Source organism: Peptococcaceae bacterium (genome assembly GCA_024655825.1).
Taxonomy (GTDB): domain Bacteria; phylum Bacillota; class Peptococcia; order DRI-13; family PHAD01; genus JANLFJ01.
In genome coordinates this window covers 1-86323 of the sequence record JANLFJ010000011.1, presented here as the reverse complement: position 1 = coordinate 86323, position 86323 = coordinate 1, and the positions used below count along the sequence as shown (strand labels likewise).

The window sequence follows — 86323 nt, the reverse complement described above, 5'->3', positions numbered from 1 at the left end:
CGTTCCTTTCAACGCTTGTGCTGTTTGGCCCCCTGAACATAGCAATTAGCTCAAAAAAAAGAACAAACCAAATAACGGCTGCGGCCAGCCCGGCATACCTAGCCGGTGTGAGTCGCGTCAGGTCAAGCTCATAGAGCCAGGCCATCATCAAAATAAGGAACAGAAGGTCGGAAGCACTGATCCTTTTTGTTTTTTTCGCCATTATTTAAACACCCCTGTTTCGTAATTAAGGAGTTGATACATCAAACTCGAAAACGACTTCTTCCCACTCTTTGGGGTTGTGAGTGTGGAAACTCCTCTCAAGAAAGACAACGTGTCCCTTCCTATCCATTGTGATTATACTCGATGAACGTGTTCCGTAATTCTTGCCAGCTATGAAAATTGAAGACAAAAGGCGTTCCCACTCCAGGTCTACCCCGGTAGAAGGGAGTTCCTCGTCCGGAGCCGGCTTCCCGTCAGCCAGAATGCTAAAAAGGGGCTCTGGATCAATGCTGCCACTTAGCTGCAAGTATTTTTCCAGGGCGTTTTTCCCTTTGACCACTTTGGGCCACGGGGTATCAAGCAGGCTGTTGCTTAAACCGTAAACGCCAGGACTAAGCTTTCTGATCCGGTTTTCAGTCTTACCGTAATAAAACAGCGAATTCCTGTCTCCCACCAGGAGATTAAAAGCATTATAGAGTCCCCTTTCGTCTCTCACCGTTTCCAGGTACTTCCGGGGCTGCTGGTTTTCGCGCAAAAAGCGGCTCACCAGTTCGCCCCGCGACTTCGCCCCCTCCATGTTTAAGGCTGGATTGCGAAAATTCGTAACAGCCGCGAAACGCCCGTTTCGGGTTATACCAAGCCAGGTTCCCATTTGTTCCAGGTCGCGCCCGGCGAGAATCCACGGGCAGTCCTCCCAAAAGCGGGCGGCAGCAGTAGGACGTTCATAGAACTCGTCCCTGTTAGCCGCTATGACCAAGGAATAGGCAGGATGATGCTGGTAGGCTATCAACAGAAGGCACATCCGAAATATTCACCACTTTTTTACCCGCATTTTTATTGACACCTCATATTATAAGTAGTAAAATCATTTAGTACAATGTGGTCCTAAATTTTTATACTAACCAGAGGAGGAAGCAATGATTGCCTTGCTCAACATCGCCGCAATTTTCCTGGTTGCTTCGTATGTCGTAAAAAGAATTGGCAATGAAGCCTGATTCTTGATACATAATGAACCCTCCGGGAAATCGAGACAGCCTGCCGCCTCTTACGGTAGGCTGTTATCGTCGGTTGGCAGAAATTACGAATAAAACTTATTCGGTTCCGATAATAAAGAGTTGCACCATGTGCTATAATTAATAATAAACCTTAGAAGGTGATTGCCATTTATTCCGTCAACATGGCTAAGGCCGGCCACACATTTCGCAACACGCGGCAGGAAAACTTGAGCTTCCAGGAAATGTTTGACAGGATTCTTAATTTCATCAAGGACGACCCTACGGCCTCTTACCGCATTGCCATCGGAACAGACTCGCAGGTAAGAACAAGGTCTCATTTCGTGACGGGAATCCTTGTACACAGGGTGGGCAAAGGAGCCGTCGGCTTTATCAGGGAAGTGGTAATCCCCCGCAATATAAAATCGTTACGAGAAAAAATAAGCCTGGAAACGGCCTTCACGCTTGAAGTCGCCTACATGTTCACACCCGACCACCTCAATGTGATCTTTGACACTATCCTTTCGCACGGGTTGAAGCATCATCTGGACCTGGAAATCCACCTCGACATCGGGCAGAGCGGCCCTACTAAAGAATTAATCAAAGAAATGGTCAACCGCGTCAGCGGCCTGGGCTTCGATGTGAAAATCAAACCCTTTGCCACCGCGGCCAGCAGCCTCGCCAACCGGTATACCAAATAAAGCGCAGGTATTCCGCCTTCCTCCCGTCCTTTCTTGTTTTTTATCCATTAATAAAACCCTGCTGCCACAGGCACAGGGTTTATTAATGGGCGAGCCCGAAGACGGGAGCTAAAAGACAAGTCGCCTCGCCATATTATTCGTTTCTAATCGCGTTAATCGGGCTCAGCCGCACAGCCCGATAAGCCGGGTACAAGCCCGCCGCTATCCCCACCATAACAGAAAACGCCAGGGCAAAAAGCGCGAGCCACGGCGGTATCAATGAAATCCCGGTAGTTTCAGCGCCGGGAGGCATGCCCCTGTTCATGAAATCTCGGCTTAACTGGTTAATTACATAAGAAACCACATAACTGACCACCAGGCCAAAAGCCCCACCGAAAAAACCGATCAAGCCGGCTTCCGCTAAAAACAATGCGTGGATGTCCCGGAAGGAAGCGCCGATAACTTTCATAATGCCGATTTCCCTGGTCCTTTCATAAATAGACATGATCATCGTGTTGGTTATGCCCAGGGCCGCCACCAGCAGGGTAATGCTTCCGATGCCGCCTAAAATGGCCTGTATGGTTCGCGAAGTCTTTTCAATGCCCTCAAGCTGGTCAACCATGGACCAGGTGCTGTAACCCAGTTTTTTAATCGTTTCGGAAAGCTCTCGCGACTGTTCAACATTACCGGCGCGCACAAGTATGTAGTCATACGCGTCCGGATCTCGCTGGGCAGCGTTTTGTCTGCTGGAAACCATGCCCGTCGCACTCCTGGAAACCATCGCTTTACCCTGCACGACTCTGGTTATTGTTCCCTGGTTTCCGGTGGACATGTATCTGCGCATCCTCCTTAGGTCCTCAATGGGAACAAAGGCCTCGCTGGAATTCTCAGTCCTTTCCCCTTCGAGGATTCCAACCACCAGGAAATTAAACAGCCTTTTATTCTCCCGGTTGCCCGTGTACATGGTCATCGAAACGCGCTGGTTAAGCATCTCTGACGGGTCCTGCTCCTCTCCCTGGGTCAACCGCTGCCCCGTTATCCGGCCCTCCCTCATCATCCTGATAAAAGCCTCGTCACGGAAGCGGTTGATCACATCTTTACCTACAACCATCACGTTTCTATCATTTTCTTCCAGCAGCCTTCCCTGCCAAGCAGTAAATTCCAGCTTGGCCATGGTTTCCGGCTCCAGGCCAACGAGGGTAAGGCTCCCCCTCTTCCGGCCGAACCGTGCCTCACCTCCGAAATAATAAGCAGGGGATACGGCCACAACACCTTCCATGCCTTTCAGTTCCTCCACCGCTTCATCATTGAGCTGCTTTCCTTCTTTGAGGGGATTGCCTTCGTCGTCAAAAATCATCCCTTGCTGGACCCGGATCATGGTCAGGCTCCCCCACCGCTCCATGTTCTGGCGCTGCATTTCGTTGAGACCTATCCCCAGGGAAAGCATGACCACAATGGATGTTGTCCCGATTACCACACCCAGGGTAGTCAAGATGGTTCGTATTTTCCTGCGCCACAGGTTTTTCTGCGCCAGCCCCAAAAGGTCAAACCTGTTCATCAAAGAACTCCTCACCTGTTTTTTTCTTTTTCAGCCGCCAGATGTACACTGTTTCCAGGAGAATAAACAAAACCAGCAGTATGTTAAACCAATGGGTTCTTAAAAACGCCAGGATTCCGCCTTTCTGCGGTGTGCCTACCTTTACCTGCGTTCCCGTCCTTGTACCGGTTATTCCCGGCTTTGCTGCCTCCCCGTTCATGCCGGGCTGCAAAACAGGGCGGTCTTGTATTTCTATCGAAAACGGTTTCTCCACCCGCACGTCCTTGTTGTTGTTGTCAATGTACGAGAACACCAGCATCCCTTCCAGTTTTCCTTCAGCCTGCGGGATGATCGTCCCCTGAAAGAAATCATTCACCCCAATATCCAGGCTGCCCACGTAATAAGTCCCGTTTTCTTTAGAAAAATCGCCCTCCAGGTTCACCATGAAATTACTCAGGGCCACTTTGCCCACATTGACAAACTCCGCCTGCAATTGAATGGGCTGGCCGACAAATCCCTGGGAAGGAACCTGCACTGAAAGCACATTCAGCTTGCATTCCTGGGTTACTGGTATATTGACCAGTTCTTCGCATTCCAGGGTCTTGCCTTTGCGGTCCTCGTATTTTATCTCCACCGGCACGATGTAGGTTTTGGCGGCGGCATTGGGGTCCACGTACAGGTCTATATCCTTTTCCACTGTCGTCTTGCCCGGAATGGAATCCAAGTAAAAGCTGTTGCTGCTGTTTACCGGCGAGAAAACCGTGCCCCCGGTGGTTGTTCTGGTACCCGTGGTGCTGCTGGTCTCCTCGATGGTGATGACCCCAAGGGATATTTTGACGTTTTTCACCGGCCGCTGGTTTGTGTTCTCAATAAACAGTTTGAGGTTCACGGTGTTTCCGGCCAGCACCTTTTCAGCCGACAGTGTATACTTTTTGACAATCACCCAGGGGGTTGCGCCAATGCCTACTTCCTCCCAGGGCAGCGGAAGATTGAGGGTCTCTTCCGCTTTACTGGACTCGCTGCCCAGGTAATCAAATTCCATGGTCAGCTTGATGGTGTTATCGCTGCGCGTGTCCTTTGCTCTTAACCGGTAGGTGACGATTTTTTCCTCGCCTTTCCCAAGTTTGTCGATATTCTTCTTGTTGCTGATCTCCCTGACCTCAAAATTATCCGCACCCTCCAGAAGCATTACAATATTGCGCGCGTCAGTAGTCTTGCTCAAGTTCTCAACCTTGATATTCACATCAAACTCCCCGGCAGGATCGGGGTACTCCGGGTTTATTCCAATCCAAGTTACCAACAGGACCGGCTTGGTTATATCAAAGGTTACCGGTACAGTTATCACCGTGACGGAATTGACAACCTCCTGCATCAAGGCGTTTTTACCCGTCAGGCTGACTACCAGCTTATAATCCTTGTTTTGTGCTGCGGAATCGACAGAAAACCTGAGCAGAACGGTTCTTGCTTCGTTGCCTTCGATTTTTTCAATGGCCGTCGACTGGCCGGATACCAAGCTGAAAGGCGCCAGTCCGTCAGTTCCTTCCACCTTGAATGATAACGCCAGATCAAATCCAGGGTTGTTGGAAATATTACGGAGTGAAATCCCCAAACTGAACTCGCTTCCTGCCACGGCCTGCTCCATGCTGGCCTTCTCTATCAGTATGATCGGGTTAATTGTGTTGATTTCAAGGGTAGCCGCCTCCAGGGGAATATAATAAGGGACTATCATTAACCATGCCGCTGCCAAGGCTGTTATAACGTATTTGGTAAACCGCAGCTTCTTTTTTCTCACGCCAGCACGCTCCTCTTTTTTATTTCCGTGATCTTTCCGTCCACCATATGAGCGACACGGTCGGCATAAGCGGCTATCTCCAGGTCATGCGTCACCATGATCAGCGTAACGCCGGACGATTTCACCTTTTCCGTAAGAATCGTCATGATTTCGGCAGACGTCTTTGTATCAAGATTGCCTGTCGGCTCGTCGGCAAAAATGACCTCTGGATTGTTGACCAGCGCCCTGGCTATACAGACCCGCTGCTGCTGCCCGCCGCTCATCTCCGTCGGCTTATTCTTCAGGCGGTCTTTCAACCCAACCTGTACAAGCAGATCACGCGCCCTTTCCATTCTTTCCTTCTTCTCAACCCCGTCAAAAACCAGGGGAAGGGCTACGTTTTCCAGGGCCGAGAGCCTGGGCAACAGGTAATAGGATTGGAAAATAAAACCCATATGCCTGCGCCGGAAAGTGGCCATGTTCTTCTCCTTCATCTTGGTGAGATTGATGTCCCTAAAGACAACGTTACCCCTGGTAGGGCGCTCCAACCCGGCCATAACGTGGAGGAGAGTGCTTTTCCCTGAACCCGATGTACCAAGAATGCACAACAGTTCCCCCCTGGAAACCTCAAGATCGACATTATCCAGTGCGGTAATAATATCCTGTCCCAGGCGGTATTTTTTGGTCAGGCTTTTTATATGTATCAATCGCCCCACTCCAGGCACCTCCAATATTATTCAGACGAAACTCCGGCCCAAAAGGTTCCGGCTATTTAAATGATACAATAAACGTCACAATAAAAGACGCGCCCTGTTAAAATCGATGGAGCGAGGTGAATAAAATGATCAACAAATTTTTTACCATAAAGAAAACCTCGCTGTTTATCCTAATCCTGTTCCTCCAACTGGCTATCCTGGCTGGAATGGTCTTCAACAACCAGCTGATCATCCTGCGTGGGGAAAGGATCACCTTAAAAGTTGAACCGGTAGACCCGCGAAGCCTCTTCCAGGGGGATTACGTCCGGCTGGAATACCCCATCAACAGGCTTAACCTGAAAAACATCGAGCATGATTTCGACCCTATTTACGCGGAAATCTCAGTCTACAAGGGCCGGGCCAGGGTAACAGGACTGGCCGGCAAATAACCGGTGCTCACTTGAAAGAAAAGCCTGGGTTTAAAACGCAGGCCTTCTCGTTTTGCCTTATATATTTAATCGATATGCAGTCTTGCATAAATTATTTAAGAATATTTTATTACTGCTTTATATATTTAACTTGTCGGCCAGTTTTATCTCGTATGCCCCGGAACAAAGAAGGAAATTAGATTCCGAGGATTCTCTCCACTTCTCCTTCCAAAGCAGTTTTATCACACACCCTTTCATGGCGAACGGGCCTTTGGGCCAGATCAAGCAGGGCCGGGTGAACGGACTGCCTCGTGGTTTCGCTCAGCTCCCGCAGGATGGCAAACTCATCCTTACCTTCCACAGACGCGCTTCCTTTGATGGCTTTCAGCACGCTGGCATTAAACTTGAACGGACTGGCCGTGGCGTCCACCACGGTTTTGCTGCCATCTCCCGTTTCCTCGACATACTTCTCGTAAACTTTCATGCCCACAGCCGTGTGGGGATCGAGTGTATAACCAGTACTGATGAAGTATTTTCTAATTGTGTCCAGGGTTTCTTCTTCACTGGCAAAACCCGCAGCGATAAAGTTGCTGATGGCTTCCATTGTTTCCCTGTCCGCAGTGAAACGCCCCGTTTTGTTCAGTTCGCTCATCCACCGGGCAATCCTCTCCCCGTCATGACCAGTGATTTCATAGAGGAATCTTTCCAGATTGCTGGAAACGAGGATGTCCATGGAAGGACTCATCGTTTGCAGGAAGTGGCGAGCCCGGTTATAAACCCCGGTGTGGAAAAAGTCTGTCAGGACCCTGTTTTCATTGGATGCGCAAATGAGTTTGTTCACCGGAAGTCCCATCGCGGCAGCGTACCACCCAGCAAGGATATTGCCGAAATTGCCGGTTGGCACAACGAAATTGATCTTTTCGTTTTCTTTTATCTCTTTTCTTTCAAGCAAATTGAGATAAGCGTAAACGTAATACACGATTTGCGGCAGAAGTCGGCCCCAATTGATGGAATTGGCGGAGGAAAGCTCCCAGCCGTGTTTTTCCAGCCTTCTGTTAAACTCCACACTGCCGAATATCTCTTTCACCGCGCTCTGACAGTCGTCAAAATTTCCCCTGACGGCCACCACGTATGTATTATCACCGTCCGTCGTCGTCATCTGCAGTTCCTGCACCTTGCTCACTCCCTGGTGCGGGAAAAAAACCACGATCTTAATGCCGGGAACATTTTTGAAACCCTCCAGCGCCGCCTTGCCCGTATCGCCGGATGTGGCCACCAGTATAACGATCTCCCTGTCCGAACCAACTTTTTCGAGAGCCTGCGACAGGAGATGAGGCATAACCTGCAGGGCCATATCCTTGAAAGCCGCGGTGGGCCCGTGCCAGAGCTCCATTACAAAGGTCTGATCGTTGATTTTTTGCAGAGGGACAATTTCCGGGCTGTCAAACCGCCTGTCGTTATAGGCCAGTGCAATGCTGTTCCTTATTTCTTGCCGCGTATAGCCGTCCAGGTACAACGCGAGTATACTTTCCGCCACTTCCTGGTAACTGGCCCCTTTTAAGGCTTGAAAATCCTCAAGTTTAAGGCGCGGGACCTCAACCGGCACAAAGAGCCCGCCCGCAGGAACCATCCCCAGTTTGATGGCGCGGGCGGCTGGTACTTTTTCATAATTATCCCTTGTACTGATATACATGCCAGACTCCTCCCTCTATATCTTTTGTCTAATTGTACATCATTATTTCGACAGGGGCCATACACCGTATCATTTTTTTACGCATTGTTTGCGGCCCCTATTTTATTTCTTATACGGTATATTGAGCAGCTGGGGAACGGTTACAAACTCATAACCCTCTTTTTTCAATGTTTTTATAACGTCGCGCAGCGCGCCGACCGTACCGGTCAGGTTTTCCTTTTCGCTCCCCGATGAATGCTGCAGGATGATGCTCCCTTCTTTTACATTTTCGAGTATATTGTATTTCACCTGCTCGGCGGAAAGGCTTTTCCAATCCAGAGAATCCACATTCCAGGCAATAACTTTATAGCCGTACGAGGCGATCAGTTTTACCGTTTCGGGCTCAAGCGACCCGTAAGGCGAACGAAAAAGCGCCGTCCGGTAGCCGATAAGATTTTTGAGGGCTGATTCCGCTTCTAACAGCTCCTTTTTCACCTGCTCCGGTTTTAGCTTGGCTATATTGGGATGTGTCATGGAGTGGTTTCCCACAACGTGGCCTTCTTTCACCATTCTTTTCACCACCGCCGGAAAAAGTCTTGCCCGGTTCCCGATGAGAAAAAACGTTCCTTTAACTTTCTCCGCATTGAGAATGTCCAGGATCTGCGGTGTATACACGGAATCAGGCCCGTCGTCAAAAGTAAGAGCGACCTTCTTTATTTTTTGCGGTCCTTCCCTCAAAAAAAGATTCGGGAAGAGGGAAGCAAGGTCGACAATCCTTCTTTGCGGGAAGCCCCTGTTGTCCCGTTCCGGCCCACCCGCCAGCATAAATCTTGCATCCAGTTCCCCAGGGGATGGCTCTTTCAGTTCCGGCCTCAAATGAGGTTCATTGGGAACAAGTCTTAATTCGTATCGGCCGTAATACAACAATAAAGCGACCAGCCCAAAGGCAGCAAGAACCAAAAAACCGGCTGTTTTCCTTTTCATTTTTTCACCTCACCATTATCTTTACCAGAACGGCGAGGCGATATTACATCATGACATCAGCAGATCCTTTTCACGCTATCAGCCGGGTCAGAAAAACAATGACCCCGGCTGCAGGAAGCAGGAGAAACTGGGCAAGCAGGGTCCCCACGAACTTACCTGCGGCCAAAAAGCCGATTGCCGTCTTCAATTCGCTCTCGCTCCTTTTCCCTTTCAGGGTATCGTCCTGGATCATGGCTGAAACCGGATCCACCACAGTAACCAACAGGATGGTGGCAATTCCATTGATGATTCCGGATAGTTGGCTGGCCGTAAGGCGGTAATCGGGAAGGAGGTATCCTGCATAAATCGCTGAGAGGACTCCAACGGAATAAATAGCGACCAGTAAAGGATTTGTAATGATAAAGGTTCTGGGCAGGCTGGTCCATTCCATGGCTTTGAGGTGTTTAAGCCCTGCCAGTGGTAAATGGGCTGCTTTTTTAATGTTTTCAGGCCGGAAAAAGCCAAATATAACCACCGGAACAGAACGGGTTTTTTCCATCCTGATAATCCCCCAGGTAAATGCCCGCACGGCCAGGGGGATAAAGAGAATGCCCAGCATTACGCCCAAGGAACTGGCAAGCAGGATGTTTCTGAAAACAGGCAGGATCGCCATCCCTGTTCCTGTCTGCAAGTAACTGTCAACAATGCTGGCGACGAGCGGCAGCTGCACAAGGTTTGCCGTGCGGGAAGCCAGCGCCACAATGTTAAAAAGCGACATGGCCAGCGAAGGGCTGCGGGTTCTCACCCCCGCCAGCCGTGCTCCGAAGGCCAGGGTATCAACCATATTGATAAAGGCCACAAGTCCCATTACCACTCCCAGGCGCAAAAACACAGTCACAGCCTCCTTGACCCACATTTGGCACTAAATATCCTACACAAAACGTTGGTGGAATACAGCTATAGATTATGAACCAGGAAAACACTTTATGCCTGAGACACAGCGGCAATGCGCCGTCTCGGCAAGCAGTCCGTCCGCGAGTGTGGGCGTTAGTGTTGACACCACCAACCAGGCGATGATATATTAAGTCTTGAAGCGACCATGAAGGTTCATCCCAAAAACGACGGGTTTGTCCTTTCATGGTTTTTTTAACGGGGTGCGACAAATGGATAAGCTTTTAAAGCTGAAAGAAATCATGCAGGACGCAGGCAGCGCGCTGGTTGCTTTTTCCGGCGGGGTGGACAGCACCCTGCTTTTGGCTGCTGCTTTACAAGCCTTAGGCAGCGCACAAGTTCTGGCCGTTACTGCTGTCTCCGAACTGGTAACCACGGAAGAAATAGATGAAGCCCGGGAAACGGCAAAACAACTGGGTGCGCGTCACCTGGTCATGCACACCGGCATCCTGGACAAGCCGGAATTTACGGCCAACACGCCGGAACGCTGCTACCACTGCAAAAAACACCTTCTCGGTCTCTTGCTTGATATTGCCAGTAAACATAACCTGGCCCGGGTAGTTGAAGGCTCCAACCTGGACGACCTTTCCGACTACAGGCCGGGTTACCAGGCTGTCCGGGAAATGGGCATCTTGAGTCCCCTGCAGGAAGCAAAACTGGGCAAGAATGAAATCCGCATGCTGGCTCAAAGGCTTGAACTCCCCGTTTGGAACAAACCTTCCCGGCCTTGCTTGGCCACTCGTTTGCCTTACGGCACCCCTATTACGCGGGAAGCCCTGGAGCGAGTCAGAAAAGCCGAGGAGTTCCTCTTTACCGTCCTGGGAGAACGCCAAATAAGGGTCCGGGATCACGGTTCACTGGCCCGCCTGGAGGTCTCGCCCCAGTATTTCCCCCAGGTAATAGAACCGTCCACCGCTGCAGTCATCAGCCAGGAACTCAAACGCCTCGGCTACGCTTACACAGCCCTCGACCTTGCCGGTTACCGCCAGGGAAGTCTAAATGAAAAATTGCAACCATAATTCATGACGGGGGGAAATGTTATGCGCGAACAGCTAATAGAACTTCTTAACTCGGTAAGGGCAGGAAACATCAGCATCGAAGACGCCTGCGAAGCGCTCAAGGAACTGCCGTTCAAGGACCTCGGCTTTGCCAGGGTTGATACCCACCGCCACCTTCGCCAGAAATTCCCTGAGGTTATATACGCCCCGGGAAAAACCGTCGATCAGATAAAAGAAATCGCGGCCAACCTGGCGGCCATAAGCAGCAACATCCTGGTCAGCCGGGCCGGCGAAGAGGTTTATCATGCCTTGCAGGAGACATTTTCCCGGGTCGAATACCACCCCCAGGCCCGTATGGTGATTATAAACCGCCGGACGGGGAAAATCAACAAGGGACTGATCCTGGTTATCAGCGCGGGAACTTCCGACCTGCCAGTGGCCGAAGAAGCCGCCCTCACCGCCGAAGTGATGGGGAACAGGGTCGAGCGCCTTTACGATGTGGGCGTAGCAGGCATTCACCGCCTGCTGGCCTATATAAACAAAATACGGGAAGCTAATGTTCTCGTTGTCGTGGCGGGAATGGAGGGCGCGCTGGCCAGCGTTATAGGAGGCCTTGTGGCCAGGCCTGTTGTGGCCGTTCCGACCAGCGTGGGATACGGCGCCAATTTTCAGGGACTTTCCGCCCTGCTGGCCATGCTTAACAGCTGCGCCGCCGGGGTAGGCGTGGTGAACATCGATAACGGGTTTGGGGCCGGCCGCCTGGCAGCCCTGATCAATGAAGACAGGGATGAGGAGATGAAAAAATGAAAACCGCTTATTTTGATTGCTTTTCCGGCGCCAGCGGGAACATGATCATTGGGGCCTTCCTGGATGCCGGCGTTCCCTTGGCTGAACTGGAAAAAGAGCTTGCCGGGTTGGACCTGGACGGTGAATATAAACTTGTTGCCAGGCCCGTAATCAAATCTGGCCTCAGGGCCACTTATTTCGACGTTGAACTGGCCGGGCACCACCACAACCACGTGGGCGGCGGCAAGAACCACGGGCACCGCAGCGTGAACCGGCACCACCGGAACTACCCGGAAATCCGGGCTCTCATCGAATCCAGCCGTTTATCTCCCGCCGTTAAGTCTCTCTCCCTCGAAATCCTCAGACGGCTCGGTGAAGCGGAGGCAAAAGTCCACGGCTGTGACTTGCAGGATGTTCACTTCCACGAAATCGGGGCTGTCGATACCATCATAGACATAACCGGTGCCGCTTTTTGCTTGTACTATCTGGGAATAGAAAAAATATGTTCTTCTCCACTCAATGTGGGAAGCGGTATGATAAAATGCGCCCACGGACATATGCCCGTTCCCGCGCCCGCCACGGCGGAACTGCTAATAGGTTCCTCCTTTTACAGCACCAGTATCCGAGGCGAACTTCTGACACCCACCGGAGCCGCCATCATTACCACCCTGACCAGGGAGTTCATCCCCCTTCCCGCCCTTACCGTCGAAACCATCTCCTACGGGGCGGGAACGTGGGACCTGGAGATCCCCAATGTCCTGCGCCTTTTTATCGGCAACATGCCGAGCAGCTATTGGGAAACCGACACCTCAACGATAATCGAAACCACCATTGACGACATGAACCCCGAATTTTATTCCCACATGATAGACAGGTTGTTCCAGGCAGGCGCGGTGGACGTTTTCATGACCCCTGTTTATATGAAAAAAAACCGGCCGGGTACCCTGATCACCGTTACAAGCAACCTCCCTGACCACCAGCCTCTGTTGGACATTATTTTTACCGAATCAACCACCATCGGTGTGCGCATGCACCAGGCCAAGCGCTTCAAACTCAGCAAATCCAGCCATTCTGTGGAAACACCGTATGGTCAGGTTCGCATCAAGCTGGGCCTGATGGGCAAAGAAGTAAAGAATATTGCCCCCGAATATGAAGACTGCCGCCTTCTTGCCGAAAAAGCCGGCGTTCCCTTAAAAAATGTCTACCAGGAAGCCCTCTCCCTGGCCTATCGATTGTTCAAAGAATGAGCACCCATATGTCAGGCATTCCCGATAAAAAAGATTGAACATACAATAATAACCACCAGGGAAATACTTAGCAGAATCAGTTTTCTATGTTGAAATGACATCCAGGGTATTATCATTTTCATGTCTAATATACAACATAGCCCTTTAAAACATATGAGGTGAATTCACGATGATCTCTAATGAAAAAAATAACAAGACTGTTGCAGGTCTTGTCTTAGTCTTGCGCAGGTATCTAGGATTTAGTGTTCATGCGTTTTCTATTACTTTCAGCAGGTTTCCTGTCACCCTGCTTCTTTTCTTTGGGTTAGCGGCAATAATTATTTACCGGATTGAAACTCCCCATGAGCAGTTAAAGAATATCAACGTTATCCTTGACAGGTTAAGTGGAGTTATGGCCATGGGAATCCCCTTTTCCCTAAGTATTGCCTTATTAATAGAGAAATTTGGTCAGGAAAAAAATTTCATATTAAGAATGAGCTCCTACCTCGCTGAATTAGTATTTTTATCTCTATACTACCTGTTTTTGTTTACCGATACTAATATGGTTGCGGTTACGCGATTATTAATGGTCACACTCGCCATGCTCCTTTGTTTCTTTTTTATTCCTTACCTTCCCCAAAGAAATAATTTTGAGATTTATGTTACCAGCATTATTACCAGAGCTGCTACAACGGCTTTTTATACCGTTGTTTTGGCGTTAGGCCTGGTAGCCACCCTTTTTGCCATCAAATCCTTACTGTACAACGAAATGAATTCAAAAATATATGGAGAAACCTGGGTTTTAGCCTGGCTAGTCTTTGTCCCGGTGCATTTTCTTTATAACCTGCCCTGCCGGAATGATAATTTTACTATCGAGCATTTTAACAAAATAATCAAAATAATGCTCTTGTACATTGTTTTACCCATCATCTCTATTTACACCATAGTTTTATATATTTATTTCACCAAGATTATAGTCACCCATGTCTGGCCTAAAGGGATCGTCTCCTACCTGGTGGTTTCCTACACGGCTGCGGGAATTGCCGCCATCTTCCTGGTTTCACCTTTCAGGGAACAAAACAAATGGGTAAAGGTGTTTACTGCTGCCTTTACCAAGCTGATATTTCCCCTTCTTCTCATGATGTTCATCTCAATTGGTATACGCATAAGTGAATTCGGTTTCACTGAAAATAGATACTTTATACTCATAATTGGCCTATGGTCAACTTTTGTGATGGTTTTTCTCAATATTACCAAAGGGAAAAACAATACAATGCTCCCGATCAGTCTGGCGGTGATTGCCCTCTTAACTGTTTTCGGTCCCTGGAATGCCTTTGAAGTCTCCAAGCTTAGCCAAAGCAATAGGTTTTACCAGATTGTTTCAAAGTACGATCTGATTCAAAACGGAAAAGTCGTTGCCAACAGCCGACCCGTCGAAACACGGGATCAACGGGAAATCAGCGGAATATTAAGATACTTTGAACGGTATCATAAACTCCATGATTTAAAGTACCTCCCTGCGGGTTTCACCATGGCTCAGATGAAGGATACCTTTGGTTTTTCCGAGGTTTATGGCGATGTTAGAACCGATAAATATTTTAACTATTACCGGGACAGGTTCTTGCCTTTATCAATTTCTGGATATGATCTCCTTTTCCGGCTGGAGTCTTTTAGATATCATGCCGATATAAAAGAAATCAACACCGCAAAAGGAACAATCCGATTGCTGCTTGAGAATGGGAACTACCTGACCTTGTTTAGTAACGATAGGAAGGTCTATGAGTATGATCTATTGAAGTATGTTCAAACGCTGTATGATAAATATGGCACTAACATAGGAGAAAGGCCAAAACCCGTTGGAATACCAAATGACAGGCCGGAAGACATGGTTTTGACAGATGAAACTGCCACAGTGAAAATTATGATAGTCTTTCAGAGTATTGACGGGACAGTAAACCCGGATAATAACGAGCTTAGCATTAACAGGATTGAAGGAGATATTTTTGTTACTATAAAATAAAAATGGGTTATAACGGTTTAGTGTACCTGTAGCCAGGGGATACAGGTTATTCAAACCGACAAAAAAACCCGCCTTTGGGCGGGTTTTTTTGTCGGGGCAGTTTACCGTCATGCCCGGGACAAACTACAGCAGCCCTCCTTGCAGTGGGCAACTTCTCTCAACATCCAGTGCTTCGTAAACATGACAGACCTCCTTTCTCCTTTGGACAACCGTTGCCTGTAAGGTTGTTTTATGATAATTGCTGTACTTTTATTTGACTCTATTATACTCCTGGCACGACTATAAAATCACTTCGAATTTTACTACAAAACTAACGCATACTAAATTACGGGAGGTGATTCAAGCATGCCAAAGGATACCACCGGCTGGGCGGTCACAGGAGTAGGCGCGGCGGTGACAGGGATCGGCGCCCTGGTGGGAGGAACGCTGGGAGCGGGTATTGCGGGCTTTGGGCTGGCCCACGTTGTCCTAGGTATTCTGGATAATTTCAGGCCCATTGTTCGGAAAAGATAAGACAATATTTCAATAACGGGCTGAGCCGTCCCGTGAACAACCGTTAAGGGACGGCTTGTTTTTTTCTTATGCAAATAATTTATTCATTATATCAAAATAGCTGTATAATAAATTAAGTAAAAACATCAAACGGTGAGAAAAATGCTAAAACTTTATTTACGCCTATTTTTATCGTTCTTTACGATCGGCAGCTTTACATTTGGCGGCGGCTTTGCCATGATACCCCTTATCGAGAGGGACGTGGTGCAAAAGTACGGCTGGATGAATTCTGAAGAATTTGTGGATATGATCGCCGTTACCCAGTCTGCCCCGGGGCCAGTAGCCGTCAATTCGGCTGTGTTCATCGGCTATAAACTGGCCGGCCTGGCAGGAGCCGGCATCGCTTTGCTGGGAGTTACGCTTCCTTCTTTTTTAATCATACTCTTGATAGCCCTCTTTCTGGTTGCACAGGAAAACCAGGTAATCCTGCAAAAATTCTTTGCCGGCGTCCGACCGGCGGTAGTGGCTTTAATCCTGGGAGCAGGCCTCAACCTGGGGCAAAAGTGCATAAAATCATCATATGACTTCCTGATTAGTATTTTGTGCCTTGCCGTTCTTGTTTTTCTACCGGTCCATCCAATTCTCTTGATCATAACTGGTGCCGCTTGGGGTGTTGGTCGTTACCTTTTCTTAAAAAGACGTGAAGGTGAGAACTGCTGATGCTTCTTGAACTTTTTTTAACCTTTGCCTTTATAGGCGCCTTTAGTTTTGGCGGGGGTTATGCTATGCTCCCTCTTATCCAGAAAGAGGTTGTCTTAAATCACCACTGGCTCACCATGCACCAGTTTGCAGATATACTGGCTGTCGCGGAGATGACCCCCGGCCCGGTAGCCATCAATACGGCCACCTTTGTAGGATTCAAAACAGCCGGGGTTTGGGGTTCGGTCTTTGCCACTTTTGGTGTGGTCTTCCCGTCTTTCATCATTATTGTTTCCCTGGCCGGCCTTGTTCTCAAGTATAAGGATACCCCGGTCTTTCAAAGCGCTTTCGGCGGCCTGCGTCCCGTAGTTGTTGCGCTGATTACAGGAGCAGCCGTCCTGGTAGGCAAAGAGACCATCAGCAGCCTGCTGCCCCTGGCCTTCGCGGCAGTTGCCCTTGTTCTGATGAGATGGCTGCGTATCCACCCCGTCTTACTCATCATTTTATCCGGTTTGCTCGGAATTCTTGTTTTTTAAACTAAAGTCTTCGGGCCAGGAGAGTATTCCTTTTTTCCACTTTATTATTTTTAAGGGCAATGGCCAGCGCTTTTTTAGACCCGACCAGAACCAAGACCTTTTTTGCCCTGGTCACGCAAGTATAAAGCAAGTTCCTTTGCAAGAGCATAAAATGCTGTGTCAATAACGGCGCAACCACAATTTTGAACTCGCTCCCCTGGCTTTTATGGATGGTAGCGGCATAAGCCAGGACAACCTCGTCCAACTCAGTTAAATCATACTCCACCTCTTGCTGGTCAAACCTGATTGTCACTGTCCTGTCTTCCTGATTTATCCCCGTTATCCTGCCGATATCCCCGTTGAAAACGTTTTTGTCATAGTTATTCTTCACCTGCATGACCTTGTCAGCCAGCTTGTATTTCACACCCCCGTAGAAAACGCATTTTTCGCCGGGGTTCAGCGTTTCCTGCAGGATTTCGTTGAGATTCCTTGTTCCTGCTTCTCCCCTCGTCATCGGTGCGAGAACCTGGATGTCGTCAATTGGGTCAACCCGGTAGTAAGCAGGAAGCCTGCTTGAGCAAAGGTTTTTGATGATCTCGACCACCCTGGCGGCATCATTTTCCTCGATAAAAAAGAAGTCGCCTTCCTTCTCGCTCTTTAACAGGGGAAAATCTCCCCTGTTTATCCTGTGAGCATTTGTAACAATCATGCTCCCCTGGGCCTGCCGGAAAATCCTTTCCAGCCGGACAACCTTCACTTTTCCAGAATCGATCAAATCCTTGAGCACGCTGCCCGGTCCCACCGAAGGAAGCTGGTCGACGTCACCTACCAGGATAACCACCGCACTATCCGGAACCGCCCTGAGCAGGTTGTACATCAAAACAATATCGACCATAGACGTCTCATCAATTATTAGCACATCGCAGGCCAGCGGATTACCAGCATTCTTCTGGTAGCCGTGTGGAGGCTTGAATTCCAGGAGCCGGTGAATGGTTTTAGCCTCCATACCTGCGGCCTCGGATAACCTCTTGGCTGCTCTTCCGGTAGGCGCCGCCAGCAGTATACGGGCCCACATTTTTTCAAAAACTTTGATAATGGCCAGCGTTGTCGTTGTTTTTCCCGTGCCAGGTCCCCCCGTCAGCACCATGAATTTGGAAGCGGCGGCAGCCCGGATGGCCTCCACCTGCGCCCTGTCGTAGACGATGTTATTCTCCTTTTCAACCTGCGCTACTATCTCGTCAACCCGCTCAGGATTGTATTTACTTTTATGACTTAAGATTTCCTTTATTCTCCTGGCTGTGCCTTCCTCGCTGAAATAAAGAGATGGTAGGTAAAGAGCGTCCTCTTCGTCCAGAATAAGGGAGTCTTCAGCCAGCATTCTGTCTATCGTTTTGCTGATCGTTTCAGGAGATATTTCCAGGAGGTTCTCCGCCTCCTTGATTAGCTGGTCACGTCTCAGGTAGCAGTGGCCTTCGTTGGACATCTGGTTTAACACGTAAATCAAGCCGGCACGGCATCGAGGATAAGATTCCCGCTCGAAGCCCATCTTCCCGGCAATCCTGTCGGCTGTTTTAAACCCGATACCCCAGATGTCGTCGGCCAAACGGAAGGGGTTTTCCTTCACCACCCTGACGCTTTCATTACCGTAAGCTTTGTAAATCTTGACGGCATAAGCGGCGGAAACTCCATATTCTTGGAGAAAGAGCATGATGTTCTTGATTTCCTTATGCTCCTGCCAAGCCTTCTGGATCATTTCCAGTCTCTTTTGCCCGATTCCTTCCACTTCCGTGAGTTTTTCCGGTTCCTCTTCGATGACGCGGATCGTGTCTTCTTTGAACCTTCTCACTATTCTTTTGGCGTTTACCGGGCCTATTCCTTTAATCAGGCCGCTGCCAAGGTATTTTTCTATTCCGGCAGCGCTGGCCGGTATGGTTTCGGAATAGGAATGAACATTAAACTGCCGGCCGTACTTGCTGTCATGGTTCCACTGTCCCTTGAGGCTGACCACTGAACCAACGTTTACAGCAGCCATGTTCCCTACAACAGACACCAATTCGGAAAAACCCTTGCACCTTATTTTAATAACGGAAAACCCACTCTCTTCATTGATGTAAGTGATCCTTTCAACTACGCCCGATAAACTCTCCATTTTTCCTCCCGAACAATTTCAATAACAGTATTCTTCCCAGAGCATGCCTGCCGCCCATGCCGCCGTTTTGCCAACCACATGAGGGCACTTGTCTATGTGTCCCCCCGCCTCCTCAAAGGCCTGATAATCATCTTTATCCCAAAGATTAAACGATCTCCCCATCATTTTGACCTGCACATCCCGGCAGATACAGCTGCCAAACTCATGAACAAAACTTTCAAATACTCGCTTTGACAAACGATAGGCCTTCCTGGGTTTTTCATCAAATCTTTCCCGCTCCCGGCCAAACAACGAAGAAATGACCATCATCGCACCACACAGCGCACCGCACGTTCCCTGCCCAAGCAGCGCACCGCCCCCCGCCAAACCGTACCCTGCTTTAAAAACCTCGTTGTCTACCTCGCCAAAAATATCCTGAAGGGCAGCAATCACACACTGGGGACAATTGCCGAAATCCCTCTCGTAACCAAAACCAAGTTCATACGCTTTTTTCATAATCTCTTCTTTTGAGGTTCCGGTTAATTCCGCCGTTCTTTTTGCCTCTTTCAACAAAACTACCCCCTTGTCATCGCTTGTTTTAATTTTATCATCCTTGAACGGTTATTTCACTTGTTTATTGAATTTGAAACGTGTTAATACGTACTCCCAGTCAATCAAACGCCTGCTTTCTTATTGAGCAGGGTTAGCATCCTGTCAAGAGCGCTGGCCTGTTCATAGCGGGTGACAGTTTGGTCGCCCTTGAAAGTGCCGTCAGGATAGCCGTTCATTATACCCGCTTCATAAACCCTTTCCACGGATTGGGCAGCCCAGTGGTCAGGTGGAACATCGGAAAAAGGCCCTGCTGGTTTTGAAAGCTCCAAAAAAAGCCGGTCCCACGGGAAATTGGGGCCAGGACAGTTTGCCCTTGACACGCTGTCAATCCGGTAATGCCCAATAATTGTATCCCTGTTCACCTCCAGGTTAAATATTTCCACCAGCCACTTGTGAAGAGCAAGGGTTGCCTGGAACTGGGGTTCGGGCATTACGTCCCCCGGATGTCCTTCGTGTTCTATACCAATCGTGTACCAGTTTGGATTGATGTCCGGCTTGAGAAGAGCCCAGCTTGGCTCGTCCACATTGCCGGCGTGCCAGGCCACATCCCCAAGACTCACATACTGGTGGATTTCCCCGTTTTTGCCCACGCCAAAATGCGCACTTGCTCCGCCGCTCTTTTCATTATTAAACCAGGCATCCGTTCCCTGCAGTGTGCCATCCATAATATGATCAACAACCGCGATGACCTTATGCCCGTTTCTTCCCTTTGTTCCCCGCGGGGAGCCAAAAAAAGGGGAGCCAATCCATTTTATCTCCGGTTTTTCGGCCCTCATCTCGCATCTCCTCCTTCTGCTCGTGCTTGTGCCTGGTATTTATTTTATTAGCTTTTTTGCATCTTAGAATAACGGCATAGAAAAACCGCCGGCATGATCGCCGGCGGCAATGATCATTACTTGATTTCTATCTTCTTCAATCTCTTTCCTTCCGGTTTTTTCTTGGGGAGCACCAGTGTAAGTATGCCGTTCTCCAGCTTGGCGGTAGCCTTTTCCGGGTCAACATTGGCGATGGAAAAACTTCTAGACATCATGCCGTATTTCCTTTCCCTGCGGATATAGCGCTCGTTCTTTTCATCGATTTCTTCGTTTCTCTTAACCGAAATGGTCAACATGTCTTCGTCCAGGTCGATGCCAATCTCTTCCTTCTTGACGCCCGGCAATTCAGCCTCCACAATGAACTCGCTGTCCTTTTCCTTTACGTCCACTTTCATTTTCCCGCTTCCCGCGTAAAGAGACGGCCAGAGCGCATCGTTAAAGAAATTCTCAAAGACGCTCTCCAGGTCAAAAATACTGGCTGGCTCCCGGGTCAAACTGGTTTTTCCCCTTCTGAAAGGAATCAGATCGAACATATGATCCACCTCCCGACAATTTGTGTTTTATATGGTCATTTATTGACCATATTTGACCTTTGTTTATATTATATATTACCAACAGGTTCAATAGGCAAACGCTTTTTTTACCCATTTTCGAGCATGTAAACCAGGATTGTTTGACCTTTCCTGATTATTGTTTCCTCTTTAACAATTTCTTTTAAAATCGCAGCCACTCTCGTTAAACCAAATTCCAACCAAGAAAAGCGTTGTTTGCGGCCGGTTTTTTGGGTTAATATATTTAAGTAAGGAAGAAGGAGGTATTTTCCATGAAAAGCAATATTTTCTCCGTCGCAGAAATACTGAACCAGGCCTATTTCGGCAATACACTGGCTGACTACCTTGCCGGCCTTGGCATTTTTATCGCTGGAATTATAACCATCAAAATAATTAACCACCTGATGCTGAAACGCATCGCTTCATTAGTAAAATATACTGAAACAAAGCTTGACGACTTCTTTCTTACGACTATCCGGGGAAAGATCATGCCGCTCTTTTACTACGGCGCTTTTTACCTGGGCATAATGCATCTGACTTTAAATGCATCGTTGGCCAAAGCCGTAAATTTTCTGGGTCTGGGTCTGCTTACCATAATGGGAGCCAGCTCTGTTTCATCCCTGCTGGTATACGCCTTGAGTTTATACTTGGAAAAAAAGGATAAGGACCTGTCCCAGGACTACGCGCCGAAAGTCATCCTGAAACTGGTACAGGCAGCCGTCTGGGGATTGGCTATCGTCCTTTTGCTGGATAACTTTATAGAAATAGATGCCCTGATCGCCGGATTGGGCATCGGCGGGATCGCCATTGGTTTTGCGGCTCAGGCCATCCTGCAGGACGTTTTTAGCTATTTTTCCATCTTTTTTGATCGTCCCTTCGAAATCGGGGACTTTATTATCATCGGGGAATACATGGGCACGGTCGAACACATAGGGCTGAAAACAACTAGACTTCGCAGCATCAACGGCGAACAGTTGATCTTATCCAACGGGGACCTTACCTCCTCCCGCCTGCGCAATTACAAAAGGATGGCCGTGCGGCGAGTGCTGTTCACCATAGGCGTGAAATACGAAACCAGCCTGGAGAAATTGAAAGAAATTCCGGTTTTGATAAAAAACATCATTGAGAAGATGGACGATGTTTCCTTTGAGCGGGTCCATTTCGCTTCTTACGGGAATTTCAGCCTCAACTACGAGATCGTTTATTACATAAACGACCGCGACTACAACAAGTATATGGACATCCAGCAGGAAATCAACTTCAAACTGAAAGAGGAGTTCGATAAACGCGGGATAGAATTCGCCTACCCGACGCAGACCGTCTATATAAACCAAAGCCACTAACCGGCAACTGATCTAATAAAAATAAAGTTTATCTATTTTTATCTTAAAATATTTAATTAAAAAAGGGTTATTATTACAAAAATAAAGCAAACCCGGAAGGAGGAATCCCGCATGAGCCATTTCCTGGCTTACCTTTCCAGGATGAAGCTTATAAAACGCTGGGGATTAATGCACAACATTTATTCAGAGAATATCCAAGAACACAGCCTTCAGGTAGCCGTAATCGCCCACTGCCTGGCGGTAATCAAAAACCGCTTTTTTCAGGGTAATGTTAATCCTGAACGGATCGCGCTCCTGGCCATCTATCACGAGGTCAGTGAAATCATCACCGGGGACCTGGCCAGTCCCATCAAGCATTTTAACCCGCAAATAAAACAAGTATTCAGTGGTATTGAAGAAGTCGCCCGGGAAAGGCTTTTAAACATGCTCCCTCCAGAACTCAAGCCTGATTACGCCTCACTGTTTTTTTACGGGGATGAAGACAGCGAGCACCTGAGAATAGTGAAAGTCTCCGATAAGATAAGCGCCTACCTAAAATGCCTGGAAGAACTTAAAGCCGGAAATAATGAGTTTATTGAAGCAAAAAAGGCCATCAAGGCGGAAATAGACCGCTATGATTGCCCGGAAGTCAGGTATTTCATGGACAAATTCATTCCCAGCTTCAGCCTCACCCTGGATGAGATGAATTGAACCCCAATCTCATTCGTAGCGCAGCGCTTCGATAGGATTGAGCCGGGCCGCCTTGCTGGCGGGATAAACGCCAAACACAATTCCTACCAGAACGGCGAAAGAAAAAGCGATGGCTATTACGGAGAGAGAAAATTTAACAGCGATGGAAGTAAAGAGCGCTATAAGCCTCGCCATTCCGAGCCCGGCAAAAATCCCGATGACCCCGCCTGTCGAGCTGATTACTACGGCCTCCACCAGGAACTGGTACAGTATGTGGCGTTTCTTGGCTCCTATGGCTTTTCGAATCCCGATTTCCCTTGTTCTTTCCGTCACGGTCACCAGCATTATATTCATGATCCCTATACCCCCAACCACCAGGGCGATACTGGCAATGCCGCCGAGCATCATGGTAAGCATGGCTGTCACCTGGTTGACTGTTTCCAGCATTTCCGCCTGGTTGAAGACATTGAAATTATCAGGATCCTTGAACTTGTCAGTCAAGACTTCCGTCAATTTTGACATAACCTGGTCAACAGTTTCCGGGCTTTCAGCCTGCACATAGACTCGCCTTATGCCGCGGGTTCCCACAAACCTTTCCGCCGAGGTCAGGGGAATGAGCACATTATCGTCTCCTGAACCTCCGATCGTGCTTCCCTTGCTTTCCAGGACGCCGATTACCCGGTAATTTATCCCTCTCAGCTTAATAGTTTCACCCAGGGGACTGAATTCGCCAAACAGTTCCTTGGCCACGTTGGCCCCGATAAGGGCCACTTTTTCGCGGAATTCCACATCGATGGCGCTCATTTCCCGCCCCATCGTGACGTGGGTGTTGCGCACCTCGTGATAGGACTCGTTCGTTCCCTCAACCATAATATCCTTGGTTTTATTGCCAAACTTGGCCTGGGTCTGTGTCGTTATGCTGGGAGCGACCCTGGCCACCCCCTCAAAATCTTCCCACTTCAAAACATCGTCATAAGTAAGGTAACCCGTATCACCCCTGCCCCTGATGTTTACGGAAAGAAGATTGGAGCCCATGCTCTGTATCCTTTCCGTTACCTGCTGGGTGGAACCCTCGGCCAGCGCTACCAGCACAATAACTGCCGCCACTCCCATGATCACCCCCAGCATTGTCAAAAAGGAGCGCAGTTTATTGCCCATGATGCCGTTCAGCCCCAGGCGAATCGCCTGCCAGAATTCCATTTATGTTCTCCTTTCGTCACTGACGATTATTCCATCCTGAATTCTCACTATCCGCGCCGCCTGAGCGGCGATGTCCGGGTCATGGGTAATCAGCACTATGCTGTGTCCCTGCCTGTTGAGTTCGCCAAGGGTGGCCAGGACCTCTTTCCCTGATGCGCTGTCCAGGTTGCCCGTCGGTTCGTCTGCCAGAATGAGCGGCGGGTTTCCCGCCAGGGCCCTGGCAATGGCCACCCGCTGCTGCTGGCCTCCCGAAAGTTCACTCGGTTTATGGTTCATCCTGTTCTCCAGTCCCACCCTGGCCAGCGCTTCCATGGCCTTTTCCCTTCTTTCCCTGCTGCCTACGCCCCGGTAAATCAAAGGGAGTTCCACGTTTTCCAGGGCCGTGAGCCTGGGCAAGAGATTAAACCCCTGGAAGACGAACCCGATTTTCATGTTCCTTATATCGGCCAGTTCATCATCGGAAAGCAGGCTTACCTCCCTGCTGTCCAGCCAGTACTTGCCCTGGGTCGGAGTATCGAGGCAGCCGATCAGGTTCATCAGGGTGGATTTGCCTGATCCGGAAGGCCCCATGATCGCCACGAATTCTCCTTCCTCCATCTCAAGGTTGACAGCCCTCAAGGCCGGCACCTCAATATCTCCCATTTTATAAACCTTGCTGATATCAACCATTTTTAACATCGTCTGCTCTCCTAACGCCCCGCCGGGCGCACGACTCCCGGAACGGGAACGCCCATCCGGGGAACCCCTGTGCTGTTGTTGGAAGTCCTGGCGGCTCCAGGAAGCAGGACTTCCTGGCCGGCTTCAAGTCCGCGGACTATTTCCACCATGTTTTCATTATGCAGCCCTATTTCCACGGGTACCGCGTTTTCCGGCAGCTGTCTTTGGCCCTGGGCAGCGGGCGCATTCGTTTTGCTCCGGTCCGGCGCTTCTTTGAGAAGAACGTACTTGCGGCCGCGCATGTCCTGGATGGCCGTAATGGGAAGAACCAGGACATCTTCTTTTTCGGCGACCACAATTTCCACATCAGCCGTCATCCCCAGCATCAATCCTTGCCAGTCCTTGACTTCCACCGTAACCCAGTAAAAAGCCACGCCGTTTTGGACAATTCCCTCACCGGCTATTCGCACCACTTCTCCCTCATATGTTTTCCCGGGCTGTGCTCCTGCTGTGACCGTCGCCTTTTGCCCGATCTGCACCTTGCCCACATCAAGTTCGTCCACGGTGAAGGAAATCTGCACTCCTTCCTTGCTGACGACTTTGCCCAGTTCCTGGCCGGCGGTTATTTCATCACCTGTCTGAAGATAGGTGTTCTTGGGTCCTGCTGTGTCCACCGGCGCGTAAAAATACCCGGTATAATTCGCCGTCACGGCAATTCCCCTGTCCGTTGGCTTAACGTTTCCCAGCGCCGCCAGCTTGGCGGCATATTCGCTCAACAAGGCCGGGCTTTCGATAGTAAACAAATGCTCGCCGCTTTCCACCATATCGTTCTTGTTAACCAAAATCTCCTTGACAATCCCTTCGGCAGGAGCTTTAACTTCGAGGGTCAGACCGGGATTAAGTGAACCGGGCGTCGCTTGCCCTCCTTTCTCCAGCGCCGCTTCTACCAGCGTGTTGGCCTGCACGACAGCGCCGCTGTCAAGATAGACGGAAAGGGAAACGAGGTCCTTGCCGTTAATGGAATAGGGGTTTCCAACGGCCAGCACTTTTCCCGTGACCTGCCGGCCGTATTCGAGCAGGGTCATGGTTATCCTGCTCCCCGGCTGGAAATCTCCCGAACTTGCGGCAGGTACGTTGAGATTCACCTTTTTCGAATCGGTTAGGGACAAAATCGGTGTCCCGGCACTCACTTTCTGGCCCGGATTAACATGAACCGTCGTTACGACTGCTGCGTCGGGAGCCCTGTAATACAGGTCGTTGACCTGCCGCTCAAGGTCCCTTACTTCGGCGATGCGGGCTTCCACATCGGCGCTCAAAAGAGTGAGAATCGTCTGCCCCTCCTCCACCCGTTGGCCGTCTTTCACCAGCATCTCCTGGAGTGTGCCGCTGCCTGGAGACTTGATCACCTGCTCCCTGGTGGCCAGAACCGGGCCGCTCCCCGAAACCGTGACCCTGATGGCTCCTCTTTCCACTTTTACCGTAGACCGCACGGCTACTTCAGCGTTTTTTGTTTTGCTGGATATAACATAACCCGAACCTGCTATCACCAAAACAAGACCCAGCAGGAACGCCAATTTAAGCCAGGTCCGCAAACCTTTCCAGTAGTGGAGAGTTTTTTTGCCCCACCGCTTCAAGCTGATAACCATGTCATTCCTCCTCGTTCGGACTACTCTCTATTCTCTAATATCAAGCTTAAAATTTCCTTAAAAAGCAAAATGTTTTTCCTCAAAAATTGCTTAACGGCATTTTTTAAGCTATTTTAAAATTAACAGGTTATATTTCGAGGAGTTATAACAATGAGGGTTCTTTTAATCGAGGATGAAAAACGCCTTTCGGAAGCGCTTCTCTATATTTTAAACAAAAACGGCTACGATGCCGATGCCGCTTACGACGGCTGCAGCGGCCTAGCCCTGGCGGAAACAGGCATTTATGACCTGATAATCCTTGACCGCCTGCTCCCCGGCAAAGACGGCATCTCGGTGCTGCAAGAACTGCGAGCCCAGGGCATCGAGACCACCGTTATTTTACTCACGGCCAAAGACTCCGTCAGGGACAGGGTAGAAGGCCTGGACGCCGGTGCTGATGATTACCTGGTCAAGCCGTTCGCGGCGGAGGAACTCCTGGCACGCCTGCGCGCCCTCAGCCGCAGAAAGGCAGGACAATACCAAGATGAACTGCTGCAGCTTTCAACCCTAACTCTTGATCCCCTGCGCTGCGAAGCCGTGGCCGGCGGCAGGACAATCAAGCTAACCTACAAGGAAACGAAGCTCCTGGAACTATTCCTGCGAAATCCCGGCCAGGTGATCACCAGGGACCAGATTTTCAGCCGCGTCTGGGGACCTTGCTCCGATGTTGAAATCAACAACCTGGAGATATATGTCCATTTTCTTCGTAAAAAACTTAACATTCCCGGCTGCCCCGTTCGCATCGAAACAGTCAGGGGCATCGGTTATTCCCTGAAGGAGGTCTGACATGTTCAACCGGTTAAGGATGAGTCTAACTATGATCAACGTCCTGGTAGTTGGCCTGATCCTGGTCGTCATCCTGTCGGGCGTATACCTGGTTATGGAAAAGAATATTGTCCGCGGCTCCGAACAAATGATGCGGCTTATTGTCGCTGAAGAGGCGGCCGGTTCGCCAGCCCCCATCAGGGAACGCTACCGACGCGCTTTCAATTATGTATACGTCAGGACCGGCACCTCTGGGCAGTTAATCGACTTTTCGGGAAACCTGCCCTTGACTTCAGAACAGCTTGAACTCCTCACAACAAAAGCCGCTCGTGCAGGGAGCGGCAAAAACAGGATCGTGGAGGACAGCGCCGACACGTACCGCTTTCTGAAATACCCGGCCCCAAGCGGGGAAACCTCCTACGTGTTTATCAGCACCAGGCAGGAAAAAGAAATCCTGCGGAACCTGCTTGCTGCGCTGACTATAACCGGGCTGGCCGGGCTTGGCCTTACCTTTTTCGGCAGTCTTTTTCTTGCCCACCGGGCGCTAATACCTGTTAAAAAAGCCTGGGAGCAGCAAAAAAACTTTTTGGCCGACGCCTCCCACGAACTGCGCACCCCGCTTGCGGTAATCCAGACAAACCTGGACCTGGTGATGGGAAATCCCTTGGAAACAGTCAAGAGCCAGGGCAAATGGCTGGATAATATCAAAACCGAATTGAAAAGCCTGACTAAACTGGTTGATAACATGCTTTTCCTGGCCCGGGCCGACTCTCACCATGATTCTCGCGATGTCCGCCTCTTTTCCCTGGGCAAGGCGCTGCAAGAAGCGCTCCAGTCGTTTGAACCGCTTGCCGTAAAAAAAGGGGTTAAATTTGATTTTACTCTTCCTGCCCTTTGTTTTACGGGAGACGAAACCCGTATAAAACAGCTCCTGGGCATCCTTATCGACAACGCCCTCAAATACACGCCAGCCGGCGGCCGCATCTCCGTAAACCTCAGGGATATAGGGTCAAAGGTTGAAATCACCGTTCAAGATACAGGCGAGGGTATCGAGCCGGAACATTTGACGAGAATATTTGAACGTTTTTACAGGGTTGACAAGGCCAGGGACCGGGAGAAAGGCGGAACCGGGCTGGGGCTTGCCATCGCCGAATGCATAGTTAAAGAACACCGGGGAAACATCAGGGCCTCCAGCATCCCCGGCCAGGGGACCACTTTCACGGTGCTCCTTCCTAATCCCAAGCATTAATAAACCATTAATCCTTTCATGCCTGTAAACTTTCTCCCTTTTCTTTTCCGGCCGGCTCCCTGACCCTCAAAACCAGGGACGTCCCAAGCAGCGCAGCAAAAGCCAGGCCCAGCCAGCTTAAACGATACGAGCCGGTCATGTCTATTATGTGTCCGAACAGGGGAGGGAATAAAAGTGTTCCCGCCTGAAGCAAGGCAATGCACAGTCCCACCGCCGCTCCTCCCTGCTCCTGGCCAGCCAGTTTAGTAATAAGCGCAATGTGCAGACCGCTCCAGCCCATAGCCGACAAGCCGAAAAACCAGGAAACCAGCGCCATGACCCCAAAAGGGGTTCCCGCATGAAAGGCGGAGAGGGAAACCGTCACCGCGGTAAGGAGAACCCCTTCCATTATTAAAACGGGCTTACGGGCGCCGTGGAAAAAAACGTCGCTGAAATATCCCAGTCCAACACGGCCCGCTATTCCCCCCAGCTGGGCGGCGGCCAGGCAAAGACTGGCCACGGCAACTTTCAAACCCACGCTGTCACGAAGGTACAAAACAAGATAGGTCAGCATGATAAACTGTGACCCCTGGAAAACAAGACCAGCCAAGATGGCCAGCCAAATACCGGCATTGCGCAGGAAGGTCCAGCTTCCCCCCGGTGACTGTTCTTTTTCCTTTCCCGCCTGCTCAACCGGAGCGGGAAAATCCTTGTATGATATGTAAAAGCCGACACCACCGATAATAACTATACAGCCTGCTGCGGCCATCGCCGTCCTCCAGCCCCAGTTCTGGGCCAAGACTGGCAGCAGCAGGGCGCCGATAAAACCACCCAGGGGGACCCCTGTCTGCCTGATGCCCAGGGCCAGGCCAAGCCTGTCGGGCGGGAACCACTTCATCATTGCCTTGCTTCCCGCCGGTGTGGTCGTGGAACTCCACAGCCCGGTAAAAAGAAGAGCTGCCGCAAGCGTGTAAAAAGAAACGGCGCGCGAAGCCAACGTAATCGCCAAGCCCGCCATTATTGCCCCCACGGCCAGGACCGGCTTTTCTCCCTTTTTATCGGCCAGCCTTCCCGCCAAAAGTGCTGTGCCGGACATGCCTATATTGACGGCGCCGCCCGCAAAACCGATCATCGCCTTGGTCAATCCCAGGTCCGCTACAACAAAAGGCGCCAGCACACCGGTGGAAGTGGAAACGACGGACTGCATGGTTTGAAGTGCCGTATTCATAACAAGAGCAGTCCAGCGGTAACTGTTCACGTTTATTCCGGCAGCCGCTTTGTTTTTTTGGTTATCATTGGTGGTTTGTTCCGTGTGTACCGGCAGTTTATTAAGTTCGGGCAAATCGCGTCACCAGCCGTTTTCGTCAACCACTAACCGTTGAAACAATTTTTATAAACAAAACAATTGTAGTCCAGCCAGGTAAAAAATGCAATACCGGCACCGCCCGGAAAATTTGGTCCAATACCTTAAAAACAATATTTTTATAATATATAATAAGTATATAACAATCACTAAAAAGGGGAGGAATCATGCATGAACAAGTTTGTGGGGAAAAATATCATGGACGCTTTTGTAACGCTTACCCCGTACCTTAAAGAAATGCTTTCCGTGGATGTTTTTGTAACCGTTTCCGATACCGAGAAATACATCGCATATGAACCGGGTAAAACCATCGACATAGGCTTAAAAGTAAACGATCCCATTAAAGAAGGCAGTTCGGCCTCCCTGGCCATAAAGAACCGGCAAAAAGAAACGGCCGTAATTCCGAAAGAATTATACGGCATACCTTATAAAGCGATCGCTGAACCCATTTTTGATGAAAACAATCAGGTGATCGGGACAGTGATCTTCGGAATGAGCCTGGACAACCAGAACAGGCTCCAGGAAATCATTGACCAATTCAGCGCTTCTTTCCAGCAAGTTAACAGCAGTATACAGGAAATCGCCAGCGGAGCCCAACACCTGTCCAAGATAGGAGAAAAGCTGTCGTCGCTGACCGGCCAAACCAAAGACGGCCTGCACAAAACCGATGAAATCATCGAAATGATCAGGCACGTGGCCGATCAGACCAAACTCCTCGGTTTGAACGCCGCCATCGAAGCAGCCCGGGTCGGCGAACACGGCCGGGGATTCGCCGTTGTGGCTGAAGAAATAAGGCGCCTCTCTGAGGAAAGCAATCTTTCGGCCAAAAACGTGGCCGCCATCCTTAAAGAGATCTCCCAGGCAATCGAAAACATAAACGATAATTCGCAGGAAACCCATGCCATAAGCCAGGAGCAGGCCGCAGCCACGGAAGAAATAGCGGCCTCAATGCAGGAGATGACCGCACAGCTTGAAACCCTGGCCAATTTTGCCAAACTAATCTGAGGATCGCTCGTACAAGCCCAGCGCCCATTTTTTAAAAAACGGCCCCTTGGGGTTTATTCCGCGGGGGAGGTTCTGATTTGCTGACAAACCAGAACCTCCCCCGCTTGCCCCATGGCTGCTTCCTGATGTCTTTACAAAAACCTGGGCAGTTCCTCCAAGTGCTTTTTCATCAGCTTTTTCGCCTTTTCACCGTCTTTTTCAATAACAGCATCGAGTATCGCCATGTGTTCCTTGACCGCTAGTTTGGGCCTTTCCTTCCTTTTTAACGAGGCGTCCCGGCTCTCCCTGAGTATGATGTGCAAATAAACCAGTATCCTGACAATTATCTGGTTCTGTGCGGCTTTCGCCAGTAAAAGGTGAAAATTCATGGATTCATCGGTCACGTTTTCGTCCTTTGCGGCTTTTTCTTCCATCCTTTGCAGTACGCTCCGCATTTTTTCAATATCCGGGTCATTTCTTTTTTCCGCGGCCAGCCTGGCAATTTCCGGCTCCAGTATGAAGCGAAGTTCGTTTAAGTCTTCCAGCAGGTATTTCTTAGAGGTCAGGATAAAGTTCAGGACCTCCTGCTCAATCCCTTCCTTGTTTAAAGAATTTACATATGTCCCGCTGCCCGGTTTTATTTTGACAATACCCATTACTTCTAACAGGGCCATGGCTTCGGCTATGACCGCCCTGCTGACGGAGAACTGTTCCGCCAGTTCCCTGTTTGAAGGCAGTTTATCCCCAGGCTTGAAACAGCCCTGGGCTATCAGTTCCTTGATCCTCCAGATCACTTCCTGGTGCAGCCTGTTCTTGTTGATTGGAGACACATAACCTGATACGTCCAACTCCTGTGACCCTCCCACAATTTAAATAAACTTCCCGGTTCATTATACCAGACAAGCCGCTGTTAGCCAATCTTCTCCGTTTCGATGAACACCGGATCATGGAGTGCTACTATGACCTCCGCTTCCCGTTTAATCCTGAGGGCGCTGTCATAGGCTTCGCGGCAGTCTGTGTGCAGCCCGCAGGCCGCCACTTCCAGCCCCCGTTCTTTCATGAAGGGAGTTTGTTCAAAGGTTATCATTTGTGTGCATAACCCGGCTATAATCGCCCGGCCGCTCCCGGTCTCCACCTGAACCGACTGCCCCCCCGGGCTGTGACCTGGTGTGAAAAGCGCCTTTACCCCGGGCATTATCTGGACATCGCCGTCAACGAGTCTCATGTTGAGACCTTCAAAATAGGCGGGATTGTAATCCACAGCGCAGAAAACATGGGGATTGCGGGCAAACTCCAGTTCCTTTCTCTGGACTATGAATACGGCACTGCTGAAACGTTTGGCCAGGGCGACATGGTCAAAATGCAAGTGTGTAAGAATTACCTGTTTTACATCTTCCGGGGCAAGGCCAAACCTTTTTAGCCCGTCTTCCAGAGTAACGCGCGTTTTCATGGGAAATTCCGGGTTCGTAAAGTGCTCCGCCTGAGCGCCGGCATCGACCAGGGTTACAGGATCCGAACCCTCAAGATACCAGATAAAACAGGCCGTCTTTGTCTTTTTCCCCATGTTCCAGCGATACGTCCACTGCGACATATCCCTTTCGCCTTCACACAGCGGGATAGGCCTGATGGAATACTTTCTCATTTCGATACCCCCTCGTTTTATCAAACTCACTAGAACAGAACCCCGATACACGCTCCCACGTCTTCAAATTTTTCAATATTCATGATGAATTCAATCATCTCGTTTATCTTTTCCGGCCTGTACTCTTTTTCGCACCGGGAAACACACTTCTTGAACTTGGTGATGCAGTCGTCCCAACTCATGGGGTTTTGGGGATGGCCTTTCGGGTATTCCGCTCTTTCCTGCAGAATTTTTCCATTTTTTAAAACAACTTTGATCGCGGCGGGTTTTAAATCCCTGACCTCTATTTTTTCATCGGCAAAAACATCGACCTTCCCCGCAGCGTCAATCCTTTCCCTTTCGCGCACCGCCTGTTCATCAAAATCGTGAATAAATGGTTCTCCATATTTCAGAGCGACACCCACCGTGTAAGGAATACTGAACTGGGCATCCACCTGCGGGTTTTCCCTGACCTTGAACGGCTCTCCCACCATCTCCCGGCACATCTTGGAAACACGGACCTCCACCTTTTCGATTTCTTCAAATGAGAAGCCGTGCTTTTCCTTTGCCTTGAGAGCGGCATCAATGGAAGAGTGGGTCATCCGGCAGGACGGGTATGGTTTTATGCTCAACCTCATCCCGTAAAAATCCTTTCCCAGTCCTTTGTACACATTCTCGCGCACATATTCTCCCCGTTCATAAAGATTATAAAACCCGTACCGCCCTTCAAACACTTCCTGCGCTCCCGTTATCCCTTTCCTGGCCATCAGAGCCGACAGCACGCCCGCCCTGGTGGAAAACGCCGGCTGCATCCGTTTGGTCAGCCCCCCGTCAATCAAGGCCTGGGCATTGCCTGCAGTCTGGCTGTAGACAATACCCAGCGCATTCTGGATGCCCTCGTCGTCCAGTTTTAAAACCTTGGCGGCCGAGGCGGCTGCGGCAAATGAACCGCAGGTCGCTGTCCTGATCCAGCTTAAGGGTGTAGTTATGGCCGCACCAAGCCTCGCACACAAATCCACCCCCGCCGCTATGGCCGCGATAAATTCCCGGCCGTGCACCCCCCTTTCGGCTTCAGCCAGGGCCATGGCGGGCGGAAGGACATTTACATAACAATGCATGGCCGAGTCGTCAAACGTATCGTCGAAATCCAGCGCGTGACAATACAGGCTGTTAAGGAAGGCTGCTGCCGGCGAGGGGAGTTTTATGCCTTTGCCGATAACGGCTGCTTCCTGCCTGCCGCCGTGGCCGGCCAGTATCGCGGTCATCTCCTCGCAGCCTGGGGCGTTAATACCGGCCAGGCCAACACCGATCGTGTCCATGATGAATTTTTTAGTGGTCTCCACCAGCTCTCCGGGCAGTTTCTCATAACTGACGGCCTCCAAGTGCCTGGAAAGATCCCCGGTCATATCCATCTAATACCGCCCCCTTTATTACTCCAACACTTCAAAGGTTGCCTTCACATCAACGCCTGTCCTCAGGATATTGGAAACAACAGTGTCGCCGTACCTGACCGGGGGCTTCAAAACAACCCTGGACAGCTCTTTCATGGCCTTGCCCAACAGTTCTTTGGGAATGGGCCCCGCGGTTTGCACCGGCATCAGCGGGTGGTCGCTGTCCCGGCTCAAAATCCTCACGGTTGTGGTAAGCACCCGGACCGGGCTGATTACCTCCTGCCGGGCATATGTTTCTCCCCGCGGGCACTTGTGATTGGAAATGGACACAATTTCGTTCCTGCTGCTGTTGTTTATTTCCACCAAGACCTTGCAGGCGAAAGGGCACTGCAAGCAAACAACCTCTTTCGTCACGCTCACCTGGCCACAGCCTCCTTCCCCTCGCAGCTTACAACTATTTCCTCCCCGGTATTCTTGAGCTTTTCCGCCGGAACATCTATCCTGATTTGCTCGCTGGGCCTTACGAAAGGAAACTTTTTCCGGTATAGGCCGCCGATGTGTACGGTAGCCTCTTCCAGCGGCCAGGACACGCGCAGGTAAAAACTCACCGGGTCATTGCTCACAATCCTGTTGGGCACCACATAGCGGATGTTCTGCCCCGCTCTGACCGGCACATTCTTTTCAGTTTTTAACCTTCCCTCAATGCGCCTGACAGCATTGGAAGCCGCCATTTCGGCCGATTCAGTAACATAATCGGCCAAATCATGAACATGGACAACATTGCCGCCGGCAAAAATACCAGCAACGCTTGTTTGCCACAGGTTATCCACCACCGACCCGCCCGTGAGGAGATTCAACTCCACCCCGGCCATCGAAGAAAGCTCGTTTTCGGGGATCAAGCCGATGGACAAAAGCAGCGTATCGGCTTCAAACTCCTTTTCCGTCCCGGGAACAGGCCTGTTCTGCCTGTCAACCTCGGTTATCACTATTTTTTCCACCCTGTCCTTACCGATTATGTTGCTGACGGTGTGGCTTGTATACACCGGAATGTTGAAATCTTGGAGACACTGCACCTCGTTCCTGATCAACCCGCCGATAAACGGCAGCAATTCAACCAGGCAGACGACTTCCGCCCCCTCCAGGGTCAGGCGGCGCGCCATGATCATGCCTATATCGCCCGACCCCAGGATGACGACCTTTTTACCCGGCAGGTAACCATCAATATTGATCAGCCGCTGAGCCGTCCCAGCCGTAAACACTCCAGCCGGCCTGTGGCCCGGTATCCTTATGCTGCCCCTGGCCCGTTCACGGCAGCCCATGCACAAAATCACGGCCTTCGCCTCAATGTTTACCACCGCGTTTTCCGCCAGGGCCTTGATTTTCGTTCCCGCCAGTTCTATGGCCATGGTTCGGGTCATCACTTCCACACCCGAAGTTTCAAGTTTCTTTAATTGTTTATAAATATAAGCGGGTCCGGACAGCTCCTCTTTGAAATAATGCAAGCCAAACCCGTTGTGAATGCACTGCGTCAGCATTCCGCCCAGTTCTTCGGAACGTTCCAGAAGGACAACCCTTTCGGCTCCTTCTTCCCTGGCCCTGATAGCCGCCCCGATGCCCCCAGGTCCTCCTCCAATCACCGCTATATCCACCGGTTTGCTGATTATCCCACTCATCAGGCGTCACCCTTCCCCTCGTCGATTAACAGCTCTTTAAGCCTGTACGGGACTTCGACCGAGCCCTTGCCCCTGCGAGTCACCTGCTCCAACGGTATTCCCAGTTCCCTGCTCAGTATTTTCAAGACCCGCGGCCCGCAAAATCCGCCCTGGCACCTGCCCATTCCCGAACGCGTCCTGAACTTGACCCCGTCGCGCGTCCTGGCTCCCCTTCTTATCGCTTCCACAATTTCCCCTTCCGAAACGTATTCGCAGCGGCAGACGATATGCCCGTATCTCGGGTCCTTGGCCAGGAGTTTCACCTTTTCTTCATCGTCCATTTCACAAATGTGCGGAATGCCTTTCCGGTAAGGGTTAAAATCCTTTTTCAATTCCAGGTTGAGCCCGACGGAGGAAAGGACCACCTGGACGACGTATTCTCCCATCGCCGGCGAGGCCGTCAGACCCTGCGCTCCCAAAACCATGTTGATAAACCTGTGATTGCCGGGCGCCGGTTTGATGTGATAGTCGTTCCCCGCTTTCGGGATAAAACCGCCAAATGGTTTAATCGACATGGAAGGAGACAGGGAGGGAACCAGCCTCAGATAACGCGGGATCACCCACTCCTCCAGTCCTTCCCTGGTTGTTCTGTTATCCCCCAGTTCTTCAATCGTTTCCACTTTCGACCCGACCATGATGTCGCCGTAAACAGTAGGCGATACAAAGTCGCCGCCGTCACCGCTTTTTCTAAGGTCTCGCACAAAATGCCTGACTATGCCTTCCGCTTTCTTATCCATGATGATTCTCTGCTGCCTGGTGCCGCTTATTTTGAAACTGAAGTCGCCCGCCATGTTGGCAACCTTGTCCGCGTAAAGGCCCGCTGCATTGATCACATACCTGGCCTGGAAAATCCCGTTCCCAGTCCTCAGCAGCATATCCCCACCGGACAGGGTTTCAACGGCCTGCACTTCGGTATCGACAAAAAGATGAGCCCCGTTGTCAAGAGCGTTTTCCACCAGCCCGTGAACAAGTCCCCAAGGGCTGGTTACCGCAGTAGTGGGAGTATACAGGGCGGCAATTATCTCCGGGGAGATGTTTGGTTCCATTTGCCGGATCCTGTCCCTGTCAGCGATAAATTCGACGCCCTGCACCCCGTTTCTTTTGGCATTGTACTCATATTCCCTCAGGATGGATATATCTTCATCATCAAAAGCAACAAACAGTTTTCCTACCCGCTTATAGGGGACATCAAGCTGCCGGCACAGCTCCTCCATCATGATACTGCCCTTGATCTCGCCGATGTTCCGCAGCGGGGTAACGGAGCGAAAGCCAGGGAACCCGCAGTGGATCACGCCGTGTGTTCCCTTGGTCTGCCCGAAGCAAACCTCGGCTTCCTTTTCCAGCATGGCCATAGACAGCTTATACTTGGAAAGCTCCCTGAGCGCTGCGGCGCCTGCTATGCCTCCGCCGATAACAATAACGTCGTAACTTCCTTTTACCTCCAGCATCGTTTATCATCCCCAATCAGTCCGGAAGATTCAGTATTTTTTTGCAGTTGGCCCTGCACACCTTATCTATTATTTCATCCGCCGCGCCTTTTTTCTTCAGGGCAAAGGCCGCTTTGGCCACGGCACAAGGATCCGATAGGTTTGTCCCGCAGTCGCTGTTCAACATGACCCGTTCTGGTCCGTATTTAATTACAAGGTCAGCGGCAATTTCCGGGGTCAGGCCTCGCCAGGGCTGCACGGAAATGGCTGCCGCTGCGCCCGCCTCCAGCACCATTTCGATATTCGCTTCAGAGCAGTGGTCGATGATCACCCTGGAAAAAGGGATTCCTATCTCCTGGCATATCTTCAGCGTCTTTTCCGTGAACATTTTCTTCTTATCCGGCGGGTGCGGGACATGAAAGTCTACCGGCACGGAAGCATCCCTGGCAATCATGACCTGGTTCCTCACCACTTCCTCCTGGAAACCTAAGTCCGGGCAGGATTTAGAAGCCGGCTCAAAACCGATCTCTCCTACCGCCACCACCTGGGGCATTTTCAAATAGCCGGGCATTGCCTCGTACAGCTCTTGCGGGTCTTCAGCCGGCATGCTGACCATGCTGATGGAAATCATCGTGTAGACCTTAATAAGGTTGCTTGCCGCCCTGCCCGTCTGCATCCCCAGCTGGTGGTCCCACACGTCCTTGATCGTTTTGCAGGAAACGCGCTGCGTGGCCACAAGCTGCGCCGGAGCCACCACTTCCCTGATGCCTACCAGGTACATCCACTCCAGGTTTTCGAATGTGACTTCCGTAAGGTGGGTGTGAGAGTCAACAAACACCATACAGATTCTCCTTTCTGATAAATTAGATTTAGTGTCCTAATGGCTGATTGGCTCAGCCACTTTTATTATATACGCTTTTTTCAATTTTTTAAAGTACTTCACCTGCTTATTTATTTATTCTCAGACAAAAAGCTGTGCTGGTTTTGACTTGCAAGTCAGAAACGGCACAGCTTTTCTTGCTTGATCTTTACATCATATACCTCTCGTGATGCATTTTTTTACCAGCCTGGCAGCCTTCCCGGCAGCCCGCCGGATATATTCGGCGCTGTGCGGCCGGGGCCAAGCCCCGGGAGTTCTTTTCCCGCCCGGCGTATCCGGCGGCCGGTACTGCTGCAGGACATAGAGTTTCGCTCCCGCAATCTCTGCAGCGATAGACTCCACATCGTCCTCATCCAGGTCGGGGACCATCGTTGTTCTGAACTCGTAGTCCCCCTTGTCTGTTTCCAGCAGCAAGGCAATGCTTTTTTGGATCTCCTCCAGGTAAGCGCCGGTCCCGCATATTTCCTCGTACTTGGAAAAGGGCGCCTTTATATCCATGGCGACATAGTCCAGCAGCCCCTTCCCCATAAGTTCTTCCAGCACCCGCGGGTTAGTGCCGTTTGTATCCAGCTTCACCAGGTACCCCATTTTTTTAACGGCCGAGGCGAATCCTTCCAGGCCGTCCTGCAGGGTCGGCTCTCCGCCGCTGATCACGACGGCGTCCAGGAAACCTTTCCGTTCTTCGAGAAAGGCAAGCACTTCCCCTACCGGTATGAGACTGCGGGTTCCTTCCGCCGACAGCAGGACGCGGTTGTGGCAGTAATAACAACCAAGATTGCATCCGGGAGCAAACACAACGGCCGCAATCTTTCCGGGGTAATCCACAAATGAATTCCTTTCAAGGCCCGCTATTTTCATGATAACGTGGAGGGAAGCTTGAATTTTTTGCGGTTGAAATACTCTTCTTTCTTCCCTTTGTTGTAATTCTGCACCGGTCTTAAATAGCCCGTTACCCTGGACCAGACCTCGGCCGGCTGGCCGCACTGGGGGCAGCTGAACTGCTCGCCCTTTAGATAACCATGTTCCTTGCAAATGCTGAAGGTGGGAGTAATAGAGATATACGGCATCTTATAGCGCTCAAAGATTTTTTTGATCAAGTTTTTGCAGGTTTCGATGTCTTCGATGCTTTCGCCCAGGTAAAGGTGCTGGACCGTGCCCCCTGTATAAAGACTCTGCAGCCTGTCTTGAAGCTCCAATACCTGGAATATGTCATCGGTGTACCCCACCGGCACCTGGCTGGAATTGGTATAATATGGCACATTTACGCCGGCGGTGATAATATCGGGGTATTTCATCTTATCAAGCTGGGCCAGGCGGTAGGAAGTCCCTTCCGCCGGTGTTGCTTCCAGGTTGTATACGTGTCCCGTTTCCTCCTGGAATTCCACGAGAATCTCCCTCAAGTACTCCAGTATTTCGACGGCAAACTCCTGGCCTTCGCTGGTGGTTATGTCCTTACCCATGAAGTTGAGGAGTGCCTCGTTCATGCCCACGATGCCAATGGTGCTGAAGTGGTTGTACCAGTACTGGCCTGTCCTTTCTTTAATGTCTCGCAAGAAGAAGCTTGAATAGGGGTACAACCCGTCATCGCTCAATTTTTCTATGATCTTCCTCTTTATTTCCAGTGATGTTTTGCCGATACAGGCCATTTTCCAAAGCCTCGTTTTAAATTCGCTGGCCGATGAGGAAAGATAACCTATACGGGGCAGATTGATGGTAAAAACCCCGATGGAACCGGTCATGGGATTGCTGCCGAAAAGCCCTCCTCCCCTTTTTCGGAGTTCTTTCGTGTTCAGGCGAAGGCGGCAACACATGGAGACGGCATCATCAGGCGAAAGGTCTGAATTGATATAATTAGCAAAATATGGTATGCCATACTTGCAGGTTATTTTCATGAACTCGTCAACCACCGGGTTGTTCCAGTCAAATCCCTTGGTAATATTAATGGTGGGAATGGGAAAGGTAAAGACCCGCCCTTTGGCGTCTCCCTCCAGCATAACCTCGCAAAAAGCCTTGTTAAAAACATCCATTTCCGCCTGGAAATCGCCATAAACATCTCCCGTTGGCTGTCCCCCGCAGATGACAGCCTGCCCTTTCAAGGTTTCCGGCACATTTATATCAAAGGTAAGATTGGAAAACGGGCACTGGAAGCCCACGCGCGTAGGCACATTGATATTGAAGACAAACTCCTGCAGCGACTGCTTCACCTGTTGATACGTAAGGCCGTCGTAGCGTATGAACGGGGCGCAGTATGTGTCGATGCTGGACCAGGCCTGGGCGCCCGCCGTTTCACCCTGGGTCGTGAAAGTGGAGTTGACAATCTGCCCTAAAAATGAGCGCAGGTGCTTAGCCGGCCGGCTCTCCACCTTGCCGTCAACACCGCCGAAACCATGCACCAGAAGCTGGCGAAGGTCCCATCCAGCACAGTAGGGCCCGAAAAACCCGAGGTCATGGATATGGCAGTCGCCGTTCTCGTGAGCCTCTCTCACTTCCACGGGGTAGATCTCGTGCAGCCAGTATTTTTTGGTAAAAGTCTCGCGCACATAGTTATTCAACCCGTTTATGCTTCGCTGGGTGTTGGCGTTCTCCTGGACCTGCCAGTCTCTTTCTCCCAGGTAATCGGCGAACATGTCAATGGTCGCCCCGATGAGCGCGTTTAATTCACGGGCGCTTTTCCTCTTCTCGCGGTACAGTATATATGCTTTGGCGGTCTGGGCATGGCCGTTTTCAATCAGGACTTTTTCCACCAAGTCCTGGATGCCTTCCACATCCGGCCTCTGGTCGCCGTATTTCTTTTTGGCCAGTTCCAAAACCTGCTGGCACAGGAACTCGGCGCGCCCAAAATCACTGCCTCCGCAGGCCATAGCCGCTTTAAAGATAGCCCAGGTAATCTTTTCCGGCTTAAACTTTTCTATTTTCCCGTCCCTTTTAATGATCTCTTTAAACATTCATGCATCACCATATTTATTCTATAATACATAGACCGGGTTTTTCCACCATTTTTTGCAAAAAAAGAGGCAGGTTTTTTACCTGCTCTCCCCTTTTTCATTATTCTGATTCCTTTTCCAGTTCATCCAGCCGCTTTTTTATCTGCTGGAGTTCCTGTTCCACAAACTGGGCTTGATTCTTTAAATATGTTTTTTCATCGACTGCCGGGACAACCCCGACCCCGTAATAGGGATTATATCCAAATCTTGCCCAGCCCGGCATTCCGGTCAGAAAGTACATGTTCCTGCGCCGGAAACCACGTCCTCTGCTGAAACCGCCAAAACCAAAACCGGGGTTGGCAAAACCGGGGACAGGGTAACCGGCGCAATAGCCCGCAGCGCGACCGGTCATTGGACCAAACCCCATTGGACCTGTTCCGTCTCCTCTCGGCATCCTGTTTCACCTCCTTTTTCTGCTTGTTTCTACGGTTTTAACCCTCATTTATTATTGGCATATGTTCATTATTAATTATAAATTGTTTATGAACATATGTCAATAATAAATCTCCTGCTTGTACAAACAGGAGATTTACAGGCAATTTACTATTGAACGTTATTTATTCAAGTAGCGCAAGGGGTTCTGCGGCTGCCCGTTGTCCCAAACCTCAAAGTGCAAGTGTGAACCGGTGCTCCGGCCGGTAGAACCAACTTGGCCGATTAAACTGCCGCCGCTGACTTTTTGACCGGCAGAAACATTTATACTCTCCAGATGGGCATACCGGGTGACCAGCCCATAATCGTGGTCAATGGCAATACACTTCCCCAGGTTTCCTGCCCAGCCGGTAAAAATAACAGTTCCGCTTGCCGCCGCATAAACTGGATCTCCCGTCACGCCGTCTATGTCGATAGCGGCGTGGAACTCCCGCCCCCGGTAACCATACCCGGAAGTAACAGGTCCCTGGATGGGCCATTCAAGCTGTCCCTGCCAGTTTCCTGAGCGGGAGGATACGACCATGCTTCTAGTCCCCCGGACCACTACCCGGGCGACAGGCTCCGCAAGCACCTCTTCCGCAAGCACTTGCCTTGCTGTTTCCAAACCGTTGGACTTGGTTATCCGGTATGTTACCCTGCAAGACCCATAAGCGCCTTCCTGCTTAACTTTTTGCTGGTGACGGTACATGCCGGCATCGTTTTCATAAACCACCCTGTAAGGTGTTTTCTCTATGACTGTTGTGGTCAGCGTATAAACAACGTTAAGCAGAGGTTCCAACCGTTTTAACTCTATCTTCTGCCCGATCCTCAAGAGGTCGCCGTTTATTTGCGGGTTAGCTTCCCTCAACTCCTCCACCGTCGTGTTGTTGTCACGGGCAATCGTCCATAAGGTATCGCCGCTTTTTACAATGTATTGCTCCATCCTATCCAGGCCCCGGGCTAAAACTTCTTCAGCTTGCTCCGGGGTCTTGATGTCTTTAAGGAGACACTCCTCCGCTTTTATATTCACCTCTTCGGCATAACCAAGAGCATCCAAGGCATACTCTTCCTTTTCCTGGGACAGGTACCGCTCTTTTAGTCTTTCCAGGGCTTCCCTGGCTGAAGATTCATCAGCCAGGCAGAGGATGCTTTTACCGTTAACGCAGATGGCAAAAGCGTCAACCTTCCATTCCAGCCTTTCTTTCAGCAGGCCGACCAGTTCTTTCTCCGCCAGCGGCTCGCCTTCCGGCTGCCCCTCATCTTTCTCGCAGCTTAATACCGTCTTAAACCCCGTGATCGTTAATCCGCTCTCTTGGGCCATCTCAGCCCTGGCTTTTTCAACAGCTTCTTTAACCTGGCTCTCATTAACCACCACGGCTATCCGGCTGCCGTCGGCCAACAGCGCTCGAGGGCCGTCCTCTCTCACTGCACAGGCGTATGACACGCCCCAGGCGGCCAGGAGAATTCCCAAACAGGCAAGACCGGTGCGCGTTGACATAATCGTTATGCATTTTTTCAATTTAATTTTTCGTATGTAATTAAAAACAGGATTCATACTTTCCCAGGGTCCGGATCAACCACCCGGCCTTAGGGCTGCTCACATCCTCATCTTAAAACAAATTTCCGAAAGAAAGCTACAGCGATTATAGCACAGAAATCCCCTCACTACAAGGAATTGAATTCCTGCGGTGTGAATTGAATTCCTGCGGCTGCGTCATCTATTTGCCTTCATGAGTTATTTCTTGTCCCGCCCTGCCTTATTTTATTCTCTTTGGCAAGAGAACCAGGTCTTTTCTTCAATAACCACAGAGGAAGCTTTAAACCATAATCCTTTAGGCCTTCCATGTCATAAGGAGCCATAGAAGACGTATAGGGTAGGCCAAAGGAACGCAACGAGACCGCCTGAACCGCTAGGAGCGCTGACAAGGCCGGCATTTACAGCAGCCTCCCCGAGGACCAGAGCGCCCACAATAGTAACAGCCGAACCTACAGGTCTTGGGAGCCGGGTTTTTATTATCTTCTATTCTGATTCACTAGCGTTGCATAAAAACCAAACAAAAAAATAAATCACAATATTTTAGACCTCGACTTACTATATTAACCATATATAATAATATATGTTAACAACTCCTTCTCACCGGTGGCTAAAAGGACTAGAACTAATAGAGAGTAGTCCCATTCCACATTTTACCAACATATGCTTGTTTAGAGAATTACGGGGTCATAAGTTAAATCATCAAGAAAGTCTGTTTCGCCTGCCACGACCTGGATTAGTAGCTGCTTAAATACTAGTTCATGGTTCAATCTTCGTCGACCCTTAGAGCTTCGTTTGCTCTTGTGAGTGATTTTTTGGATGAATACCTCAAAGGGTTCGTAAAGACAGGCACAGAGCAGTCGTTTGACGGTGAGCAGTGGGCCTTCAAAAGCCGGACTCAAGCCGGAGCATCATTAATAGGCAGTAGGTTGCTAACGCAATATACAACTGGTTCTCCACCGCCTGTTGACCTAAGCCGTACAGATGCTTTACATGCAAATGCTGCTTGAGCCATTTGAAAAAAATCTCAATCTGCCAGCGATAGCGGTACAATTCCCCGATTTCTTCGGCGCTCATGGTGAATACGTTCGTCACAATTGTAACAGGTTTCCCTTCGGTATCCCTTGTTTCAATCAAGCGCAGAGGGTATTCCATTCTTGTTAAATAACCGCCCAGAATGGCGATGCAATCTCTATTAATGCACTTCCTGGGGCTATTGGAAGTTCTTTTTGTACATCCGCTACGGCATTTGTTTTGAGGCGGCTTACGAAAAGGGTGCCCTCTTGGCAGTATTGATTGAACTTGCGATAGTCCACGTATCCCCGGTCGACAAATAGATTTCAGTTTCTTGCAACGCTAGTGATAAAATATATAAAATAGTCCTAGTTATAGCGAAATAAAAAACGAATATTTTTTACCGAAAAATCAACCCTGCTCGAAAGACAGGGACGCAAAATCACGAATCTAATGTGAGCACCTGTATCTCGATGAGCGCCGGACTGCCGTAGGAAGCTATTTAGCTCACTGGTGCTTTGTTATTCAAGGCACCAGTGAGCCTTTTTTAACAAAATATTTCGGAGTAATCAGGAGTTCATTTTATCCGCATTTTCCGGTATTCGGGAAGGTAAAACCGCATTTCGTCCAGGGAAGAAGGATTTCAACTGATAAAGTCAGGAAAAATTATTGATTTCGATTCCCTTCACCAAAATTTATATATACAAAGAACCAAGCCAGACAAAACGGCTTGGTTCTTTGTCATAGAGGCAAGAATTAGTTATAGAAATCTCCTTTGCCTGCAACCGCTTTGGTATAGATTAACTGGTTTTTCTTTTAGCTTCAAGCGCTTCCAGGAATATTGGTAGAACCTGGTAGATGTCGCCTACAATTCCATAATCCGCGATTTCAAAAATTGGCGCAAGCGGGTTTTTGTTTATTGCCACGATGATGCCCGAGTTCTGCATACCTGCCACATGCTGGATAGCTCCTGAAATTCCACAGGCTATATAAATTTTAGGGTGAACCGTTTTACCTGTCTGCCCAACCTGATGGGAACTGTCAATCCAGCCAGAATCCACAGCCCCGCGCGAAGCTCCCACAACACCTCCCAGTTTCTCGGCCACCTTTTCCAGAAGGGAAAAACCATCGGGTCCACCCAGGCCGCGTCCCCCCGAGACAATAATCTGGGCCTCTTCCAAATTAACAACCTTGCTTGTTTCCCTGATTATTTCTCTCACACGGGTGCGTACATTCAAGATGCTTTTAGGATAATCAACTCTTATTACTTTGCCGTTCTGGAAAGAGACTTTGTTTATTTTTTTCATCACACCCGGGCGAACAGTAGCCATTTGCGGCCGGCTGTCGGGGCAAATAATAGTAGCCATTAGGTTTCCGCCGAATGCCGGTCTGGTCTGCAAAAGGAGCCTCCTTTCAAGGTCAATGCTTAACCCCGTGCAGTCTGCGGTCAGCCCTGTCCCGATCCGCGCGGCAACGCGTGGTCCCAGGTCTCTTCCAATATTTGTCGCTCCAATCAAAACTATTTCCGGTTTATACTTTTCGATTGCCGCACAAATGACTCCCGCATAGCTTTCAGTCCGGTAGTCCTTCAATTCCGGATCCTCGGTGAGATAAACATTATCGGCGCCATAGGAGAAGAGTTCTGCTGCTCTGCCCGCCACCTCATGACCAATTAAAAACGCAGACAACTCAACTCCTAATGCATCCGCCAGTTTTCGCCCTTCGCCTAGAAGTTCAAATGCAATATTCGAAATCTTGCCTGCTCGCTGTTCTGCAAAAACCCACACACCGCGGTAAGTCTCCATCTCTGTTTTTTGTTGTTTTTCCTTTTCTACAAGCATAATTGCTTCAACGGGACATACTTTAATACAGGCGCCGCATACCCTGCAATTTTCATTTATTTCAGCAACGCCGTCTGTTAGATTGATGGCCTGAAAAGGACATGCTTCAATACATGCTCCACAGCCCGCGCACTTTTTCCTGTCAATCAGAATACTCATTTTTGTCCTCCTTACAAAACATTCTTAGCGCTTAATTCTTGTATCAGCTGGAAAACCATTTCTTTGGGGGAGCCTTGCAAAATTTTACCTTTTCCTTTCGGAGGCGGTGTAAAGGTTTTCAAAACACGGGTAGGCGATCCTTTAAGGCCTATTTTTTTTGGATCGACTCCAATGTCTGTTGCAGTCCATAATGTAATTTCTTGTTTGTCGAAAGCGTCAATAATCCCGCCGACCGTGGGATAACGCGGTTCATTCAATTCCTTGACAGTCGTCAATAATAACGGACAGCTGGTTTCCACAACCTCGTATCCATCTTCCAGCATTCTTTCTATCACAACTTTGCGATGCTCCATCATTGTTATTTTTTTCACATATGTTACCTGGGGAATATCTAAAAACTCCGCAATCTCCGGACCTACTTGGGCGGTATCCCCGTCAATTGCCTGGCGGCCGCAAAGGACAAGGTCAAATTGTCCAATTTTTCTAATGGCTGCGGCCAAAATATAGGAAGTAGCCCAGGTATCAGACCCGGCAAAGGCACTATCGGATAAAAGTATACCCCTGTCGGCCCCCAAGGCCAGGGCTTCTCTAATCGCAAATTCAGCCTGGGGAGGTCCCATGCTTAAAACGATTACTTCGGCATCATTTTCCTCTTTCAGGACTAGAGCAGCTTCCAGGGCATTTCTATCATCCGGATTAATAATGCTTGGAACCCCTTCTCTGATTAGGGTGCCGGTTTTGGGATCTATTTTAACTTCATTTGTATTAGGGACTTGTTTGATACAAACAATAATCTTCATAATTAACATCCCCTTTCATTTCAACAGGCTCTCGGAAATAATCATTCGCTGAATCTCGGACGTCCCTTCATATATCTGTGTTATTTTGGCATCGCGCATCAAACGTTCCACCTTATACTCCTTCATATACCCATACCCGCCGTGAATCTGGACAGCCTTTACAGTGCTCTTCATTGCCACTTCCGAGGCATAGAGTTTAGCCATGGCAGATTCTTTGCCGAAAGGTTTTTTTTGGTCTTTTAGATAGGCCGCCCTGTAAACCAAAAATCTGGCGGCGTCAATTTCGGTAGCCATATCTGCCAGCATCCATTGGATTGCTTGGAAGTCGCCGATTCGTCTTTTAAACTGATATCTTTCCTTCGAATAACGAATAGACTCGTCAAGCGCTGCTTGGGCTATTCCAAGCGCCTGCGCGCCGATACCGATACGTCCGCCGTTTAAGCTTTGCATAGCAATATAAAAACCTTCTCCTTCTTTCCCTAGCAAGTTCTCTTTGGGAATGCGACATTCCTGAAAAATCAACTCGGTAGTGCTGGAAGCCCGGATGCCCATTTTATTCTCTTTAATCCCGAAAGAAAAACCCGGTAGCCCTTTTTCGACAATAAATGCGCTGATGCCTTTTAATCCTTTGCTGCGGTTTGTTACTGCAAAAACTATATATACATCGGCAACACCGCCATTGGTTATAAACATTTTCGTACCGTTAATAACGTAGGCATCTCTATCTAATTCCGCTGTTGTCTGCTGGTTTGATGCGTCAGACCCTGCATTGGGTTCGGTAAGGGCAATCGCTCCCAGCAGTTGTCCCTGGGCCATGGGTTTAAGATATTTCTGTTTTTGCTCTTCGTTGCCAAACTGGTAAATAGGGTGACAAGCGGTAGAAACATGCGCGGCCAGGATAATACCAGTGGCAGCGCAAGCCCTGGAAATTTCCTCAACGGCAATCGTATAGCTTAGGGTGTCTCCTCCTGCTCCTCCATACTCTTTCGGGAAAGGGATACCCATAATACCTAGCTTGGCCATTTTTTTTACTGTCGACCAGGGAAATTCTTCACTTTCATCAATTTTCGCAGCAAGGGGTTCCACCTCTTTTTTAGCAAACTCCCTGAAGAAGTTTTTTAACATCTGCTGCTTCGGTGTTAAAGTAAAATTCATAAATCTTCCTCCTTATAGGGCTTGTGTTTACATTCACAAAGTATTGCATGCAATAACCGTGCCAATATTTGCAGCGAAGGATAGAATTATTTAAATTTGCGGGGTTTGTCGTTAGATGACACTACTTTTTAAAAGCCTTTCCGTTCAACAAGATCCTTTTATTCATGTTTCAATATATCGGGTTTGCGGGATTTTTAAACATTCACATGGATAAATATTGTAAAAGAAATAAGAAAGTGGAAAGGTCTTTGATATATCTATCGCCGCTTAGCACCACTTTCTTACTATACCAGTTATTTCTAAATCCTTGCGTTTAAGGGTTTGCTTCGTTATTCTCTTTTTTCCCTCTTGTATTCCGCCATGCTCTCTTGAGTCTTTCTTCACCAACTCTTCGGTAAGTATATCTCTTTTACTATCCCTCATTATTACTATTTACCATTATCTGCCTGGGGTTATTTGGGTGTTTTTGAATTCTTTCGCCATATTATATGTTATATGCCTTTTTTGTCAGAGAGGTGAGACAAGCTGATAAAGTAAAAAATCGAGTAGCTAGAAGTCGGGAAAATTAATCCCGACTTCTTCGCTCTCACAGAACCGTACGTACGGGCCTCGTATACGGCTCCTGACAAACCTCGGTTGTTATCATTCATAATAACAAGGCAAAATCCCGACTTTTACCTTTGTCATATCAAAGTGTCGAACCATCGGTTTGGAAGTGCCATGCTGATTAACGGGCTCGCTGAGTTTCTCCAACGTGTTACCGAGATTTTTTCAAAGTCCCCATTATAGCCCATTCGGCGTAATTGCTTATGCAGCGCCTTCCATGTCTTCCATTCCTTCATCTTTATCATCCGGAGCCGCCTTCTTATCCAGCCCATCAGTTCCTCCAGCAGTCCCTTGCAGTTAGCTATCCTGAAATAGTTACCCCAGCCGCGCAATACGGGATTGAGTTCTTTTATGACGTTCTCCAGACTCTTTCCCTGATTCCTTTGGGTCAGTTTCCTGATTTTGTCCTTAAACCGCTTGATTCTTTTTGGATGTACGGTCACCCACTTTTCGTATATGTTGACCCCCAAAAAGGCCACACCTTGGTATACGCTGGTTATGCAGGTCTTTTCCCGGTTCACCTTTAGCTTCAGGTCTTTTTCCAGTACCTTTATGGCATAGGCCATGTATTGCCCAACCTGTTTCCGGCTTTTCCCGAAAATCAGGATATCATCGGCATATCGCACCATTCGTATCCCGGTTGCCTTCATCTTTTGGTCAAATTCATCAAGGCAGATGTTCATAAGCAGTGGTGAGATTGGTCCGCCTTATGCAAAGAAAGTAGTTATGCAAAGTAAATTCTTCAAATGCCGATGTTTACTGAGCTTTTTATTGATTTACTTTGCATAATCTTCCAACATGATAGCAGGGTTTAACACCCAAATATCATTTTGGAGGAATGATTATGTGGAGCAAACCATTACCGGAACTGCTGGAAGAACTTGAGCAGGAACTGAAGCGTCTTGGCTATACAGAAGCCACATTGAAGTTTTATCGCCGCCGTTGGCAGATGCTTTTGGATTTTGCCAAGTCACGCGGCGAAAACTACTTCAGCGAACAACTTGGAATCGACTTCGTTGAAAAACACTTTAACATTCTGGAAAAAGATTTTGATAAAACTCTTTCTCAGAACGATACTCAGGAGCTGCGTGTCATCCGGATGGTGGGCGACTTCCAACTCCACCATTCCGTGCTGCGGCGCTATTACAAGCACAAGGAAATCCTGACAGATGCGTATTACATCGTAATCAGTGATGACTTCCAGCAGTACTGTAAAGAAAAAGGTTATTCAAAAGTCACTATTGACCACTATGTGAAGCAGTCTGCGTATTTCATGGACTATCTTGCATCCCAGGGAATCAGCAACTGCAGCGACATTACCCTGGACCTAATCAACGGATATATTCGGACACTTGCCGGTTATACCTATAAAACAGTAGAGCAGAACATCTGCTCCCTGCGAGCATTCTTCCGTTTCCTTTTGGAAAGGGAAATCGTCAGCACGGATTTTGCGTCAAAAACGCCAATGGTTCAGGCGAGGAAACAAACACGAATACCATCTGTATGGACAAAGGACGAACTTAAGGCACTCATCAACGCTATTGACCGTGGAAGCCCAAAGGGAAAACGTGATTATGCCATTATCCTTCTAGCCTGCTCCCTTGGTCTTAGGTGTACCGATATCAAACAACTGAAAACGGAAAACTTCCATTGGGAAGAGAAAAAACTGGTATTAACGCAGTCCAAGACAAAGGAACCGCTCGTGCTTCCCCTTATCCCGGAAGTAGGATGGGCAGTCATTGATTATCTCCGGTACGGCCGTCCAAAGGTAGACATCCCATATATCTTTATCCGGCATACAGCGCCGTTCCTTCCATTTTCGGAAGGAGACCATCTTAACCAGCTGATCAAACAATACATGGTCGAAGCACACCTTCCTACTTTACTTTTGGAAAGTACATCCAGGATTTTGTGCAACTGAAGAAGGCAATAGGCTACAAATACGACTCTGAGGCTGGACATCTGAAGCGCTTTGACCGGTTTACCCTGGTAAAATATCCGTCAGCAGATAGTCTTACGAAAGAAATCGTCCTCGACTGGGGCAAAAAGCAATCATACGAGTCGCAGGCCAACCAGTGCTCGCGGGCTTCCATCATACGTCAGTTCGGAAAATATATGGATTCCCTTGGACTTGATGCTTACATCATCCCGAAAGGCTACTATCGAACAGAGGAACAGTACGTCCCGTATATTTATACCCAGGATGAACTTGAACGTTTCTTTGCAGAAACGGATAAATGCCACTACTGCAGCGAGTGTCCTGACAGGCACCTAATCATGCCAGTGTTCTTCCGGATGATATACATCTGCGGTCTGCGAGTGTCGGAAGCTAGACTCCTTAAGGTTGGCGATGTGGATCTTGACAACGGGATTCTCATCATTAACCATTCAAAGAAGGATAACAGTAGGCTGGTTCCTATGTCCAGCTCTCTTACGGAGCGGTGCCGTGATTATGCCAGGAAAGTCCATCCGTTCCTGGACGGAAAGGCGTATTTCTTTCCGGCAGCGGATGGGAACCCAATGACGATAACGAATGTTTATCATAACTTCAGGAGATTTCTCTGGCACGCCGGCATTTCACATGGCGGCAGGGGCAAAGGCCCGCGGGTCCATGATTTTCGCCATGCCTACGCCTTTTTCGCAGCGCATGGTGGGGAGAACGCCGGGGTCTGTATCCAAAACTGCAATCATTAAACTCTGGTTCAAAGATTGGTTCCAGCCGGTTCTTCAGTGCTTGCTGGCAAACTCGGTCGCGGATGGCCGGGATACCTAGCGGCCGCTTTTCGTTTGGTTTGCCGCGTTTCGGTATGTAGACCCTACGTACGGGCATGGGTTTATACGTATTGGTTTTTAGTTCTTGGTGCAGCTCCTTTAGCTCTTCAGGCGCTACTGCATTGAACTCCGTTATGCTTACTGCATCAACTCCGCCCGCTCCGCGGTTCTCCCTGACTTTCTCCCAGGCTAATCTTAGGTTGGTCGGGTTATACACCTTGTCGATCAGTGAATGGACCTTGGTCTTTTGGGTCGTGCCTACTAGCTCCATTGTTACCAGTCTCCTCCGTCACAAGTTCCGGGTCTTTCACTTAGAGAACTATCCTTCCCTTGTAACATACTCACTGCTCCCTCTGGGTTTTCGGCCTCAGTTAAGCGAATCGCCTTCCCCTCACAGGCTGCCTTTTGGGTAACCTTGAGCCGCCCCTTCTTCCAGGCGGTCCCAGCGTTTCTGTTGTTCGCCGGTTCGAGTACTATTCGATTCTCCGACTCCTCGCATCGCTTGGGCATTCACTTCGGGGTTACCTTATAGAATGCCTTACCGGTTATTGTGCTTGTCTGAACAGGACGGACGTGCACAAACTACCTCCATCCCGGCTATTTTTACCCACCGGCCCATTTCGGTGCCACCAACCGGACGATACGAGGCCTCCGTGGGTCACGCAGTTGTCTTCCGTACCATGCCGCCCGCACACACCTTGGTACGACGGGTGGACTAGAACGCCTTCGCTTCCATAGTGCAGGCTCGACCTTGCCCCGTCTTTGGCCGACCAGTTCATCTTTGGGGCAGCCCCCATTGATTACGGCCTGGTACTTCTCCTCAAGCCCTTCGGACCCCACCTCGCGATGGGCGCCCTGCCTTCCGGGTGTTACCCGGCCCCCGAGGCATTACCCCCGGATTTGGATATGGGTCTCCTAGTCCGAGACCCAGTGGGACTTTAACCCACCTGACAACTACGCTGCCACGCGCACACTACGGACTCATCTGCCACCCTGCACCACTTCTTCTCTCCCTTGTGTTTCCACTTGTTTGAGCTTACCTGTTTTAACAGGATGATACAGGGCTTCCCCGGTTAAGCCTGCTTCCCTGAGCTTGAACGCATCCGTCCTAACCTACTAGGTTATCCAGCTATTGGGCTTTCCCACTTTATGCAAGGTTACCCTCCTAGTGGGCCATCCTCGGTTCGCTTGCGCTATGTTCCAAGCTCCCCCTTCGGCTTCCTTCGGACCCCACCGTCGCCGGTGACGCCCTTGCTTACGGGTTGTCTTCCCGCTGGTCGGGTGACAGGGTTTCTTTCAACCCATCGGTTCGGCAGGCATGCCGGGCGAACAAAAAAAGACACTTACATTTTTGAAGTGTCTTTAATCGCCTTCCGGCATCGCTTTCACTTGGTGCCCGGAGCCGGACTTGAACCGGCACGGGAGTTGAGTCCCGCAGGATTTTAAGTCCTGTGCGTCTGCCTATTCCGCCATCCGGGCTTTTCCTTAGTTATTCAGCAAAACAAAATGGAGGTGCGGGTCGGATTTGAACCGACGGATGGCGGATTTGCAGTCCGCAGCGTTAGCCTCTTCGCCACCGCACCATCAACTAGCGCAGAAGTAATTTTATCAAACACGGCCAGTCCCTGTCAAGCTCTGCAAAACGCAGCCGGCTGAAACCTTCTGCCGTGTTTATGTCTGTCCAGAATTGACCGGCTTGGGAATAGAGACAAAAACCCTGGCCGGGCCAGGTTTTTTTATCATGAAAAATGGAGCGGAAGACGGGATTCGAACCCGCGACCCTCGCCTTGGCAAGGCGATGCTCTACCACTGAGCCACTTCCGCATAATTAAGATGCCCAACTTGTAAATAATGGTGCCTCGGGGCGGAATCGAACCACCGACACGAGGATTTTCAGTCCTCTGCTCTACCAACTGAGCTACCGAGGCAGGTGTTTGCCGAGTTGGCAAGTGATATTCTATCATGGACCCGCAAGTCATGTCAACTTCTTTTTCCTGACATCTGGCGCTTCTTTTTCTTGGCACAATTATGCCTGGCTGGAGCCTCTATTACTCTTTTCTTCGTCCTGAAAAAGCCAGTAAAGCCTCCCGGACAATTTTCGCGCCTAAAACCGCAGTAATCCCGTTCTGATCTGCCGCCGGCAAAATCTCCACCAGGTCCATACCCACAACATTCAAAGCCCCCGCCGTCCTGATCGCCGAGAGTATTTCCCGCGAATCACAACCGCCAGGTTCCGGCGTTCCAGTACCCGGAGCAAAAGCCGGGTCAAGCACATCAATATCCAATGTAAGATATACTGGCCTGTCTTTAAGCGCTTCCACGGTCCTGTTCAAACCTGGGAAGATTTCGTCGAAAAAAAGAACCGTGTTATTGCCGGCGAAAGCGAACTCTTCCTTCGTGCCGGAGCGAACGCCAAACTGATAAACCCGCCCTGGACCCAGGAGATTTACCACCCTGTGCATTACTGTGGCATGTGAATTTTTTTCCCCTTCATAACTGGCCCGCAGATCGGCATGGGCGTCGAAATGCAGCACTGCCAGGTCCGGGTATTTTGCCAGGCAGGCTTTGACCAGCGGATAAGTGACAAGATGATCGCCCCCGATAAACAGCGGAAACTTCTTATCCGCATAGAAATGACCAGCAGCCTCTTCAACGCGTCTTAAACTCTCGGCAACATTGCCAAATGGCAGCATCAAATCGCCAGCATCATAGAAATCCAGTTCAAGCAGGTTCCTGTCCTGGTACGGGCTGTATTCTTCCAAGGCGTAAGAAATTGTCCTTATTTCCTGGGGTGCGGCGCGCGAACCGGGGCGATGACTTGCGGTATAATCCATGGGAACACCCGCCAGTACGGCGTTCGCCTGTTTATAGTCATGAGAAGCGCCCATGAACCCCGTCAATTGGAAAAAAAATCTATCCAAAGCTTATTCCCCCGGCGTTTCGAATATTTCGGCCACAAAGTTGGGAAGAACAAAACATGCAAAATGCATCTCCTTGTTATAATAGCGGGTCCTGGCGGCGCGAATGTCCTGTGGGTTGACGTCCAGCGGGTCATAGCGCTTTGAGGCCAGGGTAAAACTCCACAGCCCGGTGGGATAGGTGGGTATATTGGCCAAATAGAGCCTGACAATGGGAAAAACATCTTTTAGATAATTATTGATACGTTTAATCAGGTCCTGGCCTAAAAAAGGCGATTCACTCTGGGCCACCATAATTCCGTCCTCTTTAAGCGCTTCATAAACATCTTTATAAAACTCAGCGCTGAACAAGCCCTCTGCCGGTCCGACCGGGTCTGTTGAATCAATCAGAATTACATCATATTTGTTTTTATTCTCCCTGACAAATTTTATCCCGTCATCGACGATTATTTTGACATCTTCATTATCATCTTTCAAGGCGACCGCTATTTCCGGGAAATATTGGCGCGAGATTTCGATAACCCTGGGGTCAATCTCCACCAGTGTAACCTTTTTTACCTTGGTATGCCTGATAACCTCACGGACCGTTCCCCCGTCGCCGCCCCCGATGACGAGAACGTTCTCCGGATTAGGGTGAGTATTCAGCGCCACCAGGCTGATCATCTCGTGGTAAACAAATTCATCTTTCACGCTGGTCATAACGCAGTTGTCTAAAAACAGCATGCGTCCATAAGCATAGGTGTCGACAACCGACAGCAGCTGGTAGTTTGTTTGCTCTTCATGCAGTATCTTTTTAATCCGAAAAGAAATAACAAGATCCTCCGTTTGTTTCTCCGTAGCCCACAAATCATTCTTCATTCCCTATTACCCTCCTAGTACCAGAGTATTACCGCCGCTAATGCGCAGGCGACTTTATCCACCCGGTGCGTGGTCGCTGCCACCCTGATTTCTTTCAGTTCCAGGCCCCTCACCCGGAAAGCCTCCTCTATCATGCGTCGCACATCCTGTTCGGCTTCATCTTTGGTGATGAATCCGGAGTGTTCCATAATCACTCCGAAACCATCTTCAGCTATCCCGACTCCTGCCGCCGCCGAAATGACCTGGCCGGGCTTTTCGGAAATGATATGCCCGTAAGCCGTCGGCGCCATAGAACCAGGCGGTATCTCCATGTCCGGCCTGTAGACTGCTCCAGGCGGCAAGATGCTGCTGATGCGGACAAGATTGACATTGCCAATTCCCGCCTTCAGGAGCGCCCGGTCAAAAGCAGTCAGGGGGCTTTCTCCCTCGCTGCTTGCCGCCGCCAGCTTGTAAACAGTCGGTAACGGTAACATATTACCGCCTCCTTGAGATGGTTAATGCATGACAGGACAGAGTTAATTATATATAAAAAGCGGCCAAAAAAAAAGGTCCCACAAGAGGCCGCTGTTTAAAAAAATGGGGCCGCCCCGCGTTTTCCAGGTTCGGCCCTGGCGATTTGTCATATCTACACGCCTGCCGGCCTTATGTTCCGGCTTTCAAACCGCTTTTTGTCCCTTCTCCTTGGCGTAGATTGTTTGGAAAAAGTCCTTTGTTTCCGATACAACCACGCCGCTTAGCAGGAGCAAACCGATCAGGTTAGGCACGGCCATCAGCCCGTTCAAGGTGTCGGCAAGGTCCCAAACAAAGGAGAGCTTGGCAACGGAGCCCAGGGCGCAGAAGATGACCCACAGCCAGCGGTAGGGCAGCACCGCTTTTACACCAAGCAAATACTCGGCGCATTTTTCGCCATAATAGGCCCACCCTAAAATAGTGGAGTAAGCAAAGAGAATAATGCCTATCGAGACGATAATACCGCCCCATGACCCCGGCAGCCCCTTGCTGAAAGCGGCGGTGGTAAGAGCCGCTCCGGTGAGACTTTGCGGGTTGGCCTGTTCCCACATTCCGGTAATGGCCAACACCAAGCCGGTGATGGAGCAAACGACAATCGTGTCCAGGAAAGTGCCGGTCATCGAGACCAGCGCCTGGCGGGCGGGGTGGTCCGTCTTGGCGGCAGCGGCGGCGATAGGAGCGCTTCCTAACCCGGCCTCGTTGGAGAAAACGCCTCTGGCCACACCAAAGCGGATAGCCTGGGCCACGGTAGCTCCGGCAAACCCGCCGGCTACCGGTCCCGCGCCGGAAAATGCGGCTTTCAGGATAAAAACGATGGCCGCCGGGAGGCTTGTAATGTACATGCAGATAATAACCAGGCCACCGAGAATATAAAAGACCGCCATAATTGGAACTAGCGCCGAGGTTACACGGCCGATGCTCTTGATGCCCCCGAGAATGACCAGGGCTGTTAAAATGGCCAGGACAAGGCCGGAGACGATGGGCGGAACCTTAAAGGTGGTTTCGATAGCTGCAGCCACGGAATTGGACTGGACCATGTTTCCGATGCCAAAGCCCGCCAGCGCGCCAAACAGGGCAAAAAGAACCCCCAGCCATTTCATGTTGAGTCCCCGCTCCAGGAAATACATGGGACCCCCCGCCATCTCTCCTCTTTCGTCAACAATACGGTATTTTACGGCAAGGATGGCCTCAGAATACTTGGTAGCCATGCCGACCAGGGCTGTTACCCACATCCAGAACACGGCGCCCGGTCCTCCCAGGCACACCGCCGTAGCCACCCCGGCGATGTTGCCGGTCCCTATTGTCGCAGCCAGCGCGGTCATCAGCGCCTGGAAATGGTTGATGTCACCCTGCGATTTTTCGTCCTGGTGTTTGCTGAAAGCCAGTTTCAAAGCATAAGGAAGATACCTGAATGAATAAAAATTAAGCCTGATGGTTAAAAACAACCCTGTTCCTACCAGGAGAACCAGCATGTATGGTCCCCAGACCAGTGAGTTTACCTTTCCAACAAAGCTTGCGATCGCTTCCATTAAGCCACTCTCCTTAAACAATTATTTCCATGCTTCCTGAAATAATTTACAATGTAAGGACAATTCTGTTTTTTATTTTGCTTGATAACGTATATTCCCTCCTTCCCCTTTTTCATAAAAGCGGTCCATGACCTCTCGCGGCACCATGCCGCCCCCTGTCGCCCAGGCAAGGTGAACGGCGTTCGCCATACGGCCTTTGAGATTATGCCGCTCCAGGTATTCACGCCCCGCTGGGCTGGAAAACAACCTGGCAGGACCATAAAACCCGGCCAGTGCAGATGGCTCCAAAAAAATTCGTTCTGAATCAGCCAGGGTTTTCAACAATAAATAAAGCCGGCTGTCTTCCACCGTGTATACACCGCTGAGCATGCATTCCATCATCTTGCTCACGAATCCCGACGCCCTTGCCACGGCCAGGCCGTCCGCCTCGGTAATGTTGTCGAGGCCAAAGTCGTACACCGATACAGCATCATGCAAACCCGTAAGCAGCCCTATCAACATGGCCGGGGAATGGGTCGGCTCTGCAAAAAAGCAGTGAACATTGTCTTCAAACAAAAGTTTCAGGCCGAAGGTCACGCCTCCCGGTCCTCCCCCGACGCCGCAGGGAAGATAAACAAACAGCGGGTGTTCATCATCGACAGTGATCTTTAATTCAGCCAGTTGTCGCGCTAACCTGCCCGCGGCAACGGAATACCCCAAGAAAAGGTCCGGAGAGTTTTCATCATCAATGAAAAAGCTGCGTGGGTCCTTTTGCGACTGTTTTCTGCCCTCTTCTACGGCCCTGGTGTAGTCTGCATCATGCTCCACGACAACTACGCCTTGGGTCCTTAACAGTTCCTTTTTCCATTCTTTCGCCTCTGAGGACATGTGAACGATCACCTTAAACCCTAACCGGGCTCCTGCTATGCCCACACTGAGCCCCAGGTTTCCGGTCGACCCAACGACAATCGTGTGAAGCGAAAAAAATCTTTTGAAAGCATCGCTGTCCAAGACGGAATAGTCATCTGTTTTTTTCAACATTTTATTATTCACAGCCAAATCTTCGGCGATTTTTAATACCGCATAAATTCCGCCCCTTGCTTTTATAGAACCGGCAACGGGAAGATGGCTGTCGCACTTTACATACAACCTACCGATAATCTCTTGTCCATAAAGGCGTTCAATCTCTTCTTGCATTTTAGGAACCGGAACAAGGGAAGATTCAATTATACCTCCCGCGTTTTTCGTCTCCGGGAACGCTTTTGCCATGTACGGCGCAAACCTGAGCAGCCTTCTTTCTGCATCCTGAACATCCCTTGCGTTTAATCTCAAGCTGCGATCGGAAATGCCTTTTTGAAGCCGCGGGTTCAACCAAAAAACCTCACGGGCGGCGGCTATTTCCTTCAGATACCACTGCTCGCTTGTTTTACCTGCCGTCGTTTTCAAGACTGACCCCTTCTTAGGAAAAATATAGAAAATCACTGTTTCATTTTACCATATTCCAGTTTCATTGAAAATACATTAGCATGGCTTAAATAACCTGGGAAAGCGGCGTGTACTCCAGGTTGTGAGCCTCGGCCACCGCCTGGTAAGTAATCCGGCCGCAGGCCACGTTCACTCCTTTAGCCAGGGCGGAGTTTTCCTGGGCAGCCTTCTTCCAGCCCTTGCTGGCTATCTCCACGGCATATGGTATGGTGACATTGGTCAGCGCAAAGGTCGATGTCCTGGCTACCGCTCCCGGCATGTTGGCCACAGAGTAATGCAGCACGCCGTGTTTCAGGTAAACGGGGTCGCTGTGAGTGGTCACGCGGTCAATGGTCTCAATGGACCCACCCTGGTCAATGGCCACGTCCACAATAACCGCCCCCGGCTTCATTTGCTTTACCATGGATTCGGTTACCAGCCTCGGCGCCCTGGCCCCCGGAACAAGCACCGCTCCAATCAACAGGTCGGCTTTAGCCACCTCTTTTTCAATGTTGTAAGCATTGGACATGATCGTCTTCACCCGGCCCATAAATAAATCATCAAGATAAATCAGACGGTCGGGGTTTTTTTCGATGATGGCAACCTGGGCCCCCATACCCGCAGCCATTCTGGCTGCGTTTGTCCCCACAATGCCGCCCCCGATGATTACGACATATCCCGGTTCCACTCCGGGGACGCCGCCTAAAAGCACACCGCTTCCGCCATACAGCTTTTCTAAAAAATGGGCTCCTATCTGGACCGACATCCTTCCCGCCACTTCGCTCATAGGCGTCAAAAGGGGCAGCTGACCGTTGGGAAACTGGACGGTTTCATAAGCAATCGCCACCACTCTCTTTTCCATGAGCGCTCTGGTCAGCTCCGGCTCGGGAGCAAGATGAAGGTAGGCATAAAGGACCTGGCCTTCTTTAAAGAGGTTGTACTCAGGAGGAAGCGGTTCCTTTACCTTTATTATCATTTCCGCCTCCATATAAATGTCCCGGGCGTTTTCCAGAATAATCGCTCCGGCCCCGGCGTAGTCGTCATCAGATATGCCGCTGCCGACCCCGGCATTCTTTTCGATTAAAACCTTGTGGCCGGCATTTATCAAGGCCTTTACGCCTGCCGGCGTAATGCCCACCCTGTTTTCATTGTTTTTTATTTCTTTGGGCACACCTATGATCATCTTCCTTAGCCTCCTTATTCTAACTGCGTTTGCCTTTCTGACAGGCGTAGTTATTTACCAGCCTTCTTTTTATTGCTAATATGGTTGCAAAAAGCGTGCCATACTCTTTTCGCCTTATATTGCCGGGATTTATCGAACTTTTTACACCAGCTGACAAACCTTTTTGTAAAGAATATTTTCCACCGGGTGGAAATACAATACTTGCCGGCGGCAAGAAAATCTGCCGCCGGCAAGTATTGTTTACATCGCTTCAAGAATCTTTGTTATTATCCTTTTTATAACAATACAATCTATATTACAATGCCATATTTCCTTACCTTGTTGGCCACCGTGGTGTGAGAAACGCCCAGGACCTTGGCGGCTCGCCGCATGCTCCCTCCCTGGGATTTCAAGACGCTCAAAATAAGTTCTCTTTCGGCACGGGCCGCTGCGGATTTCAAATGCTCCCTCTCAGGTTCCCAGTCCCTGCTTTGGATAACGCTTTCAACCGTGCTGTCAAAAATGACGTCCCGCGCCGTAATGCTCCTGCCGCCTGACAAGTGGAGCGCCCTTTCCAGGACATTCTCAAGTTCCCGCACATTGCCGGGCCAGTTATAATCAATTAGCTTTTCCAGCGCCTCCGGGCTTAGTTTTTTCTCCAACCCGGACCTTTGGCGGTACTTGGCCAGGTGATTCTCGGCCAGCAGCCTGATATCTTCCTTCCTCTGGCGAAGCGGAGGGATCTGAATGGGGATCACGTTCAGCCGGTAATAAAGGTCGTCCCTGAAGAGGCCTTTTTGCACCATTTCTTCAATGTTCCGGTTCGTCGCCGCGATCACGCGGCAGTCAACCGCTATCTCCTCATTGGCTCCCACCGGTCTGATCCTGCTTTCCTGCAGCACCCTTAAAAGTTTCACCTGCAGGCGCATGGACAGCTCGGAAATTTCATCCAAAAAGATGGTTCCACCGCTGGCAAACTGGAAAAGCCCGACACGTCCCCCCTTTTTCGCGCCGGTAAAAGCTCCTTCCATATAGCCAAAAAGCTCACTCTCCAGGAGGTTTTCCGGAATGGCCGCGCAGTTGATTGGCACAAAAACCTTTTCCCGCCTTTTGCTGGCCTGGTGAATAGCCTTGGCAAACAATTCTTTTCCCGTGCCGCTTTCTCCCTTCAGCATAACGGCGGAGTCCGTTGAAGCCACCTGCCTGGCCAGGTTTATCGCTCCCCTGATGGCAGGGCTTTGGCCGATGATTTCCGAAAAAGCATGCTGGGGCGCCTCGGCAGGCGTCATGGAGTTGATTATGGCCTCGATCTGGTTTTCCCTCGACTGGTAGGGCATGTAATGAATCTGCTCCACCGAAAGGATATACGGTACGGATTCCAGGTCCTTTTTTAACGGACTCCATGTTTCCGGCCCGTGTTTGTCAATTTCCAAAAACATCATGTTGTTCATCAGCTGGAGTGCGACAATATTAAGACCGTAGTGGAAAAGGATTGCCGAAACATCCATCACGAGCCCGATCCGGTCCTCGAAACGGATCCTCAACTTAAGGGTCTCCATGCTTTCACCTCCCGCCAGAGAAATTCTACACATGATAAGCTTTTCCCTTTCATGATATAATACTTTATAAAACCGCCAGAAATATAAAAAGATAACGGAGGATAAACAGCAGGTGCAGGCAGTCAAGGCATTGATAGAACCAATCGAAACCGGGCTTGAGCCTTTTGAATTGTTCAAAATCTTCAAGGATGAGCCTTACAGTTTTTTCTTGGACAGCGGCATTCGCGGGGTGCTCGGCAAGTATTCTTTTCTCGGCAGCCGGCCGTTTTTAGTTTTTAAAAGCAAGGGAAAACAGGTTGAAATAATTCAAGAAAATAAAAGCCGATACTATGAGGCAAATCCTTTTGACATTTTGGAAAAATACTACAGAAGATTCCAGATAAAAAACCCTTCAACCCTACCGTTTGTGGGCGGCTGCGTTGGATATTTCGCTTATGACCTGAACCGGCAAATTGAAACCCTGCCTTCTATTAATATGGACAACCCGTCTGTCCCCGACTGCGTGCTTGGTTTTTATGATTCAGTGGTAATTATTGACCATTTGAAAAACCGGGCATATATCGCAGCCACAGGCCTGCCGGAGACGGAGCAGGGCAAAGCATTACAAGACGCGGAAATGAAAATATCCAGGCTCAAAAAGAAAATAGCAACCGGCCCTGCGCGCAGTCCTGAGTTGACACCGGCGAGCCGCAAGAATACTTGGCTTTACTCCAACTTTACCAGGGAATCTTACCTGGCAGCCGTCAAGCGCGCCCTGAAGCACATTTATGCCGGGGACATTTACCAGGTGAATCTCTCCCAAAGGTTTTGCGCCGATTTTGCGGGGAACCCTCTTGAAATATATGGATATTTGAGAGAAATCAATCCTGCGCCCTTTGCCTGTTTTCTTAATTTTTCCGATGTAACAGTAGCGTGCAGTTCACCTGAGCGGTTTCTTAAACTGAGGAATGGAATGGCGGAAACCCGCCCGATAAAAGGAACGCGTCCCCGGGGACAGACATTGCAGGAGGACTTGAGAAGCAAGGAAGAACTCATCAACAGCGTAAAAGACCAGGCTGAATTACTAATGATTGTTGACCTGGAAAGAAACGATTTGGGCCGTGTCTGTATACCGGGTAGCATCAAAGTAACGGAACTGTTCACTATCGAGGAATACGCTACGGTTTTTCATCTTATCGGAAACATTCAAGGCAGGCTAAAGGAAGGAAAAGACATCATTGATTTATTGAGGGCAGCTTTTCCGGGAGGCTCTGTTACCGGAGCCCCGAAAATACGGGCCATGGAAATCATTGAAGAATTAGAGCCCCATAAAAGAAATATTTATACAGGTTCTATCGGGTACATGGGCTTCAACGGAGATGCTGACCTCAACATTGTAATCAGAACCTTGATTTTTAAAGACAACAAGGTATACCTCCAGGTGGGGGGAGGGATCGTGTCCGATTCCGAACCCGAACGAGAATATGAAGAAACCCTGGATAAGGCCAGGGCTTTAATCAGGGCATTGAGAGGGAGAATCTTTCCACAATGAGTTATCAGCCATACATGGGAAGAATAATAAACGGCAAGCCTCTCCCGGGTACCAACTTGTCCATATCCTGCTGGGACAAGGGCATACTTTACGGGTATGGTTTATTTGAAACAATGCGGGTGCACAGGAAAACAATCCTGGCGTTGGAAGAACACCTCCAGCGTTTGGCGAGCTCCTGCCACCGCTTAAATATCGTTGACAACCTGTTTTGGCTCGATCTGAAGAGCATCGTTCAGGAATACGTAATTACTACAAACCTTGAAGAGGGAGCCCTCCGTCTTTCCATTACCAAAGGCGACCCCTCAAAAGGTGTTGAACCGCTGTTCTTTCTTACTTCGCGTGATTTGAGTTACAGTCCCCAGGATTACGAAAAAGGATTTCGGGCAGTTGTTTCCCCGCACAAAAAAAATGAAACCTCTTTGCTGGTTTACCATAAAACCCTTAACAACCTGGAAAACATTATGGTACTGGAAGAATCTCGCCGGAAGGGTGCAAATGAGGCCCTGTTTCTTAACACCAATCATTTATTGACAGAGGGTACCATGAGCAACCTGTTTTTCGTTTACGGCCGCACCATCTTTACACCCTCCATATCCTGCGGTCTCCTCAATGGAATAACCAGGCAAACCGTTATTCGATTGGCCAGCGACATGGGATACCGGGTAATAGAGGGAGAGTATGCGCTGGACAATTTGTTAACGGCTACCGAAGCCTTTCTGACCAATTCGTTAATGGAGATCATGCCGCTGGTAAAAATCGAAAACCAATACATCGACCGTGGAAAGCCGGGAAGAGTCACCAGAGAACTTCTCCATTATTACCAAAAACTCACCAGAAATAATTGCTTATAGCGGCTGCAGCGGCCAAAGCTTTTTAAAAGCTAAATCCTGTCTTGACGGCTCTAGCCCGCCGTCGCCGCAAGCTCCATCTTCCGAAAGTCCTGGTACTTCTTGTAAGCAAGACGAATCAGGGATTTATCCTGGCTGTAAGTTATTTTATCCACCGCCTCATCTATAGGAAAAAAGCCCCCGTCCTGAAACCCTTCCTCTTTGTTGATGGAAACGTTATCAGTGGTTGCTTCCATAATAAACCAATCAATTATATTGCAGACCGGCATCTTGCGCGAATATGAGTAGAACTCGTAGTTTGTCTCGCCGGCGGGTGAAATGACTTCGGCCTCGACTCCTCCCTCATGCTTGACCCGACGCAGGGCTACATCCCTGGTCATCTCGTTGCTCCGGACAACGCCTTTGGGCAGGACCCACTCTCCTTTATCATTCTTCAGGATAAACACCCGGTCTTCCTGAAAAACCACGCCGCCGGCACACACTCTCGTTAACATCGCATAACCTCCCCTTATTCATACTGGGAATTCTATATATTTAATTCGACAAAACAAATGAGTTCTCCTGCTGCAAAATTAATAACGGCCAAATAATGCCCGGCGCTCAACCCCTGGTCCTGGCCAGAAACAGCCCGCAGGCGCCTCCCGACCAATACGTGCAGTGGTCGCAGCGGGGAGTAAGGTCCCGGGAGTGAACCGGCCCCATTTCAATACCTCTTGCCGAGCGAACTGACTCGAACAAGGGACAAATGCCCGCTATGCGCGAATACACCCTTTGCATAACAACGCCTCCTGCTGGAATTTATACTCTTAGTTTTTCCCAACAGGAGGACATTTAGCAGCAGCAAGAATAAATAATAAAGCTTTTTAGTGACAGCGCCGTTGGGTTTCAGACATTGAAACGTATATGCATGATGTCGCCGTCCGCCACGCGGTAGTCTTTTCCTTCCAGCCTGAACAACCCTTTTTCTTTAACCCTGGCCATCGTGCCCAGTTCTGCAAGATCGCTGTATTTAACCACTTCCGCCCTGATGAAACCCCTTTCCAAGTCGGAATGGATTTTGCCCGCGGCCTCCCTGGCGCTTAATCCCCGGGCAATCGTCCAGGCTTTGACTTCATCCTCGCCCACAGTAAAGAAAGAAATCAGGCCCATGAGTTCATAAACGGCTTGAGCCAGCATCTCGATACCCGTTTGATTAATTCCCAGGTCGTCCATGAAGACGCGCTTGTCTTCTTCCGGCAGTTCGTTTATTTCCAGCTCCATCCCGGCGCACACTTCCAGGAGCGGTATGTTTTTTTCCCTGCACAAGCCAGCCAGCTCGTCTTTTTGCGGGTATTCCTTAACCTTAAACTGCTCTTCGTCAAGGTTAACCACGGCCAGGCGGGGCTTCTCGGTTAAAAAGGCGTAGTTCCTCAAGGCCAGCTTATCTTCAATGCTTAAAGCCGCCTCCCGCATGGAAACACCCGTCTCCAGCACGGCATAACACTTCCGGAGGAGTTCCAATTCTACGGCGTTCTCCTTGGTAATCTTTTTCCCGCTTTTAATCCTTTCAATCCTCTTTTCCACAAGTTCCAGGTCGGCGAAAAGAAGCTCCGTCTCGACCGTTTCCAGGTCACGGGCAGGGTTAAGGGTTCCTGCCACGTGAACCACATCCCGGCTGCGGAAAGCCCGCAGGACATGGACAAGGGCATCGCAAGCGCGTACATCGTTGAGGAATTTGGCGGCGCCAGATTTTTGCCCTTCCTGGGTGACCAGCAGGCCGGCTATATCAACAAACTCAATCTGGGCATAGGTTGTTTTTTTAGGTTTATACAGCTTGCTTAAAAAATCAACACGCCTGTCAGGTACCCTGGCCACGCCTACATTCGTCCCTGTTTTCCCGGAAAAGGTCCCCGTCTCAGCCCTGGAACTTGTAAGCAGGTTAAAAAGGGTCGTCTTGCCTGTTAAGGGCAGGCCAACCAGACCTATCTTCAACGCTTCTACCTCCTTGCTTTTAACTGCCGCCCCAGTATCAATACCGCCGGTTTAACGACTAAATTATAATTCCTGCGCGCCCGGTAGTTCAAGAAGGGGTCATAACACTATCGCCTCGCCCAGCGCAACGGAGTAGAGAATTCTTTCCCTCACCGGTTTGCCAAAAACCGCTTCTACCGCGCGCCCGTACAAGTCAAGCTGCATCCTGTAACGTTCTATAAACATTTCCCTGGTTTCACGTGTTACCAGATCAGTCTTATAGTCCAGCAAAACATAATCGTCACCTTCGGCAAAAAGACAGTCAATCGTCCCCTGGACAAGTATTTTCTCGCCTGCAGGCACCCCTTTTATGCCCAGCGCTTCACCTGCCGGGAGCAGCATGATAAACGGCGTCTCCCTCATGATTTGCGGGCTGCCGGCAAGCCGTTTTCCCAGCGAGGAGCGAAAAAACATCTCAATTGCCCGGCAGGATATGCTGTTTCCCTGGGCCGGGGTGATTATTTCCTTTTTCACCAGCAGACCCACCTGTTCCCGGATGTTTTCTTCCGTAAGGCTCTGGGAAAGGTCAAGATGTCCCATGACCAGGTGAAATGCAGCGCCCTTTTCCGCTGCCGAGAGGCCTTTTTCCTCCTGTAAAAAGACCGGCCTCCGGGAGAAATCACACTGCCGGCTAAAAGTGCTGCCGCTCATCTCATCCTCGTTTGCCTGGTGAAAGCGGTGCTTGATCTCCGTAACTGAAAGCTTGGCCGGTATGGACGAAAGCGCGGCATACTGATAGCGCCATCCCAGCCTGTCACTGACCGCCTGGCGGTACCCGCCGGTTCCTTCCACAGGCAAAAGCGCGGCAACCCTGGCCAGCTTTTCCCTATCTTTTTTTTCTGCCGCCTTTTCCCGCCCCGGTGCGGCCTGCTGGTGCCAAACGGTAATCTGCCACCTGGAAGGGTCCTCTTTATTCTCGCCGTTCCCTGCTATCCCCGCTGCTTCCAGCAACGCCCTGCCATCCTTATGCCGCAGCAGGGCGGGCCCCAGCCAATCCAGGAAACAGTTCGCTCCCACCTGGATGCCTGGTGTAAATTCCCATCCCTTCAGGCGAGTAACCCGCCGCCATTTCCTTAATTTCCCGGCCAGGCCGTCGACAGTGCCAACAAGGACAAGTCCTTCCCTGGCCCTGGTCAAAGCGACATAAAGGATGCGCGCTTCTTCCGCCAGAAGCTCGTTTTTCAGCCTGTTCCTCACGGCTATCCTGGCCAAGGTCGGGTACTTAAGGCGCTTTTCGTAATCCACTATGACCGGCCCCAGCCCCAGGTCCCTGTCAACCAGGATGTCTTCCCGCAAGTCCCGAAAATTGAAGCGGCGGCCGAGCCCGGCCAGAATTACGATGGGGAACTCAAGCCCCTTGCTTTTATGGATGCTCATGATGCGGACAACTTCCTCTTTTTCTCCCAGCGGGCGGGCTGTTCCCAGGTCCTGGCTGGTCTCTTCCAATTTTTCCATAAATCTCAAAAACCTGGACAGGCCTTTCATCGTCGTTTCTTCATACTGTTTAGCCCTGTCATAAAGGGCCCGCAGGTTGGCCTGCCTCTGGCTGCCTCCCGGCATGGCGCCCGCGCAGTCGTAATATCCCGTTTCCCGGAACAAGAGCCAGATCAGTTCCACCAGGGACTTGCGGCGGGAAAAAGTGCGCCAGCGTCTCAGGCGTCGCATAAAACGGCGCAGTTTCTCCCCCAGCTCACCTTTCTCTCGCCGGGCAGCAAGGCATACCGCATTGTAAAAATCTGCCCGGGGCATTCCCATGCGGATACAAGCCAATTCTTCCGCCGTAAGGCCAACGATGGGCGAGCGCAGTACGGCGGCCAGGGGAATGTCCTGCCGCGGGTTATCTATAATTTTCAGGAGGGACAGCATCGTTTTAATTTCCTGGACCTCCAGGTAACCGGCGCCCGTTTCCGCGTACACCGGGATACCCAACCGCCGCAGTTCTTCTATAAACACTTCTCCGGCATTCTTGGTGGAACGCATCAGAACCACAATATCCCTGAACCTCACCGGCCGGTAGGCCTTCATCTCCCCGTCCCAGACCTGCCTTTTCACCAGTTCCAGGATTCTCCTGCCCGCTATCCTGGCTTCATACTGTACGGTGTCCAGTTCTTCTTCTCCTTCTCGATCCGCTTGTGCTTCCGCCTCCTGCCGGTCCTCCTCTTCACCAGGCTCCGCGAGGGCTTCTGCCCGGCGGTTTACGATATGCACCTCAATCATTCCTGGCAGAACGGAACCTGCCTCAGCCGGGTATTCGGGATAAGATGCTCCCTGCACCAGCTCCGCGTCCGCTCCGTAGTCGATCCCCCCCAGCTTGGCGCTCATTATCTGGCGAAACAAGTAATTGACCCCGTTGATGATAAAATCCCGGCTGCGGAAATTCCGCGAAAGCGCAATCCTCCGGCCAGGAAAGCGCTGGCCTGCAGGAAGCCCGCCGTATTCACGATACCGGGCCAAAAAGAGGCCGGGTTCGGCCAGCCGGAAGCGGTAGATGCTCTGCTTCACGTCTCCCACCATGAACATATTGCCCGGAAGTTCTTCCCTGGAAACAAGCTTGAGGATGGTTTCCTGCACGCTGTTTATATCCTGGTACTCGTCGACCAGTATTTCCACGTAGCGGTCTCTCAATTTCTCCGCCAGTTCCGACCTGTGATGTCCCTCTTTCTCCTCAACGGAAAGCAGGTTTATGGCAAAATGTTCCAGGTCTGCAAAATCGATTACGTTCCGCTCCAGCTTGGCTTTCAGATAAAGCCGCGAATAATCTTCAACCAGCAGGCAAAGCGAATCCATCAATGGAGCGATCTTCCACATGTCTTCTATGTATTCCTGGGGCGTGCGCGCCAGGAATACTGTCTGCAGTTTCTTAATGATTTCCTTGGCTTCGCTGCGCAAGGTTGTCGTTTCGTTCTTCAATTCTTCAGCCACGTTTTTGTCCCGGCACGGCTTAAGGGAAGCGAAACGCACCTCCCCCAAGGCTCTTAAACAGTCCTGCCACGATAGTTCTGAAAACATAAGCAGCAACCGCTGCAGCATTTCCGATTCCATCTCCAGGTCCTGGCAGTAAACCCCGGGGCCGCCGGGCCTGGCCGCCAGGGCGGCAGCGTCTTTCAGCTTCTCTACCGCTTCTTCCAGCGGGAGGATGATGCTTTCTTTCACCTGAGAAAAAAGGGCTTGAATCGCTTGGTCGTCAAGGTTGCTCCTGAAGGCCGCTGTCGCCTTTCGCAGCCAGGAAGAAGGATCCGGCTGACTGCGAGAAAAATCGTAAAGCTTTAAAACCAGTTCCTGCAGGACCCGGTCATCCCTCTCGCCCCCGAAACACTCCACCAGTTCCAAAAACCGGCTGTCTTCCGCCGCATACCTGTCTTCAAAAAGCGACTCCAGTGTCTCAAGTTTTATCAGCGCCGCCTCAACATCGCCAGCGACGCGAAACCGGGGGTCCAGGACAAGCCCTTCAGGCAGGGAAAGCCGGTAGTAGTTTTGCCTGATCATGTCCAGGCAAAATGAATGAAGCGTAGAAATCGACGCGCGCCCTACCAAAAGAAGCTGCCGCTGCAAGTTTTTATCCTGCGGTTTCTCCCGGCTGCGCGCCGCCAGCGCTCCGGCTATACGCTCTTTCATTTCCTGGGCCGCAGCATTGGTAAAGGTAACGACCAGCAGGCGGTCAATATCAACAGGATCAACCGGGTCAAGAACGCGCCGGATAATCCTTTCCACCAGGACAGCCGTCTTACCGGCGCCGGCCGCCGCTGAAACCAGCAGGTTACGGCCTCTTGCAGTGATCGCGGTTTCCTGTTCTGGCGTCCAGTTAACCATTATCCACGGCCTCCTTTCTTATCCCGAGCTCGCGCCATATCTCGCCTGGCTCCCTGACCGGCAAGACCCTGTAGGTCTCACCCGCAACTGCCGGATCGAACCGGCAAACCGCCTGGTAAGAGCAGTACGCGCAAGGGCTGCTGCCCTTATAGCGGTATGGCTGAATGGAAATCTCCCCGGCCATGATCTCTTCTCCTATTTCTGTCAACAGGTTCTCCACATGAAGGCGCAGGCTACTGAATTCATCCCGCGTTAGAAGACAACCGGAGTCCTTGTATAACTCCCCGTTTTTTTTCATAGCCGCGGGAATGAGCTCGGAACGGCCGTTAATCGATGAATCCATAAGCATAATGGCCTGCGGGTCTTTGAGCAAATAGCCTTTCATTCGTAACTCCTTCAGGATTCTGCTTTCAATTTCGCCCCTTTCCAGGGGTTTATCCCCGGCCACAATGGGATCCTGGATTGTAAAATAAAAGACGCCTGCCGGCAGGGCCTCTTCACCGATAAGCTCCCGGGCATGAGTCATAACCACGTCCAGGTAAGCAACGAGCTGTATTTTAAGGCCGTAGAAGATCTCCATAAGGCTTAAAGTGGGGTTCCCCGATTTGTAGTCGATAACCCGTAAGTAATACCCGTTTTCTCCCCTTGCGGCGTCAACCCTGTCTATCCTCCCCTGGAGAACGATAGTCCCTCCGCTGGCCAGTTTTAACCGGAGACCAGGCAGGCGGCCTTCCGGTCCGAAAGACATTTCCAAGCCCACCGGGCGAAAAGTACCGCGAAGCTCATGCTCACGCAAAACGCGCAGCGCCCTTGTCACGGTGCGTCTAAACTTGCGGGTTAGGAATCGATACCGCGAAGTGCTCAACAGCAGTTCGTTCTGCAGCTGGGGAACAATTTCATCCACGGTGCTTTCCACCAGGCCGGAAAGCCGGTGCTCGTCTAAACCGGCCAGGTCCAACCCCTCCCCTTCCAGGCGGCGGTATGCCCGCTCGATGGCGGCATGAAAAAACCGTCCCAGGTCGAGTGCTTTAAGCTTGTATTCTTCCCTTTCTTTCAACTTGAGCCCGTAATTCAAAAAATACGAAAAGGGACAGGCTTTGAACCTTTCCAGCCTGGAAATGCTGGTTAATAAACTGCTGCCGTACAATCTGCGCACGAGAGGCAACGGAAGGCGCTCCTCCCTGTTCGCTTGGGACAGTCCATTCACTACAAGGGCCAGGGGCTTTTGCCATTCCTTCTCGTTCAAAAACCAGTTGTAGACATCCCACCAGAGCGGTTCAACCGGTTCGCCGTCAGCGGCCCGGCGGAGGTTTGCGCCCAGGCAGCCCATGACGGGCCTTGGATTCACGAGACAATCAAGGGCCATGTCGGTCACCTCTTTGGCCTGTCCGCCTGGCCAGCCGTTACTTTCCCTGGCTGAAGGGAAAATCCTCCCCAGGTGTTCAAAAAGAAACGAGGGACTTAAAGCCCTCCCCTCTTCATCAGACGCGGGAAAACTAACCTGCAGGAAGTCGCTTGCCCTGGTCAGGGCCAGGTAAACCAGAAACTGTTCGGCAAAAAGCCTTTTTTCACTGGTGGGGGCCAGTTCCACTCTCATTTTTCCCAGGATTTCTTTTTCATCATCGCTAAAAAATCCCTCTTCACTGATCCGTTTAGGCAAGACACCCTCGTTTGCGCCCAGCACAAAAACCGCCTTCAGGTCGGGGTTGCGGGAGCGATCCAGTGTTCCTACCAGCACCTGGTCGAGGCGGGGCGGGATCAGGCCGAGCTCAATGCTTTCCAGGCCGCTTTTCAGCACGCGGCTGAACTCCCGTACGTTTATTTCCTGCTCTCCCAGGACCTGCACAAACTGTTCCAGCAGCTCCATGACTTTCTGCCATACCTGGCTGTGCAGCTGTGCTTCTTCCAGTTCCCCCTCTTCCTCCGCCTTGCGGCTCCAGTACTGGAGTTTACAGGCCGCAGCCAGCTCTTCCAACAGGTTGTAAATGGAAACGGCAAAATCCCTGGCCGTGCGCGCCTTCCGCAGGCCGGCTTCCAGCCGGCCCAGGGCCGGTATCGCTTTTTCCCTGGCCCTGTTGATCCTTTTCAGTTCGGTTTCTTCCTCGCTGGCCGTTCCCGCTTCCTCTTGCCGGTATTCTTCTTCCAGCGTACAGCGGCGCATGTAGCCCCAGGGCTTTCCGTCAGTCCACCGGCTGCCCCTGATTCCATGAGAAAGACAATAATTTTCCAGCAGGTCGACCTCCCGGCGAGAAACGGGAAGAAGGTCGGTTTTAAGACAGCGAAACAGGGGCTCATGATTCCAGCCGGACTCCACCACCTCCAGGGCTCCTTCAAGCAGGTCAAGGAGCGGGTGATGGCGAAGCGGTCTTTTTTTATCCAGGAAATAAGGGATGCCGTAGTCGTTGAAAACCGCGGGCAAAAGGCTTTCATACGGGGAAATGTCGCGGAAAAGCACGGCAATATCTTGGAAACGCAGCCCCTTTTCACGACATAAATTGAGTATTCTCTGGGCTGTCCCTTCCAGTTCGGCCCTGCGGTTGGCCGCTGCCGTCAGTTTAAGGCCTGCGGCCTCCCCGGCAAAGGGAGCAACCGCTTCAAAGAAGCTTTTTTCCAGGTGGGCCAGTTCTTCCCGCCGCGAAAAGCGGTGTGCCATTCCGTAATCCAAAAACAGGTATTCCTCCCGGCAGCCTGTTTCCCGGGAAATCTCCACCAGCTTCCGCCAGGTTTCCCAGGGAGGATAAAAAGTGTCCGTTTCCGTCAGGCTCTTATTAAGGTGTTCCCGGTCCAGGCAAAGCGTTATGCTCACCCCGGACGTTTTTAAGAGTATTTCGCGGATCACTTTGTATTCCTGGGGAGTAAAACCATGGAAGCCGTCCAGCCAGATGCCGGCGCCGTCCAAAAACACGGAAAGGGGAACTTTCCTGGCCAGCTTGCGCAACAAATCCTCCGTGTCAAGGTATTTGTTCGCCAGGTAATCCTCGTATTCGCTGTAAACAAGAACCAGGTCTTCCAGCCTGCCCCGCAAAGCATCCTCCTTTGGGCCGGCCAGGCTTTCCAGGCAGGAAACAAACTTCCCGGGAGTTGTGTTGTATGCCTTAAACTCGGCCATTACCTCCGCCAGTTTTTCTAAAAAACCCGGGGTATCCATTACCCGGGCAAAAGCCTTCATTTGTTTCCTGTTTTTTTCCAGGATGCGGCGTAAAATCAGGGCCTTTCCCACCTTATCCAGCACCGGGTAAATCCCGCCTCCCGTTTCCTGCAAAACGCGCCAGGCCAGGCGTTGAAAGCTCAAAACATGTACCTGCATGGTCCCGTCCAGCCCGCAGAACTCAAGAAGGTTTTTTTCCATATGGAAGGTGGCCTGTTCAGGCACCAGGTAAACGAGCGGCTTTTCCGGCTTCTGTTGTTGATGTTGTTTTATCTCCGCCAGGCACTGCCGGGTTTTCCCCGACCCGGCCCTCCCAATAATAAAACGCAGGGACATGCTTGCCTCCTCCCTTTCCATTTGTTTAATTCTGCTCAGAAAAGGCATTTACCTGCTAATATAAAACAAAAATCCCCGCCCGGGGATTTTCACTACATTTTTTTGGCCGGCAAAGGCCCGCGGGAAATGACGGTCTTGCCGGTCCGCACAATTTCTATGATCCCGTGGTCTTTCATCACTTCACAAAGAGCGTCGATTTTACTCTGGTCGCCGGTCAGCTCTATGACCATCGTTTCACGGTTGACATCCACTATTCTGGCCCGGAAAATGTCAACAATGTCCACAATATCGGAACGCTTCTCCGGGCTGGCTTTCACCTTGATCATGGCCAGTTCGCGTTCGAGACTGTCCACTTCGGTCAGGTCTACAATTTTGATGACATCAACCAGTTTGGAAAGCTGGTTGACGACCTGTTCTATTTCCCGGTCGTCACCGTTAACCGCTATGGTAATCCTGGTCATGTTAGGCTCCTCCGTGTAGCCGGCCACAATGCTTTCAATATTAAAAGCCCTCCGGCTGATTAAACCGGAAATCCTGGTAAGCACACCGGGACGGTTTTCCACCAGCACAACCAGGGTATGAATCATGTTAGCCAAAAGGATCCCTCCAGTTTGCCCGTTTGCTCTTATTACGACGTATTATAGTTGTATTCAATCTGTTTTGTCAACGGTTTTAACGATTTTCAAGAGCATTCCGCTGGTCTTCCAGCGAATCCCGCTTTCATTTTTGATATTAATGTGATAATATATAGTTCCGCACATGAGTATGCCGGGCGACCGCGGGCCCAATCGCCGAAAGGCCGGGCCTGAGGAAAGTCCGAGCTCCGCAGGGCAGGGTGCTGGGTAACACCCAGTGGAGGCGACTCCAAGGAAAGTGCCACAGAGACATACCGCCGATGGCCGTATTTTGCGGCACAGGCAAGGGTGGAAAGGCGAGGTAAGAGCTCACCAGCAGCCAGGTGACTGGCTGGCTCGGTAAACCCCACCTGGAGCAAGACCGAATAGGGGAGCTGTGGAACGGCCCGTTCCGCTCCCGGGTTAGGTCGCTAGAGGTGCCGGGTAACCGGCATCCCAGATAAATGGTCGCCGCCCCTCAAACGAGGGGGCACAGAACTCGGCTTACAGGCATACTCATGCGCTTTTTTTGTTTTTTTTAATTGGTCATCCAGCCTTTTTCCCGCAACGGCGGGAAGACGGACTTCTGCGAATACCAATCAAGCGGCGGACAACCGGGCACTTTGGCTATTCTAGGCATCCCGCTTTTAAAACCTCCCTGGAAAGCCCTCCGCAGGAGATAAGCCATTCCCGCCTTCACCCCGCAGTTTCCCACCAGCCAAAATTCGTCGGCTTCCACATCGGGCCTGACGGCGATTGGCTCTCTTCCGATGATCACCGCGTATTTTTTCGAAGGGTCCCAGCCTAAAGGCACGCTTGGTATTCTCGGTTTGCATCCGGGACAGACGCCCCCCGCGTACACGCTGACATTGTCATACTTGCTCACATACTGGAAAAGAGGCGGAGAAAAGGGCTGTTTTACCTTCTCAATATCTTCCCCCACAACCTTGATCAGGCTCATGTCCGTTGTGCCTATTCCCAGTTTTTCAGCAGCCTGCATCAAAGCCAGGCTGCGGGGATTGATGCACATAAGGTGGCAGCCCACAGTGTCGACCGCCATGGTATCCGTGCCGGCGAGGACCACTCCGAGTTCAAGGGGCGTACCCCCGTGCGGCCCGAAACCTTCCATGGCCATTACGGCGTCAATGACGGTCACATCAGGCTTGTAAGCCTTCTGGAGATCGGCGATAAAGAAGGCCTGGTCAAATTCCCGGTGGTATTTTTTCCGATACTCGTAGCGGATTGCCCCTAAAACATTTTTCAGCCCCAGGGTAACGCCTGTCAAGAAATGGGTTTTTGCCTTGGGGACATTGACCACCATATCGGCCTCCGCCAGAGCCCTGGGGAGGCGTATTTCTTTGAGCACGTAGCCGTCAACCGGGACCGCCACTTCAGGCTCCTCATCCATGTCGCACAAAAACCCGCCGTTTTCCAGGACGGCCTTTTCCATTCCTGAAACCCGGTACGCGTCGCGGCTCAACGCGCCCCAGGCCGGTCCTTCACCCACAACCACCTTTTGGGCCCCACGTTCGTAGAAGTAGCGCACCAGCGCGGCGACTGTTCTTTGCTCCGTGACTTCAGGGGAATTCTCCGAAGGAACGGTAGCCACAATATTTGGTTTGATAAACACCACGTCGGAGGAAGGTTTAAAATCGCCCTCCGCTTCCAGCAATGCCAAAGCCCTCAGGACCCCTTCACCCGGGTCATTACACTTGACGACCGCCACCGTTTTCTTGGGGGAAGCCATCTATTCCACCTCCGTTTCGGAAAACCGCTTTTCTTTCTTTATCCCCGCTTTTTCAAGTACTTGCGGCACCAATTCTTCCGCACCAATCGTCATCAAATGGACCCCCCGGCAAACGCCTCGCGCTTCGTTTATTAAACCGGCGGCTATCTCCAGGCCGGTTATGACCGGGTCCCTTGATTTTTCCAGGTATTCAACCAGTTTTACCGGAACGCTGATGCCCGAAATATGCTTATTTATATACCGGGCCATCCCGGCGGACCTTAAAACCATCACCCCTGCCAGCAGGGGAACGCCCATCCTGGCGGCCTCGTCCGCAAACGGTTTCAGCAAAGAGATTTCAAAAACGGGTTGGGTCTGGAAAAAGCGCGCGCCGGCCTGTATTTTTCTTTTCATCTTCAACAGCTGGGGCTCAACCGGTGAAGCGTTGGGATTAACGACTGCCCCCGGGCACAGGTTGGTAGCCCCGGCAAGGGGATTGCCTTTCATGTCGCAGCCTTCGTTTAACCTGCTCACGACCGCCAGGAGCGATACGGCATCCAGGTCAAAAACCTGCTTGGCGTCCTTATGGTCGCCTAACCCGACATGATCGCCCGTGATGCACAGCACGTTTTTGATTCCGAGGCTGAACGCGCTCAATAATTCCGACTGCAGGGCGATCCGGTTGCGGTCCCTGCAGTTGAGCTGAAAAACCGGTTCAATGCCTTTATCCAGCAAAAAATGGGAAAGGGCCAGGGAACCGGAGCGCATCACCGCACTCTGGCCGTCGGTTACATTGACGGCATCCACCGCCTGGACCAGGTTCTCTGCCGCCTCTAAAACTTTGCCGTAATCAGTCCCCTTGGGCGGGGTCAACTCCGCCGTTACCAGGAAACTTTTTTTACCAGCCAGTTCCGTAATCGTCATAAGGTCTCCACCTGCCCTTCAAGGAGCTGTGTTTTGAAGACAACCAGTTCTTCGGGCGGCTCGTTCCTGGAATGGTCTTTTATCAAGGGCGGACCCACAAGGAGTTCTTTGCCGCCCCGCTCTTCCAACCGCCGGTATATTTTTTGCCAGCCGCATTCTCTTGATTCCGGCCGGAATTCGCACCTTCCGTCCTGGCTCCCGCCGCACGGCCCGTTTAAAAGCCCCTTGCTGCAAGCTGTCAGGGGGCAAATACCGCCGGTATAAGGCAGCAAACACTCGCCGCATTCTTTACACAATTCGGCGCCCCACGGCTGCCCGAACCTGCCACCCATGCTGACGGTATCGCATGCGGGATAAACCGCCCCTTGGCTGACTTTAGCCACAACCTGGGCGCCCACCCCGCAGCAGACGGCAAGCACGGCGTCAAAACTCTCTTTGCTGCGGGCCTTGCGGAGCCAGTGTCTCACCAGCACTTCTTCGCACAAGAATTCGATGGTGACAACGTCAGCAACGTGATGGCCCCGTTGTTCCGCTTCACTTTTGAGCAAGTTCAACTGGCCGGGCTCGGCGCTGCCGAAGCTCTCCGCACAGCCGTTGCACGCCAGCAAGAGCAGGGACTCGCTGCTCTTGAGCCGGCCGAACATTTCTTCCAGTGGTTTCAGGCGGCTGATCATCATCATGTCAATTCACCTCTCCTGTCGTTCATAGCGCCGGAACAGCCTGCATTCCAACCACAAACGTTCTCCCATCTTCGGTCGCACAGCATGCGTCCACGGCGTTTCCGCCGCTTTTCTCCACATTTCGCTTTTGCAGACTTCCGGAGCGGTCAAATGATAGACGGCCAGGTACTTGTGAGGCCCGTCTACGCAGCGGTAGCGGCGGGCGGAAAGAACCCCTTCAACCTGCAGCAGGGCGGGAATGTGCTCCGTCTCATACCAGCGGTTAACCTCGTCTTCCGCTTCCGGCCCGACGTTGTATCCCACCAGCAAAAGGCCTCCAGCTCCCCCGGGCGCCACCTGCGTGCCGGGATTGACTTGCACAGCCTCGTAGCGCAGGAAACCGCTTACTCTTGACTGGATGCGCTTGGTCCACGGCGAGTAATTGTTTCCGGCGATGGCCTTGTATTCCGGCCCCCGCAGCACATCCACGCTGGAAAGGTCATAGATGGCCACGGATGTCTTCTCCTTGTTTATCGCCAGATAGCGCTCAGCGGAAAGAAAACCGGGAATTTTCATTCTTTCGGGTATATGCTCGGTTTCGTACCAGTCGTTGAATTCATCCTCGTTTACCGTGTCGTACCCGAGTACGGCAACTAAAATCCCAAGCTGCCCTCCCATCAACATACCTCCTCCTCATTTTTTAGCTCAGTTCTTATTTTTAAGAAGTAATTTGTATATTCTCCGCCCCTACTTTTTTTCCTCCGTGAAATGTTAAAATATTTTTAGATATATAACAAGATGCCATGAATATATGAACTGTAAAAGAAAAAACCCCGGCCTTGCGGGGACACAATAAAAATATTAATCTGTTTGTCACCGCCCGCGTTTTAAAACCGACCTGGCCGCCGTACCCACGCTGTTTTTTACCACCCCGGAAAAACTGCGGGCCAGGATCTCCTCCAGGCAATCGACAACCCTGTCCAGTGCCGCCCTGCTGACCGTCAGCGGCGGTTCCAGGCGGATGACATTGGGATTATTAAGGGTGTACGCGGTAATTATCCGGTATTTGTTCATTAGTTCACCAGCCACGAGAGAACCAAAATACTCACCGGCCAACTTGTTGGCCCTTCCCCCCGTCAGCCTGTCCAGGAGCCCCGGGACCGGCTGGTTGAATTCCACGCCGATGAGCAGCCCTCTCCCGCGCACTTCTTTTACCAGTTCGTATTTTTTCTCCAATGCTTTGAGCTTATCAAGAAGATAGGCGCCCTTTTCAGCCGCCTGAGCAGGCAGGTCTTGTTCTATGAGACTCTCCAGGGCGGCCAGCCCGGCGGCCATCGCCAGGGTGTTGCCGCCAAAAGTGGATGTGTGCACAGCATATTTGTCTATCCCGCCGTACACCGCTTCCCAGACAGCGGAGCGTGCTATGTAAGCGCCAACCGGGATTACCCCGCCGCCGAGCGACTTGGCCAGGCACATGATGTCGGGCGTGACGTTTTCTTGTTCACAGGCAAAGAGGCTGCCTGTCCGCCCGAATCCCGTCTGTATTTCATCGACTATCATCAAAGCCCCGTAAAGGTCACACAGTTCCCTCGCTCCAGCCAGGTAGCCGCAAGGCGGCACAACAACGCCGCCCTCGCCCTGGACCGGTTCCACAATAAAGGCCGCCGCATTCTTTGCGGAGAGCTTTTCTTCCAGCGCCTGGAGGTTTCCGAAAGGAACCGCTTCGCAGCCGGGCAGCAGCGGTAGAAAAGGCTTCCTGTACTTTTCGCGGCCTGTCACCGACAGCGAGCCAAATGTTTTACCATGAAAAGAATTTTCACAGTAGACGATGCCTGTCCGACCGCTGTTATATGCGCGAGCCAGCTTCAAAGCGCCTTCCACCGCTTCGGTACCACTGTTGCAGAAAAAGACCTTTTCCAAATCCCCCGGGGTCACGCGCGCCAGGTTATGAGCCAGGGCCGCAGCCAAGGGGTTCAACGAAGCCTGGAGGAGATTGGGACGTTCCAGGACTTTTTCAACCGCGGCCTGGACTGCCGGGGGATTGTGCCCGAGGTTGACGGAACCGTAGCTGCCTAAAAAATCGAGATATTCTTTTCCCTCGGCGTCCCAGGCGGTGCAGTCCTCGGCACGCACGAACCTCTTGTCAAAATCGATCAGGGCCATCATGTTGGCCAGCCCCGGATTGATGTATCGCCGGTAGTAATCGCGTATCTCCTGCCGGTCCAGCTCCAGGGCATCCTCCAGTGTCAGCAAGTCATTCTTAGCATTTGCCTTTTCCTTACTCATTTTTCCACCACCTCTTTTATATTATAATAGAGTTGGAGGTGGTTTTACATGTCAATTAACCAGGTCTTGCTAAATTTTGAACGCGATGTCCCCGTAAGCCGCCTGGAAAACAGGCTGGAAATCGGCAGTTCCACAGGAAAAGGAGATGCCGGGGTGGAAAAAGTCCTGGTCCGTTTCCACGAGCATTATCTCATCGAGGTTAAAAAAGACAAAAAGGGTCAGGTCCTGATCATCATGACCTCCGGGGGAGTAAGCAAGGAAATCGACCTTCAAACCTTCCACCAGCTGATCGCCATGAATTATTAGGGAAGATTGCCATTCGGCGAAAGCTGCCGCTATATGCTTAGACCCGCCTGGAACCCGTCGCTGATTGCATCCAGGCCGGTACGCGGATTCAGACAGTCGCCAACAAAATGCACTTCAAGATTTAGTTCCCGCAGCTCTTCACCCAGTTTCTTAACTGGCAGGGCGCCGGTTGCCAGCACCACGCTGTCCGCGTCTATACTTTGTTCATTTCCCAACCATTCAATCACTACGCAGCCTGGATTAATTCGTTTCACTTTTGCTTTTATCAGAATCCTGATCCCTTTTTCGCTTAACCTGTTCAGGATCAGCTTTCGCCTTGTCGGTTCCATATCACCAGCAATATCTTCCATCATCTCTATAACAATAACACTGAGTCCTTTTTCTGCTAGAAATTCGGCGGTTTCTAAACCCGTGCCGCCGCCGCCGATCACTGCCGTCTTCCCCGCCACTATTTCCGGTTTGCGCAAAACAGCCTGAGCGGTTACTACATGAGGTAAATTCACCCCTTCAATTGGTGGGATAAAAGGTATTGAGCCGGTCGCCACCACAACGGCGTCAGGCTGCATCTTCTTTATGTCCTCAAGTCCTATTTCCTGGTTTAACCTTATATCAACGTTAAGCCTGGCAAGCTGAGCAGACATATAACTCAACAGGTTGGCGATCTCATCCTTGCAGGGCGGTTTAGAGGCTAAATATAACTGTCCGCCCAATTGCTGGTTTCTCTCGCAAAGTACTACCTTATGGCCTCGCGCTGCGGCTGTCAGGGCGGCCTGCATACCGGCAGGCCCGCCGCCCACTACCAGGACATTTTTGGGGTGCGGGGCGGAACTGATCCTCCATTCCTCTTCTTTGCCAACAGAGGGATTACCAAAACAGGTAATATTCCTGCCCTGATGCAGCTGGTAATTGCATCCCTGGTTGCAGGCTATGCACGGCCTGATTTCATCGGCCTTGCCCTGGGCTGCCTTCTGGGGAAAATACGGGTCGGCAATGAGGGCCCGGCCTAATGTGATCAAATCGGCCTTCCCCTCTTCCAGGATTTTAGCGGCTAATTCCGGGTTGTTGATACGTCCCACCACCGCCACAGGAACCGCAACTTCTTTTTTTATAGCGGCGGCAAAGGGAACCAGAACACCCCGGGGAATTGCCATGGGTTGAACCATCATTTCCATGGAGAGATGAGTCCCTGCCGTGACATGGATGCAGTCCACATGAGCATCCTGCAGCATCCTGGCCATTTCCAGGGATTCCGGCAGCCTTATCCCTCCTTCCACAAAGTCTTCAGCATTCAACCGGACCATGACAGGCAAGCTATCGCCTACTCTGTCTCGAATAGCGCCAATAATCTCCAGCAAAAACCTCATCCGGTTCGAAAGGTCCCCACCGTAGCAATCCGTTCTCCTGTTCGTTACAGGGGATAAAAAGCTGTTAATCAAATAACCATGACCGCCATGAATCAACAGGGCGTCAAAGCCGGCTTTTACCGCTCTACCAGCTGCTGCAGCGTAAGCGGCCACCACCTGTTTTACTTCTTCTTTAGAAAGAGCGCGCGGCGGCGGTATTACACCTGCCTGATAATACACGTTCGAAGCGGCCGCCGGCATCTCGCCAATCACCATCCGCGGGACCTGGGGTCCTCCATGATGCAGTTCGGCCGCAATCATTGCCCCATTGGCATGGACAGCATCAGTCAGCTGAGACAAACCATCAATTAAACCATCCTCATGGATGCCTAACCGTTGATTCCCACCTCTTCCCTGGGGGATTACATAGCAGGATTCAGTAATTATGAGTCCTGTGCCTCCGCGAGCCCGTTCTGCGTAGTAATCAATTATTTTTTTGGTGACTCTGCCTTCTTTATTGGCGAAATGAGTCGCCATAGGCGCCATAACAATACGGTTTTTCAGTTTCATATTCCCAATAGTAATTGGGGAGAAAAGCATGCTCATATTCCGAGATAAGCCTCCTTAACCTGCCTGTTGTTCAAAAGCAGCTCAGCTTTGTCTTCCATGATAATTTTACCAGTTTCCAGAACATACCCGCGGTTGGCAATGGAGAGGGCCAGGCGCGCGTTCTGCTCGACCAGCAGCACGGTTGTGCCGGCACTTGTGATATCCCTGATGATATCGAAAATCTCTTCAACGATGATCGGAGCCAGCCCCATGGATGGCTCATCAAGCAAAAGCAGCTTGGGTTTTGACATCAGCGCGCGGCCAATAGCCAGCATCTGCTGCTCCCCGCCGCTGAGAGTTCCTGCCATTTGCTGGGACCTTCCTTTCAATTTGGGAAACAGTCTAAAAACGTTTTCCAGATCATTTTGGATACCGTCTTTATCTTTTCTGGCATAACTGCCCATGTATAGGTTTTCTAAAACCGACATCTCGGGAAAAACCTGTCTTCCTTCCGGAACAAGAGAAATTCCACGCTGCACAATAAGCCAGGGGTCCAGGCCGTGCAAAGGCTCGCCGAACAATTCTATCTTTCCCCTGGCAGGTTTTAACAGACCCATGACTGTTTTAAGCAAAGTGGTTTTTCCCGCCCCATTCGCTCCAATGATCGTTACCGTTTCTTTTTCTTTGACTTCCAAACTTACCTGCCGCAAGACCTGAATCTTGTCATAAAATACATCAATACTATCAATTTTTAACACGGTGACCCTCCTTCCCAAGGTAGGCCTCAATTACTTTCGGATTATTGCTGACTTCCTGGGGAGTACCTTCCGCAATTTTTTCACCGGAATCAAAAACGGTAATCGTTTTTGTTACTTGCATGACTAGCTTCATATCATGTTCCACAAGTATGATCGTGATGTGAGCATTGTTCAACAGGTAAATGAGCGAAATCAGTTCCTCCTTTTCCTTGGGGTTCATCCCGGCCCCTGGCTCATCCAGCAGTAACAGCAGCGGCTCTGTCCCCCAGGCGCGGGCTATTTCCAGCACTCTTTGCCTACCATAGGGTAAATTCGCGGCAACAGTGTTCCTGAAACTGGCAAGTCCAACGGCCTCTAATATAGAGTCTGTCTTTTCCTGGATCTCCTTTTCATATTTCCTGGCTCTTACGGTTTTAAATATTATGTCTATAGAAGACACGTTGTACCTGCTGCCTGCTGCAACTTTTACATTGTCCTGCACGGTCAATTCCTTAAAAAGCCTGATGTTTTGAAAGGTGCGCGCAATGCCCTTTTTCGAAATCTCATTTGCCTTTAGTCCAACAATATTTTCTCCTCTTAGAAAAATTTCGCCTTTCGTTGGGAGCATAACCCCCGAGATCACATTAAAAAAAGTCGTTTTGCCGGAACCATTGGGCCCAATTAAACCGTGAATTTCTCCTTGTTTAACTTCTAGACTAACATTGGACAGTGCGGTAAGTCCTATGAATTCTTTAGTTATATTTTGAGCGACTAACATATTATCCATGTTTTGCTTACCCCCTTTCATTGTTTAGTGGCCCTAGAAATCTGCCCGTCACTATCCTTGCGTCCTAATGCGCCGACAACATTATGGTATAGTTGTACAATTCCTTTAGGCATGTAAATCATCCCCAAAATGAGAAGAAGCCCGTAGATTATCATCTGGTACATCTTGAATTCCCGCAACATTTCCGGAAGAAGCGCCACAATGAATGCGCCGATAATTGCCCCTTGCACGGAACCAAGTCCGCCGATCAAAATCATCATCAGCATCATTGTGGAAAAATCAAAAGTAAAACTGTCCGGGCTTAAAAAGCAAAGGTAATGCGCATAAAGACCGCCTGCCAAACCCGCATAGACAGCGCTCAGCGCAAAGGCATACATTTTATAATAGATGACGTTAACTCCTGAAATCTCGGCGGATAACTCATCATCCCTGATAGCCTTCATCGATCTTCCATAGATGGAGTTCTCAATTCTCATCGCCACAAATATGGCCAAGAAAACAAAGACTAAAATCAGGTAATAGTACGCCTGGCTGCTGGCAATTGAAAAGCTTCCTATTTTAGGAGAGGGAATACCCGTTAAACCCATCGGTCCTTTGGTTAGTTCTCTCCATTCCACGAAAAAAGTATAGATGATCTGCCCGAACCCGATAGTTGTTATTGTAAGGTAAGGCCCTTTCAGCCTCAGGCACGGCAGGCTGAGAAGAAGGCCAAGAATTCCTGCAAGTATCGTCGCCAGGGGCAGGGTTATCCAAAAGGAGAGATTAAGTTTAATCGCCAGCAGCGCGGAGGTATACGCGCCAATCCCGAAAAAAGCCGCATGCCCTATAGAAAGCAATCCGGTGACACCTGTCAGCATGTTCAGTCCTATTGCCAAAATAATATACACGGCCACGATGATCAGCACGTGAAGCCAGTAAGAATCGGCAATATATGGCATCAACAGCACTGCCAGCAGCAACAGAACACCCAGCCATTTTTTTATTTTTATCGTTTCCACCAATTCAGCCAATCTTGCCATTCGTTTCACCTACCTTTGCGACTTTCTATAGAATAAACCTGTTGGTTTAAAGGCTAAAACGATTATTAAAATGCTGAAGGCTATCGCATCCTTGTATCCCGAAGAAATAAAGTAGGCCCCAATTGTCTCGGCCAGGCCCAGGAACAACCCGCCAAAAATAGCGCCAAAGAGATTACCGAACCCCCCCAGCACGGAGGCCACAAAACCTTTAATGCCCACCGAAGCTCCCATGGCGGGCTCAACATAAGCCAGGGGAGCCATTATTACCCCCGCTGCCGCGGCGAGAGCAATAGCCACGCCAAAGGTTAACAAATCTATCCTCTCAATGTTTACGCCCATAATCGCCGCCGTATCCCTGGACTGAGCGACAGCGCGCATACCCATTCCCAGTTTGGTCTTAAACAACAGCAGATAAAGAACAAGCATCAACAGAATGCCGATCAAAAAGACGCAGACATCCTCGGGAACCACATATAATCCTAAAAACTCATATGGGGCATCTCCAAATACCGATGGAAAAGACGCGCCAATCGGTGACCAGATCAGGATAGCCAGCTGCTTCACCACAATGCTGATGCCAATGGTAATCATCAACAGGGTAAGGTCAATCGCCCTCCTGACCGGCTTAATGGCAACCCTTTCCGTGATCAAGCCGGCAACGAACATCACCGCGGCACTGAAGAGAAACGCCAGAAAAAACGGCCACTTCCACGAAACATAAGCGGTTAGACCCACATATGCCCCGACCATAAAGAATTCCCCCTGGGCCCAGTTCACGACCCTCATTCCGGAATAAATCAGAGTGAACCCAAGGGCGATAAGGGCATACATGCTTCCGATAGCAAGACCGCCAATAACCTGTTGCGCGAACATCTGGAAGGAATTCATTCTGCCTTTCATCCTTTCCTCATAGTTTACGAAGTCGTAGATAAAAGCCGGAGAAGATATCGATTCCCCGCTATCCGGAGATAGGCCGTATCTCCCCCGGCTTCTATGCTTTTGGTATCCGCTACTTGGCCAAGAATTCTATTTTTCCGCTGCGGTAGATTCCTTTCAAGACAGTATGCAGTCCTTCTCCAACCTCGTCGAAATTAAACACTCCCTGTACGCCTTCCATGTTCTGTACCTTGCGAATAGCGTCACGCAGTGATATATTGTCAATCTTTCCTTGGCTGTGCTTGAGTGCCTCCGCCAGGATATACATGCCGTCATAAGCAGCAGCGCAGCGAGCTTCGGGAGCATACCCATATTTTTGGGTGAAATTCTTTACAAAATCTTGCACTTTGGGGCTAGGATTGGAGGCCAGGAATGAGGTGGCCACAATTGTTCCCTCTACTGCCTCGGCGCCGCCTGTTTCAAGGTATTTGGTTCCTGTCAAGGGCAGCCCGCCAATGATCTCCAGGTCTTTCATTCCCAGCTGTATTCTCTGCTTGGCGATCAGGCCGCAGTCCGCTTCATCGCCGTGCAGTAATAGAGCATCAGGATTTGCCTTTTTTATATTGAGAAGCTGGGCTGTGAAATCTTTATCCGGAATATTAAATTTTTCGTTGGTTAAAGGCTTCAGCCCGTTTTTCTCCAGATAAGGAGCCCCAACAATATACCCGCCTGTCCCATAATCAGTCGTATCGGTCAAGAATGCAATATTTTTCTTGCCCTGAACCTTTACGGCGTATTCCAGTATGCTGGTCATTGTCACTTCGTCAGAGGGACTCATCCGGAAGATCCATTGGTTATTTTGCTTGGTTATAACGGGGCTTAGGGAGAATGTGATCTGGGGCATCTGCCGCCGTTCCGTTTCCTTCATATTGGCCAGGGTGCAGGAACTGTTAAACGGCCCCATGATGATGTTTACTTTATCCTTTTCAATGAGTTTAATGGTAGCATTTACAGATTTCGTCGGATCTCCGCCGTCATCTTCATAAACAATATCAATTTTTACCCCGTTGACCCCGCCTTTGGCGTTAATTTCCTCGGCGGCCAGTTTCGCCCCGTTCAGCAAGTACTCGCCTGCCCAGGCATAGTTGCCGGAAAACGGCGCAATCCAGCCAACTTTGATCACACTCGCTTGAGCCTTTTCCTCCGCTTTCTTGCTGCAACCCATCAAACCGATCGTGGCGATAAAACAAATCAGCACGATTAGTACTACAACCCTGGAGGATACACTTGACTTAAAATACATAACTCCACCTCCATTTTTTTAATTGCTTTTTTAATTCAAGACAGTTATTATTCTATGCTTTTATCACCCCCCCCTTGATTTGAAACCGCTTTCCTACCAGACTGCCCTAGCGTGAGTTTACGAAATAACCATAAAATATGGGAATAAAATCTCAATAATTATTAATGTCCATTCAGAAAAGTGGCGCCAATTCAGTGGTTCACGTAATAGTATATTTTGGAATAAATGTTAACCAGATGTATTACCCTACTATGTTCTCGTGGTATAATTGATATTGTTACTGATCAATATCTCATAAGGCTTTTATTCAGTAAATTTTTCTTAGCAAAGAAGGAATTAATATAACCCTCGTCGAATTAATGTATTACCCTACTAATTGACGGGGGGATTGAATGGGTACTATCATATCTAAGAAAAAGAAAAATCAGCTCTATTATTACTACGTCGAATCAGCCAGGATTGACGGCAAACCGCGTGTTGTCTACCAAAAATATCTGGGCCGGGCCGAACGAATTGTTCAGGCCTTCGATAAAGAAGGAGGTTTTGGCAACCCAAAATACAGTCTTGTTCATGAATTCGGCGGTGTCTGCGCTTTATAT

At 50.4% G+C, this 86323-nt stretch carries 75 protein-coding genes, 4 tRNA genes, 1 other RNA gene, 2 pseudogenes and 1 riboswitch; of the genes and pseudogenes, 21 read left to right on the top strand and 61 right to left on the bottom strand.

Going from position 1 to position 86323, the window contains the following annotated elements:
• The coding region (locus NUV48_06215; protein ID MCR4441731.1) for a hypothetical protein at positions 1-202 on the bottom strand (202 nt) is incomplete at its 3' end.
• A 24-nt stretch (positions 203-226) separates the two neighbouring features.
• On the bottom strand, positions 227-1003 hold the full coding sequence (locus tag NUV48_06210; protein MCR4441730.1) for an NRDE family protein: 777 nt from the start codon (positions 1001-1003) through the stop codon (positions 227-229).
• A 420-nt stretch (positions 1004-1423) separates the two neighbouring features.
• Here NUV48_06210 and NUV48_06205 point away from each other — a divergent pair, with 420 nt between their 5' ends.
• Entirely contained in the window at positions 1424-1894 is a 471-nt protein-coding gene (locus tag NUV48_06205; GenBank protein MCR4441729.1) for a ribonuclease H-like YkuK family protein, read from the top strand.
• A 133-nt stretch (positions 1895-2027) separates the two neighbouring features.
• Here the strand turns inward: NUV48_06205 and NUV48_06200 are convergent, their stop codons facing one another.
• The 3 genes from NUV48_06200 to NUV48_06190 are packed head-to-tail and all read right to left on the bottom strand — an operon-like array spanning position 2028 to position 5897.
• Positions 2028-3431: an ABC transporter permease gene (locus NUV48_06200; GenBank protein MCR4441728.1), complete on the bottom strand. Its 1404-nt coding sequence runs from the start codon at positions 3429-3431 to the stop codon at positions 2028-2030.
• Complete coding sequence (locus NUV48_06195) at positions 3418-5202, bottom strand: hypothetical protein (GenBank protein MCR4441727.1); 1785 nt, start codon at positions 5200-5202, stop codon at positions 3418-3420. Before NUV48_06195 ends, NUV48_06200 begins: the two co-directional genes overlap by 14 nt.
• Positions 5199-5897: an ABC transporter ATP-binding protein gene (locus NUV48_06190; GenBank protein ID MCR4441726.1), complete on the bottom strand. Its 699-nt coding sequence runs from the start codon at positions 5895-5897 to the stop codon at positions 5199-5201. Before NUV48_06190 ends, NUV48_06195 begins: the two co-directional genes overlap by 4 nt.
• Before the next feature lie 125 nt (positions 5898-6022).
• Between NUV48_06190 and NUV48_06185 the strand changes: the two genes are divergently transcribed.
• On the top strand, positions 6023-6325 hold the full coding sequence (locus NUV48_06185) for a GDYXXLXY domain-containing protein (protein ID MCR4441725.1): 303 nt from the start codon (positions 6023-6025) through the stop codon (positions 6323-6325).
• A 175-nt stretch (positions 6326-6500) separates the two neighbouring features.
• Here the strand turns inward: NUV48_06185 and thrC are convergent, their stop codons facing one another.
• The 3 genes from thrC to NUV48_06170 form a co-directional block, all read right to left on the bottom strand.
• Positions 6501-7997: a threonine synthase gene (thrC, locus tag NUV48_06180; protein ID MCR4441724.1), complete on the bottom strand. Its 1497-nt coding sequence runs from the start codon at positions 7995-7997 to the stop codon at positions 6501-6503.
• A 102-nt stretch (positions 7998-8099) separates the two neighbouring features.
• A complete protein-coding gene (locus tag NUV48_06175; protein MCR4441723.1) occupies positions 8100-8960 on the bottom strand; it encodes a polysaccharide deacetylase family protein in 861 nt (286 codons plus the stop codon).
• Between the two features lie 70 nt (positions 8961-9030).
• Positions 9031-9837, bottom strand: coding sequence for a lipid II flippase Amj family protein (locus NUV48_06170; GenBank protein ID MCR4441722.1), 807 nt, complete (start codon positions 9835-9837; stop codon positions 9031-9033).
• A gap of 265 nt (positions 9838-10102) precedes the next feature.
• Here NUV48_06170 and larE point away from each other — a divergent pair, with 265 nt between their 5' ends.
• The 7 genes from larE to NUV48_06135 all read left to right on the top strand — a co-directional run bounded on the left by larE (position 10103) and on the right by NUV48_06135 (position 16647).
• The gene (gene larE / locus NUV48_06165) at positions 10103-10909 is read left to right on the top strand and encodes an ATP-dependent sacrificial sulfur transferase LarE (GenBank protein ID MCR4441721.1); all 807 of its coding nucleotides are present in this window, start codon (positions 10103-10105) and stop codon (positions 10907-10909) included.
• 21 nt (positions 10910-10930) lie between these two features.
• Complete coding sequence (gene larB / locus NUV48_06160; GenBank protein ID MCR4441720.1) at positions 10931-11695, top strand: nickel pincer cofactor biosynthesis protein LarB; 765 nt, start codon at positions 10931-10933, stop codon at positions 11693-11695.
• A complete protein-coding gene (larC, locus tag NUV48_06155; protein MCR4441719.1) occupies positions 11692-12921 on the top strand; it encodes a nickel pincer cofactor biosynthesis protein LarC in 1230 nt (409 codons plus the stop codon). The genes larB and larC overlap by 4 nt, the downstream gene beginning before the upstream one ends.
• A 169-nt stretch (positions 12922-13090) precedes the next feature.
• A complete protein-coding gene (locus tag NUV48_06150; protein ID MCR4441718.1) occupies positions 13091-14920 on the top strand; it encodes a DUF4153 domain-containing protein in 1830 nt (609 codons plus the stop codon).
• Between the two features lie 345 nt (positions 14921-15265).
• Positions 15266-15433: a hypothetical protein gene (locus NUV48_06145; GenBank protein ID MCR4441717.1), complete on the top strand. Its 168-nt coding sequence runs from the start codon at positions 15266-15268 to the stop codon at positions 15431-15433.
• Positions 15434-15574: 141 nt separating this feature from the next.
• Positions 15575-16132 carry a chromate transporter gene (locus tag NUV48_06140; protein MCR4441716.1) on the top strand — a complete coding sequence of 186 codons (558 nt, stop codon included), beginning with the start codon at positions 15575-15577 and terminating at the stop codon, positions 16130-16132.
• Positions 16132-16647, top strand: coding sequence for a chromate transporter (locus NUV48_06135; GenBank protein MCR4441715.1), 516 nt, complete (start codon positions 16132-16134; stop codon positions 16645-16647). Before NUV48_06140 ends, NUV48_06135 begins: the two co-directional genes overlap by 1 nt.
• A 1-nt stretch (position 16648) precedes the next feature.
• Here the strand turns inward: NUV48_06135 and NUV48_06130 are convergent, their stop codons facing one another.
• From NUV48_06130 to NUV48_06115, 4 genes are all read right to left on the bottom strand, one after another.
• Positions 16649-18775 (bottom strand): ATP-dependent RecD-like DNA helicase, encoded by a 2127-nt coding sequence (locus NUV48_06130; protein ID MCR4441714.1) that lies wholly within the window; start codon positions 18773-18775, stop codon positions 16649-16651.
• 18 nt (positions 18776-18793) lie between these two features.
• Positions 18794-19324, bottom strand: a complete 531-nt coding sequence (locus NUV48_06125; GenBank protein MCR4441713.1) for a C-GCAxxG-C-C family protein — start codon at positions 19322-19324, stop codon at positions 18794-18796.
• A gap of 104 nt (positions 19325-19428) precedes the next feature.
• On the bottom strand, positions 19429-20142 hold the full coding sequence (locus NUV48_06120) for an N-acetylmuramoyl-L-alanine amidase (protein MCR4441712.1): 714 nt from the start codon (positions 20140-20142) through the stop codon (positions 19429-19431).
• A 116-nt stretch (positions 20143-20258) separates the two neighbouring features.
• Positions 20259-20714 (bottom strand): Hsp20/alpha crystallin family protein, encoded by a 456-nt coding sequence (locus tag NUV48_06115; protein MCR4441711.1) that lies wholly within the window; start codon positions 20712-20714, stop codon positions 20259-20261.
• A 290-nt stretch (positions 20715-21004) separates the two neighbouring features.
• On the opposite strand from NUV48_06115, the gene NUV48_06110 reads away from it, so the two are divergent.
• Complete coding sequence (locus tag NUV48_06110; protein ID MCR4441710.1) at positions 21005-22075, top strand: mechanosensitive ion channel family protein; 1071 nt, start codon at positions 21005-21007, stop codon at positions 22073-22075.
• A gap of 111 nt (positions 22076-22186) precedes the next feature.
• Entirely contained in the window at positions 22187-22765 is a 579-nt protein-coding gene (gene yfbR / locus NUV48_06105) for a 5'-deoxynucleotidase (protein ID MCR4441709.1), read from the top strand.
• Positions 22766-22774: 9 nt separating this feature from the next.
• On the opposite strand, the gene NUV48_06100 is transcribed toward yfbR, so the two are convergent.
• The 3 genes from NUV48_06100 to NUV48_06090 are packed head-to-tail and all read right to left on the bottom strand — an operon-like array spanning position 22775 to position 26247.
• Complete coding sequence (locus NUV48_06100) at positions 22775-23944, bottom strand: ABC transporter permease (protein ID MCR4441708.1); 1170 nt, start codon at positions 23942-23944, stop codon at positions 22775-22777.
• Positions 23945-24622, bottom strand: a complete 678-nt coding sequence (locus NUV48_06095) for an ABC transporter ATP-binding protein (protein MCR4441707.1) — start codon at positions 24620-24622, stop codon at positions 23945-23947.
• Between the two features lie 11 nt (positions 24623-24633).
• Positions 24634-26247 carry an HlyD family efflux transporter periplasmic adaptor subunit gene (locus NUV48_06090; protein MCR4441706.1) on the bottom strand — a complete coding sequence of 538 codons (1614 nt, stop codon included), beginning with the start codon at positions 26245-26247 and terminating at the stop codon, positions 24634-24636.
• 150 nt (positions 26248-26397) lie between these two features.
• Between NUV48_06090 and NUV48_06085 the strand changes: the two genes are divergently transcribed.
• Together NUV48_06085 and NUV48_06080 are read left to right on the top strand one after the other, a co-directional pair.
• Complete coding sequence (locus NUV48_06085) at positions 26398-27072, top strand: response regulator transcription factor (protein MCR4441705.1); 675 nt, start codon at positions 26398-26400, stop codon at positions 27070-27072.
• 1 nt (position 27073) lies between these two features.
• The gene (locus tag NUV48_06080; GenBank protein ID MCR4441704.1) at positions 27074-28300 is read left to right on the top strand and encodes an ATP-binding protein; all 1227 of its coding nucleotides are present in this window, start codon (positions 27074-27076) and stop codon (positions 28298-28300) included.
• A gap of 16 nt (positions 28301-28316) precedes the next feature.
• On the opposite strand, the gene NUV48_06075 is transcribed toward NUV48_06080, so the two are convergent.
• Entirely contained in the window at positions 28317-29621 is a 1305-nt protein-coding gene (locus NUV48_06075) for an MFS transporter (GenBank protein ID MCR4441703.1), read from the bottom strand.
• A 687-nt stretch (positions 29622-30308) separates the two neighbouring features.
• Here NUV48_06075 and NUV48_06070 point away from each other — a divergent pair.
• Positions 30309-30647 (top strand): annotated as a pseudogene (locus NUV48_06070) (methyl-accepting chemotaxis protein).
• A 131-nt stretch (positions 30648-30778) separates the two neighbouring features.
• Here NUV48_06070 and NUV48_06065 read toward each other — a convergent pair.
• From NUV48_06065 to NUV48_05985, 17 genes and pseudogenes are all read right to left on the bottom strand, one after another.
• Complete coding sequence (locus NUV48_06065) at positions 30779-31474, bottom strand: FadR family transcriptional regulator (GenBank protein ID MCR4441702.1); 696 nt, start codon at positions 31472-31474, stop codon at positions 30779-30781.
• A gap of 62 nt (positions 31475-31536) precedes the next feature.
• Complete coding sequence (locus NUV48_06060) at positions 31537-32268, bottom strand: N-acyl homoserine lactonase family protein (GenBank protein MCR4441701.1); 732 nt, start codon at positions 32266-32268, stop codon at positions 31537-31539.
• A gap of 29 nt (positions 32269-32297) precedes the next feature.
• Entirely contained in the window at positions 32298-33659 is a 1362-nt protein-coding gene (locus NUV48_06055; GenBank protein ID MCR4441700.1) for an MmgE/PrpD family protein, read from the bottom strand.
• Positions 33660-33677: 18 nt separating this feature from the next.
• Positions 33678-34058: a DUF1667 domain-containing protein gene (locus NUV48_06050; GenBank protein MCR4441699.1), complete on the bottom strand. Its 381-nt coding sequence runs from the start codon at positions 34056-34058 to the stop codon at positions 33678-33680.
• Positions 34055-35311 carry an FAD-dependent oxidoreductase gene (locus tag NUV48_06045; protein ID MCR4441698.1) on the bottom strand — a complete coding sequence of 419 codons (1257 nt, stop codon included), beginning with the start codon at positions 35309-35311 and terminating at the stop codon, positions 34055-34057. The genes NUV48_06050 and NUV48_06045 overlap by 4 nt, the downstream gene beginning before the upstream one ends.
• Positions 35311-36798, bottom strand: coding sequence for an FAD-dependent oxidoreductase (locus NUV48_06040; protein MCR4441697.1), 1488 nt, complete (start codon positions 36796-36798; stop codon positions 35311-35313). Before NUV48_06040 ends, NUV48_06045 begins: the two co-directional genes overlap by 1 nt.
• A 16-nt stretch (positions 36799-36814) precedes the next feature.
• Positions 36815-37618, bottom strand: a complete 804-nt coding sequence (locus tag NUV48_06035; GenBank protein ID MCR4441696.1) for a TatD family hydrolase — start codon at positions 37616-37618, stop codon at positions 36815-36817.
• Positions 37619-37810: 192 nt separating this feature from the next.
• Complete coding sequence (locus NUV48_06030; GenBank protein MCR4441695.1) at positions 37811-38482, bottom strand: anaerobic ribonucleoside-triphosphate reductase activating protein; 672 nt, start codon at positions 38480-38482, stop codon at positions 37811-37813.
• Between the two features lie 29 nt (positions 38483-38511).
• Positions 38512-40602: a ribonucleoside triphosphate reductase gene (locus tag NUV48_06025; GenBank protein MCR4441694.1), complete on the bottom strand. Its 2091-nt coding sequence runs from the start codon at positions 40600-40602 to the stop codon at positions 38512-38514.
• 100 nt (positions 40603-40702) lie between these two features.
• Positions 40703-41035: a DUF5320 domain-containing protein gene (locus tag NUV48_06020; protein MCR4441693.1), complete on the bottom strand. Its 333-nt coding sequence runs from the start codon at positions 41033-41035 to the stop codon at positions 40703-40705.
• Between the two features lie 159 nt (positions 41036-41194).
• Positions 41195-42571, bottom strand: a complete 1377-nt coding sequence (locus NUV48_06015; protein MCR4441692.1) for a peptidoglycan DD-metalloendopeptidase family protein — start codon at positions 42569-42571, stop codon at positions 41195-41197.
• A 209-nt stretch (positions 42572-42780) separates the two neighbouring features.
• Positions 42781-43021: pseudogene (locus NUV48_06010) on the bottom strand (spore germination protein).
• Positions 43022-43471: 450 nt separating this feature from the next.
• Entirely contained in the window at positions 43472-43741 is a 270-nt protein-coding gene (locus NUV48_06005; protein ID MCR4441691.1) for a transposase, read from the bottom strand.
• Between the two features lie 259 nt (positions 43742-44000).
• Positions 44001-44093: riboswitch (cyclic di-GMP riboswitch) on the top strand.
• A gap of 307 nt (positions 44094-44400) precedes the next feature.
• Positions 44401-45600 (bottom strand): FAD-binding protein, encoded by a 1200-nt coding sequence (locus NUV48_06000; GenBank protein ID MCR4441690.1) that lies wholly within the window; start codon positions 45598-45600, stop codon positions 44401-44403.
• Positions 45601-45611: 11 nt separating this feature from the next.
• Positions 45612-46400, bottom strand: coding sequence for an electron transfer flavoprotein subunit beta/FixA family protein (locus tag NUV48_05995; GenBank protein MCR4441689.1), 789 nt, complete (start codon positions 46398-46400; stop codon positions 45612-45614).
• A 15-nt stretch (positions 46401-46415) separates the two neighbouring features.
• Entirely contained in the window at positions 46416-47555 is a 1140-nt protein-coding gene (locus NUV48_05990) for an acyl-CoA dehydrogenase (GenBank protein MCR4441688.1), read from the bottom strand.
• Between the two features lie 683 nt (positions 47556-48238).
• Positions 48239-48811 carry a reverse transcriptase domain-containing protein gene (locus tag NUV48_05985; GenBank protein MCR4441687.1) on the bottom strand — a complete coding sequence of 191 codons (573 nt, stop codon included), beginning with the start codon at positions 48809-48811 and terminating at the stop codon, positions 48239-48241.
• A gap of 194 nt (positions 48812-49005) precedes the next feature.
• Here NUV48_05985 and NUV48_05980 point away from each other — a divergent pair, with 194 nt between their 5' ends.
• Together NUV48_05980 and NUV48_05975 are read left to right on the top strand one after the other, a co-directional pair.
• A complete protein-coding gene (locus NUV48_05980) occupies positions 49006-50082 on the top strand; it encodes a phage integrase N-terminal SAM-like domain-containing protein (GenBank protein ID MCR4441686.1) in 1077 nt (358 codons plus the stop codon).
• A complete protein-coding gene (locus tag NUV48_05975) occupies positions 50073-50855 on the top strand; it encodes a tyrosine-type recombinase/integrase (GenBank protein MCR4441685.1) in 783 nt (260 codons plus the stop codon). Before NUV48_05980 ends, NUV48_05975 begins: the two co-directional genes overlap by 10 nt.
• Positions 50856-52323: 1468 nt before the next feature.
• Here NUV48_05975 and NUV48_05970 read toward each other — a convergent pair.
• The 11 genes from NUV48_05970 to NUV48_05920 all read right to left on the bottom strand — a co-directional run bounded on the left by NUV48_05970 (position 52324) and on the right by NUV48_05920 (position 60912).
• Positions 52324-52412, bottom strand: a tRNA-Leu gene (locus NUV48_05970).
• Between the two features lie 28 nt (positions 52413-52440).
• Positions 52441-52516: transfer RNA gene (locus NUV48_05965), tRNA-Cys, on the bottom strand.
• 166 nt (positions 52517-52682) lie between these two features.
• Positions 52683-52757: transfer RNA gene (locus NUV48_05960), tRNA-Gly, on the bottom strand.
• 28 nt (positions 52758-52785) lie between these two features.
• Positions 52786-52861 (bottom strand) — tRNA-Phe (locus NUV48_05955).
• A gap of 120 nt (positions 52862-52981) precedes the next feature.
• Positions 52982-53854: an agmatinase gene (gene speB / locus NUV48_05950; protein ID MCR4441684.1), complete on the bottom strand. Its 873-nt coding sequence runs from the start codon at positions 53852-53854 to the stop codon at positions 52982-52984.
• Between the two features lie 3 nt (positions 53855-53857).
• Positions 53858-54709, bottom strand: a complete 852-nt coding sequence (gene speE / locus NUV48_05945) for a polyamine aminopropyltransferase (GenBank protein ID MCR4441683.1) — start codon at positions 54707-54709, stop codon at positions 53858-53860.
• Between the two features lie 14 nt (positions 54710-54723).
• Positions 54724-55182: an arginine decarboxylase, pyruvoyl-dependent gene (locus tag NUV48_05940; GenBank protein MCR4441682.1), complete on the bottom strand. Its 459-nt coding sequence runs from the start codon at positions 55180-55182 to the stop codon at positions 54724-54726.
• 183 nt (positions 55183-55365) lie between these two features.
• On the bottom strand, positions 55366-56748 hold the full coding sequence (locus tag NUV48_05935; GenBank protein MCR4441681.1) for a sodium:alanine symporter family protein: 1383 nt from the start codon (positions 56746-56748) through the stop codon (positions 55366-55368).
• 72 nt (positions 56749-56820) lie between these two features.
• Positions 56821-58173, bottom strand: a complete 1353-nt coding sequence (locus NUV48_05930) for a D-serine ammonia-lyase (protein MCR4441680.1) — start codon at positions 58171-58173, stop codon at positions 56821-56823.
• Positions 58174-58258: 85 nt separating this feature from the next.
• Positions 58259-59374 (bottom strand): alanine dehydrogenase, encoded by a 1116-nt coding sequence (gene ald, locus NUV48_05925; GenBank protein ID MCR4441679.1) that lies wholly within the window; start codon positions 59372-59374, stop codon positions 58259-58261.
• Between the two features lie 290 nt (positions 59375-59664).
• Complete coding sequence (locus NUV48_05920) at positions 59665-60912, bottom strand: sigma 54-interacting transcriptional regulator (protein ID MCR4441678.1); 1248 nt, start codon at positions 60910-60912, stop codon at positions 59665-59667.
• Positions 60913-61024: 112 nt separating this feature from the next.
• On the opposite strand from NUV48_05920, the gene pabB reads away from it, so the two are divergent.
• Positions 61025-62443 (top strand): aminodeoxychorismate synthase component I, encoded by a 1419-nt coding sequence (gene pabB / locus NUV48_05915; GenBank protein ID MCR4441677.1) that lies wholly within the window; start codon positions 61025-61027, stop codon positions 62441-62443.
• Positions 62440-63294, top strand: a complete 855-nt coding sequence (locus tag NUV48_05910) for an aminotransferase class IV (GenBank protein MCR4441676.1) — start codon at positions 62440-62442, stop codon at positions 63292-63294. Before pabB ends, NUV48_05910 begins: the two co-directional genes overlap by 4 nt.
• 50 nt (positions 63295-63344) lie before the next feature.
• Here the strand turns inward: NUV48_05910 and NUV48_05905 are convergent, their stop codons facing one another.
• The 6 genes from NUV48_05905 to ilvN form a co-directional block, all read right to left on the bottom strand.
• Positions 63345-63785 carry an NUDIX hydrolase gene (locus NUV48_05905; GenBank protein ID MCR4441675.1) on the bottom strand — a complete coding sequence of 147 codons (441 nt, stop codon included), beginning with the start codon at positions 63783-63785 and terminating at the stop codon, positions 63345-63347.
• Positions 63786-63891: 106 nt separating this feature from the next.
• Entirely contained in the window at positions 63892-64068 is a 177-nt protein-coding gene (locus tag NUV48_05900; protein MCR4441674.1) for a hypothetical protein, read from the bottom strand.
• A gap of 108 nt (positions 64069-64176) precedes the next feature.
• Entirely contained in the window at positions 64177-65262 is a 1086-nt protein-coding gene (gene ychF / locus NUV48_05895) for a redox-regulated ATPase YchF (protein MCR4441673.1), read from the bottom strand.
• 99 nt (positions 65263-65361) lie between these two features.
• The gene (addA, locus tag NUV48_05890; protein ID MCR4441672.1) at positions 65362-69111 is read right to left on the bottom strand and encodes a helicase-exonuclease AddAB subunit AddA; all 3750 of its coding nucleotides are present in this window, start codon (positions 69109-69111) and stop codon (positions 65362-65364) included.
• Entirely contained in the window at positions 69104-72595 is a 3492-nt protein-coding gene (gene addB, locus NUV48_05885) for a helicase-exonuclease AddAB subunit AddB (GenBank protein MCR4441671.1), read from the bottom strand. The genes addA and addB overlap by 8 nt, the downstream gene beginning before the upstream one ends.
• A gap of 92 nt (positions 72596-72687) precedes the next feature.
• Entirely contained in the window at positions 72688-73182 is a 495-nt protein-coding gene (gene ilvN / locus NUV48_05880) for an acetolactate synthase small subunit (protein MCR4441670.1), read from the bottom strand.
• Positions 73183-73355: 173 nt separating this feature from the next.
• Between ilvN and rnpB the strand changes: the two genes are divergently transcribed.
• An RNA gene (gene rnpB / locus NUV48_05875) (RNase P RNA component class A) lies at positions 73356-73732 on the top strand.
• A 15-nt stretch (positions 73733-73747) separates the two neighbouring features.
• Here the strand turns inward: rnpB and NUV48_05870 are convergent.
• The 5 genes from NUV48_05870 to NUV48_05850 all read right to left on the bottom strand — a co-directional run bounded on the left by NUV48_05870 (position 73748) and on the right by NUV48_05850 (position 78804).
• The gene (locus tag NUV48_05870; GenBank protein ID MCR4441669.1) at positions 73748-74956 is read right to left on the bottom strand and encodes a DUF362 domain-containing protein; all 1209 of its coding nucleotides are present in this window, start codon (positions 74954-74956) and stop codon (positions 73748-73750) included.
• Positions 74957-75859, bottom strand: a complete 903-nt coding sequence (locus tag NUV48_05865; protein ID MCR4441668.1) for a methylenetetrahydrofolate reductase — start codon at positions 75857-75859, stop codon at positions 74957-74959.
• Positions 75856-76539: a methylenetetrahydrofolate reductase C-terminal domain-containing protein gene (locus tag NUV48_05860; protein MCR4441667.1), complete on the bottom strand. Its 684-nt coding sequence runs from the start codon at positions 76537-76539 to the stop codon at positions 75856-75858. Before NUV48_05860 ends, NUV48_05865 begins: the two co-directional genes overlap by 4 nt.
• Positions 76540-76545: 6 nt before the next feature.
• Positions 76546-77196, bottom strand: a complete 651-nt coding sequence (locus NUV48_05855) for a hypothetical protein (protein ID MCR4441666.1) — start codon at positions 77194-77196, stop codon at positions 76546-76548.
• A gap of 195 nt (positions 77197-77391) precedes the next feature.
• The gene (locus NUV48_05850; GenBank protein ID MCR4441665.1) at positions 77392-78804 is read right to left on the bottom strand and encodes an aspartate aminotransferase family protein; all 1413 of its coding nucleotides are present in this window, start codon (positions 78802-78804) and stop codon (positions 77392-77394) included.
• A gap of 48 nt (positions 78805-78852) precedes the next feature.
• On the opposite strand from NUV48_05850, the gene NUV48_05845 reads away from it, so the two are divergent.
• Positions 78853-79110 (top strand): hypothetical protein, encoded by a 258-nt coding sequence (locus NUV48_05845; protein MCR4441664.1) that lies wholly within the window; start codon positions 78853-78855, stop codon positions 79108-79110.
• 29 nt (positions 79111-79139) lie between these two features.
• On the opposite strand, the gene NUV48_05840 is transcribed toward NUV48_05845, so the two are convergent.
• From NUV48_05840 to NUV48_05815, 6 genes are all read right to left on the bottom strand, one after another.
• Complete coding sequence (locus NUV48_05840) at positions 79140-81059, bottom strand: FAD-dependent oxidoreductase (protein MCR4441663.1); 1920 nt, start codon at positions 81057-81059, stop codon at positions 79140-79142.
• Entirely contained in the window at positions 81056-81760 is a 705-nt protein-coding gene (locus NUV48_05835; protein MCR4441662.1) for an ABC transporter ATP-binding protein, read from the bottom strand. The genes NUV48_05840 and NUV48_05835 overlap by 4 nt, the downstream gene beginning before the upstream one ends.
• The gene (locus NUV48_05830; GenBank protein MCR4441661.1) at positions 81747-82517 is read right to left on the bottom strand and encodes an ABC transporter ATP-binding protein; all 771 of its coding nucleotides are present in this window, start codon (positions 82515-82517) and stop codon (positions 81747-81749) included. Before NUV48_05830 ends, NUV48_05835 begins: the two co-directional genes overlap by 14 nt.
• A gap of 26 nt (positions 82518-82543) precedes the next feature.
• Positions 82544-83545 (bottom strand): branched-chain amino acid ABC transporter permease, encoded by a 1002-nt coding sequence (locus NUV48_05825; protein MCR4441660.1) that lies wholly within the window; start codon positions 83543-83545, stop codon positions 82544-82546.
• 9 nt (positions 83546-83554) lie between these two features.
• Complete coding sequence (locus NUV48_05820) at positions 83555-84433, bottom strand: branched-chain amino acid ABC transporter permease (protein ID MCR4441659.1); 879 nt, start codon at positions 84431-84433, stop codon at positions 83555-83557.
• A 121-nt stretch (positions 84434-84554) separates the two neighbouring features.
• Complete coding sequence (locus NUV48_05815; protein MCR4441658.1) at positions 84555-85724, bottom strand: ABC transporter substrate-binding protein; 1170 nt, start codon at positions 85722-85724, stop codon at positions 84555-84557.
• 392 nt (positions 85725-86116) lie between these two features.
• Between NUV48_05815 and NUV48_05810 the strand changes: the two genes are divergently transcribed.
• The coding region (locus tag NUV48_05810) for a transposase (protein ID MCR4441657.1) at positions 86117-86323 on the top strand (207 nt) is incomplete at its 3' end.

What these genes read in the sequence shown, in the direction of transcription:
- NUV48_05980 (MCR4441686.1), top strand. Translation starts at nt 49,006, where the DNA reads ATGTGGAGCAAACCATTACCGGAACTGCTGGAAGAACTTGAGCAGGAA.
- addA (MCR4441672.1), bottom strand. Translation starts at nt 69,111, where the DNA reads ATGGTTAACTGGACGCCAGAACAGGAAACCGCGATCACTGCAAGAGGC.
- NUV48_05990 (MCR4441688.1), bottom strand. Translation starts at nt 47,555, where the DNA reads ATGAATTTTACTTTAACACCGAAGCAGCAGATGTTAAAAAACTTCTTC.
- NUV48_06110 (MCR4441710.1), top strand. Translation starts at nt 21,005, where the DNA reads ATGAAAAGCAATATTTTCTCCGTCGCAGAAATACTGAACCAGGCCTAT.
- NUV48_05860 (MCR4441667.1), bottom strand. Translation starts at nt 76,539, where the DNA reads ATGATGATGATCAGCCGCCTGAAACCACTGGAAGAAATGTTCGGCCGG.
- NUV48_05855 (MCR4441666.1), bottom strand. Translation starts at nt 77,196, where the DNA reads ATGGGAGGGCAGCTTGGGATTTTAGTTGCCGTACTCGGGTACGACACG.
- ilvN (MCR4441670.1), bottom strand. Translation starts at nt 73,182, where the DNA reads ATGATTCATACCCTGGTTGTGCTGGTGGAAAACCGTCCCGGTGTGCTT.
- NUV48_05935 (MCR4441681.1), bottom strand. Translation starts at nt 56,748, where the DNA reads ATGGAAGCGATCGCAAGCTTTGTTGGAAAGGTAAACTCACTGGTCTGG.
- addB (MCR4441671.1), bottom strand. Translation starts at nt 72,595, where the DNA reads ATGTCCCTGCGTTTTATTATTGGGAGGGCCGGGTCGGGGAAAACCCGG.
- NUV48_06025 (MCR4441694.1), bottom strand. Translation starts at nt 40,602, where the DNA reads ATGTTTAAAGAGATCATTAAAAGGGACGGGAAAATAGAAAAGTTTAAG.
- NUV48_05815 (MCR4441658.1), bottom strand. Translation starts at nt 85,724, where the DNA reads ATGTATTTTAAGTCAAGTGTATCCTCCAGGGTTGTAGTACTAATCGTG.
- NUV48_05845 (MCR4441664.1), top strand. Translation starts at nt 78,853, where the DNA reads ATGTCAATTAACCAGGTCTTGCTAAATTTTGAACGCGATGTCCCCGTA.
- NUV48_05995 (MCR4441689.1), bottom strand. Translation starts at nt 46,400, where the DNA reads ATGAAGATTATTGTTTGTATCAAACAAGTCCCTAATACAAATGAAGTT.
- larC (MCR4441719.1), top strand. Translation starts at nt 11,692, where the DNA reads ATGAAAACCGCTTATTTTGATTGCTTTTCCGGCGCCAGCGGGAACATG.
- NUV48_06150 (MCR4441718.1), top strand. Translation starts at nt 13,091, where the DNA reads ATGATCTCTAATGAAAAAAATAACAAGACTGTTGCAGGTCTTGTCTTA.
- NUV48_06145 (MCR4441717.1), top strand. Translation starts at nt 15,266, where the DNA reads ATGCCAAAGGATACCACCGGCTGGGCGGTCACAGGAGTAGGCGCGGCG.
- NUV48_06060 (MCR4441701.1), bottom strand. Translation starts at nt 32,268, where the DNA reads ATGAGAAAGTATTCCATCAGGCCTATCCCGCTGTGTGAAGGCGAAAGG.
- NUV48_05985 (MCR4441687.1), bottom strand. Translation starts at nt 48,811, where the DNA reads ATGAAGGCAACCGGGATACGAATGGTGCGATATGCCGATGATATCCTG.
- NUV48_05850 (MCR4441665.1), bottom strand. Translation starts at nt 78,804, where the DNA reads ATGAGTAAGGAAAAGGCAAATGCTAAGAATGACTTGCTGACACTGGAG.
- NUV48_05920 (MCR4441678.1), bottom strand. Translation starts at nt 60,912, where the DNA reads ATGGAGACCCTTAAGTTGAGGATCCGTTTCGAGGACCGGATCGGGCTC.
- speE (MCR4441683.1), bottom strand. Translation starts at nt 54,709, where the DNA reads ATGAAGAATGATTTGTGGGCTACGGAGAAACAAACGGAGGATCTTGTT.
- NUV48_06210 (MCR4441730.1), bottom strand. Translation starts at nt 1,003, where the DNA reads ATGTGCCTTCTGTTGATAGCCTACCAGCATCATCCTGCCTATTCCTTG.
- larE (MCR4441721.1), top strand. Translation starts at nt 10,103, where the DNA reads ATGGATAAGCTTTTAAAGCTGAAAGAAATCATGCAGGACGCAGGCAGC.
- NUV48_06135 (MCR4441715.1), top strand. Translation starts at nt 16,132, where the DNA reads ATGCTTCTTGAACTTTTTTTAACCTTTGCCTTTATAGGCGCCTTTAGT.
- NUV48_06175 (MCR4441723.1), bottom strand. Translation starts at nt 8,960, where the DNA reads ATGAAAAGGAAAACAGCCGGTTTTTTGGTTCTTGCTGCCTTTGGGCTG.
- NUV48_06120 (MCR4441712.1), bottom strand. Translation starts at nt 20,142, where the DNA reads ATGAGGGCCGAAAAACCGGAGATAAAATGGATTGGCTCCCCTTTTTTT.
- NUV48_05905 (MCR4441675.1), bottom strand. Translation starts at nt 63,785, where the DNA reads ATGTTAACGAGAGTGTGTGCCGGCGGCGTGGTTTTTCAGGAAGACCGG.
- larB (MCR4441720.1), top strand. Translation starts at nt 10,931, where the DNA reads ATGCGCGAACAGCTAATAGAACTTCTTAACTCGGTAAGGGCAGGAAAC.
- NUV48_06140 (MCR4441716.1), top strand. Translation starts at nt 15,575, where the DNA reads ATGCTAAAACTTTATTTACGCCTATTTTTATCGTTCTTTACGATCGGC.
- NUV48_06080 (MCR4441704.1), top strand. Translation starts at nt 27,074, where the DNA reads ATGTTCAACCGGTTAAGGATGAGTCTAACTATGATCAACGTCCTGGTA.
- NUV48_05940 (MCR4441682.1), bottom strand. Translation starts at nt 55,182, where the DNA reads ATGTTACCGTTACCGACTGTTTACAAGCTGGCGGCGGCAAGCAGCGAG.
- yfbR (MCR4441709.1), top strand. Translation starts at nt 22,187, where the DNA reads ATGAGCCATTTCCTGGCTTACCTTTCCAGGATGAAGCTTATAAAACGC.
- NUV48_06055 (MCR4441700.1), bottom strand. Translation starts at nt 33,659, where the DNA reads ATGGATATGACCGGGGATCTTTCCAGGCACTTGGAGGCCGTCAGTTAT.
- NUV48_05865 (MCR4441668.1), bottom strand. Translation starts at nt 75,859, where the DNA reads ATGACGATTACGGAACTGGCTGGTAAAAAAAGTTTCCTGGTAACGGCG.
- NUV48_05820 (MCR4441659.1), bottom strand. Translation starts at nt 84,433, where the DNA reads ATGAATTCCTTCCAGATGTTCGCGCAACAGGTTATTGGCGGTCTTGCT.
- NUV48_05825 (MCR4441660.1), bottom strand. Translation starts at nt 83,545, where the DNA reads ATGGCAAGATTGGCTGAATTGGTGGAAACGATAAAAATAAAAAAATGG.
- NUV48_05870 (MCR4441669.1), bottom strand. Translation starts at nt 74,956, where the DNA reads ATGGCTTCCCCCAAGAAAACGGTGGCGGTCGTCAAGTGTAATGACCCG.
- NUV48_06035 (MCR4441696.1), bottom strand. Translation starts at nt 37,618, where the DNA reads ATGGTGTTTGTTGACTCTCACACCCACCTTACGGAAGTCACATTCGAA.
- NUV48_06115 (MCR4441711.1), bottom strand. Translation starts at nt 20,714, where the DNA reads ATGTTCGATCTGATTCCTTTCAGAAGGGGAAAAACCAGTTTGACCCGG.
- NUV48_05910 (MCR4441676.1), top strand. Translation starts at nt 62,440, where the DNA reads ATGAGTTATCAGCCATACATGGGAAGAATAATAAACGGCAAGCCTCTC.
- NUV48_05840 (MCR4441663.1), bottom strand. Translation starts at nt 81,059, where the DNA reads ATGAGCATGCTTTTCTCCCCAATTACTATTGGGAATATGAAACTGAAA.
- NUV48_06005 (MCR4441691.1), bottom strand. Translation starts at nt 43,741, where the DNA reads ATGGAATACCCTCTGCGCTTGATTGAAACAAGGGATACCGAAGGGAAA.
- NUV48_05900 (MCR4441674.1), bottom strand. Translation starts at nt 64,068, where the DNA reads ATGCAAAGGGTGTATTCGCGCATAGCGGGCATTTGTCCCTTGTTCGAG.
- NUV48_06020 (MCR4441693.1), bottom strand. Translation starts at nt 41,035, where the DNA reads ATGCCGAGAGGAGACGGAACAGGTCCAATGGGGTTTGGTCCAATGACC.
- NUV48_06085 (MCR4441705.1), top strand. Translation starts at nt 26,398, where the DNA reads ATGAGGGTTCTTTTAATCGAGGATGAAAAACGCCTTTCGGAAGCGCTT.
- NUV48_06040 (MCR4441697.1), bottom strand. Translation starts at nt 36,798, where the DNA reads ATGCTGGAGGTAAAAGGAAGTTACGACGTTATTGTTATCGGCGGAGGC.
- NUV48_06100 (MCR4441708.1), bottom strand. Translation starts at nt 23,944, where the DNA reads ATGGAATTCTGGCAGGCGATTCGCCTGGGGCTGAACGGCATCATGGGC.
- NUV48_06185 (MCR4441725.1), top strand. Translation starts at nt 6,023, where the DNA reads ATGATCAACAAATTTTTTACCATAAAGAAAACCTCGCTGTTTATCCTA.
- NUV48_06200 (MCR4441728.1), bottom strand. Translation starts at nt 3,431, where the DNA reads ATGAACAGGTTTGACCTTTTGGGGCTGGCGCAGAAAAACCTGTGGCGC.
- NUV48_06090 (MCR4441706.1), bottom strand. Translation starts at nt 26,247, where the DNA reads ATGGTTATCAGCTTGAAGCGGTGGGGCAAAAAAACTCTCCACTACTGG.
- thrC (MCR4441724.1), bottom strand. Translation starts at nt 7,997, where the DNA reads ATGTATATCAGTACAAGGGATAATTATGAAAAAGTACCAGCCGCCCGC.
- ald (MCR4441679.1), bottom strand. Translation starts at nt 59,374, where the DNA reads ATGATCATAGGTGTGCCCAAAGAAATAAAAAACAATGAAAACAGGGTG.
- NUV48_06095 (MCR4441707.1), bottom strand. Translation starts at nt 24,622, where the DNA reads ATGTTAAAAATGGTTGATATCAGCAAGGTTTATAAAATGGGAGATATT.
- NUV48_06000 (MCR4441690.1), bottom strand. Translation starts at nt 45,600, where the DNA reads ATGAGTATTCTGATTGACAGGAAAAAGTGCGCGGGCTGTGGAGCATGT.
- NUV48_05830 (MCR4441661.1), bottom strand. Translation starts at nt 82,517, where the DNA reads ATGTTAGTCGCTCAAAATATAACTAAAGAATTCATAGGACTTACCGCA.
- NUV48_06130 (MCR4441714.1), bottom strand. Translation starts at nt 18,775, where the DNA reads ATGGAGAGTTTATCGGGCGTAGTTGAAAGGATCACTTACATCAATGAA.
- NUV48_06045 (MCR4441698.1), bottom strand. Translation starts at nt 35,311, where the DNA reads ATGAGTGGGATAATCAGCAAACCGGTGGATATAGCGGTGATTGGAGGA.